General features: G+C 70.6%; 103 protein-coding genes and 1 tRNA gene (2 of these 104 running past the window's edge). 54 read left to right on the forward strand and 50 right to left on the reverse strand.

Features of this window, described 5'->3' with window-relative positions; translation table 11 throughout:
* Positions 1-226: the 5' end (the start) of an ABC transporter permease gene (locus tag AB1046_RS05145; RefSeq protein WP_369373010.1), read on the reverse strand. Its footprint begins 614 nt before the window's first position; only the first 226 of its 840 coding nucleotides appear in the window; it begins with the start codon at positions 224-226; the stop codon falls past the left edge of the window.
* A 41-nt stretch (positions 227-267) separates the two neighbouring features.
* Positions 268-1,245 (reverse strand): ABC transporter substrate-binding protein, encoded by a 978-nt coding sequence (locus AB1046_RS05150; protein ID WP_369373012.1) that lies wholly within the window; start codon positions 1,243-1,245, stop codon positions 268-270.
* 599 nt (positions 1,246-1,844) lie between these two features.
* Between AB1046_RS05150 and AB1046_RS05155 the strand changes: the two genes are divergently transcribed.
* From AB1046_RS05155 to AB1046_RS05165, 3 genes are all read left to right on the forward strand, one after another.
* A complete protein-coding gene (locus AB1046_RS05155; RefSeq protein WP_369373014.1) occupies positions 1,845-2,663 on the forward strand; it encodes an NPP1 family protein in 819 nt (272 codons plus the stop codon).
* Positions 2,664-2,884: 221 nt separating this feature from the next.
* Positions 2,885-4,309 (forward strand): NAD(P)/FAD-dependent oxidoreductase, encoded by a 1,425-nt coding sequence (locus AB1046_RS05160; protein WP_369373016.1) that lies wholly within the window; start codon positions 2,885-2,887, stop codon positions 4,307-4,309.
* Complete coding sequence (locus AB1046_RS05165) at positions 4,299-5,960, forward strand: cytochrome bc complex cytochrome b subunit (protein WP_369373018.1); 1,662 nt, start codon at positions 4,299-4,301, stop codon at positions 5,958-5,960. The genes AB1046_RS05160 and AB1046_RS05165 overlap by 11 nt, the downstream gene beginning before the upstream one ends.
* Positions 5,961-5,964: 4 nt before the next feature.
* On the opposite strand, the gene AB1046_RS05170 is transcribed toward AB1046_RS05165, so the two are convergent.
* Both AB1046_RS05170 and AB1046_RS05175 read right to left on the reverse strand, forming a co-directional pair.
* Positions 5,965-6,150 (reverse strand): hypothetical protein, encoded by a 186-nt coding sequence (locus tag AB1046_RS05170; protein WP_369373020.1) that lies wholly within the window; start codon positions 6,148-6,150, stop codon positions 5,965-5,967.
* 217 nt (positions 6,151-6,367) lie between these two features.
* Entirely contained in the window at positions 6,368-7,309 is a 942-nt protein-coding gene (locus tag AB1046_RS05175; RefSeq protein WP_369373022.1) for a DUF4352 domain-containing protein, read from the reverse strand.
* A 337-nt stretch (positions 7,310-7,646) separates the two neighbouring features.
* On the opposite strand from AB1046_RS05175, the gene AB1046_RS05180 reads away from it, so the two are divergent.
* Entirely contained in the window at positions 7,647-8,738 is a 1,092-nt protein-coding gene (locus tag AB1046_RS05180; protein ID WP_369373024.1) for a type I restriction endonuclease, read from the forward strand.
* A gap of 56 nt (positions 8,739-8,794) precedes the next feature.
* Here AB1046_RS05180 and AB1046_RS05185 read toward each other — a convergent pair whose 3' ends face one another.
* Positions 8,795-8,950 (reverse strand): zinc transporter permease, encoded by a 156-nt coding sequence (locus tag AB1046_RS05185; RefSeq protein WP_369373026.1) that lies wholly within the window; start codon positions 8,948-8,950, stop codon positions 8,795-8,797.
* Positions 8,951-9,226: 276 nt separating this feature from the next.
* On the reverse strand, positions 9,227-10,423 hold the full coding sequence (locus AB1046_RS05190) for an alpha-D-ribose 1-methylphosphonate 5-triphosphate diphosphatase (protein ID WP_369373028.1): 1,197 nt from the start codon (positions 10,421-10,423) through the stop codon (positions 9,227-9,229).
* 105 nt (positions 10,424-10,528) lie between these two features.
* On the opposite strand from AB1046_RS05190, the gene AB1046_RS05195 reads away from it, so the two are divergent.
* From AB1046_RS05195 to AB1046_RS05210, 4 genes are read left to right on the forward strand one after another with little or no spacing between them, the layout of a single operon-like run.
* Entirely contained in the window at positions 10,529-11,494 is a 966-nt protein-coding gene (locus tag AB1046_RS05195; protein ID WP_369373030.1) for a phosphate/phosphite/phosphonate ABC transporter substrate-binding protein, read from the forward strand.
* On the forward strand, positions 11,482-12,342 hold the full coding sequence (phnC, locus tag AB1046_RS05200; protein ID WP_369373032.1) for a phosphonate ABC transporter ATP-binding protein: 861 nt from the start codon (positions 11,482-11,484) through the stop codon (positions 12,340-12,342). The genes AB1046_RS05195 and phnC overlap by 13 nt, the downstream gene beginning before the upstream one ends.
* On the forward strand, positions 12,339-13,922 hold the full coding sequence (gene phnE / locus AB1046_RS05205) for a phosphonate ABC transporter, permease protein PhnE (protein ID WP_369373034.1): 1,584 nt from the start codon (positions 12,339-12,341) through the stop codon (positions 13,920-13,922). The genes phnC and phnE overlap by 4 nt, the downstream gene beginning before the upstream one ends.
* A complete protein-coding gene (locus AB1046_RS05210) occupies positions 13,898-15,028 on the forward strand; it encodes a zinc-binding dehydrogenase (RefSeq protein ID WP_369373036.1) in 1,131 nt (376 codons plus the stop codon). The genes phnE and AB1046_RS05210 overlap by 25 nt, the downstream gene beginning before the upstream one ends.
* Here AB1046_RS05210 and AB1046_RS05215 read toward each other — a convergent pair.
* On the reverse strand, positions 14,965-15,729 hold the full coding sequence (locus AB1046_RS05215; RefSeq protein ID WP_369373038.1) for a GntR family transcriptional regulator: 765 nt from the start codon (positions 15,727-15,729) through the stop codon (positions 14,965-14,967). The two genes, AB1046_RS05210 and AB1046_RS05215, sit on opposite strands and share 64 nt — an antisense overlap.
* A 71-nt stretch (positions 15,730-15,800) precedes the next feature.
* On the opposite strand from AB1046_RS05215, the gene AB1046_RS05220 reads away from it, so the two are divergent.
* Together AB1046_RS05220 and AB1046_RS05225 are read left to right on the forward strand one after the other, a co-directional pair.
* Entirely contained in the window at positions 15,801-17,045 is a 1,245-nt protein-coding gene (locus tag AB1046_RS05220; protein ID WP_369373040.1) for a TIGR03364 family FAD-dependent oxidoreductase, read from the forward strand.
* A 98-nt stretch (positions 17,046-17,143) separates the two neighbouring features.
* On the forward strand, positions 17,144-17,890 hold the full coding sequence (locus AB1046_RS05225) for an HAD family hydrolase (protein ID WP_369373042.1): 747 nt from the start codon (positions 17,144-17,146) through the stop codon (positions 17,888-17,890).
* Between the two features lie 111 nt (positions 17,891-18,001).
* On the opposite strand, the gene AB1046_RS05230 is transcribed toward AB1046_RS05225, so the two are convergent.
* Complete coding sequence (locus tag AB1046_RS05230; protein ID WP_369373044.1) at positions 18,002-18,406, reverse strand: pilus assembly protein CpaE; 405 nt, start codon at positions 18,404-18,406, stop codon at positions 18,002-18,004.
* Between the two features lie 107 nt (positions 18,407-18,513).
* Between AB1046_RS05230 and AB1046_RS05235 the strand changes: the two genes are divergently transcribed.
* A complete protein-coding gene (locus tag AB1046_RS05235) occupies positions 18,514-19,329 on the forward strand; it encodes a DUF4184 family protein (RefSeq protein ID WP_369373047.1) in 816 nt (271 codons plus the stop codon).
* 4 nt (positions 19,330-19,333) lie between these two features.
* Here the strand turns inward: AB1046_RS05235 and AB1046_RS05240 are convergent, their stop codons facing one another.
* The 7 genes from AB1046_RS05240 to AB1046_RS05270 form a co-directional block, all read right to left on the reverse strand.
* On the reverse strand, positions 19,334-21,109 hold the full coding sequence (locus AB1046_RS05240; protein ID WP_369373049.1) for an ABC transporter ATP-binding protein: 1,776 nt from the start codon (positions 21,107-21,109) through the stop codon (positions 19,334-19,336).
* A complete protein-coding gene (locus AB1046_RS05245; protein ID WP_369373051.1) occupies positions 21,106-22,767 on the reverse strand; it encodes an ABC transporter transmembrane domain-containing protein in 1,662 nt (553 codons plus the stop codon). The genes AB1046_RS05240 and AB1046_RS05245 overlap by 4 nt, the downstream gene beginning before the upstream one ends.
* Complete coding sequence (locus AB1046_RS05250) at positions 22,764-23,627, reverse strand: ABC transporter ATP-binding protein (protein ID WP_369373053.1); 864 nt, start codon at positions 23,625-23,627, stop codon at positions 22,764-22,766. Before AB1046_RS05250 ends, AB1046_RS05245 begins: the two co-directional genes overlap by 4 nt.
* A 118-nt stretch (positions 23,628-23,745) precedes the next feature.
* Entirely contained in the window at positions 23,746-25,158 is a 1,413-nt protein-coding gene (locus AB1046_RS05255) for a hypothetical protein (RefSeq protein WP_369373055.1), read from the reverse strand.
* Positions 25,155-25,715, reverse strand: coding sequence for a hypothetical protein (locus tag AB1046_RS05260; protein WP_369373057.1), 561 nt, complete (start codon positions 25,713-25,715; stop codon positions 25,155-25,157). The genes AB1046_RS05255 and AB1046_RS05260 overlap by 4 nt, the downstream gene beginning before the upstream one ends.
* Positions 25,712-26,785 carry a hypothetical protein gene (locus AB1046_RS05265; RefSeq protein WP_369373059.1) on the reverse strand — a complete coding sequence of 358 codons (1,074 nt, stop codon included), beginning with the start codon at positions 26,783-26,785 and terminating at the stop codon, positions 25,712-25,714. Before AB1046_RS05265 ends, AB1046_RS05260 begins: the two co-directional genes overlap by 4 nt.
* A gap of 11 nt (positions 26,786-26,796) precedes the next feature.
* On the reverse strand, positions 26,797-27,975 hold the full coding sequence (locus AB1046_RS05270; RefSeq protein WP_369373061.1) for a hypothetical protein: 1,179 nt from the start codon (positions 27,973-27,975) through the stop codon (positions 26,797-26,799).
* Between the two features lie 374 nt (positions 27,976-28,349).
* On the opposite strand from AB1046_RS05270, the gene AB1046_RS05275 reads away from it, so the two are divergent.
* Entirely contained in the window at positions 28,350-28,919 is a 570-nt protein-coding gene (locus AB1046_RS05275; RefSeq protein WP_369373063.1) for a DUF1062 domain-containing protein, read from the forward strand.
* A 133-nt stretch (positions 28,920-29,052) separates the two neighbouring features.
* Here the strand turns inward: AB1046_RS05275 and AB1046_RS05280 are convergent, their stop codons facing one another.
* A complete protein-coding gene (locus AB1046_RS05280; RefSeq protein WP_369373065.1) occupies positions 29,053-29,733 on the reverse strand; it encodes a response regulator in 681 nt (226 codons plus the stop codon).
* Positions 29,730-31,079, reverse strand: coding sequence for a sensor histidine kinase (locus AB1046_RS05285; protein WP_369373067.1), 1,350 nt, complete (start codon positions 31,077-31,079; stop codon positions 29,730-29,732). The genes AB1046_RS05280 and AB1046_RS05285 overlap by 4 nt, the downstream gene beginning before the upstream one ends.
* Positions 31,080-31,281: 202 nt before the next feature.
* Between AB1046_RS05285 and AB1046_RS05290 the strand changes: the two genes are divergently transcribed.
* The 3 genes from AB1046_RS05290 (at position 31,282) to AB1046_RS05300 (ending at position 33,631) form a co-directional block, all read left to right on the forward strand.
* Positions 31,282-32,298, forward strand: a complete 1,017-nt coding sequence (locus AB1046_RS05290) for an NAD-dependent epimerase/dehydratase family protein (RefSeq protein WP_369373069.1) — start codon at positions 31,282-31,284, stop codon at positions 32,296-32,298.
* Positions 32,295-32,996 (forward strand): TetR/AcrR family transcriptional regulator, encoded by a 702-nt coding sequence (locus AB1046_RS05295; RefSeq protein WP_369373071.1) that lies wholly within the window; start codon positions 32,295-32,297, stop codon positions 32,994-32,996. Before AB1046_RS05290 ends, AB1046_RS05295 begins: the two co-directional genes overlap by 4 nt.
* 164 nt (positions 32,997-33,160) lie before the next feature.
* Positions 33,161-33,631, forward strand: a complete 471-nt coding sequence (locus AB1046_RS05300; protein ID WP_369373074.1) for a hypothetical protein — start codon at positions 33,161-33,163, stop codon at positions 33,629-33,631.
* 27 nt (positions 33,632-33,658) lie between these two features.
* Here AB1046_RS05300 and AB1046_RS05305 read toward each other — a convergent pair whose 3' ends face one another.
* The 10 genes from AB1046_RS05305 to AB1046_RS05350 form a co-directional block, all read right to left on the reverse strand.
* On the reverse strand, positions 33,659-33,883 hold the full coding sequence (locus AB1046_RS05305) for a hypothetical protein (RefSeq protein WP_369373076.1): 225 nt from the start codon (positions 33,881-33,883) through the stop codon (positions 33,659-33,661).
* Positions 33,884-33,963: 80 nt separating this feature from the next.
* Positions 33,964-34,893, reverse strand: coding sequence for a DNA-3-methyladenine glycosylase (locus tag AB1046_RS05310; RefSeq protein WP_369373078.1), 930 nt, complete (start codon positions 34,891-34,893; stop codon positions 33,964-33,966).
* Positions 34,894-34,942: 49 nt separating this feature from the next.
* On the reverse strand, positions 34,943-35,719 hold the full coding sequence (locus AB1046_RS05315) for an esterase/lipase family protein (RefSeq protein WP_369373081.1): 777 nt from the start codon (positions 35,717-35,719) through the stop codon (positions 34,943-34,945).
* Between the two features lie 101 nt (positions 35,720-35,820).
* Positions 35,821-36,330, reverse strand: a complete 510-nt coding sequence (locus AB1046_RS05320) for a CocE/NonD family hydrolase (protein WP_369373084.1) — start codon at positions 36,328-36,330, stop codon at positions 35,821-35,823.
* A 42-nt stretch (positions 36,331-36,372) separates the two neighbouring features.
* Positions 36,373-37,125: a succinate dehydrogenase/fumarate reductase iron-sulfur subunit gene (locus tag AB1046_RS05325; protein WP_369373086.1), complete on the reverse strand. Its 753-nt coding sequence runs from the start codon at positions 37,123-37,125 to the stop codon at positions 36,373-36,375.
* Entirely contained in the window at positions 37,122-39,176 is a 2,055-nt protein-coding gene (locus tag AB1046_RS05330) for a fumarate reductase/succinate dehydrogenase flavoprotein subunit (protein ID WP_369373088.1), read from the reverse strand. Before AB1046_RS05330 ends, AB1046_RS05325 begins: the two co-directional genes overlap by 4 nt.
* Before the next feature lie 22 nt (positions 39,177-39,198).
* Positions 39,199-40,023, reverse strand: a complete 825-nt coding sequence (locus AB1046_RS05335) for a hypothetical protein (protein ID WP_369373090.1) — start codon at positions 40,021-40,023, stop codon at positions 39,199-39,201.
* Positions 40,020-40,313, reverse strand: a complete 294-nt coding sequence (locus AB1046_RS05340) for a hypothetical protein (RefSeq protein ID WP_369373093.1) — start codon at positions 40,311-40,313, stop codon at positions 40,020-40,022. The genes AB1046_RS05335 and AB1046_RS05340 overlap by 4 nt, the downstream gene beginning before the upstream one ends.
* A 147-nt stretch (positions 40,314-40,460) precedes the next feature.
* Positions 40,461-41,468 carry an ABC transporter substrate-binding protein gene (locus AB1046_RS05345; RefSeq protein WP_369373095.1) on the reverse strand — a complete coding sequence of 336 codons (1,008 nt, stop codon included), beginning with the start codon at positions 41,466-41,468 and terminating at the stop codon, positions 40,461-40,463.
* 53 nt (positions 41,469-41,521) lie between these two features.
* On the reverse strand, positions 41,522-41,974 hold the full coding sequence (locus AB1046_RS05350) for a MarR family transcriptional regulator (protein ID WP_369373097.1): 453 nt from the start codon (positions 41,972-41,974) through the stop codon (positions 41,522-41,524).
* A gap of 152 nt (positions 41,975-42,126) precedes the next feature.
* Here AB1046_RS05350 and AB1046_RS05355 point away from each other — a divergent pair, with 152 nt between their 5' ends.
* From AB1046_RS05355 to AB1046_RS05380, 6 genes are all read left to right on the forward strand, one after another.
* Positions 42,127-43,224, forward strand: coding sequence for an SDR family NAD(P)-dependent oxidoreductase (locus AB1046_RS05355; protein ID WP_369375576.1), 1,098 nt, complete (start codon positions 42,127-42,129; stop codon positions 43,222-43,224).
* Positions 43,221-44,171 carry an amidohydrolase family protein gene (locus AB1046_RS05360; protein WP_369373099.1) on the forward strand — a complete coding sequence of 317 codons (951 nt, stop codon included), beginning with the start codon at positions 43,221-43,223 and terminating at the stop codon, positions 44,169-44,171. The genes AB1046_RS05355 and AB1046_RS05360 overlap by 4 nt, the downstream gene beginning before the upstream one ends.
* Positions 44,164-45,696, forward strand: coding sequence for a long-chain fatty acid--CoA ligase (locus tag AB1046_RS05365; RefSeq protein WP_369373102.1), 1,533 nt, complete (start codon positions 44,164-44,166; stop codon positions 45,694-45,696). The genes AB1046_RS05360 and AB1046_RS05365 overlap by 8 nt, the downstream gene beginning before the upstream one ends.
* Positions 45,693-46,160, forward strand: a complete 468-nt coding sequence (locus tag AB1046_RS05370; RefSeq protein ID WP_369373104.1) for a MaoC family dehydratase — start codon at positions 45,693-45,695, stop codon at positions 46,158-46,160. The genes AB1046_RS05365 and AB1046_RS05370 overlap by 4 nt, the downstream gene beginning before the upstream one ends.
* Before the next feature lie 102 nt (positions 46,161-46,262).
* Positions 46,263-47,675 carry a hypothetical protein gene (locus AB1046_RS05375; RefSeq protein ID WP_369373106.1) on the forward strand — a complete coding sequence of 471 codons (1,413 nt, stop codon included), beginning with the start codon at positions 46,263-46,265 and terminating at the stop codon, positions 47,673-47,675.
* A gap of 147 nt (positions 47,676-47,822) precedes the next feature.
* Entirely contained in the window at positions 47,823-48,320 is a 498-nt protein-coding gene (locus AB1046_RS05380; RefSeq protein ID WP_369373109.1) for a hypothetical protein, read from the forward strand.
* A 36-nt stretch (positions 48,321-48,356) separates the two neighbouring features.
* Here the strand turns inward: AB1046_RS05380 and AB1046_RS05385 are convergent, their stop codons facing one another.
* Complete coding sequence (locus AB1046_RS05385) at positions 48,357-48,884, reverse strand: GNAT family N-acetyltransferase (RefSeq protein WP_369373111.1); 528 nt, start codon at positions 48,882-48,884, stop codon at positions 48,357-48,359.
* 58 nt (positions 48,885-48,942) lie between these two features.
* Here AB1046_RS05385 and AB1046_RS05390 point away from each other — a divergent pair, with 58 nt between their 5' ends.
* A complete protein-coding gene (locus AB1046_RS05390) occupies positions 48,943-52,116 on the forward strand; it encodes a BTAD domain-containing putative transcriptional regulator (protein ID WP_369373113.1) in 3,174 nt (1,057 codons plus the stop codon).
* A 38-nt stretch (positions 52,117-52,154) separates the two neighbouring features.
* Here AB1046_RS05390 and AB1046_RS05395 read toward each other — a convergent pair whose 3' ends face one another.
* Positions 52,155-52,976 (reverse strand): CPBP family glutamic-type intramembrane protease, encoded by an 822-nt coding sequence (locus tag AB1046_RS05395; RefSeq protein ID WP_369373116.1) that lies wholly within the window; start codon positions 52,974-52,976, stop codon positions 52,155-52,157.
* A gap of 158 nt (positions 52,977-53,134) precedes the next feature.
* Between AB1046_RS05395 and AB1046_RS05400 the strand changes: the two genes are divergently transcribed.
* Together AB1046_RS05400 and AB1046_RS05405 are read left to right on the forward strand one after the other, a co-directional pair.
* The gene (locus tag AB1046_RS05400; RefSeq protein WP_369373119.1) at positions 53,135-53,590 is read left to right on the forward strand and encodes a zf-HC2 domain-containing protein; all 456 of its coding nucleotides are present in this window, start codon (positions 53,135-53,137) and stop codon (positions 53,588-53,590) included.
* Positions 53,591-53,780: 190 nt separating this feature from the next.
* Entirely contained in the window at positions 53,781-54,740 is a 960-nt protein-coding gene (locus AB1046_RS05405) for a ribokinase (protein WP_369373121.1), read from the forward strand.
* A gap of 71 nt (positions 54,741-54,811) precedes the next feature.
* Here the strand turns inward: AB1046_RS05405 and AB1046_RS05410 are convergent, their stop codons facing one another.
* Positions 54,812-56,602: a hypothetical protein gene (locus tag AB1046_RS05410; protein WP_369373123.1), complete on the reverse strand. Its 1,791-nt coding sequence runs from the start codon at positions 56,600-56,602 to the stop codon at positions 54,812-54,814.
* Between the two features lie 286 nt (positions 56,603-56,888).
* On the opposite strand from AB1046_RS05410, the gene AB1046_RS05415 reads away from it, so the two are divergent.
* The 7 genes from AB1046_RS05415 (at position 56,889) to AB1046_RS05445 (ending at position 62,547) form a co-directional block, all read left to right on the forward strand.
* On the forward strand, positions 56,889-57,743 hold the full coding sequence (locus AB1046_RS05415; protein ID WP_369373126.1) for an ABC transporter permease: 855 nt from the start codon (positions 56,889-56,891) through the stop codon (positions 57,741-57,743).
* Positions 57,740-58,696, forward strand: coding sequence for a carbohydrate ABC transporter permease (locus AB1046_RS05420; protein ID WP_369373128.1), 957 nt, complete (start codon positions 57,740-57,742; stop codon positions 58,694-58,696). Before AB1046_RS05415 ends, AB1046_RS05420 begins: the two co-directional genes overlap by 4 nt.
* A 74-nt stretch (positions 58,697-58,770) precedes the next feature.
* The gene (locus tag AB1046_RS05425; protein ID WP_369373130.1) at positions 58,771-60,417 is read left to right on the forward strand and encodes an ABC transporter substrate-binding protein; all 1,647 of its coding nucleotides are present in this window, start codon (positions 58,771-58,773) and stop codon (positions 60,415-60,417) included.
* A gap of 121 nt (positions 60,418-60,538) precedes the next feature.
* Positions 60,539-61,093 carry a TetR/AcrR family transcriptional regulator gene (locus AB1046_RS05430; RefSeq protein WP_369373132.1) on the forward strand — a complete coding sequence of 185 codons (555 nt, stop codon included), beginning with the start codon at positions 60,539-60,541 and terminating at the stop codon, positions 61,091-61,093.
* Positions 61,090-61,440 (forward strand): multidrug efflux SMR transporter, encoded by a 351-nt coding sequence (locus AB1046_RS05435; RefSeq protein WP_369373134.1) that lies wholly within the window; start codon positions 61,090-61,092, stop codon positions 61,438-61,440. Before AB1046_RS05430 ends, AB1046_RS05435 begins: the two co-directional genes overlap by 4 nt.
* On the forward strand, positions 61,437-61,766 hold the full coding sequence (locus tag AB1046_RS05440) for a multidrug efflux SMR transporter (RefSeq protein WP_369373137.1): 330 nt from the start codon (positions 61,437-61,439) through the stop codon (positions 61,764-61,766). The genes AB1046_RS05435 and AB1046_RS05440 overlap by 4 nt, the downstream gene beginning before the upstream one ends.
* Positions 61,767-61,821: 55 nt before the next feature.
* Positions 61,822-62,547 carry a hypothetical protein gene (locus AB1046_RS05445; protein WP_369373139.1) on the forward strand — a complete coding sequence of 242 codons (726 nt, stop codon included), beginning with the start codon at positions 61,822-61,824 and terminating at the stop codon, positions 62,545-62,547.
* A 348-nt stretch (positions 62,548-62,895) separates the two neighbouring features.
* Here AB1046_RS05445 and AB1046_RS05450 read toward each other — a convergent pair whose 3' ends face one another.
* Together AB1046_RS05450 and cutA are read right to left on the reverse strand one after the other, a co-directional pair.
* Positions 62,896-63,060 carry a helix-turn-helix domain-containing protein gene (locus tag AB1046_RS05450; RefSeq protein ID WP_369373141.1) on the reverse strand — a complete coding sequence of 55 codons (165 nt, stop codon included), beginning with the start codon at positions 63,058-63,060 and terminating at the stop codon, positions 62,896-62,898.
* Between the two features lie 2 nt (positions 63,061-63,062).
* Positions 63,063-63,404 (reverse strand): divalent-cation tolerance protein CutA, encoded by a 342-nt coding sequence (gene cutA / locus AB1046_RS05455; protein WP_369373143.1) that lies wholly within the window; start codon positions 63,402-63,404, stop codon positions 63,063-63,065.
* A 290-nt stretch (positions 63,405-63,694) separates the two neighbouring features.
* On the opposite strand from cutA, the gene argS reads away from it, so the two are divergent.
* From argS to AB1046_RS05470, 3 genes are all read left to right on the forward strand, one after another.
* Positions 63,695-65,413 carry an arginine--tRNA ligase gene (gene argS, locus AB1046_RS05460; protein ID WP_369375578.1) on the forward strand — a complete coding sequence of 573 codons (1,719 nt, stop codon included), beginning with the start codon at positions 63,695-63,697 and terminating at the stop codon, positions 65,411-65,413.
* A gap of 82 nt (positions 65,414-65,495) precedes the next feature.
* Positions 65,496-66,080 (forward strand): HD family hydrolase, encoded by a 585-nt coding sequence (locus AB1046_RS05465; RefSeq protein WP_369373145.1) that lies wholly within the window; start codon positions 65,496-65,498, stop codon positions 66,078-66,080.
* Between the two features lie 41 nt (positions 66,081-66,121).
* On the forward strand, positions 66,122-66,982 hold the full coding sequence (locus tag AB1046_RS05470) for an alpha/beta fold hydrolase (protein ID WP_369373148.1): 861 nt from the start codon (positions 66,122-66,124) through the stop codon (positions 66,980-66,982).
* Between the two features lie 8 nt (positions 66,983-66,990).
* On the opposite strand, the gene AB1046_RS05475 is transcribed toward AB1046_RS05470, so the two are convergent.
* The 5 genes from AB1046_RS05475 to AB1046_RS05495 form a co-directional block, all read right to left on the reverse strand.
* Complete coding sequence (locus AB1046_RS05475; RefSeq protein WP_369373151.1) at positions 66,991-67,332, reverse strand: YciI family protein; 342 nt, start codon at positions 67,330-67,332, stop codon at positions 66,991-66,993.
* A 30-nt stretch (positions 67,333-67,362) separates the two neighbouring features.
* The gene (locus tag AB1046_RS05480; protein WP_369373153.1) at positions 67,363-68,157 is read right to left on the reverse strand and encodes a maleylpyruvate isomerase family mycothiol-dependent enzyme; all 795 of its coding nucleotides are present in this window, start codon (positions 68,155-68,157) and stop codon (positions 67,363-67,365) included.
* Positions 68,158-68,332: 175 nt separating this feature from the next.
* The gene (locus AB1046_RS05485; protein ID WP_369373155.1) at positions 68,333-70,840 is read right to left on the reverse strand and encodes a X2-like carbohydrate binding domain-containing protein; all 2,508 of its coding nucleotides are present in this window, start codon (positions 70,838-70,840) and stop codon (positions 68,333-68,335) included.
* 66 nt (positions 70,841-70,906) lie between these two features.
* Positions 70,907-71,545, reverse strand: coding sequence for an SGNH/GDSL hydrolase family protein (locus AB1046_RS05490; RefSeq protein WP_369373158.1), 639 nt, complete (start codon positions 71,543-71,545; stop codon positions 70,907-70,909).
* Positions 71,542-73,803 carry an alpha-galactosidase gene (locus tag AB1046_RS05495; protein ID WP_369373160.1) on the reverse strand — a complete coding sequence of 754 codons (2,262 nt, stop codon included), beginning with the start codon at positions 73,801-73,803 and terminating at the stop codon, positions 71,542-71,544. Before AB1046_RS05495 ends, AB1046_RS05490 begins: the two co-directional genes overlap by 4 nt.
* Positions 73,804-73,959: 156 nt before the next feature.
* Here AB1046_RS05495 and AB1046_RS05500 point away from each other — a divergent pair, with 156 nt between their 5' ends.
* The 7 genes from AB1046_RS05500 to AB1046_RS05530 all read left to right on the forward strand — a co-directional run bounded on the left by AB1046_RS05500 (position 73,960) and on the right by AB1046_RS05530 (position 81,991).
* Complete coding sequence (locus tag AB1046_RS05500) at positions 73,960-74,901, forward strand: carbohydrate ABC transporter permease (protein WP_369373162.1); 942 nt, start codon at positions 73,960-73,962, stop codon at positions 74,899-74,901.
* Complete coding sequence (locus tag AB1046_RS05505; protein WP_369373164.1) at positions 74,901-75,839, forward strand: carbohydrate ABC transporter permease; 939 nt, start codon at positions 74,901-74,903, stop codon at positions 75,837-75,839. The genes AB1046_RS05500 and AB1046_RS05505 overlap by 1 nt, the downstream gene beginning before the upstream one ends.
* On the forward strand, positions 75,836-78,115 hold the full coding sequence (locus tag AB1046_RS05510) for a glycoside hydrolase N-terminal domain-containing protein (RefSeq protein ID WP_369373166.1): 2,280 nt from the start codon (positions 75,836-75,838) through the stop codon (positions 78,113-78,115). The genes AB1046_RS05505 and AB1046_RS05510 overlap by 4 nt, the downstream gene beginning before the upstream one ends.
* Positions 78,007-78,333 (forward strand): glycoside hydrolase family 95-like protein, encoded by a 327-nt coding sequence (locus AB1046_RS05515; protein ID WP_369373168.1) that lies wholly within the window; start codon positions 78,007-78,009, stop codon positions 78,331-78,333. Before AB1046_RS05510 ends, AB1046_RS05515 begins: the two co-directional genes overlap by 109 nt.
* Entirely contained in the window at positions 78,330-79,664 is a 1,335-nt protein-coding gene (locus tag AB1046_RS05520; RefSeq protein WP_369373170.1) for an ABC transporter substrate-binding protein, read from the forward strand. Before AB1046_RS05515 ends, AB1046_RS05520 begins: the two co-directional genes overlap by 4 nt.
* Before the next feature lie 118 nt (positions 79,665-79,782).
* Positions 79,783-80,949: an ROK family protein gene (locus AB1046_RS05525; RefSeq protein ID WP_369373172.1), complete on the forward strand. Its 1,167-nt coding sequence runs from the start codon at positions 79,783-79,785 to the stop codon at positions 80,947-80,949.
* A 67-nt stretch (positions 80,950-81,016) separates the two neighbouring features.
* A complete protein-coding gene (locus tag AB1046_RS05530) occupies positions 81,017-81,991 on the forward strand; it encodes an aldo/keto reductase (protein ID WP_369373174.1) in 975 nt (324 codons plus the stop codon).
* Between the two features lie 43 nt (positions 81,992-82,034).
* Here AB1046_RS05530 and AB1046_RS05535 read toward each other — a convergent pair whose 3' ends face one another.
* Positions 82,035-82,718 (reverse strand): FadR/GntR family transcriptional regulator, encoded by a 684-nt coding sequence (locus AB1046_RS05535; protein ID WP_369373176.1) that lies wholly within the window; start codon positions 82,716-82,718, stop codon positions 82,035-82,037.
* A 149-nt stretch (positions 82,719-82,867) separates the two neighbouring features.
* On the opposite strand from AB1046_RS05535, the gene AB1046_RS05540 reads away from it, so the two are divergent.
* Positions 82,868-84,175, forward strand: coding sequence for an enolase C-terminal domain-like protein (locus AB1046_RS05540; RefSeq protein ID WP_369373178.1), 1,308 nt, complete (start codon positions 82,868-82,870; stop codon positions 84,173-84,175).
* Between the two features lie 38 nt (positions 84,176-84,213).
* Here AB1046_RS05540 and AB1046_RS05545 read toward each other — a convergent pair whose 3' ends face one another.
* Positions 84,214-85,227: a LacI family DNA-binding transcriptional regulator gene (locus AB1046_RS05545; protein ID WP_369373181.1), complete on the reverse strand. Its 1,014-nt coding sequence runs from the start codon at positions 85,225-85,227 to the stop codon at positions 84,214-84,216.
* Between the two features lie 164 nt (positions 85,228-85,391).
* Between AB1046_RS05545 and AB1046_RS05550 the strand changes: the two genes are divergently transcribed.
* The 3 genes from AB1046_RS05550 (at position 85,392) to AB1046_RS05560 (ending at position 89,979) form a co-directional block, all read left to right on the forward strand.
* On the forward strand, positions 85,392-88,316 hold the full coding sequence (locus tag AB1046_RS05550) for a CBM35 domain-containing protein (protein WP_369373184.1): 2,925 nt from the start codon (positions 85,392-85,394) through the stop codon (positions 88,314-88,316).
* A 168-nt stretch (positions 88,317-88,484) separates the two neighbouring features.
* Positions 88,485-89,480 (forward strand): LacI family DNA-binding transcriptional regulator, encoded by a 996-nt coding sequence (locus AB1046_RS05555; protein ID WP_369373186.1) that lies wholly within the window; start codon positions 88,485-88,487, stop codon positions 89,478-89,480.
* 425 nt (positions 89,481-89,905) lie between these two features.
* Positions 89,906-89,979: transfer RNA gene (locus AB1046_RS05560), tRNA-Pro, on the forward strand.
* Between the two features lie 118 nt (positions 89,980-90,097).
* Here the strand turns inward: AB1046_RS05560 and AB1046_RS05565 are convergent.
* Positions 90,098-90,880: a GNAT family N-acetyltransferase gene (locus AB1046_RS05565; RefSeq protein ID WP_369373188.1), complete on the reverse strand. Its 783-nt coding sequence runs from the start codon at positions 90,878-90,880 to the stop codon at positions 90,098-90,100.
* Between the two features lie 126 nt (positions 90,881-91,006).
* Between AB1046_RS05565 and AB1046_RS05570 the strand changes: the two genes are divergently transcribed.
* Positions 91,007-91,408 (forward strand): hypothetical protein, encoded by a 402-nt coding sequence (locus AB1046_RS05570; RefSeq protein WP_369373190.1) that lies wholly within the window; start codon positions 91,007-91,009, stop codon positions 91,406-91,408.
* An 11-nt stretch (positions 91,409-91,419) separates the two neighbouring features.
* On the opposite strand, the gene AB1046_RS05575 is transcribed toward AB1046_RS05570, so the two are convergent.
* The 3 genes from AB1046_RS05575 to AB1046_RS05585 are packed head-to-tail and all read right to left on the reverse strand — an operon-like array spanning position 91,420 to position 94,545.
* A complete protein-coding gene (locus AB1046_RS05575; RefSeq protein WP_369373193.1) occupies positions 91,420-92,967 on the reverse strand; it encodes a CotH kinase family protein in 1,548 nt (515 codons plus the stop codon).
* Positions 92,968-92,977: 10 nt separating this feature from the next.
* Positions 92,978-93,649, reverse strand: coding sequence for a DUF4956 domain-containing protein (locus AB1046_RS05580; RefSeq protein ID WP_369373195.1), 672 nt, complete (start codon positions 93,647-93,649; stop codon positions 92,978-92,980).
* A complete protein-coding gene (locus AB1046_RS05585) occupies positions 93,646-94,545 on the reverse strand; it encodes a polyphosphate polymerase domain-containing protein (protein WP_369373198.1) in 900 nt (299 codons plus the stop codon). The genes AB1046_RS05580 and AB1046_RS05585 overlap by 4 nt, the downstream gene beginning before the upstream one ends.
* A 289-nt stretch (positions 94,546-94,834) precedes the next feature.
* On the opposite strand from AB1046_RS05585, the gene AB1046_RS05590 reads away from it, so the two are divergent.
* Together AB1046_RS05590 and AB1046_RS05595 are read left to right on the forward strand one after the other, a co-directional pair.
* The gene (locus AB1046_RS05590) at positions 94,835-95,593 is read left to right on the forward strand and encodes a response regulator transcription factor (protein WP_369373200.1); all 759 of its coding nucleotides are present in this window, start codon (positions 94,835-94,837) and stop codon (positions 95,591-95,593) included.
* Positions 95,586-97,169 (forward strand): sensor histidine kinase, encoded by a 1,584-nt coding sequence (locus AB1046_RS05595; protein ID WP_369373203.1) that lies wholly within the window; start codon positions 95,586-95,588, stop codon positions 97,167-97,169. Before AB1046_RS05590 ends, AB1046_RS05595 begins: the two co-directional genes overlap by 8 nt.
* 38 nt (positions 97,170-97,207) lie before the next feature.
* On the opposite strand, the gene lnt is transcribed toward AB1046_RS05595, so the two are convergent.
* Positions 97,208-98,878: an apolipoprotein N-acyltransferase gene (gene lnt / locus AB1046_RS05600; protein ID WP_369373205.1), complete on the reverse strand. Its 1,671-nt coding sequence runs from the start codon at positions 98,876-98,878 to the stop codon at positions 97,208-97,210.
* Between the two features lie 120 nt (positions 98,879-98,998).
* Here lnt and AB1046_RS05605 point away from each other — a divergent pair, with 120 nt between their 5' ends.
* Positions 98,999-99,334: a hypothetical protein gene (locus AB1046_RS05605; protein WP_369373207.1), complete on the forward strand. Its 336-nt coding sequence runs from the start codon at positions 98,999-99,001 to the stop codon at positions 99,332-99,334.
* A 38-nt stretch (positions 99,335-99,372) separates the two neighbouring features.
* Here AB1046_RS05605 and AB1046_RS05610 read toward each other — a convergent pair whose 3' ends face one another.
* Complete coding sequence (locus AB1046_RS05610; RefSeq protein ID WP_369373209.1) at positions 99,373-100,614, reverse strand: hypothetical protein; 1,242 nt, start codon at positions 100,612-100,614, stop codon at positions 99,373-99,375.
* A 236-nt stretch (positions 100,615-100,850) separates the two neighbouring features.
* On the opposite strand from AB1046_RS05610, the gene AB1046_RS05615 reads away from it, so the two are divergent.
* From AB1046_RS05615 to AB1046_RS05625, 3 genes are all read left to right on the forward strand, one after another.
* Positions 100,851-101,237 carry a hypothetical protein gene (locus AB1046_RS05615; RefSeq protein ID WP_369373211.1) on the forward strand — a complete coding sequence of 129 codons (387 nt, stop codon included), beginning with the start codon at positions 100,851-100,853 and terminating at the stop codon, positions 101,235-101,237.
* Positions 101,234-101,788: a DUF6036 family nucleotidyltransferase gene (locus tag AB1046_RS05620; RefSeq protein ID WP_369373213.1), complete on the forward strand. Its 555-nt coding sequence runs from the start codon at positions 101,234-101,236 to the stop codon at positions 101,786-101,788. Before AB1046_RS05615 ends, AB1046_RS05620 begins: the two co-directional genes overlap by 4 nt.
* A gap of 77 nt (positions 101,789-101,865) precedes the next feature.
* Positions 101,866-102,396, forward strand: a complete 531-nt coding sequence (locus AB1046_RS05625) for a GrpB family protein (protein ID WP_369373215.1) — start codon at positions 101,866-101,868, stop codon at positions 102,394-102,396.
* 27 nt (positions 102,397-102,423) lie between these two features.
* Here AB1046_RS05625 and AB1046_RS05630 read toward each other — a convergent pair whose 3' ends face one another.
* Together AB1046_RS05630 and AB1046_RS05635 are read right to left on the reverse strand one after the other, a co-directional pair.
* Positions 102,424-103,755 (reverse strand): aminoglycoside phosphotransferase family protein, encoded by a 1,332-nt coding sequence (locus AB1046_RS05630; protein WP_369373217.1) that lies wholly within the window; start codon positions 103,753-103,755, stop codon positions 102,424-102,426.
* A gap of 9 nt (positions 103,756-103,764) precedes the next feature.
* On the reverse strand, positions 103,765-104,679 hold the full coding sequence (locus tag AB1046_RS05635; RefSeq protein WP_369373219.1) for a helix-turn-helix transcriptional regulator: 915 nt from the start codon (positions 104,677-104,679) through the stop codon (positions 103,765-103,767).
* Between the two features lie 151 nt (positions 104,680-104,830).
* Between AB1046_RS05635 and AB1046_RS05640 the strand changes: the two genes are divergently transcribed.
* Together AB1046_RS05640 and AB1046_RS05645 are read left to right on the forward strand one after the other, a co-directional pair.
* The gene (locus AB1046_RS05640; RefSeq protein ID WP_369373221.1) at positions 104,831-105,811 is read left to right on the forward strand and encodes an aldo/keto reductase; all 981 of its coding nucleotides are present in this window, start codon (positions 104,831-104,833) and stop codon (positions 105,809-105,811) included.
* A gap of 206 nt (positions 105,812-106,017) precedes the next feature.
* Positions 106,018-109,296: a family 78 glycoside hydrolase catalytic domain gene (locus AB1046_RS05645; protein ID WP_369373223.1), complete on the forward strand. Its 3,279-nt coding sequence runs from the start codon at positions 106,018-106,020 to the stop codon at positions 109,294-109,296.
* 65 nt (positions 109,297-109,361) lie between these two features.
* On the opposite strand, the gene AB1046_RS05650 is transcribed toward AB1046_RS05645, so the two are convergent.
* The 3 genes from AB1046_RS05650 to AB1046_RS05660 form a co-directional block, all read right to left on the reverse strand.
* Positions 109,362-112,649 carry an NPCBM/NEW2 domain-containing protein gene (locus AB1046_RS05650; RefSeq protein ID WP_369373225.1) on the reverse strand — a complete coding sequence of 1,096 codons (3,288 nt, stop codon included), beginning with the start codon at positions 112,647-112,649 and terminating at the stop codon, positions 109,362-109,364.
* A 90-nt stretch (positions 112,650-112,739) separates the two neighbouring features.
* A complete protein-coding gene (locus AB1046_RS05655; protein WP_369373227.1) occupies positions 112,740-115,016 on the reverse strand; it encodes a glycoside hydrolase family 9 protein in 2,277 nt (758 codons plus the stop codon).
* Between the two features lie 87 nt (positions 115,017-115,103).
* Positions 115,104-115,343: the final stretch of a hydroxyacid dehydrogenase gene (locus AB1046_RS05660; protein ID WP_369373228.1), read on the reverse strand. The gene runs 783 nt beyond the window's last position; 240 of the gene's 1,023 nt are visible here — the last part of the coding sequence; the start codon falls outside the window, past its right edge; its stop codon occupies positions 115,104-115,106.

Below are 115,343 nucleotides of genomic sequence, written 5' to 3' on the forward strand. Positions count from 1 at the left end.
AGAACTCGGCAAGGCCCAGCCGTCCGGCAAGGGCCACGACGATGTCCGACGTCGGCGGGAGGAACCTCCGGTCGACGAGCCCGAGCCGCGGCACGAGCTCGACGACCAGAAGGAACACCGTGACCCCGCCGACGCCCATGGCCCAGCCGGGCAGCCCGCGGCCTGTCGCGTTCAGACGCCTGGCTGGTTTGGTCAGGGCTGACTCAGTCGCGGCTGACTCAGGCATCGTTGGCTCAGGCATCGTTGGCGGAGTCACGGCGGATTGGCTCACGGCAGGAGCTGGCTCACGTCGACGGGCTCGTCGAACATCCCGTACTCCAGGCCGAGGTCGGCCAGCAGCTGGAGCGACGACTCATCAAGCTCACCCGCGAACCGAGGCAGGATCAGCGCCTCCGTCACGGCCGGATCGATCTCGGTGTACTCGCCCAGGACCGCACGGGTGGCGTCCGGGTTCTCCTCGGCGAAAGTCAGGGACTCCTCCATGGCGGCGGTGAAGGCCTCCACGGTCTCCGGGTCCTCGGCGATGAGCTGGTCCGAGGTGAAGTAGGCCGCGACCAGCAGGTCGGGGTCGGTCTCGGCGAAGTTGGAGGTGACGACCCGGGCGCCCTGCTGCTGCGCAACCGTCAGGAAGGGCTCCACGATCCACGCGGCGTCGACCTGCCCGCCCGCGACTGCGGCCGGCATGTCGGGGAAGCCGAGCTCGACGAACTCGACGTCGGCCGGGTCGCCGCCCGCGTCGTCGACGACCTTGCGCACCGTGGTGTCACCGATGTTGTTCAGCGTGTTGACCGCGACGGTCGCGCCGGCCAGGTCGGCCGCGTCCTCGATGTCGGAGTCCTCCGGTACGACGACGCCGCCGAAGTCCTCGCCCGGCGTGCCGGTGGTGAAGTTGCCGGGGGCCACGACCTTGAGCGGCAGGCCCTCGACGGACGCCGCCAGGAGCGAGGTCACGTTGCTGAAGCCGAACTGGTACTCGTCGCTGACGACGGCCGGGACGATCGCGGCCCCGCCCTGCGCGAGCTCGAGCGTGACGTCCAGGCCGTGCTCCTCGAAGATGCCCTCCTGGACACCGAGGTAGATGGGGGCGACATCGACGATCGGGATGACGCCGACCGTGACGGCGGTCAGCTCGCCGTCGGCCGTCGCGTCGGGGCCGGACGCGGCCCCGCCGTCGGACGAGCCGCAAGCAGCCAGCAGCAGGACCGCAGCGGTGGCTGCGACCGCGGTGGGAAACGTACGTCGCACTGAAGTTCTCCCTCAAAGGTGACACGAGCTCGGTACGGAGCTCGGTGTGGGACTTGGTGTGAGGCTTGGTATGGGACTTGGTGTAGGGCTCGGCATGAATGAACCTGGCATGAACGAGCACTTGAACGAGGTCGGCACGTATGAACTTGGCATGAATGAACTCGGCCGGATATGGCGCCGGCGCCGGCCACGACGTCAGACTTCGCGTGCCCAACCCCGGACACCCAAAACCGCACGCGGCCAAGCACAGCGTGTTCGCCATCCGAACGATTGTGCCCACACAGAACATAGCGATCGAGGACGGGCGCGGTCAACGTCCACCCGGACCCTGTCTACGTATTCGCCCTCATTGCCCGGCGAAAGGTCCGCGAATAGCATCCGCTTGGCCTGTTTTTTCACCCAAACAGCGCCTAGCTCACGATCAGCTCATGCCACATGGCACACCACCACGTGGCACACCACATGAGAGGCCAGCCGTGAACTATCCGACTTCTCCCACGCCCGCGCGGGGCCCAGCGCAGAGCCCCGCACCACAGCACCCCCTAGCGGACCCAACGGAGGGTTCAGCAGAGGGCGCCCGAGCAGAGGACATCTCAGCAGTGGGCATCCCAGCAGAGAACATCCCAGCAGAGGACAGAGCGTACCGAGTCTCGCGCCGCACTCCGGCCCGTCTCGCCGCCGCTCTCGCGGTCGCCGCGGTCGCACTGTTCGCGCCCGCGTCCGTCGCACAGGCCGTCCCACCGCCCAACCTCCCGCAGAACGCCAGCGGGTACGAGCAGACCTTCTCCCCCGCCTACGACTACGACACCGACGGCTGCTACGCGACGCCGGCGATCGGCCCGGACGGCACGCTCGCACCGGGCCTGGCGCTCGGCGGGGCCGTCAACGGGCAGTGCCGCGACCAGTCCGACCTGGACGCCTCCCAGACCTACGCCCGAGAGAGGTGCAACAACGGCTGGTGCGCCATCATGTACGCCAGCTACTTCGAGAAGGACCAGGCGCTGGACGGTGGCCTCGGCGGCCACCGGCACGACTTCGAGCACATCGTCGTCTGGGTCAACCAGTCCAGCAACCAGATCGACTACGTCTCGATCACGGAGCACAGCACCTACGCCACGTACCCGCGGTCGCAGGTCCGGTTCGAGGGCACGCACCCCAAGATCGTCTACCACAAGGACGGCGTCAGCACGCACCTGTTCCGGCTCGCCAACGCCGCCGACGAGCCGCCGGAGAACCACTACCACAACTGGCGCTACCCCCCGATCGTCGGCTGGAACGGCTGGCCCAGCACGTCGCTGCGCGACCGTCTCATGACCGCCGACTTCGGCTCGGCGACCCTCAAGATCGACGACGGCGACTTCACCTACTGGCTGGGCCAGATGAAGCCGGCCGCGATCCCGTTCAACCCGGCGGGATAACCCCGACCCGACAGGACCGCATCGAAACCGGATCCTCGACACCGGATCCCTGACAGCGCTGTCCGACGCCGGCACACGCGACGCCGACGACCTCACGGTCGTCGGCGTCGTTGCGTTGCTGCTGTGAGTGCTGCCGCTGTGAGTGCTGCCGCTGTGACCACCGCCACGTCACGTTTCGCCGCGCTGTGTTGTCGACCTGGTAAGACCACCAGGAGGTTGACATGCAGGAAGTTGTCACGCGGGAAGCCCTCCCGCAGGAAGCTACCGCGAAGCGGATCCTGATCGTCGGCGGCGGCTACGCCGGCTTCTACACGGCGTGGGGCCTGGAGAAGAAGCTCCACCGGGGCGAGGCCGAGGTCACCCTCGTCGACCCGCACGGGTACATGACCTACCAGCCGTTCCTGCCCGAGGTCACGGCCGGTTCGATCGAGGCCCGGCACGTCATGGTGTCGCTGCGCCGGCACCTGCGCCGCACCACGATCATCGCCGGCCAGACGACGTCGATCGACCACGCGCACCGCACCGCGACCGTCCGCACCAACGACGGCGCGCTGCGCGAGATCGGCTACGACACGATCGTCGTCACCGCAGGCGCGGTGACCCGGACGTTCCCGGTCCCGGGTGTGGCGGACGAGGCGATCGGGCTCAAGCACGTCGAGGAGGCCGTCGCGATCCGCGACCGGCTCCTGACCGCGTTCGACCAGGCCGCCCTCCTCCCGCCGGGCGAGGCGCGCCGCCGGCTGCTGACCGTGACCATCGTCGGCGGCGGGTTCACCGGGGTCGAGGCCCTCGGCGAGCTGCTGTCCCTGGCCACGAGCCTCCTGCGCTCCTACCCGGAGCTCACCTTCGGCGACCTGGCCTTCCACCTCGTGGACGCAAGCGAGCGGATCCTGCCCGAGGTCACCGACGAGCCCGGCCGCTGGGTGGTGCGCCACCTGGAACGGCGCGGTGCGCGCATCCACCTCGGCACCCAGGTCGTCTCGGCCGCCGACGGCCGGATCACGCTCTCCACCAGGGAGTCATCCAGCACCGAGTCCTACAACAACGGGCTGCTGATCTGGGCCGCGGGCAACGGCAGCAACCCCGTCGTCGCACGGAACACCGACCTGCCGGTCGACGAGCGCGGTCTGGTCCGCGTCCGGGCCGACCTCCGGGTCGGCAGCGACGAGCACCCGGTACCCGACGCCTGGGCCGCCGGCGACAACGCCGCCGTCCCCGACCTGGCCTCGCCCGTGCCCGGCGCGCGGACCGTGCCCAACGCCCAGCACGCGGTGCGCCAGGGCAAGCTCCTGGCGGCCAACCTGGTCGCGGACCTGCGCGACAAGAAGGTGAAGCCGTACATCCACCACAGCCTCGGCACGGTCGCCACCCTCGGCATCGGGCAGGGCATCTTCCAGTACAAGCGCCTCGTCATCAAGGGGTTCCTGGCCTGGCTCATGCACCGCGGCTACCACGTCCTGGCCGTGCCGACCTGGGAGCGCAAGGTCCGGGTGCTGCTGGTCTGGGTGTCGGCGGTGTTCTTCGGCCGGGACATCGTCCCGCTCGCCACGGTGCAGCGGCCGCGCGCCGCGTTCCTCGCCGGTGGCGACCCGTTCGCGGAGACCGCCGCCCGGCCCGAGCTGAGCGTGGTGCGCGATGCCGGCTGACCCGCGGGATCTCCTCGCGCAGCTGGGCCGGCGACGGGTCCACCTGCGCTGGTCGAACCTGTTCGGCGTCGTCACGTTCGCGTGCCTGCTCGTCCTGGCCGTGACCGGGATACTGCTGTCGCTGACGTACACGCCGTCGAACGACCTGGTGACCTACACCGGGCCGTACGGACCGCTCCAGGGCGCGACCGTGACCGAGGCGTTCGCCTCGACCATGCGCATCTCGTTCGAGCAGACCGGCGGTCTCCTGCTGCGCCAGACGCACCACTGGGCGGCGCTCGTCATGCCCGCCTCGATCATCATGCAGCTGCTCATCACGTTCTTCAGCGGCGGGTTCCGCCGGCCGCGCCGGCTGAGCTGGGTCCTGCTGGTCGGGGCGTTCGTGCTGGTGCTCCTGGCCGGGTGGAGCGGCTACGCCCTGCCCGACGACATGCTCTCGGGCACCGGCCTGCGCATCGTCGAGGGCGTGGTCCTCAGCATCCCGGTGATCGGCACCTGGGTGGCGGGGTGGATGTTCGGGGGGCCGTTCCCCGGCCAGATCATCGAGAACCTCTACCCCGTGCACTCGGTGATCGCTCCGGCGCTGCTCGTCGTGGTCCTCGCGATCCGCGCGGCACTCGCCCTCCGGAACGGCCAGGCACGGCCCGCGCAGCCGGCAGGTTCGGCACAGTCAGCAGGTTCGGCACAGTCAGCAGGTTCGGCACAGTCAGCAGGTTCAGCGCAGTCGGCTCGATCGGCGCAGCCGACGGCCGCGCTCGGACTGCGTCTGTGGCCCGACGCCGCGCTCCGCGCCGCAGGGCTCGTGTGGATCACCGCCTCGGTGCTGGTGCTGCTCGGGGCCACGTCGACAATCAGCCCCGTCTGGTCCTACGGGCCCGCGTCCGCGGGTGAGGTCGGCGCGGGCAGCCAGCCCGACTGGTACATGGGGTTCCTCGACGGCGCGCTGCGCCTGGTCCCGGTGGGCTGGGAGACCGAGTGGATGGGCTGGACCCTGACGTTCGCGACGCTGGTCCCCCTGGTCGTGATCGGTACGTACTTCGTGCTGCTGGTCGCCTACCCGTTCATCGAGGAGTGGGTCAACCAGGACCGCGAGGTGCACAACGTGCTCGACCGGCCCAGGAACGTCCCGGTCCGCACCGGCATCGGCGTCGCCGGTGCGCTCTTCTACGGCATCCTGTGGGGCGCCGCGAGCGCCGACATCGTCTCCACCGAGTTCAGCGTGAGCTTCGAGTCGGTGATCACCGTGCTCCAGGTCGCGCTGATCGTCGGGCCACCGCTGGCGTTCGAGGTCACTCGGCGCATCTGCTTCGGGCTGCAGCGCAAGGACCGGGAGATCGCGCTGCACGGGCACGAGACGGGTCGGATCGTCCGGCTGACCAACGGTGCTTACGTCGAGATCCACCAGCCGGTCGACGACGCGGAGCGGGCCCGGCTTGCGGTGGCTCCCGTGCCGGCCGCGCCGGGGCGCCCGGACGACCGGGGGCGGTTCAGTGGACGCGAGCGCCTGCGCGGCGCGCTCTCCAGGCAGTTCGGTGCCGGGCACACGAACCCGTCGCACACGAACCCGTCGCACACGAACCCGTCGCACGCAGTCGCGTCGGCCGGCCGAGACCGGTCGCCGTCGACCGACAAGGACCTCACCCGGACCTGACTGGTTACCCGCCGAGCGCCGCGAACCCCTCGTACACCATGAATGCCGGCCAGAAGAGTCCCTGGATGATCGCCCAGACGTACTCCCCGATCTCGTTTGCCTGCTGCAGGAAGTAGACCAGCGCCCCGAGGATACCGAGGCCGTAGATCACGCCGCCTGGAGTGCCCACATGCAAATTCCATCTGCTCATGTTGTACCTCCGCGGCCCACGGTACGCCGCTTGACCCCAAAACGGGCCGAAACGGCCAAATCATCCTGCACCAGTTCCTCCAGGTCGCGAACTGCGCCCCGGCTCGGTCTCTTGCGTCAGCGCAGCACCGGCCCAACCCCGCGAGGCCAGCATGAAGGTTCTACCGCGCATGCGGCGCGGGACGATCAGCTCACTGCACGATCAGCTCACTGCACGATCAGCCCACTGCGACTGTGACACCGTTGGAGAAGAACGAGTCGTGCAGCTCGAGTGTGGTGATTTTCGTATCTTTCGGGACGTCGAAGACAACGATGCCATCCGTGGCATTACCGGGGTTGATCTCGTTGATGAACGAGTTCGACTCGTCCAGGTAGAACGCAGCCTCGGTGTCAGCCGAGAACTCACGCCCGTCGGCGTCGAATGCAGTGAGGTTGTCACCAAAGAAGGTCTGTGCCTCGTCCCCGATGTTCTCGACCTTCAAGTGGACGAGCAAGAACTGTCCCTGCGCCTTCTTGCCGAGATACTCGTCACCGATCTGCGCCACATCTGCCTCGATCTTCGTGACCGTGAACTCAAATTTCCCGTCACGCACCGGGTCGCCAAGACCTGCGACCTTTGGTTCTTCCTCCGGGCTCGGTTCGTCGGCTGGCTCGTCGGTGCTCTTTGGACCAGAACCGGGTTCGTCGACCTCGGTCGCGTTCGGTGTCGACCCGACGACAGCAGCTGGTGCAGCATCGCCAGAGCCCAATCCCGACGAAGCGATCGCGGACGTAACAAGGATGCCGATCAAGAGCGCGATCCCGCTCAGGACGGTTGCCCAGACGACCTTGGCCCCCCGGCTGCCAGATACGAGCGCGAGGATCGCGAGCAGTAGTCCGACAGCCGCGAGCACGATGCCGAAGACAGGCACCCAGGCCAGCACGAACGCAGCGATGCCAAGGCCGAGGGCCCAGCCAACGCGCGCGCCCCCACCACGGACCGCCTTCGGTGACGTGCCGCCGGACGAGTAGACCTCTGAGCCGTTGGACGGAGGTGTGCCAGCGGCAGCCGGAGTGTCCGGCCCCCACTGCGATCCATCCCACCAGCGCGTCCGGTTCTGGTCATCGGGATGCGTGTACCAGCCGGGAGGCGGCTGTCCACCTGGAGGCGACTGAGTCACGGTTCTCTCCTGCCTAAACGTCGTACGCGGTAATCGTTCGCGGATCGGCGCTCGGGGCGTCACTGCAATACAACCCGACCATCGACAGTTTAGGAGCCTCGCACCGGGTGATATTCCCTGTAATTGCGGGTGAACTCGACGGTTAGCGAGAATCGGGGCACCCCCGGGGCGTCAGATTCCATTGCTCGACGACTGGCGTAGATGCATTTGCAACCAGTTCCGATTGATCACCCGGGTGATCTTGCGCCCTGTGATTTAGATTCCGGCGCCGGCGCGAGGCACCCCGGCTAGCATCCGAGAACGAGGAGTGACCTGCCATCGAAACCGAGGCCCACACATGGATATCGCAGAACGGATCGCGTCACTGGCGACGAAGATCGAGCAGCAAAAAGCGAACATCGCCACAGAAGAGGCGACCAAGAATGCATTCATCATGCCGTTCATCGCGCACGTTCTTGGCTACGACGTCTTCAATCCGGACGAGGTAGTCCCGGAGTTCACCGCCGACGTCGGCACCAAGAAGGGCGAGAAGATCGACTATGCGATCGTCAAGAACGGCGAGGTCCAGATCCTGATCGAGGCCAAAGCGGTCGGCGCGCCCCTGACGCTGAACCACGCCTCACAGCTCTTCCGCTACTTCGCCGCCGCCAACGCCCGGATCGCCATCCTGACGAACGGCCAGCGGTATCACTTCTTCACGGACCTCGACAGGCCCAACCGCATGGACGAGACACCGTTCCTGCAGCTGGACCTGCTGGAGCTCGACGAATCGCTCATCCCAGAGGTCCAGAAGCTGACCAAGGAGACCTTCGATGTGGACTCCGTGGTCAGCGCCGCCGAGGAGCTCAGGTACATCGGCGCGCTCAAGAGAACTCTCGCGTCTCAGTTTCGCGACGCGGACGACGAGTGGGTCAAGGGCCTGACCAGCCGCGTCTACGAAGGATCGTTCACCCAGAAGGTGCGCGAACAGTTCCGTGGCCTCGTGACGAAGGCGATGCGGCAGTTTCTCGCCGATCAGGTGAACGACCGGATCAAGGCCGCGCTGGGCGGGAAGGTGTACGCCACCGTCGGTTCCACGGACCTCACGGCCGGGGCCTCCGTCGAGGCGAGCCTCGACGAGTCCGGCTCCGGAGAACGAGGGCTCGAGACCACGCTCGAGGAGATCGAGGCCTTCCAGATCGTGCGTGCGATCGCCTGCAGTGAGGTCCCACCCGTTCGGATCGTCCAGCGTGACACCAAGAGCTACATGGGCGTGCTGCTGGACGACAACAACCGCAAGCCGGTCGCGAGGCTCCACTTCAACACGGGGCAGAAGTACCTCGGCCTCTTCGACGAGGAGAAGGTCGAGACCCGGCACGCGATCGAGTCGCTGGACCAGATCTACGATCACGCCGAGCACATCCGAAAGACTGTGCACAACTACGAGTGACACCGTCGAACGCCGCGGGCAGGGCCCGTTGTCCAGCTCGCGGCGTTCCTTAGTGGTCAGTGCTCGTCGTAGTGCTCCCCGTGCACGGCGTGCTTGTGCCCGTCGTGGACGTAGTCGACGTGGTCGCCGTGCTGCACGGTCTCGTGGCCGCAGCTCGCGCCGTGCTGGTGCTCGGTGGTCGTGTGCTCCGCGTGGACGTCGGTGACAGTCATGCTGACTCCTCGTGTTCGGTGCTCTTGTTCGGCCCTCGGGACTTCCACCAGAACACGCCCACGTACACGCCGCACGTCGTCGAGGCTCGCACGCCCGCACCCGGGCGATATATCCCGCCATAGTTCCGTCCGGCTTGACTCTGGCCGTGGCAACGGCCGCGCGGCCCCGCTGATCCGGGCGAGGCGACAGCGCTGACTTCGGTCGGATGCTCGACCGTGACGCTGACTTCGGTCGCACGGGTCGCTGCCATCAGGAGAGCCGTCCGGACAGGGCCGTCAGGGAAGAGCTGCTCGGAGGGTCGCCACCACCGCCGGCCACCGGCCCGCGTTCCGGACCAGCACAACGTCGGCCCGCGCGCCCGGAATCAGCGCCCCGCGGTCGTCCAGGCCGGCGGCCCGCGCCGGGCCGGACGTGACCAGCGCTACCGCCCGGGTCAGGTCCGCCAGCCCCTCGCGCACCAGCACCTCGATGGCGGCGAGCATGGTGGCCGGCACGTAGTCGGAGGCGAGCGCGTCCACGAGCCCCAGCGCCACCAGCTCGCGCGCCGAGACGTTGGCGGTGTGCGAGCCGCCCCGCACGGCGTTCGGGGCGCCGGCCACGACGTGCAGCCCGTGCACGCGGGCGGCCCGGGCGGCGGCGATCGTCGTCGGGAACTCCGCGATGGCGCCGCCCCGGGCCGCGAGCGCCTCGATGTCGCCGGGCGTCTCCGGGTCGTGTCCGGCCAGGCGGATGCGGCCGGCCCGCGCGAGGTCGCCGAGCCGGTCGAGGGTCGCGACGGCGACGTCGGCGCGGTCCTCGCGCTCCCGCCGCCAGCCCTGGACGTGGGCGCGCGCGTCGTCGGGCCTAAATCCTTCGCGGCCGACGAGCAGTCGTTCCATGTCCGCGGGGTCGGCGTACTGCCCGATCCCGGGCGTGTGGTCCTCGTGGGAGACCAGCGGCGGGATGTCGCGGGGCGAGGCGTGGGCGAGCGCGGCCTCCAGCGCGGTGAGCCCGGCTGGGCTGCGGATGTCGAGGCGGTGCAGCACCCTGGCGCCCGACGCACGAGCCTCGGGTGCGTGCAGCGCGGAGAGCAGATCCTCAGGCCCGGGTGATCCAGCGGGCAGGCCGACCGGGGTGTGCGCGCCGAAGGGCACGCCGTGGAACGCGGTGAGCACGCCGGCGGCGGCGAGTCGTCCCGTGGCGGTGCCGACGGCGAGGTCGAGCGGGAGGTCCGCCCCCGGCCGCGGACGGCGCTCGTGGGCCAGGACGTCGGTGTGCACGTCCACCAGCGCGGGCAGGCACAGCGCCCCGCCCCCGTCGAGATCGGCGCGCGCACCGGGCGGGCGCTCCCCCACCTCGACGATGCGGCCGTCGCGTACGACCACCCGGGCGTCGTCGACCACCCGACCGGGAAGGACGGCGCGCACCCCGCCAAGCACCCAGTCCTCGGGCGTCTCCGAGATCGGCCACTGGGGGTGGAGGGCAGAGCTCATCCCGTCATGTTGTCCGGACGACCTGGCTGGACGGTGAACGAGCGTTCATCCCCCGTTCATCAGCGCAGGGGTGGCGGTTCGTCGCGTCCTCACAGACTCGGCAGCATGAAGACCACCAAGACCTTCGCCACAGTGGCACTCGCCGCCGCGACGGCGCTGACGATGTCCGCGTGTGCCGGCGGCTCGCAGGCCGCGGCCGGAGGAACTACGGCCGAGGGCTTTCCGTCGGTCATCCGGCTGGCCGCGATCCCCGCGGAGAACTCGACCGACCTCGCCGCCGGCTACGACCCGATCATCGCGATGCTCGAGGACGAGACGGGCGCGACCGTCGAGGTGAGCCAGGCTTCCGACTACGCGGGCGTCATCGAGGGCCTCATCGCCGAGAATGTCGACCTCGCGTTCCTCGGCTCGTTCGCCTACGTGATCGCCACCCACAACGACGCCGCGATCACCCCGCTCGGTGCCGCGATCGAGGAGAAGGGCGCCGACCCCGGCTACTACTCGCTCGGCATCGTCCCCGGCGACAGCGACATCGACGGCCTCGAAGACTTCGCCGGGCACAGCGTGTGCTTCGTCGACCCCGGTTCGACGTCCGGCTTCCTCTACCCCACGGCTGGCCTCATCGACGCGGGCGTCATCGAGTCGGGCCTGGAGTCCGACGTCGCGGCCGGCGTCGAGCCGATCTACGCCGGCGCCCACGACGCCTCGGCGCTCGCCGTCGCCGCCGGGGACTGCGAGGCGGGTTTTGCCATGCAGTCCATGGTCGAGGAGACCCTGCCCGACGCCGGTGAGCTGGCCGACGGCGACCTGAAGGAGGTCTGGCGCTCGCCGAAGATCTCGGGCTCGCTCTTCGTCGGCAACAACGCGCTCGGCGCGGAGGTCAACACCAAGCTGGCCACGCTGATCACCGAGAAGGCCAACTCCGAGTACCTGCTGTCCCAGGGCTACTGCGACGGCGACTGCCTGCTCACGGACGAGGACGCCTGGGGCTTCGCCCCGGCACAGGACTCGGACTACGACGGCACGCGCGAGGTCTGCACGCTCACCAGGTCCGACAAGTGCGAGGGCTGACCGTGCTGCCCGCAGCGCGGCCCACGGCGGCGCCCGAGTCCGGGCCCGGGTCTGACGTCGCTCCCGCCGTCGTACCGAACAACACGGACACGGCCGAACCGCTGGTCCGGGTCCGGGGCCTGGTCAAGGAGTTCGACGGCACGACGGCGCTGGCCGGCGTCGACCTCGATGTCGCCCGCGGTGAGCTGCTGGTGCTCCTCGGGCTGTCCGGCTCGGGCAAGTCGACGCTGCTGCGCTGCCTCAACGGGCTGCACCGGCCCACCTCCGGCGAGGTCACCGTCGCAGGCACCCGCGTGGACCGCGCCTCGGGACGGGAGCTGCGGCGCCTGCGCACCGAGGTCGGGTTCGTGTTCCAGCAGTTCAACCTGGTGGGCCGGCTCACGTGCCTGGAGAACGTCCTGATCGGCGCCCTCGGCCGGGTGCGCGGCCCCCGGTACGGCGTCACCACGTACCCGCGCCGCATGCGGGAGGAGGCCCTCGCCCACATCGACCGGGTCGGTCTCGCCGACCACGCCTACCAGCGCGCCGACACCCTGTCGGGCGGCCAGCAGCAGCGGGTCGCGATCGCGCGGACCCTCATGCAGCGGCCCCAGCTCGTGCTGGCCGACGAGCCGGTCGCGTCCCTCGACCCGGAGAACTCCGGCGCGGTCATGGACCTCCTGGTGCGCGTGTGTGCCGAGGAGGGGCTGACGGTGGTGTGCACCCTGCACCAGGTCGACCTCGCGCTCGGCTGGGCGCACCGGCTGGTCGGTCTGCGCAACGGCACGAAGGTCCTGGACCGGCCGGCGGCGGGGCTGACGCGCGACGACGCGATGTCGATCTACCGCCGCGTCGAGGCAAGCGCGTGACCGTCCAAGCTCCGGTCACGTCACCAGTGCGTCCGCCAACCACCCTGCGGCAGCGCGCCCTGCGCTGGATCGCAGGCGGATCGGTGCTGCTGGCGCTGGCCGCGTCGTCGTACATCGGCCTCGACCTGCCCGCGCTGGTCGCCGGCGGCGAGAACGTCGCCTCGCTGGTGGGCCGCATGCTCCCGCCGCGCCTAGACGACCCGGCCCGCATCGCCGCCCTGACGCTGGACACCATCCTGATGGCGTTCCTCGGGACGGTGCTCGCGACCTTCCTGTCAGTTCCCCTGGCATTCCTCGCCGCTCGGACGACGACGCCGCACCCCGCCGTCGCCGCCGTCGCACGCGGTGTCATCACTTTCTGCCGCGCCGTGCCCGACCTGGTGTTCGCGGTGCTCTTCGTGCGTGCCCTCGGCCTGGGCGTGCTGCCGGGAGTGCTGGCGCTCGCGCTGCACTCGGTCGGCATGCTCGGCAAGCTCTTCGCCGACGCGATCGAGGACGCCGATCCGGGGCCGCGCGAGGCGGTACGCAGCGTCGGCGTCGGACCCCTGCGGGAGCTGCTCAACGGCGTGGTGCCCCAGGTGGTGCCCGCCTGGATCTCGGCGTTCGTCTACCGCGTCGACATCAACCTGCGCACTTCGGTGGTGCTCGGTTTTGTCGGCGCGGGCGGCATCGGCTTCGCCCTGCAGGACGCACTGCGGGGGCTTGTGTACCCGAAGGCGCTGGGCATCGTGGCGGTCATCCTCGTGGTCGTCGCGGCCATGGAGCTGCTCTCGATGGCGGTGCGCCGCGCGCTCCTGGCGCCCCTGCGCCCGCGCTTCAACCGGGACCGCGTGGTCCGGTTTCTCTCCGGCGGCGCGGCGATCGCCCTGACCGTCTACGCGTTCGTGCGCCTGGGGATCAACCCGGTGTCCCTGGTGACGTCGCTGCCCGACCTGCTCACGATCGCCGGGCGCACCTTCCCGCCGGACCTCACGTCGCTCGGCCCCGTCCTCTGGGAGGCGCTGCTGCAGACGCTCGCCATCGGGCTCGTGGCGACGGGCATCGGCATCTTGCTGTCGCTCCCGCTCGGCCTGCTCGCCGCCCGCAACGTGGCGCCGCACCCCGTCGTGCACGCGACCGCCCGCGCGATAGTCCTCGTCGTCCGCGCGATCCCCGAGCTCATCCTCGCCGTCATCCTGGTCGCCGCCGTCGGGCTGGGGCCGGTCGCGGGCGCGATAGCGCTCGGCATCGGCTCGATCGGGTTCCTCGGCAAGCTCGTCGCCGACGCCGTCGAGGAGATCCCCGCGGGACCTGCCGAGGCGGTGCGGTCGGTCGGCGGCGGCTGGTGGAAGGTGCTCTTCGCCGCCGTCCTGCCGCAGAGCCTGCCGTCCGTCATCGGCTCGGCGCTCTACCTGCTCGACGTCAACGTCCGGACCTCGACGATCCTCGGGATCGTCGGCGCCGGCGGGGTCGGGTTCCTGCTCTTCGAGGCGGTGCGCACCCTCCAGTTCGAGGTGGTGGGCGGCATCGTGCTGCTGGTGTTCGTCGTTGTGTTCCTCATCGAAAGGCTCTCCGGGTGGATCCGCGCACAGCTGACCTGACTGCCCCAGCCCCAGCACCAGCACCAGCACCAGCCCTGACGACCACCGTTGCCCTGTGGGAGGGCGGCGACGCCGTCCGGCTCGTCGAGGTGCCGCTCCCGGCCCTCGGCCCGGGCGAGGTGCTCGTCCGGGTGCGGCTCGCCACGGTGTGCGGCAGCGACCGGCACACGGTCTCCGGACGACGCTCGTCCCCGGTCCCATCGGTCCTCGGGCACGAGGCGGTGGGCGAGCTTGTCGCGATCGGTCCCGGCGGGGCCGTCGTCGTCGAGACGAATGGCGCAGACGCTGACCTTGGCAACCATCCGCTCGCTGTTGGCGACCGGATCGTGTGGGGCGTGACCGTCGGGTGCGGGGCGTGCGACCGGTGCGCCGCCGGGCGTACCGCGAAGTGCCGGTCGGTGCGCAAGGTCGGGCACGAGGCGTTCGCATCCGACTGGCCGCTCAGCGGGACCTACGCGCACCACCTTGTGCTGCCGCGCGGCGCGACGATCGCCCGGGTGCCCGCAGAGCTGCCCGACGAGCTGGCGTCGCCCGCCGGCTGCGCCAGCGCCACCGTGATGGCCACTATCGAGGCGGCGGGACCGCTGACCGGCCGCCGTGTGCTGATCAGCGGCGCGGGGATGCTCGGCATCACCGCCGTCGCTGCGGCACGCGACGCCGGGGCCGCGGAGGTCCTGGTCACCGACCCGGACCGGGACCGGCTGGACCTGGCGCTGCGGTTCGGCGCGACCTCCACGCACGGGGTGGACGAGCCGCTCAGCACCGGCCTTGTCGACGTCGCGATCGAGCTGTCTGGGGCGAGCTCCGCGGTCGCGCGGTGCCTCGACGCGCTCGACATCGGCGGGCGGCTCGTCCTGGCCGGCTCCGTGGCGCCTGCCCCGCCGGTGCCGCTGGACGCCGAGCGCGTGGTGCGCGGCTGGCTCACCGTGACCGGCGTGCACAACTACGAGCCGCGGCACCTGAGCGCCGCGCTGGACCTGCTCGACCGCACCCGCGACACCGCGCCGTGGCACGAGCTGGTCACGCCCGCCGTCGGGCTCGATCAGGTCGGACGGCTGCTCACCGGCCCGCCAGGCGTAGCACCGCGAGCGGCGGTGGTCCCGTGAGCACCCAGCTCGACGATCACCCGGACGGCGTCCGACCGGACCCAGCGCTCGGTGAAGAGCACCGGGCGCCCGTCCGCGCCGTCGCGCGCGAGACTCACGATCAGCCAGGCCGGGTCGCCGGGGCGGCAGCCGAGGCCGGCGCTCGCGTCGTCCGGGGCGGACTCCATGCTGGACCGTGTCCAAGCGCGTTCCGGCCGCACCCGCGCCACGGCGCGCAGGATCGCGTCCAGCGACTCCTCGTGCCGCAGGGCCGTGGGCAGCTCGGGCACGAGCGCCACGGTCAGCCACTCGACGCCCCAGGCGGCGGGCATGTCGTCGATGAACGACCGGCGCACGAGGCGGAAGCCCGGCTCCCCCGGCCCGGTGCCGAGCTCGGCCGCGACACCGGACGGCAGCGGCACCTCGTCGCACGCCAGCACGACCGTGCGCGGTGTCGCTCCTGCCTCGCGGATCGTCCGGCTCCACGACGGCGCCTTGCCTGGCGCGACCAGGTAGTCGACGCGCCGCCGCGTGAACGTGCCGACGCCCTGGATGCGGCTCACCAGCATCCGACGTTCGAGCTCCCCCAGTGCCGCGCGCGCCGCGGCACGCCCGACGCCGAACCGCTGGCCGACGTCGGCCTCCGACGCGACCCGCGTACCCGGCGGGACGCTCTGCAGCTCCTCGGCGAGCACCCGGACGATCTCGGTCGACTTGCTCACGGGCGGACCGTAACCCGGCCGGGTGACTCCCGCATGAACTCCACCCTGCCCCTCGCCACCAAAGGACAAGCATGACCACCCCCGGCCCCCACCCCGCCGCCCCCGTCGAGAACGGGGTTGTGTCTCTACCGGCTGGCACAACAAGCACAACCCCGTTCTCGATCGAGGCGGGGCGCCATGGGGCGGCCGGGCACGTCGTGGTCGTCGGCGCCGGGATCGTCGGGCTCGGCGCGGCCGCCGAGGCGCACCGCCGCGGTTACCGCGTGTCCGTCGTCGAGCAGGCCTCCTCCGTGGTCGGTTCGTCCGTGCAGAACTTCGGGCACCTCTGTGTCACGGCACAGGCCGGCGAGGCGCGCGAGTACGCCCTTGCCGCCCGCGAGCGCTGGCTGTCGCTCGGCTCCGCCGCGGGTTTTGGCGTCGCGCAGGTCGGCGCGCACGTCGTCGCGCGGACGGACGCGGAGCTGCGGCTCCTGGCGGAGCTCGCCGCCGAGCGCGGCGAGAGCGAGGTCCGGCTGCTCGACGCCGCACAGGCCCGTGCGGTGGTCCCGGTCCGGCCCGGGCCCGTCGTGGGTGGCGCGCACCTGCCGCTCGACCTGCAGGTGGATCCTCGCGCCGCGGCCCCCGCCCTCGCTGCCTGGCTGGAGCAGCAGGGCGTGACGTTCCGATGGCGGACGGCGGCCCGCGCCGTCGGTACCGGTCGAGTAGAGACCACGGCGGGGCGGATCGAGGCGGACGCCGTGATCGTCGCAACGCACCACGACCTCGACCGGCTGCTGCCCGACCTCGCCGCCCAGGTCGGCCTGCGCCGCTGTCGCCTGCACATGCTGCGCGTGCGGCCGGGCGCGCCGTCCGACCCTCGGTTCCCTGGGCCTCTGCTGACCGGCTGGTCCATGGTCCGGTACGCGGCCTTCGCCGCCTGCCCGTCCGCGGCCGACGTCGCCGGTGAGCTCGCGGACGCCGAGCCCGACGGCGCCGCCTGGGACGTCAACCTGATGCTGACCCCGCAGGAGGACGGCACCCTGATCATCGGCGACACGCACGTGCGCGCCGTTGACGCGCCGGTGTTCCAGGACGAGGCGGGCTACACCGTGCTGCTGCGGCTCATGACGGACCTGCTCGGCCGCGACCTCGACGTCGTCGAACGCTGGCAGGGCACCTACGCGACCGCGCCCGGCCGGGAGTTCCTGGTCGCCGAGCCGGAGCCGGGGGTGCACGTCGCAACGGTCACCACCGGCATCGGTATGACGACGGGCCTGGGGCTCGCCGCGCACGTCCTCGACCGCGCCGGCCTCGACCACGCCCCGCTCGGGGCCTGACCGCTCTCCCGGCCCGCGGCCGCGCGGCCTCCACCGGTGCTGCCGCCGCGGCGCCGTCCAACACAGCTCCCGCACGACCCCTCTGGAAGGAACCACCCATGATCGCTCTCGCTGCCCTGGACATCGCAGGCACCACCGTCGAGGAGGGGGGCGCCGTCTATCGCGCTCTCCACGATGCCGTCCGCCGGCACGGCAGCCGGGCCGACGTCGCTGACGTCGCGCACTGGATGGGCGCGGACAAGCGCACGGCCATCCGCGCCCTGCTGGCGATCGGCGGCGGCCAGGCCGACGTCGTCGGCGGCCAGGCCGACGTCGTCGGCGTCGGCCGGGAGACCAACGTCGCCGTCAAGACCGCCATCCACGAGGACACCGTCGACGAGACCTTCCTCGACTTCGAGCGGCTGCTGCGCGAGGCGTACGACAAGACGCCGCCCATCGCGATGCCGGGTGTGCTCGACGCCTTCGCCGCGCTGCGCGCGCACGGCGCCAAGATCGCGCTGACCACTGGGTTCTCGGTGGACGTCACCGACCTGCTGCTCGACCGGCTCGGCTGGCGCGACGGCGTCGTCGACACCGTGATCTGCACCGACGACGTGCCCGCGGGCCGCCCCGCGCCGTACATGGTGCACCGGGCGATGGAGCGCACCGCGGTGTGGCGTGCGGCCGCGGTGCTCACCGTGGGCGACACCGTCCTGGACCTGGAGGCGGGCACCAACGCCGGGGCGGGCGTGGTGGTCGGCGTGCTCAGCGGCGGCGTGCCGCGGGAAACGCTGGCGGCCGCCCCGCACACCCACCTGCTCCCCTCTGTCGCAGCCCTCCCGGACCTGCTCCCCCGCCTGCCGTAGTCCACGACCGGCTGACTCTGGTTCAACAGGCTCTGAGGTACCGGAACCGGCATCAAAACGGCCCCAGCGCCTGTTGAACCCGCGTCGACAGCGGCTCAGCGGCTCAGCGGCTCAGCGGCTCAGCTCGATCAGGGCCAGCAGCGCACGGCCGTAGGCCTCCGCGGGCTCCGGGTCGGTGAATACGCGCAGCTCGCCGAGCAGCGAAACCTCCACCTCGTAGGTGTCGTCACTACGCCGCAGCGTCTGGAAGCTCGACCGCAGGAGCGTGCGCAGCTGGTCCTCGCGCGGCAGCCAGAGGGCGTCCTCGATGGCGATCGAGTCGAGTGCCCACTCGGTGGTGCCGTTGAAGCCGAGGATGGTGCCCGTCGGGTACTCGTGCGCCTCGATGGTCATGGTGCTCACGGTGAAGACGTCGCTCGCGAGCCCGGGCGCCCGGACCCGGAACTGGTCGCCGTCGACCGGCGTCCAGACCAGCCCGGCGTCGCGCAGCGTCGCGGCGAGCTCGGTGGAGATCATCGAACCATTGTCGGGCACAAGCGAGAACCCTGACCACAGTGCCATCAGCCCACCACGACGCGCAGCACGAATGGGCACCCGGCCCTGCGTGACGATAGTGTCCGGCAGTGCCGTTCACCCTCTCGCACCCCGCCGCGGTGCTGCCGCTGCTGCGGCACCCGTTCAGCGCCGCCGCGCTCGTGGCCGGGGCCGTCGCGCCGGACCTGCCGTACTTCGCCCGCTCGACGCCGATCCCCGTGAGCGCCCAGTCCTGGTACGAGCCGTTCATGAACGCCACGACCTCGCACGGGCTGGTCGGCGCGGTCACCGTCAGCCTGCCGTACGCGGTGGCGCTGTGGGTGCTGTACCTGATCGCCCGCCCGCCGGTCGTGGCGCTGCTGCCCGACGTCGTCGGCCCCCCGGTGCCGGCAACGACGTCGGGCAGCGTGCTCCTGCGGCGCGGCGGCTGGGTGCTGCTGTCCCTGGTCATCGGCATCGCCACCCACCTGGTCTGGGACTCCTTCACGCACAGCGACGGCTGGGTGGTCCTTAACGTCCCCGGGCTCAGCACCCCGCTGGTCGGTGACCTGACGTGGGCGCGGGCGCTGCAGCACGCCAGCACCGTCGTCGGGCTGGTGCTCATCGCCTGGTACCTGTGGCGACGCCGCTCCCGCCTCCTGCCCGACGACGCCGGGCGTCGCCCGGCCGCCCGGCACCAGCTGCTGCGGCTGCTCTGGATAGTCGTCGGCGTGGCCGTCGTCGGCGCGGTGGCCAGCACCCTGCCCTCCTGGCCCGACGCCGAGCTGCCGGCCAGGCAGGTGATCGAGAGCGTGCTCTCCACCAGCGCGACCGGCGCGGGGGCCGCCCTGATCGCCGCGCTGCTGCTGTACGTCGCGACGTGGTGGGTGGCCCGCGGCGTCCAGGCGTCCCGTCAGTCGCGGTAGCCCGTCAGTCGCGGTAGCGGCGCCACGCACCCCAGAGCCGGGCGTAGGAGCCGTCGGCCGCGAGGAGCTCCTCGTGCGTGCCCTCCTCGTCGATCCGCCCGCGGTCCATCACGACCACCCGGTCGGCCGCTGCCGCCTGGCTCAGCCGGTGCGCGACGACGAGCGCCGTCCGCCCGTCGAGCACCGCCTGGGCCGCGCGTTCGAGCCGGTCGGCGTCGCTGGACCCGGCCTCGGCCGTGGCCTCGTCGAGCACCACGACGCCGGGGTCGGTGAGCAGCACGCGGGCGAGCGCGAGCTGCTGCGCCTCGGCGGGAGTGAGCGACGACGCGTCGAGGTGGGTGTCGAGCCCGTCCGGGAGCCGGTCGAGGAGCGGTTCGGCGCCGACGTCGGCCAGCGCCCGGCGCAGGTCGGCGTCGTCGGCGTCGGGCCGCGCGAGGGTGAGGTTGGCGCGCAGCGTCGTGTCGAACACATGCACCTCCTGGGTCACGAGCACCACACCGCCCGGGGTCTCGACGACGCCCGCCGTCGGGTCGTACACACCCGCGACGATGGCGGCGAGCGTGCTCTTGCCCGCGCCCGTCGCGCCGACGACGGCGACAGTCTCGCCCGCCGCTACACCCAGGTCGACGTCGGTGAGCACCGGGTGGCCTGAGGTGTACGAGTGGCCGACGCCGGTCAGGCGCAGCCCCGCCCCGGCAGCCGCCGCACCCGCGCCGGGACGACCGTCGGACCCGGCAGCACCGTCCACGGCAGCCCCGCTCCCGGCCGGTGCCCCCGCGACCCCGGCGATACGCGCGAGCGACGCGAGGGCCGACTGCATGTCGTCGAACACGAACAGCAGCTGGTTGATGGGGTTGAACAGGCGCAGGAACAGCAGCATCGCCGCCGTCGTGCCGCCGATGGTGCCCCCGGCGTCCCGCACCAGGAAGAACCCGACCACGAGAAGCGCCGTCATGCCGGCGAGCTCCGCCGCGTTGAGCCGCCCGGCGAACGCGTTCTGGACGACACGTGCGCGCATGGTCCACCGCACGACCGCCCACGACGACGCACCGATCCGCGCGAGGTGCTGCCGCGACAGGTCGAAGGCGCGCACGGTCTCGATGCCGCGCAGCGAGTCGAGCAGGTGCTGCGCGCGGCGCGCCATGGCCGCCCGCTCGGCGGCGTACAGCTCGGGGGCGGTGCGCAGATACCTGCGGACCGCCAGGACGTGGAAGGGCACGATGACCAGCAGCGCCAGCGCGTAGCGCGGGTCGATCACGGCCATTCCCGCGAAGGTCACCAAGATGGTGAAAAGCGATCCAGTGATCGCCGGGACCACGGCTGGGATGGCCTCGGCCACCTCGGCGACGTCGTCCCCCGCGCGGGAGATCAGGTCGCCCGTGCCGGCACGCTCGACCTGCGACTGGGGTAGCCGCAGCGCCGCCGAGACCATGTTCTCGCGCATCGTGGCGAGCATCGCCTCCAGCAGCCGCCCAGCCCCGATCGCGCCGACCGCGGCGAGCACCGCACCCACGACCACGGAGCCCACCATCGCGGCACCCGCGAGCCATACGGTGCGGGTGTCCCCGCCGGCAGTGAGGGTGCTGGCAGTGTGGGTGCTGGCAGTGACGGTGTCGACGATGCGCCCGATCGCGAGGGACGGCACGACGCCGGCCGCCGCCGTGGCGACGAACACGATCACGAGGCCCGCCAGGCGCCAGCCGCGACGTCCCATGGCGCGCCACATCTCGCGCAGCACGGTGCGGCCGTCGGCGATCGGCAGGCCGGAGTCGGTGGTCATGCGCTCTCCCCCGTGTTCGTGTTCTCGCCTGAGTCGTCGCCCAAGTCCTCGCCCAAGTCCTCGCCCGTGATGGTGACGACGCGGTCGGCGGCCTGCAGCAGGGCGGGCGAACGCGTGACGACGACGGTGCGCCGGCCCGCGCGCAAACTACGCAGCCGGTCGGCGATCGCCGCCTCGGTGACGGCGTCGACGGCGGTCGTCGGGTCGTGCAGCACAAGCAGCGGCGCGTCTTGGGCGAGCGCGCGGGCGAGCGCGACCCGCTGCCGCTGACCGCCGGAGAGGGCCGCGCCGCCCTCGCCCACCGGGGTCGCCCACCCCTGGGGCAGGATCTCGGCGAGCTCGTCGCAGCCGGCCGCCGCGAGCGCCGCGTCCACCCGGTCGTCCGGGACGCCGGACAGCGCGACGTTCTCGCGTACCGAGCCGGCGAACAGGTGCGCCTCGTGCGGTACAACGAGGGCGTCGGGGTGCCCGGCGCGGATCAGGTCGAGCACCGTGCGGGCGGCGCGGGCCTCGGCGGCGATCGCGACAAGCTCCCCGTCGCGCACCTCCCCGGCGAGCGGGACGACGACGGCGCCCGGGCGCCCGCCGTCGTCCGACCCCTGAACCGCCGCCGACGACGCGGCGTCGTCGCTCTCGCGCAGCAGGTCCAGCAGGCGCGCGGCCGAGGCGTTGGCCGACGCCCACAGCGTGCCGGCGTTGCGCGCGAGCCCCTGCAGCGGTTCGAGCAGGAACTGGGTCAGCCCGACGATCGTGACGAGCTCGACGATCCCGAAGGCGCCCCGCAGGGCGAGGATCCCGGCGGCCACCGTGATCGCGGTGACGAACAGCCCGGTGGCCAGGTCCATCGTGCCGACGAACAGGCCCGCCGCGCGCCGCGCCCGCAGCGTGCTGGCGAGCGCGCTGCGGCTGGCGCTCCGGTAGCGGCGCGCCGCCTCGTCCTCCGCGTGGAAACCCTTGAGCACCCGGTAGCCGGACATGAGGTCGGCGGCCTCGCCGGCGGCGGTGGCGGCGGCGCCCTGCTCGTCGCCGCTGCGGCGGCGCAGCGAGCCGCCCGTGCGGTCGGTGAGCCACAGGACGACCGGCGCGCCGAGGAGCACGGCGAGACCGAGCGGCCACGAGATGACGAGCAGCACAGTCCCGCCGAACACGACCGCGGCGAGCTGCCCGACCGGGTACACGCCGATGATGACGGCGGACGCCAGGCGGTTCACGTCCGAGGTGGCCAGGGAGAGCGCGACGCCGGGCGCGGCCGACACACCGCGAGCGCCCTGGCGGGTCAGCAGGTGGGTGCTCACCATCGAGCGCAGCTCGTGCTGCACGGCGAGCGCCCCGAGCGTCCCGAGCCGGGAGCCGAACCGCCAGGAGAACGAGAGCATCGCGAAGTCCGCCGCGAGGAGCCCCACCCACAGCAGCAGCTGCGCGACGTCACCGGTGCTGACGGCGCGTTCGATGGCGATGCCCATGAGCACCGGCACGAGCGCCTCGCCGAGCTGGTGCGTGATGCTCAGCAGGGCGCTGGGCGCGGTGTACCGGAGCGCGCCGGCCATGACCCGCAGGGTGAACCGCACGGGCGTGGTGCGCTCGTCGAACCGGATCTTGCGGGTGCGGACGGGCTCGGCCGGTGCCTGGAGCCAGACGGGGAGGCTGCGTCGGCTCACCGGGCGGGGCTGCTCTGCTGGCCGTCCTGCGGGTGCGCCGGGCGCGGACCGCGTTCCCGCGCCCGGCCGATGGGCGTGATCGACGGCGTGCCGGTGACCGGGTCGGGCACCACCACGCACGGCAGCTCGAACACCTCCTCGACAAGCTCGGCAGTGACGATCTCGGCGGGCGCGCCCTGGGCGACCACCGCGCCGTCGCGCATGGCGATCAGGTGCGTGCCGTAGCGGGCCGCCTGGTTGAGGTCGTGCAGCACGGCCACCAGGGTGCGCCCCTGCTCGTTGAGGTCGGCCAGCAGCTCCATGAGCTCGATCTGGTGGGCGATGTCGAGGAACGTGGTGGGCTCGTCGAGCAGCAGCAGCGGCGTCTCCTGCGCGAGCGCCATCGCCACCCACGCCCGTTGACGCTGCCCGCCGGAGAGCTCGTCGACCAGGCGGTCCGACAGGTCGGAGACGCCGGTGGCGGCCATCGCGTCCTGGACCGCCGCCTCGTCGGCGGGTGACCACTGCCGGAACAGGCTCTGGTGCGGGTGCCTGCCGCGGGCAACCAGGTCGGATACGGTGATGCCGTCGGGCGCGATCGACGACTGCGGGAGCAGCCCGAGCACCCGGGCGACCTCCTTGGCCCGGTAGTCGGAGATGACCCGTCCGTCGAGCACCACCTGGCCGGCCTTGGGTGCCAGCAGGCGCGACAGGGCCCGCAGGAGCGTCGACTTTCCGCAGGCGTTGGGGCCGACGATCATCGTGAACGACCCGTCGGGGATCTCGACGGACAGGTCGCGCGAGATCACCCGCTTTTCGTACCCGACGGTGATCGCGTCGGCGTGCAGGCGCGGGGCGGCGGCGTCAATACTGAGGTTCATGTGCACTTTCGGGACCGGGACGACTGATCGGGCTAGGTCAGATTAGCCTTACCTAACCCAAGGCACCAGGACGCCCAGTGGACCCGATCACACTACGGTGACCTGCGGCTCGGTCGACTCAGGCGGCGAAGAGCAGGAACAGCCCCGCCCAGGTGTAGCCCACCATCAGCAGCACGCCGGGCAGCTCGTCGGCGATGACCAGGGTGTGCTGCCGACCCGGGGCAGCGCGCAGCGCGCGGTCGTGCGCGGCGAGCACCCCCACCAGGTGCCCGGCGATGATGCACACGACCTGGACGACGGCGACGGTGGTTGGGTCGGGCACGAAGCTCACCTCGGCCGACCCGGCCGCGCCTCCTGGTTGGCTCCACTGCTGCACGAGCAGCAGCAGCCCGCGCTGGCCCTCCACGACCAGCAGCGACGCGTAGTGCGCCAGCGTGTAGCCCGCCGCGATCGGGACGAGCGGGAGCGCGATGTCCGCCCGGCGCGTGGTCCACCTCAGGCTGGCCGCCACCAGCACGCACACGCCGACCAGCCCCGCCGTCGAGACCAGCAAGGGGGCGCCGGTCGACTGCACAAAGCCCGCCCAGAGCGGCGAGCCGGACGCGCTGTCGAAGATCGTCGAGCCCCACCACACCGCGACGAACGCCGTGGTGCCCCGCGGGTGAGCCACGGTGGTCAGGCCGGCCAGCGGCGAGCGCAGGACGTACCGCCCGTCGTCGTCCGTCCCCAAGACGCTGAGGCGTCCGGCGAGCTCGGAGTACATCTCGAACCCGTCGCCGCGTGCGAACCACCGCTCGCCCCGCACCAGGCCGAGGCCGAGCTGGACGACGGCGTATCCGGTCAGCCAGACGCCGAGCAGCCGCGGGTCGGTGCGGTCAGGTGCGACCAGCTCCAGCCACACAAACGCGAGAAGCGCGACGGCGGCGGGCCAGTGTCCGGTCCGCCCGGCGCCGTCGTCGAGGCCCGACCGACGGCCGGACTGGCGGCCCGGCTGGCCGCCGGGCTGGCTGCCGGACCGGCTGCCGGGCCGGCCTGCGGGCCGCCGCAGACCCGTGACCGGCACCCGCAGGATCCGGCACAGGGCGGCGTGGATTGTGCGCAGCGGGTTGAGCCCGCGCCAGACGGGGCCAAACAGGATGCTCACCGGCACCAGGCCTACCCACAGCCAGACGAAGAGCAGGTGCGCCGCGGGGTTGGTCGCGTCGTCGGGCCCGAACAGGGCGTTGCCGACGACGTACACCGCCAGCGCGAGCACGAGCAGCCGGAGCGGAAGCCGCCACCATCGCGAGCGCAGGGCGGCGTCGAGCCCGGCGGGGAGGCGCCAGGTGACCCCCGCGCGCGGGGTCCGCCACAGGACCGTGACCGCGAGGAAGGACAGGACCACCGTCACCGCGCCCGCCTGGAGGACGAGGTCGAACGGCAGCGGGAGGTCCTGCGAGCTACCGACGCCGTGGGCCGCCAGCGGCGCGAACTGGGGCGCGAACTGGGGCGCGCAGTGTGGCGCGAAGTGTGGCGCGAAGTGGAGTGTCACCGGACCGCGAGCTGGAGCAGCAGCGTCTCGGGGTGCGCCTCGACGTCGTAGACCCCGGGGGTATCAGCCAGGACCTCCAGGCAGGCAGGCTCCCCGGGCGCGGCCTCCCCCGCCACGTCGTAGCCGTGAACGTGGATCTCGGCCGGGGCGTCCGCCTCGGCCCGGAGCACCACGGTGGTGCCCAGCGGGACCTCGACCCGGTCCGGAGCCGGCTCGACCTGGCCGTCGACCAGCCGCACGTCGATCTCGACGGGTGGGATGTCGGTGGTGAGGTCGCCGCTGCAACCGGCGACCGCTGGCGCGTCTTCCGAGGATGCCGACTCGGAAGTGGCGTCGGCGGCGGTGGCGCCGTCCGAAGCGGCACCATCCGAAGCGGCACCGTCTGAAGCGGCGCCGCCCGAGGTCGCAGCACCTTCCTCCGCGGACCGGGTGGCGGACGGCGGAGCCGATCCCGCCGGGGAGCCGTCCGCGGCGCAGCCCGCGAGCGCGGCCGCGACCACCGCACCGGTGACCATACCGGTGACAAGGCGGCGGGAGCGGGCAATCTTTCGAGTCATGAGTTCTCGCTCTCGGATTGTGCGAAGCCGGTGTCTTGTACCGGCTTGCTGACTCGCCGTGCCACATCCGGCGAGTCAGTGGACTGGTCGGACCGCGACCCTGACTCGGTGTCCCTGGTACGGCGAGTCAGTGGCGTGGTTCCTTGCACCGGGGCGTGCTCCATCGGCTGGGTGGCGTCCGGCTCGGTGCGGGGCGCTAGGGCGCGCAGGGCTCCCGCGCCGGCTACCGCGGCCGCGACACCCGCGCCTAGCACCAGGGCGACGAGGAATCGTTCGAGCGTGGCCGGGCCGGCGACGGGCAGGACGGCGAAGTGGAAGACGGTGAGGTCGGGCAGGACGAAGACCACGCTCAGGCCAGCACCCGCGCAGACGCCGAGCACTCCCGCGGCGCTGCCACGCAAGGCGGCAATTGCGGCGACCACGACCAGGGGCCAGACGAGCAGCCCGATCCCGGTCGCGTCGAGGAAGGTGCCCCACAGCGGCGCCGACTCCACCGCGAGGGTCGCGCCGATCACGTGCACGAGCGACACCGCGACGGTGACAAGACCGGACACCGCGAGCAGCACGTTCGGCCGCCGTGACCGCCTGGCCAGGACGATCAGCGCCGCCGCGATCCCGGCCGCGAGCGCCCACCAGCCCAGGGCGTTCGGCGGCGGCTCGGCGACGAACTCGCCGTCGACCGTCACGGGCACCGTGCCCACCGTCATGGGCACCGACCACGTGCCCGTCGTCGCCTCCCCGAGGTCCCGCTCCAGGGTCGTGGCGCGGCCGTCGATCCAGGTGACGGACTCGCCGTCCGGCACGGACAGCGGACGGTCCTGCCCGCCGCCGGCCGGGATCTCGACGGTTGATCCGGTGTTGTTGCGCACCAGCAGGCGCGCGCCGTCCTCGATCGCACTGACGGTCAGCCCGGGAACCTGCGGCGTCACTGCGACGACGGCGCCGCGCACCTCCGTCGGGCTCAGACCCCCGGCGTGCGCCGACGCCGGGGCAGCCGCGGGCAGCGTCGTGACCACGGTAAGCACCAGAGCCAGGACGACGGCGCGCACCCCCCGGCGCACAACGCTCACTGCCACACCGCTCACTGCGCTGCCGGTGCCTGCGCGGCCGCCGGAACGGACCCGACCTGGAGCCGGCGCACGACGTACGCGGTGCCGGCGCCGGTGAGGCCTACGAGCGACACGAGCCCGCTGATCATGTGCAGGTTCCAGTAGGTTCCGCCTTCTGTGACCGTGCTGACGCCGAGCACCGCGCTCCACACCACGATCGGGGCGACAAAGCCGAGCACTACCCAGCGGGCGTCAGGGGCGAGACGCCGGAAACCGGGCGTCAGGATCCGCGCCGCCAGCTCGACGACGGCGGTCACCACGGTGACGGTGACCGGCAGCCAGGCGTCGGCGGGGTCACCGAGGACCAGGCACATGACAAAAGCGGGGGCCGCCACCAGCGCCGTCGGCGCCCCGAGCGGCAGGTCCCAGCGCCGGGAGAGGATCAAGATGGGGACCAGCAGCAGCACGGTGCTGCCGACGTAGGCGTGGAACATCAGGGCATCCTCGGAGATCGGCCACCACGGTCCGGGACCGGTGCCGAGCATCGGCTCCGCCAGCGCGGACGCGTGCAGTGTGTAGATCTGCACGGGGATCACTGCCAGCACCGCCGAGGCGACCACCGCCACCGCGTCGGCGCCGCGCAGGTGCCGCACGGAGGGGGCCGACGACGCCGAGAGCATCAGCGCCGGCCCGGAGGCCACCAGGACCATGCCCGCGATGATGAAGTAGTGGCTGGGGCTGAAGAAGATCTCCAGGCCCCTCTCGATGCCGAACAGGTTGTGCCAGAGCGTGTCGATGCCGCCGCCGACCAGCAGCAGACCCATCCCGATACCCGGCAGCCGCAAGGCGCTGGGGGTCTCGCGCAGGAGGCTGCGGTAGGTCACGACCTGCGGCAGCCGGGAGCGCAGCAGCCAGAGCAGGGTGAGACCACAGGCCGCGATGCCGGAGTACATCACCGCGTGCCACGGCGTCCAGAACGTCTCCAGGTCGGGAATCGTGGAGTGGGCGAAGGCGTCGAGCTGCAGCCCGGCCACCAGCCACAGGCTTGCCCCGAGGAGGGTCCAGCGCTCGCGCGCGGTGAACTGTGCCGGAGCAGCGGCCGCGGTGCTTGCCGGGATGTTGGCCGGGGTGTTGGCCGGATCAGGGTCGGTGCCGGGCGGCGTGTCGGCGTTCCGGGCGGTCGGCCGGGAAGTGGACCGGGGTGTGGACATCGAGGTGGCTCCCTCTCAGGTTGTCCTGGTGGTCGGTAGGTGGTCACCAGAAACGTATGAAGGGAAGCCCTGCACCCGCGTCCCTCGGAAGAGCCATCCACCCCCTACCCGAGGACCATCTTTCACCCGGTGCGCGGCACTCGAGAGGCGCGTCTGAGAACCGCTCCTGAAATCCAGTGGAGCCGCGTCGCAGCACGCGGCTACCGTGCTGCCGAGCCAAGTCGTCGAACCTGTCGCCGAGCCAAGGACGTGCCGTTGTACACCCTGTGAGACCTCCCGAGCGCTGATCTGTCGCGCGTCGCACCCGTGCGCCGCGCTCCTTCTTGCTGCGGACTTCTCACCGAAACAGGTGTACTCCTGTGCTCAAAAATTGGATGGTCGTACCCACTCGCCTGCCGCTCATCTGCCGCCGTTGCCACGTCTGCGCCTCCGAGCGCTTCCGGGCAAGCGGCAAGTTTCGCGTCAACGCGAACCACAAGCTCATCGACGCCTGGCTCCTCGCGCACTGTGCAGTTTGCGAGGAGACAGCAAAGCTCACGGTCCTGGAACGCGTAGGCGTGCGCTCCATCAGGCCGGAGCTGCTGGACCAGCTGCACAACAACGATCCCGGCCTGATAGTTCAGGTGCTCCAGGATCCGGCTGTGCAGCACCGCAACCGCATCACCCTCGACTGGGACGACGCCTGGCACCTCGACACGGGCGCAGACAACAGCCGAGGAACCAACCGAGATACCGACGGACCGGACCGCCCCGACCACGAGGTCATCGACGTCTCGGTCCGGTTCGGGGCGCGAATCCCCGTCCGGCCGGTGCGACTGATCGCTGAAGGGTGCGGTCTTTCGCGGGGCGAGGTCGAGCGGCTGCTCACTCAGGGCAAACTCATCTCGGTGGACCGGCTGAGCGGCAGACGCTCCAGCGACTTCAGCTTCACGCTCAAGCGCTGAGCACTCCCTCAGGACCACGGGCCTGTCCGGCGCAACACGCCGGGCAGGCCCGTGGGCCGCCCTGGGCCGTCAGCACCCGGTGCGGCTAGCACCCGGTGCAGCTAGCACCCCGTGTCGCAACCGCCCGGAGCCGCTACCGCCCTGGAACCACGAGGCCGTTCTCGTACCCGAACACGACCGCCTGCACCCGGTCGCGCAGGCTGAGCTTCTGCAGCACGCGGCTGACGTGCGACTTGACGGTCTGCTCACTGATCACGAGCGAATCGGCGATCTCGCGGTTGGACAGCCCGCGACTGATCAGCGCGAGCACCTCCCGCTCACGCTCGGTGAGCTTCCGCAGCAGAGGGTGCGTCGCCGGATCGCGTGGCGCGGCCTCGACGAACCGTTCGATCAGGCGCTGGGTGATGCCCGGGGCGAGCAACGCGTCGCCGGCCGCGACGGTCCGGACCGCCGCCGCGAGCTCGTCGGGGCCGGAGTCCTTGAGCAGGAACCCGCTGGCGCCAGCTCGCAGCGCCGCGTACACGTAGTGGTCGGCGTCGAAGGTGGTCAGCATCATCACCCGCGGGCGGACCGGCAGGCCCTTGGCCGGGTCAAGCATCTCGCGGGTGGCGGCGAGGCCGTCGAGCACGGGCATCCGCACGTCCATCAGGACAACGTCGGGCCGCAGCTCGCGCGCCTGCTGCAGCGCGGCGCGGCCGTCGGCGGCGTCACCGGCGACGGTGATGTCGTCATGCGAGTCGAGGATGGCCCGGATGCCCATCCGGATCATCGGCTGGTCGTCGACCACCAGAACCTTGATCGCCCCGTCGGTCATCGGATGCAGCCCCCGCCCGCGGCATCGCGCCCGCCGTCGTCCCCGTCGCCCCCGCCGTCGCGCCCGCCGTCGTCCGGGACAAGTAGCGGGAGCCGCGCCGTGACCCGGAACCCGCCCCCGTCCTGCGGCCCGTGGGAGAAGGCACCGCCGAGGCGGGCCACGCGTTCCCGCATCCCGGTCACGCCGAGCTGGGGGCGCCCCGGGTCGTCGAGCGCCTCGACGCTCCCGGGGATGCCCGCGGTGTTGGTGACGGTGACGGCCAGCCCGGCTCCTTCCGACCCCGCTCCCACCATGGCCACCCGCACCGTGGCGGACGCGCCACGGGCATGCCGGACGACGTTGCTGAGCGCCTCCTGCACGATCCGGTACACGGTGGTGCCCACGGTGTCGGGCACCTGCCGCACCTCCGGCTCGACGACCAGGGTGACAGGTCCGCCGTACCGGCTGGTGGCCTCGACGAGCTCCGGGAGCCGGGCCAGACCGGGCGCCGGGTCGGTCTCCGGCTCGGCGTCGTTCGCGCGCAGCACACCCAGGAGCTGGCGCATCTCACCGAGCGCGCCGCGCGCCGCCGCCGCGATGGCCGTGAACTCCTCGCGCGTCTCCGGGTCGACGTCCGCGAGGCGGTAGGGCGCCGACGTCGCCTGCATGTGGATCACGGACATGCTGTGCGCCACCACGTCGTGCAGCTCCCGCGCGATGCGCGTGCGCTCCTCGACCAGAGTCCGCCGCTCCTGCTCGATCTCGACGTCGCGGTGGGCCGCCGCCAGCTCACCGCGGATCTTCAGCCGGTACCGGTACGCGACCCCGCCGATCAGCGCGATCAGCGAGCACGACCCGAGGACGACCAGGGCCAGCGTGCGGTCCACGCCCTCCTGCTTGTCGCTCTCCACGGAGAGGGCGGCCATCAGGACCGAGACCCCGGCGAGCGTCCACCACGCCCCGACGGCGATCTTCCAGTCGTGGCGCACGGCGATCAGGGCGATATGGGCCACGAGCACGCAGATCGTCATGACCGGGAACTGCACCACTCCGGGCGCGACCAGGTCGATCGTCACGGTCGCGGCGCCCTGCGCCACGGTCGCGACGATCGGATACCTCAGGGCCAGGGGAAGCGCGGCGCAGGACACCGAGCTCGCCACGTAGGCGACGAACGGATCAGCTCCCGCGTGCACGGCCTCCAGCGCCAGGGCGATCATCCCGAAGGCGGCGAGCACCGAGACGCCGGCGGTCCACAGGAAGTCCGACCTGTCGGCAGCGGCGGATCGTCGCGCGCCGATCGTCGGCGCACCGATCGTCACCATGCTGTTCGTCACCACACCGTTCGTCACCACTCGGCTGGTCGTCACCCGCCAATCCTAGGCTCGCTCATCCCGGCCCCTCGTTCCCTCGTGATACGGCGACCCCAGCGCCCGCAACGCTCCGAGGCAATGCACCGACGTCGGCAGCAACATACGGAGGCGCGATCTCCGTTTCTACGCTACCATCAAACGGAGACGACACCTCCGTATCGTCGCAAGCCTCGGAAGCAAGACTCGGAAAGGTAGAAAAATGAGCGAGACAGTCCTCGTCACAGGCGGTACCGGCTACGTGGCCGGCTGGTGCATAGTGGCGCTGCTGGAGCAGGGCTATACGGTGCGCACCACGGTGCGGTCGGTAGCCAAGGAAGAGCAGGTGCGCAAGGCGGTGTCCACGGTGGTCGACCCGGGCGACCGGCTCACCTTCGCCACGGCGGACCTCATGTCGGACGACGGGTGGGACGCCGCCATGGCCGGCGTCTCCTACGTGCTGCACGTGGCGTCCCCGCTGGGACAGGGCGACACGAAGAACCCCGACGAGCTGATCACCCCGGCCCGCGAGGGTGCCCTGCGGGTGCTGCGGGCGGCTACCCAGGCCGGGGTGCGCCGCGTGGTCATGACGTCGGCGGCCAACGCGGCCAGCCCGTCGTCGTACACCACCGACGGGATCACGGACGAGAATCTCTGGACCGTTGACGACCCGTCGCTGCCCGCCTACCGGCGCTCCAAGACCCTCGCGGAGAAGGCGGCGTGGGACTTCATGGCTGCCTACGACGGGCCCACCACCCTGACCACGGTCCTGCCTGGCGCCGTGTTCGGGCCGATCCTGTCGACCGCTACGCTCGGCTCGGTCGGCATCATCGGCCGCATGCTCTCGGGCAAGATGCCCGGGGTGCCGCGAATCGGGCTGGAGGTGGTCGACGTGCGCGACCTGGCCGACCTGCACGTGCGGGCCATGCTCTCCCCCGGCGCCGCAGGGCAGCGGTTCCTCGGCACGGGCGAGTTCGTCTGGATGCAGGACATCGCCGTCGCCCTTCGCAACGGGCTCGGCGACGACGCATCCCGAGTGCGGACCCGGACGCTCCCGAACCTGCTCGTGCGGTTGTCGGCCCTGGCCGACCCCGGCCTGCGGTCGATCACCGTCTCCCTCGGACGGCGCAACCGGCACACCACGGCCAAGGCCGAGCGTGTCCTGGGCTGGACGCCGCGCCCCGCGGCGGAGGCCGTGGTCGCGTGCGGGCGCAGCCTTGTCGAGCACGGAGTGGCGTGAGGGTCGACGACGGCAGCGGGCGCGCCGCGACCCGTCCCGCGCCGCCTCCTGAGCCGGGCCGCGCACCCCGCAAGGACGCGTCCCGCAACCGCGAGCGGCTGATCACCGCGGCCCGGGAGGTGTTCGCCCAGCGAGGGTTCGAGGCAACGCTGGACGACATAGCCCACCACGCCGGGCTCGGCACGGGGACCGCCTACCGGCACTTCCCCAACAAGCAGGCGATCGCCGCCGAGGTGCTCACGGAGGCCACCGAGCAGATAGTCCTCGACGCGCAGGCCGCACTCGACCTCGACGACCCGGCGGCCGCCCTGGAGCTGTTCTTCGAACGCACCTGCGCCCGCCAGGCCGCCGACCGCGGCCTGTACGAGTCGCTGACCGGGCAGGGAAACTACGCGGAACAGGACCGCATCTGGCCGCAGATCATCACCGCGGTCACCGAGCTGTTCGACCGCGCCCAGCGCGCCGGGGTTGTGCGCCCCGACGCCGCACCGCAGGACATCGCGGCGATCTTCGCGCTGCTCGGCCCCGCCTTTGAGATGAGCCGCGCCACCGGCACCGAGCTGTGGCGCCGCTACCTCGGGCTGCTCCTGGACGGTCTCAAGGCGTCGGACGCCGCGGCGTGGGCCGTGCCGCCGCCACCGATCGAGGCCGTCCCGGTCATCCTCGCCACGGGGAAGCGCCAGCGCCAACCGCGTTGACGGACCCGCATGACGTCGCCAGAACTCCTGAAAGGATCAAGAAGTAGCCCACCGCTTGGAGAAGCACCATGAACTCGATCTGGACGGCTTGGACTCCCGATCGGGACGGAACCGTTCGTGTCGCCGACCGCCTACGGCCGCTCACTGGTCGGCGGATCGATGCCGTGCGGTTCGTCGACCTGGAACATGAGCCCGACCTACCGCACTGGGACGAGGGCGACCATGTCCTGCTCGGCCAAGGACTGGAGCTTGATCTTGACGACGGCTCGACGTGGTCAGTGACCTGGGAGCAAGACGGAACGAACTCGGGACTCGGTATCTACCCCGAGCCGCTGATACCGAATCACCTCGTGACCGGACGCTCATGGGCGGCGACCCGGTACTGGAGCCAACACGGGCCCGGAGAAATCGCCTCTATCGAGCTGGGTTGGTTCCAGGCGCCGCCGCATGACGACGCCGGCGCCGAGCCTCCTCACCTCTGTCTCGCCGAGATGGTCCTGGTCGGGACCAACGGCGTGGCAGTGATCGTCCTCGATGACCGGTTCGACGTCCTCGTGTGCTGGTCCCGTGCTGAGGCCCTGCGCGCCGGGAACCTTGGCGACTACGACAAGCGTTACCAGGACCTCATTCGTTGAGCCTGCGGCGCGGGTCTCACTCCCCCATCAGCCCAAGGACTCGTCGGAGGGCACCCGTCGCCGGACGCGCGCCACGATGCTCCGGGTCGCGATCCCGTGGAAGCCCGAGTCGATCACCAGCAGCCGGTAGATCGCGCCGAGCACGCCCGGGAAGATCGCGTCGGTGTGCGCCTCCAGACGCGTGCCGGCGCCGTCGGGCACCAGCCGGAAGGTGAGGGTGTAGACCGAGAACCGGTGGACGCCGTCGAGCACGAGCTGGTCCGGTGGGTCCGCCGTCGTCGCGGTAGCGCCGGGGACCGGTCATGCCCGGGACCCTATCCGCACGGGGCAGCTCAGAACGTCCGGTAGTCCGCGATCGGCAGCTTCGGGCCGCGCCGCGGCGCGCGGTGCCGCCCGTCGAGCGACAGCAGGCGGACCACCCGGTACCGGTGCGGTGCGTACGGCGCCAGCAGCCGGAGCATGCCGGCGTCGTCGGTGCGCTCGCCTGCCAGCGCCCAGCCCACCGCCGCGGGCAGGTGGAAGTCGCCCACCGAGACGGCGTCGGCGTCGCCGAACGCCCGCTGCGCCACCTCGGCCGACGTCCAGACGCCCACTCCCTGCACCTTCTCCAGCCGTGCCCGCGCCTCCGCGCGCGGCATCACGCCCGCCTCCTCCAGCCTCGGCGCCACCAGCGCGCACCGCACCACCGTGCGGGCACGCCCGGGGTCGACGCCGGCGCGGTGCCAGTCCCAGACCGGTATCCGCGCCCAGGCGCGTGCGTCGGGCACCACACGCAGCCCGCCACCCGGCCCACCCGGCCTGTCCGACGGCGCCGGGCCTGGCGCCGGGGTGCCGTACCGCGTCACCAGCCACCGCCAGGCGCGGTGTGCGGTGACCGTCTGCACCCGCTGCTCCAGCACCGCTGGCACTAACGCCTCCAGCACCCGGCCGCTGCGGGCTATCCGCATCCCGGCGGCGCGGCGGTGCGCCTCACGCACCTGCGGGGGCGCGACGAAGCCTGTGACGTCGTCGTCCTCGCCGAGCAGCACCGGCAGCGCCTCGGCGGCCTCCCGGGCGCCGTCGCCCCACAGGTGGACCACCACCTCGTGCGGCCCGGCCGGGACGAACCGCTGCGTGACCGAACCGGTGCGCAGCAGCGACGTCCGCCATAACGACCCGTCGGCGGACCGATGGAACGTGGGATCCGCCGGGCCGTGCCCGAGCGGGCCGAGCGTCAGGCCGACGTCGAGCCGGCGCGGCGACGTGTGGCGGACGGTGAGCACGAACCCAGTGGACCATGACCCGGGAGGATTTTCCGCCACCCGGCGTGGCTCAGGCAGGCCGACCGGGCCCGGCCTCCAGGCGGGCCACCTCGCGTACGACCGTGTCGACCAGCAGCGGGCGGCCGAGCGGGCGAAAGTGGCCCGACAGGGGCAGCTCGATGTTTCGCGCGCCCGGAAGCTGAGCGATGTCGGGGATGTGCGGGTCGAACCGCGGGTACAGGGCGGTGATGCGCTCGTTGACCAGGAGCTCGCCCGCGAGCGCCAGCAGCACCGGGTCACGTGGGTCGAACGAGCGCAGCGCACGGGTGAGCATGTAGCGCGCCCAGCGGGACCCGGCAAACGGCGTGGCGATCGTGACCATGCCGAGCAAGCGCCCGCCGGTCTCCGAGAGCAGGACGCGCTTGCCGATGAGGCCGCCCTTGCTGTGCGCCACGAGGATGGCGCCGGTCAGGCCGGCTCGGTCCAGGTGCTCGACGACGACGTCGGCCGACTCTGGGACGGGGCGCAGGTTGTGCCGCAGGGCGGGGACCGCGTGGATGGGGTGACCCACGCGGGCGAGCGCGATCGCCACGGGTTCCAGGAACTCCCACGTCTCGTAGATGCCGGGCAGGAGCACCACGGGCGCCCGGGTTTCGGGCACCATCTCGCCGAGCGTCGTAGGTGGGCGATCGCCCGGCGTCCCGGGAGCAGTGCCGCTCGCCGCAGCGGGTAGGTCTGCGCGCCGCAAGAGGTGGCGCAGCTGGCGGTCGGCGGCCCAGGCGTAGTCGGCGGCCCAGGCGCTGAGCCGGGCGAGCGTCCCGTCGGGAGAGCGCCGTCGCTGGGTCACCCGATGCACGGTAGCGCCGGAGCGGGCAGGAGATCGATATCGCACCAGGGGTGTGTTGCGGTCTGTAGAAGTTGTCTACTGACCGCAACACACCCCGCGCACTACCTGTCTCCCCTCGCCGCGTCAGCGCCCAGGCTCCCCGTGTCAGCGACCGAGGGCAGCGTGAAGGTGGGCCTGCCCGCGGGCAGCTCAGCCGCGTACGCAGCCAGGTAGGTGTCCAGCCACGTCGCGCGATCACCCTCCGTAGGAGCGTCGTCGGCCGGGTCGTCCAGTGGCAGCGCGAGCTGCGCGTCCTTGATCGTGATCTTCTTCTTGGACGGCGTGTCGACCCACGTGCCGGACTGGACGGAGCCGATCTCGACGGCCAGGCTGTGCCCGGCGGCAAGGGTCCAGTCGGTCGATTCCAGGTCGATGGTCAGCTTGCCCCCGCTGACGACAGCGGCCTGCTCGTCGAACGGGACAGCGGTGCCGTCGGGGGCGACGTCGTGCAGCTCGACCAGCACGTTGCCCGTGCCCTTGGCGGTCAGGGAGATCTTCGGGGTGCCGACCACACGCGTGTCCTGACGCACCGGCGCGGACCGCTTGTACAAACCCGCTACGCCCGGGAACACGACTGGCTGTAACCCCCGCCGCGCGCGGGCTGCCTCCCCCGGTCAGCCCTTGCGGCGCGCGATGGTTCTGCCCAGCCAGACCAGGGGGTCGTAGCGGCGGTCCGCCACGCGCTCCTTCATCGGGATCAGGGCGTTGTCGGTGATGTGGATGCCCTCCGGGCAGACGTCGGTGCAGCACTTCGTGATGTTGCAGCGGCCGAGCCCGTGCTCCTCCTGCGCCGCGGGCACCCGGTCCGCGACGTCGAGCGGGTGCATCTCCAGCTCGGCAACCCGCATGAGGAAGCGCGGCCCGGCGAACGACTCCTTGTTCTCCTCGTGGTCGCGCACCACGTGGCACGTGTCCTGGCACAGGAAGCACTCGATGCACTTGCGGAACTCCTGCGAGCGCTCGACGTCGGCCTGCGCCATCCGGTACTCGCCCGGCGCCAGCCCGGCCGGCGGCGTGAACGACTGGACCTCACGCGCCTTGGCGTAGTTGAACGACACGTCCGTGACGAGGTCGCGGATCACCGGGAACGTGCGCATCGGCGTCACCGTCACCACCTCGTCGCGCTCGAACACGGACATGCGCGTCATGCACAGCAGCCGCGGCTTGCCGTTGATCTCCGCCGAGCACGACCCGCACTTGCCCGCCTTGCAGTTCCACCGCACCGCGAGGTCCGGGGTCTGCGTAGCCTGCAGGCGGTGCAGGATGTCGAGCACCACCTCGCCCTCGTTCACCTCGACCTCGTAGTCCGCCAGGTCGCCGCCCACTGCGTCCCCGCGCCAGACGCGGAACCTGCCCGGATAGCTCATGCCGGCCCTCCCTCGGGACGTACGGTCAGCTCAGGATGTGCCGTCAGCTCGGCGGCCGTGTAGTACTTCTCCAGCTCGGACAGCTCGAACAGCGCGAGCAGGTCCGCCCGCATCGGCACCCGTTCGGCGGGGTCGACGACGACGCGCGGCACCACCGGATCGCCCTCCGCACCGCCGGTGCGGCTCACCAGGACCCGGTGCCGCCACTCGGCGTCGAGCACCGGGTGGTCCTCCCGGGTGTGCCCGCCGCGGCTCTCGGTGCGCAGCAGGGCGGAGGACGCCACCGCCTCGCTGACCATCAGCATGTTCCGCAGGTCCAGCGCCAGGTGCCAGCCCGGGTTGTACTGCCGGTGCCCCTCGACGACGACGGAGCGCAACCGGGCGCGCAGCTCGCCGAGCCGCTCCAGCGCGTCGCGCATCTCCTGCTCCCGGCGGATGATGCCGACCAGGTCGTTCATCACCTGCTGGAGCTCGGCATGCAGGGTGTACGGGTTCTCGCCGACGCCGGAGCCGGCCCCGCCGTCGGCCGGCTCGGCCGGCTCGACCGGCTCGACCGGCTCGAACGGCGCCAGCGCCATCTGCGCCGCCGCGTCGACGTCGTCCTCCCGGAGCACGGGACGCTGCGCGAGCCCGGAGACGTAGTCCGCCGCGCCGAGCCCGGCGCGGCGGCCGAACACCAGCAGGTCCGACAGGGAGTTGCCGCCCAGGCGGTTCGAGCCGTGCATCCCGCCGGAGCACTCCCCCGCCGCGAACAGGCCCGGCACGTTGGACTGCCCGGAGTCCGGGTCGACGCCGATCCCGCCCATCACGTAGTGGCACGTGGGGCCGACCTCCATTGGCTCGGCGGTGATGTCGACGTCGGCCAGCTCCTTGAACTGGTGGTACATCGACGGCAGGCGCCGCCGGATCTCGTCGGCGGGCAGGCGGCTCGCGATGTCGAGGAACACACCCCCGTGCGGCGAGCCCCGCCCCTCCTTGACCTCCGTGTTGATGGCCCGGGCCACCTCGTCGCGCGGCAGCAGGTCGGGGGTGCGGCGGTTGGCGTCCTGGTCCTGGTACCAGCGGTCGGCCTCGTCCTCGGACTCGGCGTACTGCCCCTTGAACACGGCCGGGACGTAGTCGAACATGAAGCGCTTGTCGTCCGAGTTCTTGAGCACACCGCCGTCGCCGCGCACACCCTCGGTCACGAGGATGCCCTTGACGCTGGGCGGCCAGACCATGCCGGTCGGGTGGAACTGGACAAACTCCATGTCGATCAGGTCGGCGCCCGCGCGCATCGCGAGCGCGTGCCCGTCGCCCGTGTACTCCCACGAGTTGGATGTCACCTTGAACGACTTGCCGATCCCGCCGGTGGCCAGCACGACGGCGGGGGCGGAGAACACCACGAAGCCGCCCGACTCCCGCCAGTACCCGAACGCCCCGGCGATCGCGCCGCCGTCGCCGGTGCCGGTGCCCGTGCCCGTGCCCGTGCCCGGATCCTTCAGCAGCTCGGTGACCGTGCACTCCGCGAACACCCGCAGCCGCGCCTCGTAGTCGCCCGTGGCCGCAAAGTCCTCCTGCTGCAGCGCCACGATGCGCTGCTGCATGGTGCGGATCAGCTCCAGCCCGGTGCGGTCGCCCACGTGCGCGAGCCGCGGATAGGTGTGGCCGCCGAAGTTGCGCTGGCTGATCCGCCCGTCCGGGGTGCGGTCGAACAGCGCGCCGTACGTCTCCAGCTCCCACACCCGGTCGGGCGCCTCCTTGGCGTGCAGCTCCGCCATCCGCCAGTTGTTCAGGAACTTGCCGCCACGCATGGTGTCGCGGAAGTGCACCTGCCAGGAGTCGTTGTCGTTCACGTTGCCCATGGCCGCGGCGCACCCGCCCTCGGCCATCACCGTGTGCGCCTTGCCGAACAGCGACTTGCAGACGATCGCGGTGCGCAGGCCACGCTCGCGCGCCTCGATCGCCGCGCGCAGCCCGGCACCGCCGGCGCCGATGACGAGGACGTCGTACTCGTGCCTTTCGAACTGCTGGTGCCTTTCGAACTGCTGGTGCCGTTCGATCTCGCTCAAGTGCGGGCTCCCTCGTGGGTGGTCATCCGATGAGTCGCAGGTCCGTGATCGCGCCGCGCGCCACGAGCATCACGTACAGGTCGGTCAGGATGAGCGTGGCGAGCGTGATCCACGCGAACATCGAGTGCCGCGTGTTGAGCGCCGAGACCTTGGTCCACAACCAGTACCGCACCGGGTGCTTCGAGAAGTGCGTGAGCCGGCCGCCCATGATGTGCCGGCACGAGTGGCACGACGCCGTGTAGCACCACAGGAGCGCGACGTTCACCAGCAGCACGAGGTTGCCCACGCCGACCACGAATCCGTCGGTGGGATGCCGGAACGCGACTATCGCGTCGTAGGTGTTGATCAGCGAGATGAGCACCGCGAGGTAGAAGAAGTAGCGGTGGGCGTTCTGCAGGATCAGCGGGAAGCGCGTCTCACCGGTCTGCCGCGCGTGCGGCTCCGGCACGGCGCACGCCACGGGCGCGAGCACGAACGAGCGGTAGTACGCCTTGCGGTAGTAGTAGCAGGTGAGCCGGAACAGCAGCAGGAACGGCAGGGTGAGCGCCGCGTACGGGAGGAGCGGGTGGTCGGGCAGGAACATCCCGAAGTGCGACGAGCCCGGCTCCGACGCGCACCCGAGGGACACGCAGGGTGAGTAGAACGGCGTCAGGTACCGCTCGTCCGCGAAGAAGTACTGCTGCTGGAACGCCCGGACCGTGGCGTAGACGATGAAGGTCAGCAGGCCGAGGGTCGTCGCCGTCGGCGGCAGCCACCACCGGTCCGACCGCAGCGTTCGCGCCTCGATCGTGGCACGCCCCGGGCTGTCGACGCCGCGTGCGCCGACCCCTCGTGCGGTGGTCGTCACGACCGGTCGCCGTGGTAGCCGCCGAGTCCTTCGTCGTCGGCATCACTGAACATCGTCTGGTCGTGCGGGGTATCCGGGACGATCACATGGTCCGGCAGGTAGCCGGGTGTGGCCGCCGGGCGGAGGGGCTGCGCCGTGGCGAGCTCGCCGGCGTCGATCTCCAGCCGTTCGAGGTCGTTCACGAGCCGGCGTACCTCGGGGGCGTCGCCGAACGCGTTGCGGACCTCGGCGACGCTGGTGCGCAGCTGCTCGATCGAGCGGCGCAGCGTCGCGAACTCGGTGGTCGTCATCGAACCCCTCCTAGGCGACGCGCCCCACCCCGTCGTGAGGTGCGTCACACCAGACTCTGCCGTGAACGCACAGGTTAAGCAAGGGCAGTGTTAGGCAAGCCACTGCTATGCGTGCGCGCTGGTGGCACGGGCGCCGCGCGCACCGGCTCACGGCACGAACGCGGCCACGTCCACCGGCTCGGTCAGCACACCGTTGGCCAGCGCCATGTCTGCGAGCGCCTGCAGGGCATCGGCGTCGACGTCGGCGCGGAAGTCCTCCAGCACCACGCTCTCGGCCAGCGCGGGCTCCATCTCCAGGAAGTCGGCGAGGGTGGCACGCAGCTCGTCGTCGTGCGCCTCGGCGTAGGCGGTCACCTCGTCGACGGCGGCGGCGAACGCCGCGACCAGCTCCGGGTCCTGCTCGGACCCGGTCACCACGACCATCGTGGGCACACCCGGCATCGTCTCCTGGTAGTTCGCGCTGATCTGGACGTTGCCGGACTCGGCGAGCACGGTCTGGAAGGGTTCCGGCACCCAGGCGGCGTCGATGTCGCCCCGGTCGAGGGCCGCCGGCATGTCGGGGAAGCCCAGCTCGACGAAGTTGATGGTGGCGGGGTCGCCGCCGTCGGCCTCGACCACCTCGCGGATCGACACCTCGCCCATGGTCCGCAGCGTGTTCACCGCCACGACCTTGCCCGCCAGGTCTCCGGCCGACTCGATGCCGGAGTCCGGTGCGGCCCAGACGCTGTTGACGTCCTCGCCCTCGGTCTTGGAGCTCGAGTAGCCGGTGACCATCCGCACCGGTACGCCCTGCTCCTGGGCGACCATGATGGTCAGCGGGTTGGAGATGGCGAACTGGGTCTCCCCCGCCACCACTGCCGGCAGCAGCTCGGCGCCGCCCTTGCCGGTGCTGAGCTCCACGTCGAACCCGTGCTCGGCGAAGATCCCCTGGTCGACGCCGAGCTGCAGGGCCGCGCTCGGGACGATCGGCAGCACACCCATCGTGATGGGCACCGCCTCGCCGTCGGCGGGGGCGCCGGCACCCGCGGGCGCACCGCCGGCGCAGCCGGCAAGTACCGCTGCGGCGGCGGTCAGGGCGATCGCCTTGACCCTGGTCCGTCCGGCAGCCCGTGCCGTGGCCCGTCGTGCGGGTAGCACCCACGTCGTTGTGAGCATGTCCGTCTCCTTCGGTCGGGGGTGGCGCCCGCGCCACCCGGTGTTGGTGCAGGTCACTCCCGTGTGCCGGCCCCCACCTGGGCGGGTCGGACGATGCGGTGCAGCAGGTTGTGCAGGGTGGTGCGCTCGGCCGGGTCGAGATCGGCGAGCAGGTCGTCGAGGGAGTCCTCGATACGCAGTCGGCCGACGGCGTAGGCCTCCAGCCCGGCAGCCGTCGCGGCGACTGCATAACGACGGCGGTCCGCCGGGTCCCGCCGTCGTTCGACGAGGCCCTTGTCCTGGAGCCCGTCCACGAGCGCCACGATCTGGCTCGGGTCGAGCCGTAGCTGCCCGGCGAGGTCGCGCTGGCTGGGTCCGTCGCCCAGGATCGCCTGCTCCAGCACGGAGTACGCCCGTGCGTCCAGAGCAGCCACGACGCCTGGCGCCGCACGCAGCGCGTGGTTGGCCGCCGAGGTGCCGCGAGCGGCGGCGACGGCGAGCAGCAAGCCGATGTTCTCCCGATCCATGGCGGCAGCCTACGCCGATTTCGGTGTAGAACTCAATCATTGACTTTCTCAACGGTTGCTGCCCACACTGGCCCCACAACGGGCGATGTCGCCGCAGACACGTCACTGTCGACACCAGGAGGATCGCCATGCCCCTGCCCCTGTCCCATCCCCTGTCGCTGGACGGCAAGGTCGCGGTCGTCACCGGGAGCGGCCGCGGGCTCGGGCTCGCGTACGCCTGCGAGCTCGCCCGGCGCGGCGCGTCCATCGTCGTGAACGACGTCGACAAGGAGCTCGCCGACCAGGCCGTCGCGACGGTGCTGGCCGCCGCGAGCGAGGCGGGCTGGGATCTAGGCACGGAGACGAGCGAGCCGGCGGGCGCCCCCCGCGCCGTCGCCGTCGTCGCCCCTGTCGGCCCCACCGCTACGGCGCAGGAGCTTGTGCGTACCGCCGTCGAGACGTTCGGGCGCCTCGACATACTGGTCACCAACGCCGGCGTCCTGCGGGACGCGGTGCTCTGGAAGATGTCCGACGACGACTTCGACACCGTGGTCGACGTGCACCTGCGCGGCACGTTCACCTGCGTTCGCGAGGCCGCCATCCGGTTCCGGGAGCAGGGCGACGGTGGCCGCATCATCTGCATCGGCTCCCCCACCGGCCAGCGCGGCAACTTCGGCCAGACCAGCTACGCGGCGGTCAAGGCCGGCATCGTCGGGATGGTCCGCACGTGGGCCATGGAGCTGGCCCGCGCAAAGGTGACCGTGAACGCCGTCGTCCCGGTGGCCGCCACGGCCATGACGGACAGCGTCCCGCTCTTCAAGCAGCTCGCCGACGCCGCGGCCGGCGGCGCGGAGACCAGCGGCGCGGAGGCGCAGGGTGCGGAGGATCGCGGTGCGGACCTGCGCTCGTACGCCCGCCGCACCCTGGGCTTCGGCACGCCCGACGACGCGGCGGGCATCGTGGCCTACCTGGCCTCCGACGCCGCGGCGGACGTCACCGGGCAGGCGATCGGCGTCGGCGGGGACCGGCTGGCGCTGTGGACGCACCCGACCGAGGCGGCCGTGGCGTTCACCGACGGCGGGTGGTCCGCCGATGCTCTGGCGGAGGGGTTCGGCGCGGTCTTCGGCGGGGTGCTGCAGACCGTCGGGCAGGAGCTCCCGGCCCCGCCCGAGCACAGCGCGCCGCAGGCGGACAGCACACCGGCGGCGGACACGGCGGAGCGCCAGCCGGCGCGCACACCGGAGCACGGCGCCGAGAGCCGCGCGTCATGACTCGCTACGAGTGCGCCGTCGACCCAGCCGGACTCGACGCGATCGACCTCCATGTGCACGTGGAGAAGGACCACCTCGGGCACCACAGCCTCCCGGGCGAGGTGATCGAGGCGGCCGCGCGATACTTCCGGGCGCCCACGGACCGGCTCGACATCGACGAGACCGCCGCCTACTACCGTGAGCGCCACATGGCCGCGGTCGTGTTCACCGTGGACGCCACGACGGCCCTCGGACACCCGCCCAACAATCTCGAGGACCTGGTGGCGGGCGCCGCCAGGAACAATGACGTGCTCATCCCGTTCGGGTCCGTGGACCCGCACGGGCCCGACCCGGTGGCCGCCATCCGGTACCAGGCCGAGGCCCTGGGTGTCCGGGGGTTCAAGTTCCACCCCTCGCTGCAGGACTTCGATCCGTCCGACGCGCGCTGGGCGCCCCTGTGGTCGGCGGTCGAGGAGCTGGGCCTGCCGGTCATCGTGCACACCGGCCAGACCGGGATCGGCGCGGGTATGCCGGGTGGCGCCGGGATCCGGCTGGAGCTGTCCAACCCGATGCTGCTCGACCGGGTGGCGGCCGCCCACCCGCACCTGACGATAGTGATGGCGCACCCGTCCGTGCCGTGGCAGGACGAGGCGATCGCCGTAGCCACGCACAAGGCCAACGTGCACATCGACCTGTCCGGCTGGTCCCCGAAGTACTTCCCGCCGCAGCTCGTGCGGCAGGCGGGCAGCCTGCTCCAGGCCAAGGTGCTGTTCGGCAGCGACTTCCCGCTGCTCGCACCGGACCGATGGCTGACCGACTTCGCGGCGCTGGACCTGAAGGACTCCGTCCGGCCCAAGATCCTCAAGGAAAACGCGGTGCGGCTCCTCGGACTGGCTGACGCCGGCACCGGCTCTCGCGCCAGCTCCGGCTCCAGCTCCGGCACCGGCAGGCGGGCCGGCGATGCGTGACCTCGGCATCGGTTCCCTCCCTGCGCGGCGCGCGAAGAACGCGGGCGCGCGCACCGCCGTCGTGCATGGTGCCGAGCGCTACACGTACGCCGAGCTGGAGCGGCGTACCCGCTGTCTCGCGAACGCGCTGCGCGCCGCAGGCGTGCGGCGCGGCGACCGCGTCGCCTACGCGGGCTTCAACCATCCCGCGCTGCTGGAGACGTTCTTCGCGACGGCGCGGCTCGGTGCGGTGTGGGTGGTCGTCAACCCGCGGCTGTCACAGGCCGAGATCGAGGTGGTCCTGACCGACTCCGGCGCGAGCATGGTGGTCCACGGCGCCGAGCTCGCGGCTCATGCCGCCGCCCTGGCACCCCGACTGGACGGCGTGCGCTGGGTGAGAGTGGGGTCCGACTACAGCACGTTCCTGGCCGGCGGTTCCGACGACGTCGTCGACGAGCCCGTGACGTGGGACGACGACGCGCTGATCATGTACACGTCGGGCACCACGGGTCGGCCCAAGGGTGTCACCCACACCCACGGGTCGCTGCTGTTCCAGTACTTCGGGGCCCTGCTGGACACCGACCTGGTGCGCGACGAGGTGTATCTCGCGGTCGCCCCGCTGTTCCATGTGGCGGGCCTGAACACGCTCGCCCTGCCCACGTTCCTGAAGGGCGGCACGCTGGTGATCCGCCCGGCGTTCCGGCCTGCCGACACGCTAGCGGCGATCACGGAGCACCAGGTCACCGCTCTGTTCGCGGTGCCGACGATGATGGAGCAGATGGCGGCCGACCCGTCGTTCGCGGCGGCCGATCTGGCCAGCCTGCGCAGTGTGCTGGTGGGCGGGTCTCCCCTGTCGCACCGGATGCTGCGCGCCTGGGGGGCCAAGGGGGTGCAGGTGCAGCAGGGCTTCGGCACCACCGAGACCGCACCGGGGGTGTTCCTGCTGCTGCCGGAGGACTCGGAGCGCAGACCCGGGTCGGCGGGGCTGGAGCAGTTCTGGGCCGAGGCACGCATAGTTCTGCCCGACGGCGGGAGCGCCGCGCCCGGCGAGACGGGCGAGGTCCTGGTTCAGGGTCCCAACGTGATGCGCGGCTACTGGAACCAGCCCGACGCCACGGCCGAGGCCATCCGGGACGGCTGGTATCACACGGGCGACCTGGGCAGCTACGACGAGGACGGCTACGCCTGGATCAAGGACCGGCTCAAGGACATGTTCATCTCCGGCGGGGAGAACGTGTACCCCGCCGAGGTGGAGAACGCGCTCCTGGACGTGCCCGGGGTGGCCGAGGCCGCGGTGGTCGGCGTGCCCGACGAGCGCTGGGGCGAGGTGGGCCACGCGTTCCTGGTCCGGGCCGCCGGCGCGGGGCTGACCGAGGCCGCCGTGCTCGCTGCGCTGGACGGGCGCCTGGCCAGGTACAAGCTCCCGAAGCACGTGACCTTCACCGACACGCTGCCCCGCACGGCAACGGGCAAGCTCCGCAAGCACCTGATCACCCCCGCCATCGACCCTGATGAGATCCGCCCCGACGAGGAGACGACCAGATGACCGCTCAGACCTCAGCCACTACCGTCGCGCTGGCCGACCTGCCGTCGCTCGTCGGCACCACCCTCGGCCCGTCGTCATACCGTGCGGTCACGCAGGAGCAGGTGAACCTGTTCGCCGACGCCACCGACGACCACCAGTGGATCCACACCGACCCGGAGAAGGCGAAGGACGGTCCGTTCGGCGGCCCGATCGCGCACGGGTACCTGACGCTCTCGCTGCTCATCCCGCTCACCGAGCAGATCCTGGAGGTCACCGGCGTCACCACCAAGGTGAACTATGGGCTGGACCGGGCCCGCTTTGTCTCGCCAGTCAGGGTGGGCGCCCGGGTGCGTCTCGTCTCGGTCGTCCAGGACGTCGCCGAGGTCAAGGGCGGCATGCAGATCACGCTGGACTCCACCGTGGAGATCGAGGGGTCCGAGCGGCCCGCGGTCGTGGCGACCACGCTGTTCCGCTTCTACGCCTGAGCATCGGCCAGGTGTGGGCGGGAAACGCAAGAGCAGGCCCGCACGGCACACATGACGGGTGTGGGACCACCGCGGCCCCCACATTCAGCCCGGAGGACCACGATGAACACCAACGAGAACGGCGACCCCGGCGTGCCGGGCCAGGACGTGCAGGGCCAGGACGAGGCGTTCGAGCTGCCGGCCGCCGCCGACCCTGCCGCGGGAGCGGCGGGCCAGCTCGCGGACGACGCCGGCGCGCCGGTGCCCGGCGACGAGCTCGCCGCGCGGCGTGCCCGGCGTCGGACCCGATGGATCGGTGGGGCCGCCGCGTTGGCCCTCGTCGCCGTCGGGGGCGGCGGGTACCTGGCGGGCGCCGCGGGGGCCGGTGGCCCCGACGGCATGGGCGAGAGCACGGCCGAGGCGCCGATCATGCTGGACGCCCAGGTCGGTGCGGCGGACTCGCTCGGCGCCGATTCGGCGGCCGAGCCGCTGCCCGGACCGACAGCGGCAACGGACAGGGGTATGGCGGCCGAGAGTGCCGATCAGAAGTCGTCGTATCCGTACGGCTTCTGGGGCCGCACGGTGTTCCACGCGGGTGCCGGCCTGTCGACGTCGGGCTCGGAGGCCGAGGCGTTCGGCCTCGACCCCGCCGGGGTCCTGTCGGCCGAGACGGCGCGCCGTGTGGGCGACACATTTGGTGTTTCCGGGGAGCCGCGCCAGGAGGGTGGTTCCTGGGGGGTCGGCCCGGCCGACGGCAGCGGCCCGATGGTCCACGTCTACGCGGACGGCTCGGGGAACTTCGACTTCTACGACCCGGCGCGCGACCCGTGGTCCTGCCCGCTCCCGGACGAGGCCGAGCCGGGTACGACGAGCGAGGGTGGCACCGACAGCTCGGAGATCCTCCCGGCCCCGGACTGCCCGACCGTGACGCCCGACGCTGCCCCGGCCGTGGACGACGCCGTCGCGGCGCTGCGGGACGTGATAGACCGCCTCGGCGTCGACCCTGCGGGCTTCGAGCTGGAGGCGGGCGAGTCGTACGAAGGCGACCCGTGGCGCTACGTCACGGCGTGGCAGGTGGTCGAGGGGCAGCGCACGGGGCTGTCGTGGAGCGCGTCGGTGTCGGCGTCCGGCATCGCGAACCTGTCCGGCTTCCTCGCGGAGACGATCTCGCTCGGCCAGTACCAGGTAGTGAGCGAGGCCGAGGCCGTGGAGCGCCTGGGTGACCCGCGGTTCGGCGCCTCGGGCGGCATGATCGCGCAGGCGGCGGACGCCCGCGCCGCACTGGAGGGTGACACGGCCAGCAGCGACATGATGCCCGCCCCGGACCCGACGGTGCCCGCCACCCCGACCCCGGGCGCCCGGATCGCCTGGCCGGTGACTGACGTGACGATCACGTCGGGCCGTCTCGGTGTGGCGCAGCAGTACATGCCGGACGGCACGGTGCTGCTGCTCCCGGCCTACGAGCTCCAGGACGCCGACGGCAATGTCTGGCCGGTCCTTGCGGTCGCCGAGGACGTGCTCGACTTCACACCCTGATCAGAGCAACCGACCGAAGTCACGGACGGTCGCGCGCAAGCCGCAGGTCATTGCCCCGACGCCTCGTTTGGTGTTAGGTAAGCCTTACCTGACCTGGTTGACGAGCGGATGGGCGCGCGACCGGCCGGGGTGACCTGGGAGGACTACGTGACGGACAACCGAGCCGGTGGAACGAGCTGGCACGACGGCGGGCGGCGCCCCGCGGACGAGTACGACAGCGGGTGGCCGCTGCACCTGCTCCTGGCAGGCGACATCCACGACGCGCCCCAGCTCCGGGAGCTCCTGAGCAGCATCCCGGACCACGCCTACGGCCAGGTGTACGTGGAGGCCGCGACCACGGGCGGGCAGGAGAGCTCTAACTCGGACGTCTGGGACCTGCCGAGGGGCATGAGCCTGACCGTCCTGCGCCGCTCGCCGGGCACGCACCGGCCGCGCCGCGGCGAGCTGCTGGCCGCCGCGGTCTCCGCGTGGGCCACCGAGTGGCTGTCCGCCGACCCCTGCGCGTGCACCTGCGCGTGCGCTGGCTCCGGGCCGTTCGCCCTGTGGATCGGCTGCGCCGCCAGCCCCGCCGTCGAGGATCTCTGCCGCAGCCTGAACGACCGACTCGACGTCGCACCGGTGCACGTGCACCGACCCGAACACTGACCCGGGGGCGCAAGCCGGTGAGATTAGCGCCAGCCGTCAGGCAGGGTGCAGTTCGTAGAAGCGCCAGAGGCGCTGCAGGTCCGCGGGGATCTCGGAGCCGGGGTAGGCCGCACGTTCCGTGAACCCGCGCGACTCGTAGAGCCGGTGCGCGTCCGTCATGAAGCGGTTGCTGTCGAGCCGGATCGTCCGCGCCCCGAAGTCGTCGCGGGATCGTGTCAGCAGCCAGTCCAGCATCTCCGCTCCGAGGCCGGCCCCGCGGTGCTCCGGGCGCACGAACATCCGCTTGAGCTCGACGACGACGCCGTCGACGCCGTCGATGCCGTCGTCCAGCACCCGCAGCGCCGCGACCCCGGCGGGCACGCCGTCGACCTCGGCGAGCGCCAGCAGGCCCATGGGCAGGCGGAACTTGTCGAGCGATGCGGCTGTGTGCTCCGGCTCCATCTCCATGGCGAACCCGTAGGTGGCCTCGAAGGTCGCGAGCGCCCACGTCATGTACTCGGTCATGAGCTGGAGCACCGGTGCGTCGTCGAGAGTCGTGGCTTCGCGGACGCGTGAGTCGGTCATGCCGCCATCATGCCCTCGCTCACCGACGAACCAGGAGTGCGTGTGCCAAGATCGGCCGGTGCAGATCCGCATGTTCGGACCGTTCGAGGTCCGGCTCGACGACGGCATCGCCGTCGACCTCCCGGGCACGCGGCTGCGTACGCTGCTTGTCGCCCTTGCGCTGAACCCGGGCCGGGTGGTCCCGAAGGCGACGCTGGTCGACTGGATCTGGGGTGAGCACCCGCCCGCTGAGGCGGCGAACGCCCTGCAGCGCCTGGTGTCCCGGCTGCGGAAGGTGCTGCCGGACGGCGCGGTCGAGGGCCAGGCGGCCGGCTACCGGCTGCTGGTGGAGCCCGACGACGTCGACGCCGTGCGGTTCGAGCGTCTGGTCGGCCGGGCGCACGGCCAGGAGGTGGCCGTGCGGGTCCGGCTGCTGCGCGAGGCTCTCGTGCTGTGGCGGGGCGCGGCCATGCAGGACGTCGAGCAGGAGGACGGCGCGGCGTTCCGGGCGGCGGTCACCCGGCTGGAGCGGCTGCGCCTGACCGCCATCGAGGACCGGCTAGACGCCGAGGTCAGCCTCGGGCACGGCGGCGAGCTGGTCCCGGAGCTGACCGATCTGGTGGCCGAGCACCCGGTGCGCGAGCGCCTCGTCGCCACGCTGATACGCGCCCTGGCAGCGGCCGGGCGCGACTCCGAGGCGCTGCTCGTGTTCCAGCGCACCAGGGAGAACCTCGCCGGTGCGCTCGGCGTCGACCCCTCCCCCGAGCTGTCCGCCCTGCACGTGGCGCTGCTGCGCGGCGAGCTGCGCAGGCAGGACGAGAGCCCGCGGACCAACGTCCGGGCCGAGCTGACCAGCTTTGTCGGCCGGGACGCCGGCGTCGTGATGGTGCGCGAGCTGGTCACCGAGCACCGGCTGACCACCCTCGTCGGCCCGGGCGGGGCCGGCAAGACCAGGCTGGCCACGGAGGCCGCCCGCTCACTGGTCGGTGACCTGCCGGACGGCGCCTGGCTGATCGAGCTGGCGGCCGTCGGCACAGCGGGAGGCGCAGCGGGGGACGCAGCGGGGGGCGCAGCGGGCGACGTGGCACAGGCGGCGCTCACCGGGCTCGGGCTGCGGGACGCACTGCTGGGCGAGGCGCAGAACGTCGAGCCGACGGACCGGGTGGTCGCCGCCGTCCGCGAGCGCGAGATGCTCCTGATCCTGGACAACTGCGAGCACGTGATCGAGTCGGTGGCGAAGTTCGCCGACCGGGTGCTCGGCGAGTGCCCCCGGCTGCGCATCCTGGCCACGAGCCGGGAGCCGATCGGCATCACCGGTGAGGCGCTGTGGCACGTCCTGCCCCTGGCCCTGCCGGGTCCGGACGCCGGCCCGGCCGAGATCGAGTCGGCGGCGGCCGTCCGGCTGCTGCGCGACCGCGCGCACGCGATCCGCCAGGACCTGGCAGTCGACGCCGGTGCGCTGGCGACGATGGCGCGGATCTGCCGGGCGCTGGACGGGATGCCGCTGGCCATCGAGCTGGCCGCCGCCAGATTGCGCACCATGTCCCTCGACCAGCTCGCTGGCGGGCTCGACGACCGGTTCCGGCTGCTCACCGGCGGCAGCCGCACGGCGCTCCCCCGGCACCGCACGCTGCGGGCCATGGTCGACTGGAGCTGGGAGCTGCTCAGCGACGCCGAACGAACGGTCCTGCGCCGCCTCTCGGTGTTCTGGGGCGGGGCGAGCCTGGAAGCGGCCGAACGGGTCTGCGTGGGTGACGCCGTCGAGCAGGACCAGGTGCTCGACCTGCTCACCGCCCTGACCGAGAAGTCGCTCCTGGTCGCCGACGGCGACGGCGCGCCGCGCTACCGGCTGCTCGGCACCATCAAGGAGTACGCCACCGGTCGCCTGGCGGAGGCGGGCGAGTCGGAGCTGGCCCGCCAGGCGCACCTGGCCTGGTTCACCGACCTCGCCGAGACCGCGGACCCGCACCTGCGTCGTGCCGAGCAGGTGGACTGGCTCGCGATCCTCGACGCCGAGCACGACAACATCCGTGCGGCGATGCGCGGGGCGCTCGCGGCCGGCGAGGCGTCGGCGGCGATGCGGCTCGCGGCGTACACGGGCTGGTACTGGTGGCTCAGCGGGCAGCGGGGCGAGGGCTTGGAGCTGATCACCGCGGCCACCGAGCTGCCTGGCGAAGTGCCCGACGAGATCCAGGCAATGGTGTACGGGCTCGTTGTGCACTTCATGGTCTCCGGGCTGGGCGACGTGAACCTGGTGCCGGACTGGATCCACCGGGCGTACCGGCACGTCGAACGCGGACCGAGCGGGCACCCGCTCCTCGGCTTCATCGTCCCGCTCGAACGCATGCTCACGGCGCCGGACGAAGTTGCGTCCGCGTGGGAGTCGCTGCTGGAACACGAGGACCCCTGGGCGCGCGCACTGACCCGGCTGCAGCTCGGCAAGATGCGGATCATGACCGGCCAGGACGCACAGGAGGCAGACCGGTATCTCGAGGCGGCGCTCGCCGAGTTCCGGCCACTGGGCGAACGGTTCGGGATCTCGTTCGCTCTGTCCGAGCTCGCGGAGCGCCTGGCCCTGCGCGGCGAGCTCGCCGACGCGTGTGAGCACTACGAGCAGGCGATCGCGGCGGTCACCGCGGTCGGTGCCGCGGACGACGTCATCCGCATGCGGTCCCGACAGGCGCAGCTGCGGTGGCTGCTGGGCGACGAAGAGGCGAGCGTGGCCGCCATGGCCGAGGCCGAGCGGTGCGCCGAGCAGGTCACCTGGCCGGGTTCGCTGGCCATCCTGGCCCTCGCGCAGGCGGAGCTCGCGCGCTGGCGGGGTTACCCGGAAGAGGCCACCCGGCACCTCAGCGCGGCTACGGCCTGGTTCGGCGACACCGCCGAGCAGCCGAACATCCGCGCGCTGCTGGACGACCTCTTGGGCTACCTGGCCGACGACCTCGACCAGGCCCGCGCCCACCACGACGCGGCCTGCCGGTTGGCGGCACAGACAGGGCAGGCGCCCCTGACCGCGCAGGTGCTCGTCGGGGTGGCGGACCTGGCGCTGCGCCGCGACCGGCCCGAGCAGGCCGCGCAGCTGCTCGCGGCGAGCATCGCCGTGCGCGGACTGGCGGACCAGTCCCGCCCGGACACCGCCCGGATCGAGCGGGAGGCACGCAGCCGCCTCGGCGGGGAGGGGTTCGCCGCGGCGGCCCGAGCGGGCGCGGGGACCAGTTGGGACGAGCTGGTCGAGGTCGCGCTCACCCGGTGAAGCGACTGGTCGCGTTGGGCCGCAGGATCGCGCGACCGTCAGATGACACCGAGGATCACGGCGATGGGACCGAGCGTCGCCAACAGCAGGGTGGTGCCGACGTGCATCCCGATCGACAGCCGGATGTCCTTCAGCTTCCAGACGAGCCAGGGCCCGGGGAGGAAGAAGATCACGCGGGACAGGAACACCCACGGCGACCAGAGGTGGTAGAGCGAGAAGAGGACAGCGCTGAGCACCGGCGCCCAGCCGCCCAGGTGGGCGAGGCGGGGCATCAGGAACCCGCGGAAGTAGTACTCCTCGATGAGCGGCAGCGCGAACCCGGTGAACGGGAGGCAGATCAGCAGGGTGATGAGCATGACCGTGCGGCTGTACCCGTCGAGGTAGGTGGTGGCGCTGCCGCCGGCGCCATCAAACGGGAGCCACGTGAAGAAGGCCTCGTAGACGGCGTTGTCAACGACCGTGAGGGCGGTGGACACACCGAGGAACCACACGATGAGAACGGCAACGATGGCGACGAGCCTGCCGCGCGGCACTGGCTTGTCCAGGTAGCCCAGCACGGGGCGCAACGAGTAGCGGCCGGTGCGCTTGCGGCCCAGCCAGAGCAGGCCGAACAGGATCGGGAAGAGCACGATCGCCAGGGCGATCGCCCAGCCCAGCAAGGACGGGTAGTTGATCGCCCGCATGAGGGGCTGCACAAGGAGCAGGTAGACGGCGACGATCAGGACGCCGGGCACGAGGTGCAGCGCGATGGACAGGGGCAGGGAGTGGCGGTCGGCGAGCAGCAGCTCGACGACCCGGTTCGGTCGATTCTCTGGTCGAGTGGCTTCCGCCGGGGCGGTGGGCCGCTGTGTGTTCTCCATGCCTCGATATTGCCTAGGGCCACGAACACGGCGCTGACACCACGCTGACACGGCGTGCAGGCCCGTATCACCCGCGAGTTCCCGCGACTCCTGACGAACAGTGCAATTATTGCCCTGCCACGCAAAAGCGGACACTAGGCACAGAGGGGGCAGGTCGCGTGCTGAGCGCGGGGGAACGCCGGGCTGCCATCGCGATGCTCCGCTCGGTGCTGTCCAGCCTGGCCTCCGGCAAGGTTGCCGAACCCGCCGCCGCGCCCGCCACCCCAGCCGCACCCGCCGCCCCACCGCCCGCCACCGCGGAGCGCCCGGTCCGTGGCCGAGCCGTGAACCAGCCCGAGTGTCGATCCACCCGCGCCGCCCTGCACGACTACCTCTTTGGGCGCCTGCTCCCCCACCGCCGACGTCGCCTCGAGAAGCACCTGGACGGCTGCACCGAGTGCATCCGTTCGTTCATCGACGTCCGCGAGGAGTCCTGGGCGCTTCGCGAGCTGGGCCAGCACCTTGTCGCCAACGGCCACCGGGGCGGTCGACACCGCCTGACGCTGCGCCGCTACGTGCTGCTGGCTACGGGCGCGAGACCTGCAGCAACACGCTCGACCAGCCGCGGGCGCTGACTGCGTAGCTGACGCACAATGGGCGGCAACATCTCGCACTGCGGACCGCCGGCGCCAGGAGATCGTACCCACGGGACGATCGCTCAACCCGCGTTGCCAACTTTTGGGAGGGCTCGATGCCGGTGACCTGCAAGGATGTCGCGGTGCTCTCCTTTGGCGGCGCTCCGGCCCGTTCGATCGGCGGCGGCTCGTGACCCGGGTGGCCGTCGTGGGGAGCGTCAACCTCGACCTCGTCGTGAGTGTCGACCGGCTGCCCGCGCCCGGCGAAACAGTTCTCGGCCACGACGTCGAGTACCGCCCCGGCGGCAAGGGCGCCAACCAGGCTGTGGCCGCCACCCGGTACGGCGCCGACGTCGGCCTGTTCGCCGCGATCGGAACCGACGGGTTCGGCGACCAGCTGCGGACAGCGCTGGCCGGCCACGGGCTGCCGACGTCGTTCATCACGGTCGACGAAACGCGGCCGAGCGGCGTCGCACTGATCCAGGTTGACTCCCGCGGGGAGAACTCGATCACAGTCGCTCCAGGCGCCAACGCAGGGTTGTCCGACGACGACCTGGCGGCGCTGCCCGCCTACCTAGAAGGTGCCGACTGGCTGCTCGTGCAGCTGGAGGTACCGCTGGCCACGGCGCTCGGTGCGGCCCGGGTCGCGCACCGGGCCGGGGTGCCCGTCGCGACCAACGCCTCACCGCTGCCGTCCGGGCCGACGCCCGAGCTGACGTCGCTGCTGGCGCTCACGGACCTGCTGATCGTCAACGAGACCGAGGCGCAGGCCCTCATCGGTGCGAATGCCGACAAGGTTGCAAGCCCCGGCGCGGACTGGGTGGGGACCGCCCGGGCCCTGCTCGCGCTCGGGCCGCGCACCGCCGTCGTGACGCTCGGCCCCGAGGGCGCCGTCGCGGTCACGGCGGACGCCGTTGCGCACCTGCCCGCCTTTCCCGTCGAAGCCGTCGACACGACTGGCGCAGGTGACGCGTTCTGCGGGGCCTTGATCGTCGAGCTCGCCGACGGCGCAGCGCTGGCCGAGGCGCTGCGCCGTGCCTGCGCCGCCGGCGCGCTCGCGACCACGCGGGTCGGCGCCCAGGATGCGGCCCCCACCCGGTCCGAGGTCGACGCCATGCTCGCCTTGGACACCAAAGCCTCCACGGACTAGCTACCGGCGGAAGGCCCACCGGGCGAGCGTCTTGTCTGGCGGGGGCGCATGCCCCCGCCAGACACGCCCGGCTAGGCCTGGCGGAGCACGACGTCGATCCGGGGCTCGTCCGCGGTCGTCGGCCAGTCCAGCCCCACGGTGGCCTCGGACTCGATGACGACGGCGGCCGGCTCGGGCGCGGCGCCCTTCCACCGCAGGGTGTTCGACCGGGCCTCGACCTGCCGGACGCCGTACAGCTCGGCCAGGAGCGGCTCCTCCAGCTCGATCACGTTACGTTCGAGCCGCACGGTCCCGTGCACGGGCGGTGCGTTCGGGATGGTGCCCGGCACGATCTGCAGCACACCCGCCGTCACGCCGCTGAACGTGTTGTCGGCGATCAGCACGTCCCGCACGGGGCCAGACTCCCACCAGAAGGTCGTGTCGCCGGCGATCTGGATGACCGGCATGGTTATCCCGTCGAACGTGCACCGCTCGATGCGGACCGGCTGGCGGGTGGTCACGAGGATCGCGCGCGTCGGGACGTTCCGGAAGGTGCAGTCGGTGATCGTGACCTCGGGCGTGCGGGTCGTGTTCTCGGCCCCGAGCTCCTCCGTCTCCGCCAGGGCCCGCACCGCTGCGGGCAGCTCGGACCCGAGCCGCACGACCATCCGGTCCAGGGCGTGGTCGTGGTCGCGCCCGGTCGGGCCGTCCACCTCGACCACCACGTCCTCGAAGACGGTCTCCATGGTGTCGCGCCGGACGAGCTCGATCCGGTCGCCCGGCGCGTACTGCGGAAAGCCGGCCGTCTGGTCGTGCCGGTACTCGAGCGCGAGCCGGTCCGCCTCGGGCGAGCCGGCGACGGCGAGATACGCGCCGTGGATGTTGATCGGGTCGTCGTGCGGCCCGTCGAACTCGCAGTCGGTGATCGTCACCCGCCCGCTCATCCCCGAGGTGTTCACGAAGTCGGCGAACCCGCCCGTGACCCGGCCGGTGCCGGCGGGCGGGCGGAACACGGTGCGGTTGATCACCAGGTCCTCGCTGTTCTGCCCGACCAGCCCGAACCCGTGCAGGTACCGGATCCGCAGGTCCTCGAACGTCACGTCGGCGGAGTCGAGCACGAGCATGCCCGGGTGGTCCCGCTCGATGTCGCGCAGCTGGTAGACGATGCCGCGGTCCGACGGCGCCTCCGCCGTCCGGTAGGTGACGCGGAACCGGCGCTCGTCGACCCGCTCGATGCTGTCGACGTCGTCGAACACTGGACAGTGGTCCCGTCGGGTCCGGCGGGTCCGCGGGTCGTAGACCTGGCTGTATTGCAGCCCGTCCTGCCCGGACCAGTACGGGAGCCCGTCCACGGGCGACGGGTCGGACTGCCATTCGACGTGCGTGCCGTCGACCTCGAACGGATTTGTCGCCGGGACCGACAGCAGGCGCCATGCGCGCCCGCCCTCGACGCCGGCGCCGTCGACCCCGGTGTCCTCGACCCCCGCGTCCTCGACCGTCACGTCGATGACGGTGGGTACCGCCCAGTCCACCTCGAGGCCGCGGACCGTTACGTGCCGGCTGTCGATGATCGCGAGCGCCGTCTGCTTGCCGTGCAGCATGAGGGTCGCGCCGTCGGCGACGATCTCCAGGTCGGTCACGCCCTCGACGAGCAGGCCGATGGTCTTGATCCGGTAGTCGGGGTCCGCACCCACGGTGTTGGTGACGTAGAGCTCGCGCTTCTCGGCACGCTCGGGCCACACGTCGTACCGGCCGGGGGGCAGGAGCAGCTGGGTCCCGGGGCCGGCGGCCCGCACCGCGGCGAGCGCCGCGCGCAGGGCGTCTGCGGTGTCGTGACCGCTGTCCGGGACGGCGCCGTGGTCAGTGACGTCGATCGTTGTCATCGGTCGCACCTCATCGTGCTCTGCATGGTTGGTCCTCTCAGGATCATGCTGGATCATGCTGCGAACCCCGGGGCTCGCATAACGATTGTCATCGGATGACTGGCCCTCACAGGAGCCGGTCCTGTATAACATGAAAACGGAAAGTAATGAACGGAAGGCGAAACTTATGGCGCTCAGCGTTGAGCACCCCAACTCCTCCAGACGCCTAGCGGTCGGATCTTTACCAGCTCGCCGAGCTAGTAGAGCTGGCCGGAGCTGGCGCCGCTACTGGCAGCTCTACCTCCTGATGCTCCTGCCCATCGCCTGGTTCATCGTGTTCAAGTACGTGCCGATGGCCAACGCGATCATCGCGTTCAAGTCGTACAACGTGGTCGACGGCATCTGGGCGAGCCCGTGGGTCGGCTTCGACAACTTCACGGCACTGTTCAGCAACCCCGTGTTCCCGAGGCTCGTCGGCAACACGTTCCTGCTCGCCGGCTACACCCTCCTGGCGAGCTTCCCCCTGCCGATCATCCTCGCGCTGGCCCTCAACGAGGTGCGCAACCGGTTCTTCAAGCGCACCGTCCAGATGGTCACCTACGCCCCGTACTTCATCTCGACGGTCGTCGTCGTCTCCATGACGATCCTGCTCCTGTCTCCCCAGGTGGGCCTGCTCGGGCGGACGATCAGCGCGTTCGGCATGGGCCAGGTCGACCTGCTCGGCGACGCGGACTTCTTCCGCCACATCTACGTCGCGTCCGACGTCTGGACGACGACCGGCTACTCCGCGGTCATCTATCTCGCGGCGCTCGCGAGCGTGGACACCACGCTCTACGAGGCGGCGCGGGTCGACGGCGCGAACCGGCTGCAGAAGATCTGGCACATCGACCTGCCGGCCATCCGGCCCACCGCGGTGATCATCCTCGTCCTGGGTGTCGGCAACATCATGGCGATCGGGTTCGAGAAGGCCTTCCTCCTGCAGAACCCGCTCAACCTCTCGACGTCCGAGATCATCGCGACCTACGTGTACAAGACCGGCCTGCTCAACGCGAACTTCAGCGTCGCCACGACCGTCGGCCTGTTCAACGCGGTCCTCAACCTCGCGCTCCTGCTGGGCGTCAACGCCATAGCGAAGCGCCTGACAGGAAGTGGTCTCTGGTGAGCGCCCCTGTGCCTGGCGTCGGTACGATCGCCGCCACCTTCGACGACGACGTAGCCCCCATCACCCGCGTGCGCCGGCGCATGCCGGAGACCGGGAGCGACCGCACCTTCCTGTTCATCGTCTACGCCGTGCTCATCGCGTTCCTGCTGGCCGTCGTGCTGCCGCTCCTGAACATCGTGGCGAGCTCGCTCAGCGATCCCGTCGCCGTCTCCGCGGGCGAGGTGCTGTTCTGGCCGGTGGACTTCACGCTCCGCGGTTACGAGACGGCGCTGAGCAATCCCGAGGTCATCAGGGGCTTCCTGAACTCGGTGTTCTACACCGTGGTGGGCACCGTCGTCAGCGTGGCCGGCACCGTGGCGATCGCGTACCCCCTGTCCCGGTCCGGGCTGTTCGGCCGCGGGGTCATCACGGGCGGCATCGTCTTCACCATGCTGTTCAGCGGCGGTGTGATCCCGACCTACCTCGTGGTGCAGGAGCTCGGCCTGCTCGACACCCGGGGCGCGCTGATCCTGCCGCAGGCCATCGGCGTCTGGCAGGTCATCATCGCGATGGTCTTCTTCCGCACGGCGGTACCGGACGAGCTCTACGAGGCGGCGCAGCTCGACGGCGCCAGCGAGCTGCGGATCCTGTGGACCATGGTCCTGCCGCTGGCCAAGCCCCTGATCGCCGTCATCGCGCTGATGTACGCGATCGGCCAGTGGAACGCGTACTTCGACGCGCTCCTGTACCTGCGCGACGAGTCGCTGCAACCACTGCAGCTCGTGCTGCGCAACATCCTGATCCTCAACGACCAGGGCAGCGGCAACGTAGCCGACCAGGTGCAACGCCAGACCATGGCCAACCTCCTCAAGTACTCGCTTGTCGTGATCTCGACCATCCCGATGATGATCGCCTACCCGTTCGTCGCGAAGTACTTCACGAAAGGGCTCCTGGTCGGCGCGGTCAAGGGCTGACCGGCCGGCCCCGCCTGCGGGGACCACAAAACCACCTCAACGAAGAGACTCAACGAAGAGAGATGAGAAAGAACGTGATTCACAACAGATCGGTTCGCACCAGGACAAGGGCAGCGGCCGCAACGGCCGTCGTCGCGCTCGCCGCACTCGTGGCCGGCTGCTCGGGGTCCTCCGGGGAAGAAGACAACGGACGGTTCGTCGTGTTCTCGCCGCAGCAGACGGGCAGCGACCTCGCCACCAACGCGTACACGGAGCAGGTCGCCGAGGAGCTCGACCTCGACTTCGAGTGGCAGACCACCACCTACGACAGCGCGGCAGCCGCCGAGAACCGGCAGGTGTCCCTGGTCGGCGGCGACTACCCCGACGCCTACCTGCTCATCGACTGGGTAGACGCCTTCACGCGCGCCGAGCTGCTCAGGTACGGGCAGCAGGGCGTCGCCTTGCCGCTCAACGACCTCATCGCCGAGCACGCCCCGAACATCACGGCGGCGATGGAGGCCGAGCCGGAGTGGGCGGAGGCGCTCTACGCACCCGACGGGAACATCTACGGCATCAGCCGCTGGGACGAGTGCTACCACTGCAGCTACCCGGCCAAGCTCTGGATGAACAGCACCTGGCTGGACGAGCTCGGCCTCGAGCAGCCGACCACGACCGACGAGTTCCGCGACGTGCTGCGCGCCTTCAAGAACGACGACCCCAACGGCAACGGCGAGGCCGACGAGGTGCCGCTGAGCGGCTCGGTGGACACCTCGATCATCCCGTACATCATGAACGCGTTCACCTATGCGCCGATCGGTGGGGACGGCTCGCCGGGGCCGCTCGCGCTGAACGGTGACCAGGTCGTGATGCAGGCGGTCACCGACGAGTGGCGCGAGGGGCTGGAGTTCATCAACTCGCTCTTCGACGAGGACCTCGTCGACGCCGCCGCGTTCAGCCAGAACGCCGAAGCGCTCCTGAGCCTGGGCAATAGCAGCAACGGCGTGGTCCTGGGCGCCGGCCCCGGCCTGCACCCCGGCGTCATCGTCACGATCGACCAGGAGGACGGGCGGGACCGGCAGTACGACGCCGTGCCGCCGCTGACCGGCCCCGAGGGTTGGAGCACGACCTCCGGCAACTCGAGTGTCAACCCCCTGTCGATGTTCGTCCTCACGAACAGGGCCACCGAGGAGGAGCAGGTGAAGGCGATCCAGATGATGGACGCCCTGTACACCGATGAGGGCAGGCTCGCGGCACAGTGGGGTCCTGAGGGCGTCGCCTGGGAGCCGGCCTCGGGCGACGACGAGGCCCTCGACCCCGAGCTCGAACCCAGCTTCGAGGCCTTGCCGTACGAGGACACGCAGAACCTCGCGTGGCGCTCGCTGGCCCAGTACTACAACCCGGCGGAGTTCCGTAACGCACAGGTTGTCGCCACGGACAGCTACACCCTCGCCGGTTACGAACGGCGCCTGTTCGACGCGACCGAGCAGTACGCCCCGTTCGCCCCCGAGGAGGACACCGTCTTCCCCTACTACAGCCTCTGGCCCGACCTGGAGACCTCGGCGGAACTTGCCGAGGTGCAGACCAACATCACCTCGTACATCACGCAGGCGAACGCCGAGTTCGCCACGGGCCAGCGGGACGTGACCGACGACGCCGAGTGGGACGCCTACCTGTCCGACCTCGACGGGCTCGGCCTCGCCCGGTACCTCGAGCTGTGGCAGGAGCTGTACGACGCAGCCTGAGCTAGCTGTCCGGGCCGTTCGGCCCGCCTCTCACCCTGGTCCGCGGCTTGGTGCCGCGGGCCAGGGTGCTTTGTTTGCCGGGCTGGCGTAACTGTACTAGCCGTATGGTATAGTTACGCTCATGAGGCCAAGCTCCCGAAACGCAATCCTGGACGCAGCCCTTCGCCTGGCCGGCCACGAGAGCGGCTCGATAGACATCACCTTCGAAGCGACCGCAAAGGAAGCACGAGTCACCAAGGGCGGGGTCCAGTACCACTTCCACACCCGCGACGAGCTGGTGCTGGCGGTTCTCGAGCGTGCCGCCGGGCGCTTCCACGACGCGATGCTGTCGCTGCTGGACAAGCCGTTCGACCAGACCAGCCCGGCCGAGCGCGTGCGTGCCTACGTGCTCGCGATCGCCGCGGGTTGCCTCAGCCGAGCCGACCTGGCGGTCTACGCCGAGGCGTTGACCAATCCGGCCCTGGCCGAACCCTGGGAAATGCTGATGACCCCCTGGCTGAACCTCGACGACGTCACCGACGCGGGGCTCAGAGCACGGCTGCGGGCGGCCCACCTGGCCGCCGACGGCCTGTGGGCGGCCGACGTGACAGGCATCTTCTCCCCGACCGATGACCGAGAAGCGCTGATCGCAGAGCTTCTCGCACTGACCGAGACTCCACGAGAGGTTGGCAGATGAAGAAATGGCTCGCGTTGGCAGGCGCGATCGGAACCGAGGTCACGGCGACCTTGTCGCTCAAAGCCGCACTCGACCATCCAGCCTGGTACCTGCTGGTGGTCGTCGGCTACGCCGCCTCGTTCGTCCTGCTCTCGACCGGCCTGCGGCTCGGCATGAAGATCGGGATCGCCTACGGCATCTGGGGGGCCGGCGGCGTCACCCTCACCGCCCTGCTCTCGGCCGTCTTCTTCGCCGAACCCCTCACCGCGCTGATGGGACTCGGCATCGTCCTCATCGTCGCCGGTGTCCTGGTCGTCGAGCTCGGCGCCCAGCACGCTCAGCAGAACAACACGGAGGTCAGCGCATGAGCTGGTTGTTCCTCATCGCCGCCGTTCTCGCCGAAGTCACCGCAACCATGTCTCTGCGCGCCTCCGAAGGCTTGCGGAAGAAGAGCTGGATCCCCGCCATCACCATCGGCTACGTCCTGGCCTTCGTGTTCCTGAGCATGTCACTTGACCAAGGCATGCCACTCGGAATCGCCTACGGCGTCTGGGCCGCCAGCGGCATCGCCCTCACGGCCGTCCTCGCTCGGGTGCTCTTCAAGGAAGCCCTCACCGCGATTATGGTCGTCGGAATCGGCCTGATTGCCGCCGGTGTTTTGGTCGTCGAGCTGGGCGCGGCGGCTAGCCACTGATCAGTCGCCTGACGAGCGTGCAATCCCCTCGCATTGGTGTCGCTAGCCTGGTGGAGTGCTGATCGAGCGAGTGAGCGTCAAACCCGCCCTGGTCGAGGATGGCGTCTGGCCGTGGACGGTGCCCGCCGTCGCCGAGATCGCCGCGAGTGGGCTGCGCTTGACCAGCAGCATCGTGATCCTGGTCGGGGCGAACGGGTCCGGTAAGTCCACCGTGCTGGAGGCCATCGCCGAGACGTACGGGATCGACGTGCGCGGTGGGCACGGCGGGCGCAAGTACGCCAGCCAGGTCGAAACGAGCCCGTTGGGTGACGCACTCGTTCTGGAGCGGACCGGGGCCGGCTCGCGCATGGTCCGGCAGAACGCGAAAGGCTTCTACCTGCGAGCAGAGACGGCGTTCGGGATGCTGTCGTTCATGACCGGGGCCGGAGTCAGTGGGTACGGCGACCAGCTGTCGTGGGAGGTCAGCCATGGCGAGTCCTACCTCCAGGCGATCGCCGGTAGGTTCGACGGTCCCGGCCTCTACCTCCTCGACGAGGCCGAGGGGCCGCTGTCATTCGAGTCGACGCTGCAGCTGCTGTACCGGCTGCAGGACCTGGTGGCAGACCATGCCGCGCAGGTGATCTACGCGACGCACTCACCGCTGGTGGCAGCGCTGCCCGGGGCCCAGATCCTGGAGATGACGGACGACGGGATCGCTGAGCGCACGTGGGCTGACCTGGAGTCGGTCAACCTTTGGAAGAGCTTCCTGGGGCGGCCGGACCGGTTCTTCGACGCCGGTTGATATCCCCGGCGGGGTTGGCACGCCGCCTCACGTGAGCTGACCGAAGAGCTCGGGCTCGTTCGTGAGCGAATGCGTCCCCTGGTCATCGACCACGAGGCTGCTACGGACGACGGGATGCCTGAGGGAATTGCCTGGATCTATCGACGGGGGTCTGATCAGCGAACAGGAGCTGGCTGCCCTCCCCCTTGATGACCCGGAGATCGTCTCCGTCGGCCTTTACAGGCTGGACGAGGTCAGCGGCAAGACGACCGGCCCGCTCGCCCACCGGCTCTCCGCATCGCTGGTTGCCATACGGGACGGTTCCGGGCCGATCTTGTGCGACGACGGAGTCCATGCCGCCGTCGATCGCTAGACCAGGAGGCTTCGGCTGTAGTGACGCATCCGTCCGTTCTCCAGCTCCGACACCGTGGACTTGCCGATGAACGACGCCTTCGCCAGATCGCGCAGCGACATACCGCGCTCGGTCCGAAGCCGGCGCAACGCCTCAGCAAATCTCAGGTCGACCACGCGCATGATCACTCCTGCGGTGTCTCGTCTCGTACCCACTCCAGGTACTTCTGGTGCCCGCCGATCACAGGCGTCACCAGAACCTCAGGAACATCGTAGGAGTGCTCACTCACGATGTACTCGGTGAGCCGGTCAGCGAGGGCAGCGGTCGTCTTGAACGTGACCCGCCACTCCTTGTCCTTCTGCACAGCGCCGTCCCACCGGTACACGCTCGTGACCGGGCCCTCGGCCTGCGCACACGCCGCGAGCCGCGCTTCTACGGCCGATGAGGCGAGAGCCTCAGCTTCCTCCACGGCGTCGAACGTCGTCGTAACCTGCACGAACTGGACATCGACCGGGTTGATTGCCATGGCGGCGAGCGTACCGGCGCCGAGCGAAGTGGGCTACGAGGGGTGGCGGTTCGAAGCCGTCCACGCGTTGTGTCTCCTCGGCCTCGACCTCGTCAAAGAGCGGGGCGCACGACGCAGCGCAATCCTGACCGTCTCAGCTCGCTGGCGCAGCCGTGTCATGCCGTTGTGATCAGGTGAAGCAGCCCATGTTCCCTAGACTTGCTGTCGCCCCCTCCGTTCCAGGTCGGGGCCACACACAACCCCGATTGGAAGGTTCACGCGTGTCCGACGTCGTGGCGATCAAGGACCAGGTGGAGGCAGCCGTACAGGCCGCCCTGTCCCAGGTGCTCCCGGGCGAGCTGGCCGGCACCGACCCGGTGGTCCGACGATCCGACCGCGCCGACTTCCAGTCCAACGGACCACTCGCCGTCGCCAAGCGCGCCGCCCGGGCACCGCGGGACCTGGCGGCCGAAGTCGCCGCGCAACTGTCGCCGCAGGGCATAGACGCGGAGGTGTCCGGTCCGGGATTCCTCAACCTGATCATCGCCGACCGCCCAATCTGGCAGCAGGTCGCGAACCGTCTGACCGCCGCCGAGCTGGGGCTGCCACTGACCCAGCAGGGCGAGCGGATCGTCGTCGACTACTCCGCGCCGAACGTGGCCAAGGAGATGCACGTGGGCCACCTGCGCTCGACGATCATCGGCGACACCCTGACCCGGGTCTTCGCCCGCCTCGGTGCCACCGTGATCCGGCAGAACCACGTCGGCGACTGGGGCACCCAGTTCGGGATGCTGATCCAGTTCATCAACGAGCACCCCGAGCAGACCTGGCAGGGCGAGGCCTCGATGTCCGCCCTCGACGCGCTGTACCGGGCAGCACGGGCCGAGTTCAACGCCGACCCGGCGTTCGCCGACCGGTCCCGCGCCCGTGTGGTGGCCCTCCAGTCAGGTGACGAAGCAACGCTGACAACCTGGCGCGAGCTCGTCGCCGAGTCCGAGGCGGCATTCCAGGCGGTCTACGACCGCCTTGGTGTCCTGCTCACCCTGGATGACGCCGACGGCGAGTCCCGCTATAACAACGACCTACAGGGCGTGGTCGACGAGCTCGTCGCACGGGGCATCGCCGTCGACTCCGACGGCGCCCTGTGTGCGTTCACCGAGGGCGTCGTCGGACCCGACGAGGAACCCGTGCCGCTGATCGTGCGCAAGAAGGACGGCGGCTTCGGCTACGCCGCCACCGATCTCGCGACCATCCGGCTGCGCGTGGACGAGTACAAGGCGACTCGCATCCTCTACGTGGTCGACGCCCGCCAGGCCCTGCACTTCAAGATGGTGTTCGACGTCGCCCGCCGTGCCGGCTGGCTGCCCGACGACGTCGCCGCGACCCACGTCCCGTTCGGCACCGTCCTCGGTCCGGACGGCAAACCGTTCAAGACCCGCGACGGCGGCACCGTGCGCCTGACCGACCTCCTGGACCAGGCGGTCGAACGAGCCCGCTCAGAGCTCGCCGAGAAGGACCACGGGATGGCCCTGGACGAGTTCGAACAAGTCGCGCAAGCAGCCGGGATCGGCGCCGTGAAGTACGCCGACCTGTCCAACACCCGCACCAAGGACTACGCCTTCGACGTCGACCGCATGGTCGCCTTCAACGGCAACACCGGCGTCTACCTCCAGTACGCGCACGCCCGCATCCGCTCGATCCTGCGCAAGGCGGCCGACGCCGGCATCCCGGCGGGGCAACCAATCGACCCGGCACTACCGCTGCACCCGGCGGAACGTGAGCTAGCGCTGACTCTGGACGAACTTGGTGCGGTACTAGACGACGTCGCCAGGACTCTCGAACCCCACCGCCTGTGCGGCTACCTCTTCAGCCTGGCCCGCGCCTACACCGAGTTCTACGACCAGTGCCCCGTACTGCGCACCGAGGACCCGGCCGTGCAAGCGAACCGCCTCGCCCTGTGCGAGCTCACCGGCCGCACCCTGGCCACCGGGCTCGACCTCCTCGGCATCACCGCACCCGAACGCATGTGACGGATCCCGGCTCTGCTCCACCAGCTGCGTGGAGCAGAGCTGCCGCCTCTACTCACCAATCGCCGGCCAAGGAGACATCCGTATGACCGACCCCGCGACCGATCCGGAAGCGGCAAACGTCGCCAACTTCGCGCACGAGATGGGTGTGCTCAAGCGCCTGCGTCGTGCCGGGTGGTGGCAGGCCGGCGTCCGGGACCCGGAGTCGGTCGCCGAGCACAGCCTCCGGGTGGCGCAGCTCGCGGCGCTCATCGCAGCGGAGGAGGGCGCCGATCCGGCCCGTGCGGCTTACCTGGGGCTGTGGCACGACTCCCAGGAGACGCGGATCACCGACATACCGCACTCGGCCCGCCCTTACCTCGGCAAGGCCAACAACGAGACGATCACCCGCGACCAGGTCGCTTTCCTGCCCGAGGCAGCGGCAAAGACAGTCACTGAGGCCGTGGCCGAGTACGAGGCCCGCGAGACGCTGGAAGCCCAGTGTGCCAAGGACGCCGACAAACTCGAATGCCTTCTCCAGGCACTGGAGTATCGGGCGGCCGGCCACCAGCATGTCCAGAAGTGGATCGACAGTTCGCGCGCGGGTATCGAGACGTCGTTCGCAGCACGCGTGGCCGACGCAGCCCTGGCGGGCAGCACCATGGCATGGCACGACCAGGCCCAGCCCTAACTCGCTCTCGTCTCAATCCGTATGGTGTCTCCACTATGACGATGCGCTGGGTCGAGATGGACGACAGCGTCCGACTGAGGACCTGGCAGTCGGGCTCTGCCGATGTGGATCAGTTTCCGGTCGTGTTGGTCCACGGCGGGCCGGGACTTCCCGACTACCTGGAACCCGTCTCGACCCTTATCGACGACCTGACCCAGGTGCACCGCTACGACCAGCGAGGCACCGGCGGCTCCCGATGGAGCGGCCGGCACACCGTAGCTCGCCACGTTCAAGACCTTGGGCGCCTGATCGACGCCTGGGGCCACGACCGGGTCGTTCTCATAGGGCATTCGTACGGGACCGATCTGACGAGCTTCTTCGTGCGGGCGTTTCCTGAGCGCGTCGCGGGAGTCGTCTACCTCTGCGGGCCCTTTCTCGGACCATGGCGCGAGTCGACGCGCATAACGGAGCGGGCGCGCCACTCTGATTCTCAGCAGGCCCGGCTCGAAGAGCTCGGTGCGCTCACTGCGCGTTCTGATGACGAGGAGATCGAGCTTCTGGCGTTGTCATGGTTTACCGACCATGCCGACCAGGAATACGCCTGGGAATGGGCGCTGAAGTCCGCGCGCACGTTGCGTCCGATCAACTGGACGATGAATGCCCAGCTCAATGCCGACAAGAGGTCCGACCCCCTGGAGGGCGACATCGAACGGCTCCGCGCGGCCCTTCCCGCCAACACCGCGATCATCGGCGGTGCGGAAGATCCCCGCCCCGCAGCAAGCCTGCGGCAACTGGCAGCAGACCTGGGCTGCGACGTCACCATCATTCCGGGAGCGGGCCACCATCCCTGGATGGAGCGTCCCGAGGAGTTCGGGGCAGCGCTTCGGGACGCCGTCTCGCGGCAGGTCCACTCAGCAACCTGAGGGTCCCGTCAGCTCGCCGGGTCGTACTGGAACTCGCGGAGCTCCTGCGAGCAGCGGCAGGCGACGGCGATCTTCGCCGCCCACTCGACGGCCGCCTCCCGCGAGGGCAGCTCAAGAACGGTATAGCCGCCGTTGGGCACCGTGTGGCCCGGGTACGTGCCCTCGGTGACGGTGCCGTCGCCGGCCACGAGCACGGGGCCCACGCCCTCGTTGATCCCGCCGCCGAACACGTACACGCCCGCCGCCTTGGCCTCCTCGATGACGGCATGCGACGACTCGACCACCGCCTCGAACTCCCCCTCCGGGATGACCATGGCCTCACCGGGGAACGAGATCAGGTACTTCGTCATTTCGGAACTCCCTCTGCTGGTGCTGGTGCGTCAGTCGGCGATGTGGGCGGTGTTGTCGAGCCAGTGCTGGACGAGGGCGGCGTCGCCGTCGACGCCGATCCCGGCGGCTTCGTGGTCGGCGAACGGAAGGCGCCGGGTCAGGATCAGCAGCAGCAATCCTGCCGGGCCGGTGACCGTCACGTCGGCCGGTTGGGTGCCGGGCCGCCACGTCGCGCCGTCGGGCCGCTGCTCGATGAACCAAGCGCCTGCGCCGTCCAAAGCAAGCCACTGCAGGGTCTCCCCCGCACCCCGGATGGCGTGGGCCGACTCGGACCGCAGCATCTCCCACGTGGGCGAGGTGAGCATCTTGAGGTGGTTGCTGATGAGCTCTGCTGCGACGTCGGCGTCGACGTCGGGCGCGCCGCCCGCCGTATAAACCGCGTCAAAGCCGTGCACCACCGCCTCGTTGAGGCTGCTGGTCAGCCAGAACTGTCCCCCGGTCCGCTCGTCGCCCGCGGCGTTGAACACCGGCGCGACGAGCGCGTCGTCGGAGAACGCGTTCGCGACCCGCGTGGCGGACTCTGAGAGCCACGCCGGCCACTCGCCGGGGTCGGCGGGAAGCTTGGCCGCATCCGTGGGTAGCTCCGTTGGGTCGACGATGCGCCGCTCGACCATCTCCGCCACCCAGTGCTGGGTCTGTCCCACGTGCTCGACCAGGTCGGTGATGGTCCACTCCGGGGCGGTCGGCACGACTGCGCCGGGGCCGGCCGCGGCGGCGGCCTCCGCCAGCCGCCGGGTGTGCTCGACGATCGCCTGCCTGGCGCGGTCTGCATTCAGCTCGGTCATCCGATAGCTCTTTCCGTAGGTTCGTTGTGCCCTGACCGACTGGGCGTGCCGGTCGAACTCATCGGTGACCTACGTCGTCATACAAAAGACGTCGTACAAAGACAAGGGTGCCGGGGCGGGAACTCCCGCCCCGGCACCCTTCCTACCGGTCCAACCCGCTCAGCGGCCTACCCGCTCAGCTGCGGTTCCTAGCAACCGTGTACCGGAACGTGTCCGTCCGCAGCACCTCACCGGACACCTTCACGATCCGGATCGTGTGCGCCCGGTCCCTCAGCCCGGTGGCCTCGAAGACCACCTGGGCGGTGCGGCGGGCGTCGCCGGACAGGTCGACCCGCTCGACCAGCCTGCCGTCGATGAACACGTCGGCCTCACCCTGGTCCGGGGCGAGAGCGGTGACCCACTCGATGCCCGTGCCGGTGAAGGTGAGCTCGACCGCGGCGCCGTTCTCCGACGCGGAGTGCACGTCGTCGTGGTAGTCGCCGCGGAACTGGAAGTCGACTGCGGCCTCGCCGACGGGCAGCGTGGCGAGGTAGTCGCTCCCGAGCGTCACCGTGTTGCCCTCGAGGGTGTACTCGGCGCCCTCCTCGAGGTCGGTGCCGTCCACCGAGATGCCGACCAGCTCGCTCGCGTCGCGCAGCAGCTCCACGTCGATGTCGGCCGGAGCCGCCTTGTCGAACGCCGCCGTGTCGGGGTCGAGCAGGCTCTCCTGCCGCACGTCCAGCCGGTCCACCAGCATGTACGAGCCCGACTTCTTGACGCCGCGGATCGTGTGCGACCCGTTGGGCAGGTCGGAGATCGAGTAGACCACCTGCTGCACCTGGCGGGGCTCGCCCGACGGGCGGGACGTGTCGACGGTCTCCATGAACTCGCCGTCGATGTAGATGTCGACGTTGCCCTGGGACTCGTCCCGCTCGGTGATGTAGTCGATCCCCGTGCCGACGAACGTGTACGAGAACGAGTCCTCGTTGCGCTCGGTGTACTGGACGTCCGCCTGGTAGTCACCGAACTCCCGGCCGGTGCTCTGGCTCCAGGCGCCCGTGTAGACGATGTCCGGGTTGTTGTTGTTCAGGATCGTGGTGCGGGTACCAGCCGAGTCCCCCGGTTCCTCGGGCTCCTCAGCGGGCTCGCCGTCCGTGACGGTCACGGGCAGCGGCTGCGTGACCGCCGGGACCTCGAAGTTGTCGTTGCGCACCCACTCGCCCTCGTAGCCCACCCGCAGGTCGTCGTCGTTCACGGTGATCTGCGAGTTGCGGGCCGGCGTGACCTTGATCAGGCGGGCACCGTGGATCGGCACGTCCTCGGCGACAAAACCGCCGTCGAACGAACCCAGGTTCTTCCTGGACCACAGGTCGCGGACCTGCGCGGAACCGCCGTCGAGCCCGATGTCGGCCCAGTCCACGTTGATGTCCCGGTCGGTACGGCCCCGGTTGAAGAGCGCGACCGTGTACGAGCTGTCCGCGTTCAGCGAGTACCAGACCTCGAGGTTGGGGTCGCCGGACACCGGCTGTGCAGGCACGCCCGCCTGGTTCACCCCGATCACCTCGGGGTTGGTCAGCAGCGAGAGCCCGTAGTCGTCGAGCCGCGTCATGTCGTTGCCGATGTAGAACGGGGCCGACGACACCGCCCAGAAGGTCGCCGCGGTACGGCGCTCGTCACGCGTGAGACCGTCCATGCTGCCGTTGCCGACGTTCAGGGAGTCCAGGTCGTTCCAGCCGCCGGGTCCACCGTGGCGCCACCAGTCGGCCATCCGCGGGAACAGCCGGTCGATGCTCGACCAGACGGTCAGTGCCTCGCCCTGGCAGTAGCACTCGACGTCCCAGTCGACGCGCCACCCGTTGGCCTGGTCCTGCCACTGCTCGACATTGTTGATGTCCACGGCCCAGGAGAGCTCGAGCCAGATGTTGTGGCGCTCCAGGGCCTGCGACCACGCCGCGACATCGTCGCGCGCGTCGAGGGAACCGTCGGTGAAGCCGGAGCCCGGGGTCACGCTGTCGAACTTCAGGAAGTCGACGCCCCAGCTCGCATAAAGGTCGGCGATCGCGTCGACGTAGCTCTGGGCGCACGGGTTGGAGAAGTCGATCTTGATCCCGATGTCCCAGGCGTCGGCCGACTGGTGCGGCTCGACGGCGATGTCACCGGTCGAGCAGCCCGGCGCGCCGAAGATCGGCAGGTCCTGCTCCACCAGGTCCTCCGAGATGCCCGGGATGCTGTACAGGCCGAACTTCTGCCCGTTGGCGTGGACGTAGTCGATCACGTCCTCCAGCCCGTCCGGGTACAGCGTGGCGCTCGGCGTGGGCCGGCCGTACTCGTCGATCCCGTCGTTCCAGCCGGCGTCGACGTTGATGTACTCGAACCCGAACTCCTGCAGCTGCTCGTGCATGGCATCCGACTGCGCCTTGAGCTGGTCGGCCGTGATCCACCTGCCGTTGTCGTACACCTGCATGCTGTAGCTGCTCCACCCCATGTAGGGCTTCGCGGCCACGTCCCCGGCCGGGGGGTACGACCCGGGCGGGATGGCGGTCGTGAGGGGCGACGACGTGAGGGGCGACGTGCCGGCGACTGTGACCGGCGACGCCGCCTCACGTGCCGACGCCGACGAGACGGCGGTGCCGAGCGAGACGAGCAGAACGCTCGCCGCGGCGATCGCCCTGGTGCCCCGTCTCCTGCGACGGTTCTCTTCCATGAGTAAGTCCTCTCTGCGGTGTGGTCTTCCTTGACCGCCGGAGCGCTTCGCCGCGCTCCGGATCTCTCAGTGCGCCGCGCCGCCCCCGCGGGACGCGCCAAGTTCTTGTGCGACGGCGTCCAGCACCGTCTTCGCGCCGTCCAGCCAGAGGCGGGCCAGCTCCTGGTGGCCGCGCTCCCCCGGGTGGATCCCGTCAGGCGCGACGTCGGGCGCCGACCCCAGGGCGCGCAGCCCGGCGTCGGCCTCGATCAGCACCGCCCCCAGCTCGGCAGCGAGCGATCGGGTGACCGCGCGCTTCTCGTCGAGGTCGGCACGCCAGGTCTGCTGCTCGTGATTGATGGGCAGCAGGAACGGCTCGATCAGCACGAGGCGGGCGTTCGGGACGCGCTGCAGGATTGCCCGGTAGTCGTGCTCGAACTGCTCCGCCGACGTCGCGTCGCCACTGTCGTAGCGGCGCCAGGTCTCGTTGATACCGACCAGCACGCTGAGGATCGCCGGCTGCTCCGCAACGACGTCGCTCTCCCACCGCTCCTGCAGGTCCAGCACGCGGTTACCGGAGATGCCGCGGTTGCGGACGTCGAAGCCCGCCAGCTCGGGCGACCCGGCAAGCAGGCGCACGTAACCGTCGCCGAGCCCCTCCGGGTCGGTGCGGCGTTCGCAGTCGGTGATGCTGTCGCCGGTGAAGACGATGACGGGCCGGGTCATGAGAGTTCCTCCGAGTTCAGGTCAGCCAGTTCCAAGCGCTCCAGGTCGAGTCGCTCCAGGTCGAGTCGCTCCAGGTCAAGGAGCATCGCCTGCTGCGGGTTGAGCGTCGGCAGGGGGATCCCCACGGTGGCCAGCACCTGGCCGGGCAGCACGACGCCGCCGTCGATCGCTGCGTCGACCCACGCGGGATCGGCACCCTGGTGGCGCGACGCCGCTCCCAGCTCCTGCCGCACGCGCACGCGGTAGGTCGCCGTCGGATCAAGACCGGGCAGGCGGACGCGCCCGCTCTGGCCGGCCGCCGACGTGTCGAACCGGGTCCACGTGAACAGCGCCCGCGACCCGTCCTGGGCGATGACGCCGCCGAGCGCTGTCGCGTCGTCGGCGAGGTCGGCGTTGACGACCCGCCCCGTGTGGAGCACCCCGCGCAGCTCACGGTAGAGATCCGCCCAGGCGGTGATCGTCGCCAGCTCCGCGTCCGAGGCGGTCGACAGGTCCATCTCGATCCCGGCGTGCGCCGTCAGCGACGCCACGAGCCGGAAGGCCAGGTCCGTCGTGCGGGACGTCGTGTGCGCCCGCGCGGCGCCCAGGTGCGAGCCGATCAGCTCGGGCGGGACCAGCAGGCGGGTCCAGCGCTCGATCCGCGTGCGTTCGACCGGGTCGTTGCAGTCCGAGGCCCAGAGCCGGTCGGTCCGCTCCAGGATGCCGAGGTCGACCCGGCCGCCGCCGCCCGAGCAGGACTCGATCTCCAGGCCCGGATGGCGCTCGCGCAGCTCGTCGAGCATGCGGTACAGCGCGAGCGTCTGCGCGCGCACCGAGGGCCGGTCCCCGCCGTCCCGATGGCCGACGGCCTCGAGCAGGTCCCGGTTGTGGTCCCACTTGACGTAGTCCACCGAGTAGTCCTTGATGAGCGCGCTGACCCGCTCGAGCACCGTGTCGTACGCGTCGGGGCGCGCGATGTCGAGCACGTACTGCCGCCGGGCCGGGGCACCCAGGCCCTGCCGGGGGCCGAGCACCCAGTCGGGGTGCTCGCGCGCGAGCGTGGAGTCGAGGCTGATCATCTCGGGCTCGAACCACAGCCCGAACTCCATGTCGCGGGAGTGCACGAGGTCGGCGAAGGGGTGCAGCCCGTCGGGCCAGACGCTCCGGTCGACGAACCAGTCGCCGAGGCCGGCGTAGTCGCCGCGGCGGCCGTGGAACCAGCCGTCGTCCAGGACCACCCGCTCGACGCCCACCTGCGCGGCGCGATCCACGAGCGTCGTGAGGCGCTCGATGTCGTGGTCGAAGTACACGGCTTCCCACGTGTTGAGCACGAGCGGCCGCGCCGAGTGCGGGTGCGCGGGCCGGGCCCGCAGCCGCCGGTGCAGCCGGTCGGCCAGCCCGTCGAGGCCCTCCCCGGACCACACGAACACGGCGGTGGGCGCGTCGTAGCGCTCGCCGTCGGCCAGCATGACCTCACCCGAGTGCAGAGCCTCGCCCCCACCCAGGACGGCGGCGAACGGGCCGGCGCCCTCCGTGAGGCGTTCCACGAGGTACTCGCCCTCGCCGCTCCACGCGAGGTGCATCCCCCAGACCTCGCCCTGGCCGAAGCTGAAGCCGCTCGTCCCGGCGGTCAGCAGGTACGGCGAGTCGTGGCCCGGCTTGCCCCGGTGCGCCCGGCGCAGGTGCGTGCCGTAGGCGATCGGGAGCCGCTGCGGCGCGCGCTCGCGGCACCACTTGCCGGTGAAGTCCAGCAGCTCGGTGGCCCGCTCGGGCAGCGGCACCAGGGCCCGCAGCGCGCCGAGCGTGTACGGGGCGGGGCCGGCGTCGGGAGCGAGCGCGAGGTCGCGCACCACCGAGAGGTCGATGCCGAGCACCCCGAAGGCGTCCAGGGTGAACCGCTGCTCGCCGCGCAGTGCGCTGACGCGGTCCACGAACCGCAGGGTGATGACTCCCCCGCCGTCCGCCGCCGGCTCGTGCGTGTACGAGTCGAGCTCCGGGCGCGGGGTCGTGGCCGTGCCCGCCGCGTTGCCCTCCTGGGCCGGGGTGCCCGACCAGCCGTCGAGCTCCGTGGGCCACACGGTCATCACGCGTGCGACGTCCGGCGAGTTGTTCAGGAGAGCCGGGATCGCGGTGGTGCGCAGGGCGTCGACCGTCGCCGCTTCGAGGGCGCCGATGTCAGCGCCCCAGTGCAGGATGCTAGGCACCCGTCCCGAGATGTCGAGCACCAGACTGGTCCCCGCCGCACTGAGGGACAGGACGGCTCCGTCGCCGTTGGGCATCTATCAGGCTCCTCGCTCGATTACTTGACACGGTCAATAAACCATTCCTAGGCTGCTTGACGCAAGCGGTTTGTGTCGACTGCTCAGAACCGAGTTGTCGACGACGACGAGTTCCGGCACCGGCCGGGAGATCGCACACGAAGATCAGGAAGACCGATGACGCTCTTGCCTACAGGGCCTGCCCTGTCACGCACGCAGGTACCTCTAAGACGACGAACCGGGTCGCCGGCCCATCGCGCGGACGCCCGCCTCGCCTGGCTGCTCATCGCCCCGGCCGCGGTCGGCTTCCTGGTGTTCGCCGTCTACCCGACCCTGCGCGGCATCTACCTCAGCTTCACCAACTTCCGGGTGCTGTCGCCGCCCACCTGGGTGGGGTTCGACAACTTCGTCGAGCTCGCCGGTGACGACGTCTTCTGGCAGTCGCTCGGGGTCACCGTGTACTTCGTGGTCCTGTCGGTGACGCTCGGCACGGTCCTGTCGGTGGTGACGGCGGCGGTGCTGCACCGGGTGACCACCTCGACGGTGGTCCGGGGCGTGATGATCCTGCCGTTCCTCATCTCGGGCGTCGTCGCCGCGACCGTGTGGTCGTGGATGCTCGACACCCAGCTCGGCATCGTCAACATCGCCATCGAGGCGCTCGGCGGCAGCGGCATACCGTTCCTGGGCTCGCGCGACTGGGCGATCCCGACGATCGCGCTGATCAGCATCTGGAAGTCGATGGGCTACACGGCGATCATCGTCTTCGCCGGGCTGCAGACCATCCCGGCCACGATCTACGAGGCCGGCCGCATCGACGGCGCCAGCGAGGTCCAGATGTTCCGCCGGCTCACGCTGCCGCTGCTGCGCCCGGTCCTGGCCCTGGTCCTCGTGCTGAACGTGATCGGCGCGTTCCAGGTCTTCGACATCGTCCAGGTGTCCACCAGGGGCGGCCCCGCCAACGCGTCGAACGTGCTCCAGATGTACATCTACAGCAAGGCGTTCGGCCAGTTCGACTTCGGGTACGCCTCGGCGATGTCGCTCGCGCTCTTCGCCATCCTCATCGTCATCACCTTCCTGCAGCTACGCCTGCTGCGGGCGAGCGAATCGGACACCAACTGATGGCCACCACGGACACCCTGACCCGCCCGGGTACAACAGCACGCCGCCCGGCCTCTCGCCGTCCGGCAGTGCGGCCCGGCCGCATCGTCGCCTGGACGTACCTGGTGATCGTCATGCTCATCACCGTCTTCCCGTTCTACTGGATCCTGCGCACCGCGCTGTCGAACAACTTCGCGCTGCTCGCCGAGCCGGCCTCCCTGCTGCCCGTCGACTTCACGCTCGGCGCGTTCCGGCGGGTGCTCGGCCTGGCCACCACCGAGGAGTCGATCGCCGAGGGCGGCTCAGGGGCGTCCATCCAGATCGGGCACTTCCTGCTCAACTCCGTGATCTACGCGACGCTGTCCACGGTGGTCGTCGTGTTCCTCTCGACGCTCGCCGCCTACGCGTTCGCCCGCCTGCACTGGCGCGGCCGCGACCTGGTGTTCAACCTGTTCCTCGGCGCGCTGATGGTGCCCGGCATCCTCACGCTGCTGCCCAACTTCGTGCTCGTGCGCGAGCTGGGGCTGCTCAACACCTTCGCGGGCATGGTGCTGCCCACGGCGCTCTTCTCGGCGTTCAACATCTTCTTCCTCAGGCAGTTCATGCTCGGGCTCAGCACCGAGACCGAGGAGGCCGCGCTGATCGACGGCGCCGGGCGGCTGCGCGTGATGTTCCAGATCACCCTGCCGATGTCGGTCGGGCCGATCACCACCCTGTCGATCCTCGGATTCATCAACGCGTGGAACGACTACTTCTGGCCGCTGCTGGTCACCAGCGACGAGAGCGTCCAGCCGCTCACCCTGGCGCTGGCCGTGTTCAAGCAGTCCTCGCCGCAGGCCCAGCCCGACTGGGCCGGGCTCATGGCGGCAACCCTGGTCGCCGCCCTGCCGATGCTCGTGCTCTTCATGGTCTTCGGTAAGCGCATCGTCAACTCGATCGGATTCACGGGTATCAAATGACACACGACACGCTGCGCCTGCGGTGGTCCTCCCCCGCCGCCGAGTGGGCCGAGGCGGTGCCGCTGGGCAACGGCCGCATCGGCGCCATGGCCTTCGGCGGCGCCTCCGGCCGGCTCGCGCTCAACGACTCCACGGTCTGGTCGGGCACACCCGACGGCCCGGACCGCGCACTCGACGCCGTCCTCGCGGGCGGGGCAGGCCCCGCCCGCCTCGCGCAGGCCCGTACGGCACTGGACGACGGCGACCTGCGGGCCGCCGAGCGCGAGCTGCTCACCTTCGAGGGGCCGTACTCGCAGGAGTTCCTGCCGCTCGCCGACCTGCACCTGACCCTGGTACGGGACCCGGCCGGCGCCGAGGCCGCGGCGCGCGACCTCGACCTGGACCGCGGCGCCCTTCAGGAGTCGTTCGTCGTCGACGGCGTAACCACCGTGCGCCACACCTGGGTCTCGGCCCCCGCCCAGGCGCTTGTCGTCGAGTGGATCGCTGAGGGCCCGGTGCTCGACGTCGACGTCCGGCTCACCACCCCGCTGCGCGAGCGCAGCCGCCGGACGACGCCCGACGGCGTGGCCGTCGAGATCGAGGCACCGCTGGACGGGCCGCCGGAGCACGAGCGCGACCTCCCGGCGCACCGCTACGCCGACGCCGGCTCCGCCAACAACACCGCGGCCGACGTCTTCGACCACGTCACCTGGGCCGCGCTCGCGGTCCACACCGACGGGTCGGTCGAGCACCAGAGCGACCGGACGACGGTCCGCGGGGCGACCCGGATCCTGGCCGTGCTCTCCACCGCCGGCCGGTCCGCGCTGTGGTGGGCCGACCCGGCAGGCGACGCGTGGCGCACCACCCCCACCGCGGACCTGCACGACCGGGCGCTCGCCGCGGCGCGAGCCGCCGCCGCGCGCCCGGCCGCCGACCTGCTCGCCGAGCACGAGGCGGACCTGGAGCAGCACGTGTCCGGCGCGCGCTTCGCGATCGGCGGGCGCCGGTCGGGCACCTGGGACGTGCACGACCTCCTGTACGGCGGCGACGAGCCCCTGCGCGCCACGATCATGGCCGAGCTCGGCCGTTACCTGCTGGGGGCCTCGTCCCGGACGGGCGGGGTGGCCGCCAACCTCCAGGGCATCTGGAACGACGACCCGCGCCCGCCCTGGTCGTCGAACTACACGATCAACATCAACACCCAGATGAACTACTGGCCGGCGCCGGTACTGGGCCTCGACGAGTCGTTCGAGCCGCTGATCAGCCTCGTGGAGCGGATGGCGGCGACCGGCACCCGGGCGGCGCGCGAGCTGTACGGCGCCCGCGGGTGGGTCGCCCACCACAACAGCGACCTGTGGGGCTGGTCGCTGCCGGTCGGCAGGGGCCAGCAGGGCAGCGTGGGCTGGGCGCTGTGGATGATGGGCGGCGTCTGGCTCACCCACAACCTGCTGGACCACTATGCCTTCTCGGGCGACAAGGACCTGCTGCGGTCCCGGATCTGGCCGCTGCTGCGGGGTGCCACCGAGTTCTGCCTCGACTGGCTGGTCGAGGACAAGTCCACCGGCCTGCTGCGCACGAGCCCGTCGACGTCGCCGGAGAACAGGTACACGGGCCCGGACGGGCAGTCCGAGTCCCTCGGTCTGACGGCAACCATGGACCTGAGCCTGATCGGCGCGCTGTTCGACCGCGCGCTGGAGACGATCGACACGCTCGGCGACGTGCTCGATGCTGAGGACCCGCTCGCAGCCGAGATCACCGCCGCGCGCGCCCGCCTGCAGCCGGTCGAGGTCGCGCCGGACGGCCGCCTGGCCGAGTGGGCCGCCCCCGTGGCCGACCACGAGCCCGCTCACCGGCACATGTCGCCGCTGGTGGCGCTCTACCCGCTCGGCACCGTCGACCCGGAGAGCACCCCCGGCCGGCTGAAGGCGCCCGGCGCTTCCTGGACGAGCGCGGTCCCGGCGCCATGGGCTGGTCGTGGGCGTGGAAGGTGGCGCTCCGCGCCCGGCTCGGCGACGCCGAGCACGCAGCGGCCCTGCTCGAGGAGGCGTTCACGCCCTACGGGGGCGACGTCGCCCGGGCCGCCCCCGTCGACGGGTCGGAGTGGGGCGGGCTTCAGCCCAACCTGTTCAGCACCCACCCGCCGTTCCAGATCGACGGCAACTACGGCTTCGCGGCCGCCGTCGCCGAGATGCTGCTGCAGAGCCACCGCGGCGCGATCGACCTGCTGCCCGCGCTGCCCGAGGCCTGGTCCGAGGGCAGCGTCTCGGGCCTGCGGGCCCGCGGCGGTGTCGCCGTAGACCTGGAATGGGCGGACGGCGACCTGACGTCAGCCACGCTGACCGACCTGTCGGGCGCGGACCGGCCCGTCCGGGTCCGGTTCCGCGGCTCCTCCGCCGACCTGGACCTGCCCGCCCACGGGCGGCTCCGGCTCGACGGCCACCTACACGCAACTGACGAAGCACCAGGGGGCGCCGACGAAGGCGTCCTCGTCCACAGTGAGGAACGCACGACATGAGACGACAGATCAGCACAGCCATAGTCATCGTCGGTATGGCCGCAGGCCTGACCGCCTGCGGCTCCGGCGACGACACCGCGTCCGAGGGCGTCACCGTGAACTGGTGGACCTGGGACGAGCGTCAGGCGGCGGCCTACGAGCAGTGCATCCCGGGCTTCGAGGAGGAGAACCCGGGCATCACCGTCGACATCTCGCAGTACGGGGTGGAGGACTACTTCACCAGGCTCACCGCGGGCTTCGTGGCGGGCACCGCGCCGGACGCGTTCCAGAACAGCGTGCCCCTGCTGGGCGAGTACGCCGGCCAGGGCCAGATCATGCCGCTCGACGACCTGATCGAGGAGACCGGCTACGACCTGTCGGTCTTCGACATCGGCGTCGACTCCTGGCAGTACACGGACGGCCAGCAGTACGGCATCCCGCTGGACTGGGCCGCCTCGGCGATCTACTTCAACACCGCCATGGTCGAGGACGCCGGCCTCACGGCCGAGGACATCCGCACCATGACGTGGAACCCGGAGGACGGCGGCACGTTCGACGACATCGTCGCCCACCTCACCATCGACGCGAACGGCGTGCGGGGCGACGAGCCCGGCTTCGACCCGGAGGACGTCGAGACCTACGGCATCAACAGCCTCACCGCGAACGACTACAACGGCCAGGTGACGTGGAACTCGTTCGTCTCCACGCTCGGCTGGCGGCTCGGCGGCGACGACGCCGCGTGGCCGACGCGGATCCCGTACGACGACCCGGAGCTCGTCGAGACGCTCGAGTACGTGCGCAGCCTCGGTGAGCGCGGGTTCATGCCCGAGTTCGGCCAGTTCACCGTGTCGGGGGCGGAGCAGATGGGCTCCGGCTCGGTCGCCATCGTGCAGGGCGGCACCTGGGACGCCACCACCATCACGAAGATCCCTGGCGTCGAGGTCGAGGTCGCGCCGACCGTCGAAGGCCCGGAGGGCCGGATGATGATCAGCAACTCGAACGCGAACAACATCTACGCCGGGACCCCGAACGTCGACGAGACCTGGGCGTGGGTCAGCTACATGGGTTCGGAGGCCTGCCAGTCGACCGCTGGAGCCGGCGCCACCTTCCTGCCCTCGATCGGGGCGTCCCTCCAGGCGACCATCGACGCGCAGGCCGAGGAGGGCCTGGACATCTCCAGCTTCGTCCAGATCCTCGAGAACGGCGAGATCTACCCGACCCCGCCGCTCGCACACGGCCAGCAGATCGCGGACACCATCCAGCCGATGTTCGAGGGCTACTTCACCGGCGAGCGGGACGAGGACGTCTTCACCGAGATGGCTACCGAGTCCGAGCAGATCCTGACCCAGTAACCGGATCGCGGGCGGGCCGGTCACCGGATCCCGCCCGCGGTTCGTTACGGTGTGACTGACCTGGACGGATACGACACAAACGGTCCGAGAGAGCTGTCAAGACGATGAACGGTGGGCGATGAACGACGAGGCCGCGGCACGGATCGCGCTGTTGCGCTCGCTGTCCGCGTCCGCGTCGTACGTGTTCACGACGGTCCTGACGCGCAGCCCGATCAGCCGGATCGACGTCTCCCGCGTCACCGGGCTCTCGCAGGCCGCGGTCACCAAGGCGGTGGCGCCGCTGGTGACCGCCGGCCTGGTGGTCGACAACCTCGGGTCGCGACGCGACGGGCTGCCCGGACGCCCGGTGAGCCCGGTGGCGATCGTTCCCGAGTCACTCATCGCCATCGGGATCAAGGTCAACGTCGACGAGCTCATCGGCGTCACCACCGACCTGACCACCCAGGTGCTGGCGACACACCGGGCGCCGCTCACGAACCACGACCCCGAGTCCGTGGTGGCGGCGATCGCACAGGTCTGCGCTCGTCTCCAGGCGCCCCTGGGGCGCGACGCCGGGCTCCTGGCCGGCATCGGCGTGGCGGTGTCGGGCGACGTCGACACATCGGCCGGTACGGTCCGGGAGTCCGCGAACATGGGGTGGACCGCCGTCGACCTCCGTGCGCTCCTGGAGCCGAGGGTGGGCGCCCCCGTCGTCATCGAGAACGACGTGCGCGCCCTGACGATCGCCGAGCACCTGTTCGGTGTCGGCCTCGGCATCGACTCCTTCGCCATCGTCACGATCGGCCTCGGGATCGGCGCCGGCCTGCACGTCAACGGCGAGGTCGTGGAGGGTGTGCACGGCGTGGCGGGCGAGATCGGCCACCTGCCCCTCGCGCCCCGGGACCGGATCTGCGGGTGCGGCCGCCGCGGGTGCGTCGAGGCGGTGGCGGCGACGCCGGCCATCGTCGCGGCGATCTCGGCCGCGCACGGGCGCGACGTCTCGATCACCGAGGCGGTGCGCCTCGCGCACGACGGCGACGTGCCGGCGACCGAGGCATTCACCGAGGCCGCCCGGACCATCGGGACCGCCATCGCGAGCCTGGTGAACCTGACCGGGCCCGACCTCGTGATCCTGGGCGGCGAGGCGGTGTCGAACTTCGACCTGTTCGACCAGAGCCTGCTCGGTGCGTACCGCGAGCACGCGTTCGGCGCGGCCGGCCGGTGCCGCATCGTGGTGCGCCCGCACACCTTCGAGGACTGGGCCCGCGGCGCCGCCGCCGCGGCGATCCGCAGCCTCACGCGCTGAGCCACGCCCATGAACGACGCCGGCGAACCACGCCGGCGAACCATTTCGGCGACCAGAGAGGCGTTCGATGACGCTGCCGAAGACCACGAGGCGCACGATCGAGCTCGGGCGCATCGCGTTCGGAGCCGCGACCCTCGGGAACCTCCATCAGGAGATGTCCGACGAGAGCGCCCACGAGATCCTGCAGACCGCCTGGGACCTCGGCATTCGGCACTTCGACACGGCGCCGCATTACGGCCTCGGCCTCTCCGAGCGCCGGCTCGGGGCGTTCCTGCGGACCAGGCCGCGCGACGAGTACGTCCTGTCGACCAAGGCCGGACGCCTCCTGCGCCCGAACCCGGCCGGCGCTGGCACGCTCGATCTCGAACAGGGCTTCGCCGTCCCCGCCGACCTGCAACGGGTACCGGACTTCTCCGCCGACGGCGTCCGCCGCAGCCTCGAGGAGTCGCTGGACCGGCTGGGCCTGGACCGGGTGGACGTGCTGTACCTGCACGACCCCGAGCGGTACGGGCTCGCGGACGCGCTCGCGACCGGGGTCCCGGGCGCCGCTGCGCTGCGCGACGAGGGCCTCGTGCGGGCGATCGGCGTCGGCTCGATGTCCACACCCGCCCTGCTCGACGCCGTCCGGACCGGCGCGCTCGACCTGCTCATGGTCGCGGGCCGGTACACGCTCGTCGAGCAGCCCGTACGGCCCGAGGTGCTGGACGCGTGCGCGGAGCACGGCGTGGGCATCGTTGCCGCGTCCGTGTTCAACTCCGGCCTGCTGGCCCGGCAGGACCCCGCGGGCGGCCGGTACGACTACGGCGCCGTCCCGCCGGACGTGCTGCGTCGCGCCCAGGCGATCGCCCGCGTCTGCGCGCAGCACGGGACCACGCTGCCCGCCGCGGCCCTGCAGTACCCGCTGCGCGACCCGCTGGTGCGGGCCGTCGTCGTCGGCGCCGAACAGCCCGGCCAGGTCCGGGAGAACACCGAACGCCTGGCCGAGGCCCTGCCTGAGGCCCTGTGGGAGCAGCTCCAGGATGACGGCCTGCTCCCGGCATGACCCGCCTGACGCGCCCGACCTGCCCGACCCCAGTGGCCGCCGGTCAGTCGGCCGGCGCCGCCCAGCGGCGCAGCCACTGCTCGATGCCCGCGACGTGCGCGACCGCCAGCGACTCCGCGAGGCGCGCGTCCCCGGCCTCCAGGGCGTCGACGATGGCCCGGTGCTCGTCCAGGGTGCGGGTGGTGGCACCCTCCTGGGTCAGCCCGCGCCAGACCCGTGCGCGGACCGTGGCCCCGGACAGCGACTCGACCAGCGTGGACAGGTACGCGTTCCCGGCGGCGTCCACGACCGCCGCGTGGAACTTCAGGTCGTGCTGCACCAGCTCGGCGACACTCGTGTCCCCCGACACCAGCTCGAGCTGGGCGCGCAGGTCCGCGACGAGGGCCGCGTCCGCGCGGACGGCGGCGATCCCGGTCGCAGCCGACTCCAGGATCCGGCGCACGGCGAACAGCTCGAGCACCGCGTGGTCGTCGTGCAGGTCGGCCACGAACGAGATGGCCTCCAGCAGCAGCGCCGGCTCCAGGCTGGTGACGTAGGTGCCGTCGCCCTGACGCACGTCGAGCACCCGGATGACCTCCAGTGCCTTGACCGCCTCGCGCATCGAGCTGCGCGAGAGGCCCAGCCGCTCGCTGAGCTCCTTCTCGGACGGCAGCCGGTCACCGGGGCGCAGCTCGCCGTCGACGATCATCTGCTTGATCCTGCGGATCGCGGTATCAGTCACGGCCATAACCACGAATCCTACGGGACCGAACGGGATTCCACGCGGCAAACCTCCGATGTCTTGGCGGGCGAGTCGCGGAACGCTGGTGCCGAGTCCCCATTGACACGGCCAGACATCCTATGTTTCGATCCTCGCGCACTCGTCAAAGGAGAATCGTGAGCCGCATCGTCAGTGTCGAGACCCGCGACGTCCGCTTTCCGACGTCCCGCCAGCTCGACGGTTCAGACGCCATGAACCCCGACCCCGACTACTCGGCCGCCTACCTCACGGTGCGCACCGACCACGGCGACGGGCTCACCGGCGACGCGTTCGTGTTCACCATCGGGCGCGGCAACGACCTCCAGACGGCCGCCGTCGAGCTCGTCGCCTCCGGCCTGGTCGGCGCCGACGTCGAGGAGCTCCTGGACGACATGGGCGGCACCTGGCGCACCCTGGTGTACGACTCCCAGTACCGCTGGCTCGGCCCGGAGAAGGGCGTGATGCACATGGCCATCGGGGCCGTCGTCAACGCCCTGTGGGACCTGAAGGCGAAGCGCGCGGGCCTGCCGCTGTGGCGGCTCCTGGCGTCGCTGACGCCCGAGGAGCTCGTGGCCCTCGTCGACTTCCGCTACCTGACCGACGCGCTCACGCCCGACGAGGCGCTCGCCATCCTTAGGTCCGCCGAGCCCGGGCGCGCGCAGCGCGAGGCCGACCTCGTGCGCGACGGGTACCCCGCCTACACGACCACACCGGGCTGGCTCGGCTACTCCGACGAGAAGCTCGTGCGGCTGGCCAAGGAGGCCGTCAGCGCCGGGTTCGAGCAGATCAAGCTCAAGGTCGGCGACAACCTCCAGGACGACATCCGCCGGATGGCGCTCGCCCGCGAGACCGTCGGCCCGGACATCCGCATCGCGGTGGACGCCAACCAGCGCTGGGACGTCGACGAGGTGGCGCCCTGGATCGCGGAGCTCGCCCCCTACGGGGTCGCGTGGGTCGAGGAGCCCACCAGCCCCGACGACATCCTGGGGCACGCCGAGATCGCCCGCCGCATCGCGCCCGTCCCGGTTGCCACGGGCGAGCACGTCGCCAACCGGGTGATCTTCAAGCAGATGCTCCAGGCCGGGTCGCTGTCCGTGCTCCAGCTCGACGCGACCCGGGTCGCCGGCGTCAACGAGAACATCGCGATCCTGCTGCTGGCGGCCAAGTTCGACATCCCCGTCTGCCCGCACGCCGGCGGTGTCGGCCTCTGCGAGGCCGTCCAGCACCTGTCGATGTTCGACGTCGTCGCCGTCTCCGGCAGCACGAAGGGGCGGACCATCGAGTTCGCCGACCACCTGCACGAGCACTTCGTCACGCCGGCCCGGCTACAGGGCGGACGGTACGTGGCACCTCAGGCGCCGGGCGGCGGCATGGAGCTGCTCGCGGAGTCGCTCGAGCAGCACCTCTACCCGGACGGGCCGGTCTGGCAGGAAGCCGCGCAGTGACGGACCGCTGACGACGCCCGCTGCGCCGCCGCTCTGGGCTACGGCCTGGGCGGCGCGACCGAGCCGCGCTCGACGAGGCGCACGTCGAGCGCGACGGGCTCCCGCGGGCCCTGGCCGTGCTCGATCTCGTCGAGGATGATCCGCGACGCCTCGGCGACCTTCGCGGGCATGTTCTGCGCGACGGTGGTCAGGCCCGGCGTGGTGTAGGCGGCGAAGTCGAGGTCGTCGAACCCGATGACCGACACGTCACCGGGCACGGACCCGCCGGCCTCGGCGATGCCCGCCATGATCCCGACCGCGAGGTGGTCGGCGGTCGCGAACACGGCGGTCACCTCCGGGCGGTCGCGCCGTAGCCTCAGGCCTAGGCGGCGGCCCTCCTCGAACGTCGTGAGCACCTCCTCGGTCACGACGTCGCGCGGGTCGAGCCCCGTGTCCAGGCAGGCGGCGCGAAAGCCGGCCCAGCGCTGCCCGACCACCCCCATCCCCTGGTAGGGCGGGCCGGCGAACAGCACGTGCCGGTGGCCGGCGTCGGCCAGGCGCGCACCGGCGAGCCATCCGCCGCGGTGGTCGTCGCTGCGCACGCCAATCGCCCGCGGGTTCGACGAGTAGCTGTCGATCGCGACCACCGGCACGCCGTCGATGCGGAGCCGGTCGACCTGGGCGTCGGGGAACTCGACCAGGACCACCCCGTCGAGCGACCAGCCGCGGATCGTCTGGGCCACCTGGTCCTCGTGCTCGATCCCGCGCAGCAGCACGTGGTAGCCCCGGTGGCGCAGGTGGGTCTCCATGCCGCCGACCACGGCGACGGTGTGCGGGCTGACCAGCAGGCTGTTGTTCTCCCCCACAGGGACCAGCGCCGCGACGATGTGCGAGCTGTTCGCCGCGAGGCTGCGCGCGGGGATGTTCGGGACGTAACCGAGCCGGCCGGCGATCGCGAGCACCCGCTCCACCGTCGCCGGTGAGACCCGCGCGCTCTTGCCGTTCATGACGTTCGAGACGGTCATCCTGCTGACGCCGGCCTCGTCTGCGATGTCGCTGAGTCTTGCGGTCACGCGATCCTCCCCCGGCCCCTCGTCGGCATCCGCCTCTCGCGGCATCTTAGGGTCGCCCCTTGACCCGGCGGGCGACACCGCCGTACCTTCTCCTCAAGTTTACCGCTAAACCTTGCTCCATCCACCCGCGGTGAACAGTGCGCATCCCGATCAAAGGAGATCTCATGCCGCGCAGAACATGGAGTGACACCCGCACCTTCCCGGCCTGGCGACGACGCCTCGCCCTGCTGGCGGCGCTCGCCGTCGCCGGCGGCGCCCTCGTGACGGCGAGCGCCCTGCCGGCCGGGGCCGCGACCACCCGTTACGAGGCCGAGCAGGCTTCCCGTTCGGGCGGCGCGGTGGTGGCCACCGAGCACACCGGCTACAGCGGATCCGGGTTTGTCGGTGGTTACACCGACGGCAACAAGGGCGCCGCCACCACGACGTTCACCGTGACCGCCTCGACGTCGGGCCCGCACACGCTGGCCCTGCGGTACGCCAACGGGACGGGTTCGGCCAAGACCCTGACCCTCCTGGTCGACGGCGCCGCGCAGCAGGTCACGCTCCAGCCGACGGCGAGCTGGAGCACCTGGGCGACCCAGAACGCCGTCGTCACGCTGTCCGCAGGCAGCCACTCGGTCGGCTACCGGTTCGGCACCGCCGACTCCGGCAACGTCAACCTCGACAGCCTCGACGTCACGGACTCGGGTGGTGCGAGCGGCGCCGACTACGGGCCTGGGCCGACGTTCGAGGCCGAGGCGGCCACGCTCGCCGGCGGCGCGGTGGTCGCCACGGACCACACCGGGTTCTCCGGCTCCGGGTTCGTCGGCGGATACACCGACGCCAACGCGGGCTCGGCGTCGACCACGTTCAAGGTGCAGGTCGCCGCGGCGGGCGCCAAGGACCTGACGGTCCGCTACGCGAACGGCACCGGTTCGGCCCGCACACTATCGCTGTACGACGGCGGCACCAGGCTCGCCCAGCTCTCGCTGCCCGCGACGGCGAGCTGGGATGCGTGGTCCACCGTCACCCACACCGCGACGCTCACGGCAGGCAACCACGACCTCCGGCTCGCCTACGACTCCGGCGACAACGGCAATGCCAACATCGACAAGCTCGACGTCACGGCGAACGTGCCGCCGCAGCCCGCGGGGCCGGGCGAGGCCGAGAGCGCCTACCGCTCGGGAGGCGCCGTCGTCGGGACCGCCACCGGCGGCTTCACCGGGTCGGGCTACGTCGGGGGCTTCACCGGCGCGGGCGCGCGCCTGCTGCGCACCGTCCAGGTTGATGCGGCAGGCAGCGCAACCGCGACGTTCGTCTTCTCCGGCGGGGCGCGCACACTCGACCTGCTGGTCAACGGCCGGGTCACCGGCCAGGTGGCCTTCCCCGCGGGCAGCGGGTGGCGCACCGTCACGGCGAGCGTCCCGGTGCGTGCCGGCGTCAACACCGTGGGTGTCCGGGCTGCGGGCGCGGGCGGTGACGTGCTGATCGACAGCCTCGTCGTCTCCAGCGAGTCCGAGCTAGCCGCGCGGGGCGCCTCGGCGTCGTACAAGCAGTACGAGGCCGAAGCGGGGGCGACCAACGGGACCAGGCTCACGCCGTCGCGCACCTACGGGACAGTGCAGGCGGAGTCGAGCGGCCGGAGCGCGGTGCGGCTGGACGCGGTCGGCGAGAACGTGGGAGTCACGCTCACCGCGCCCGCGAGCGGCGTCGTCGTGCGCTACTCGATCCCCGACAACGCGGCCGGCACGGGCCTGACCTCTCCCCTGGCGATATACGCCGGCAGCACCAAGCTCAAGGACGTCACGCTGAGCTCCGCCCACAGCTGGGTGTACGGGGCGTACCCGTACTTCAACGACCCGGCGCTGGGCAGCGCCCACCGGTTCTACGACGAGCTGCGGTTCGACCTCCCCGAGCAGCCCGCGGGCACGGTCCTGCGGCTGCAGAAGGACTCGTCCGCCGTGGGCCACATCGACATCGACCTGGTCGAGGCCGAGCGGATCGCGCCCGCGCTCAGCGCGCCGAGCGGTGCGGTGTCGATCACGTCGCACGGCGCCACCCCCGGCGGCGGGGACGACACGTCGGCCATCACGGCCGCGGTGGCCGCCGCGAAGGCGGCGGGCGTGCCGGTCTGGATCCCGGCGGGCACCTTCCACGTGAACACGGCGATCCAGGTGTCGGGCGTGACGGTCCTCGGCGCGGGCCCGTGGCACTCGGTCATCGCGGGCACCGGCCGGGCGGGCGGGTTCTACGGGACCGGGGGTGGCGTCACCATCGCCGACGTCGCGATCTTCGGCTCGGCGACCGTGCGCGACGACGCGAACGACCAGGCCGCGATCGAGGGCGACTTCGCGAGCGAGACGCTGCTGCAGAACATCTGGATGCAGCACACCAAGGTGGGGCTGTGGGTGCGCCCGGGCTCCCGGGACGTGTTCGCGGTCGGTCTGCGCGTGCGGGACACGTACGCCGACGGGATCAACTTCCGCTCGGGCGTGGCCAACTCCCAGGTGACGCAGTCGACGTTCCGCAACACCGGTGACGACTCGCTGGCGATGTGGTCGGACGGCGCCGCCGTGACCGGCTGCGTGTTCGCGTTCAACACGGTCCAGGCGCCGGCGCTGGCCAACGGCCTGGCCGTCTACGGCGGTGGGGGCGGCAACCGGGTCGAGGACAACCTCGTCGCCGACACCGTGAACGCGGCGGCCGGCATCGCGATCAGCACCCGGTTCGGGGTGCCGTTCACGGGTACGACGACGGTGCAGCGCAACACGCTGACCCGGACGGGCAGCCGCGAGCCAAACTGGCCGGCCGAGCTCGGCGCACTGTGGGTCTACGCCGACGTGCACGCCATCGACGCGCCCATCGTGATCCGCGACATGACCATCGTGGACAGCACCTACGCGGGCCTGCTCATGTCGTGGGAGAAGTCGATCCAGCAGGTGAGCTTCGACCGGGTCGCCATCACCGGCTCGGGCACCTACGGCATCGAGCTCCACGCCGCCGGAAGCGCGACGTTCGCGAACACGACGGTGTCGGGGTCCGGGACGGCCGGGCTGCTCAACGACACGGGGTTCGTGCTCAACCGGCTGGGCGGGAACTCCGGCTTCTGAGCCGGGCGTGCCGCCCTGCCCACTAGCGTGTGCTCGCGCGCCGCGGTCGTCCGCGGCGCGCGAGCATCCACCATGTGAGGTGCGCCGATGCCGTCGGGAGCCGCTGGCCTACGATCGCGTGACTTACGATCGCACTGGCAGCAGCGTCGCTACGGCAAGGAGGTCGCGGTGAGTCAGCGTGAGGACGTCGCACGCCTCGCGGGTGTCTCGGCACGCACCGTGTCGAACGTCGTGAGCGGAACCGTCAACGTCGCACCTGGCACCCGGGAGCGTGTGCTCGCCGCCATCGAGGAGCTCGACTACCGCCCGAGCGAGATCGGCCGGATGCTCCGCTCCGGCCGGACCGGCATGGCCGCGCTGGTGGTGCCCGACCTCGACAACCCGTACTTCGCGGAGCTCTCCCGCAAGCTCATCGTGGCCGCCCGGCGCCACGGGTACACGCTCATGGTCGAGCAGACGGACGGCGAGCGCGATCGTGAGCGCGAGCTGCTCGCGCGCGCCGAGACCAAGGCCCTCTTCGACGGCGTGATCGTGAGCCCGCTGAACCTGACCGACGAGGACCTGTCCAGGTCATCCCGCACGGAACGGCCGGTGGTGCTCCTGGGCGAGGAGTCGCACCCCGGCTTCGACCACGTCCAGATCGACAACCTCGCGGCCGCCCGCGAGGCCGTCGAACACCTGCTGGCGACCGGCAGGGAGCGGGTGGTGGCCGTCGGCGCGTTGCGCACCGAGCGGTCGTCGTCCAGCTCGCTGCGGCTGAGCGGGTTCGAGGCGGCGATGGGCGCCGCTGCGCCGGCGTCCGCGGGGGTCGCGTACGTCGACGACTTCACGCGCCGCAGCGGGGCGGACGCCGCGCGCGAGATCCTGCGGGGACGCAAGCTGCCGGACGCCCTCTTCTGCTTCAACGACCTGCTCGCGCTCGGCGCGATGCGCGCCCTGCACGACGCCGGGGTGTCCGTCCCGGAGCAGGTGGCCGTCGTCGGGTTCGACGACATCGAGGACGGCAGGTACAGCTGGCCCAGCCTGACGACGATAGCCCCCGACAAGGAGGCGATCGCCGAGGCCGCGATGGGCGCGCTAGCGTGCCGGATCGCCGGAAACGAGGGTGACCCGCGGCACACCATCGCGCCCCACCGCCTGGTCATACGCGAGAGCACCGGCTGACCGGGGTCAGGCCCCGGCGCGCGGTCCTGCTGGACCCTGACGTCCGTGTTCAGCCGGAGCGTGGCGGCGCCGACTTCGGTCCGTTGCCTGCGCTCACCTGCTGACTTCGGTCCCTTGCCTACGCCCACCCGGTGACTTCGGTCCGTTGCCTACGCCCACCCGGTGACTTCGGTCCGTTGCTCTGAGATCGGTCATTTAATTGACCGATCTCAGAGCAAGGGACCGACGTCGCAGAGCAACCAGTGCAAGGGACCGATCTCAAAGGGTTCCAGCGAACCAGCACAGACCGTCGCCGGGACTGTGACCTCGGACATGAGCAACGGCCCGAACCCGCGCTTGGTCTGGCACCGGGGTCGAGGTGGGGTAGTATTTCGGTCGGCCCTCCGGGGTCAAAACCGGTACTGTCGAGCATGCTCGAAATGCCGCGGGCTGTGGCGCAGCTTGGTAGCGCACTTGACTGGGGGTCAAGGGGTCGCAGGTTCAAATCCTGTCAGCCCGACGTGGTGAAACACCTTCCCACCTGCGGAAACGCGGGTGGGAAGGTGTTTTTCGTTCTCGGCCACGATCAGAACCGGGCCGCAAGGTCAGGCGTGGTGAACGTTCTTGGACTGGCAGGCTCAGAGCTCTGCGCGGGCAGGCGTGGGCACGATGAACGAACGTGTCCGCCCGACCTCTTCGAACCCGATGCCTCGGTAGACGGGCTCGCCGGGCTCGCTCGCCTGCAAGGTCGCGATCCGGGCGCCGAGATCCCTGGCACGCCGCAGCGCGTACGCCGAGAGGGCGGAGGCGATGCCTTGCCTGCGTCGGTCCGCCGGCGTCGCAACGAGGTACAGACCAGCCGCCTCGCCGTTTACGAGCGTCTCCGCCGTACCCACGAGCTCGCCGTCGATGCTCGCGTGGAACCGCTCGAAGCGCATGCCGGGGTACGACCTGACCTGTTCGACGGCAACCGTTCGCTCGTACTGGTCGTCGGGTACACCCATCGAGGCGGCGTAGGTCGAGACCTGCTGAGCGACCGCGTCGACGTCGGTCTGCGCGAAGCGAACCTCGCTGCTGCCGGCCGTCTCCTCGGGCAGCTTCGCGAGGTCGAGCGCCATGATGGGCATCGAGCCGATCGGCTCGGCACCGGCCTCCAGGAGTGCTTCCTCGGTGCCCGGCGCGCTGTCGAGGTTGACATCCCAGATCCACGGCACACCGTCGAGGTTGCGACGCACGTCAGTGAGTGTTCCGACGACGTCCGGGTCATCGACGCGCAGGACGGCGTTGAGACGCGGGTGGGCGATGCCGCTGCGGTACCAGGAGACGCCGTCGTCGCGTCGAACGTCGACACCCCATCCGAGCCAGTAGGCGCGGATGTTCGCGAGCAGTGGATCGAGGTCTCGGATGTCGGTGCTGGGCATCGTGTGCTCCTCATGCTTCTTGCAGGACGTACCGGACAGAAGAAGTCGGAGCGTAGCGGATCAGAACGTGAGCTCGACGCCCGCGACCAGGAGCCGCGTCGCCGGAACGCACAGCACAATGGGGCCATGACGACGCGGAACCCCTACTTCATCGCTCTCGCCACGTTCACCCTCGTCGCGCTGACGATCGTCACCTGGTGGACGCTCGGTCGGGACACGGTCCAGGACGTCGACCCCGTCACCGGCAACGTCACGGGCCCCTACGAGGCACCCCAGGTGATCGCGTGCGTCGTTGTGCTCGTCGGCCTGGTGGTGATCGGCACCCTGGTGCTCCCGGCTTGGCTCGCGGTGCTCGGCGTCGCCCTGCCCTTCACCGCGGCCTGGACGCTCCAGGCCTCGTCGAGCGACGACTCCGGGCTCTGGGCCGTCGGCGCGATCCTTGTGCTGATCGGCACGCTCGGCGGCGGCACGATCGTCGCTGCCATTACCCGTGCCCTGGTCCGCGACCGCAGCCCGAAGACGCCCTGAGGTCGGCCCCGTCAGGGGCTGGCCTCGGCAGCAACGAGGGCCGACTTGACCGTCTCGGCGTCGGCATCGATCGCCGCCTGGTCGACGGTTTCCGTTACCGGGACCAGGGCCGCGACCTCGTCGACGAGCTGCGCGCCCGCCCCGCTCTCGATCCAGTCGGCGGTCAGGTCGCTCACGACTTGGTCGACCATCGCGGAGTAGTCGGAGTTCGCCTCGAATCGGGTGACGAGCGCGTTCTCGCCCCCCATCCCTCCACCGCCTCCGGGACCACCGCCTGCTGGCCGCTCCGGCATCGCCTCAGCGTCCGGTGCCCCCTCGGCGGCTGGATCGTCGCCAACCCGAGCCGCGAACCCGCCACCGCCACCCATCGACATGCCGCCGAGGGCGAGGTTGAGGTCCCACGACACGACACTGATGAGCCCGGTGTCGAGGTCGTAGTAGAGGTAGCCGTTACGGCCGGGCCCAGCGATCGTGTCGAAGTTGCCGAGCACCTCCTGTGTGCCCAGGTAGGTCGCGAACGACTCCACATCCACCCATTGGTCCAGGTCCTGGGCGAACTCTTCGTCGGACGCACCGTCGAGCCACTCGAGGAACGACAAGATCGGCTGCAGGTCCTGGCTCCCGTTGAGGTTGACCTGCTTGAAGTCGTCGGTGTACTCGGTCTGGTCGTCACCCTGGAAGGTGAACACGCTCGTGGACAGCAGCTTGTAGAGCACCCCGTCGCCTTCGAGCCCGGCAGCGTACTGCGGGTCGGGGTTCTCTACGACGAGGCGAGTCGTCGTCGGACGGTCGTTCACGGCGTAGGTCGTGAACGAGTAGTCCTGCGTAACCTGGCCGGACTGCTCCGTCAGCTCGAGCGCGACGGCCTCGTTGAGCGACGACGTGTTCACCCCGCTGGCCGGTCGGATCGACAGCTCGGTCATGCCCTGGTAGGCGCGACCCGGCTGGTTCTCGTCGAAGCTGACCAGCAAGGGCAGGGACTCAGGCTCATCAGTGCTCAGCGAGGCTTGTTGGAGGCCGCCGCCACCCTCGCCACCCCCACCGGCGCCCTCGGGCGGCCGCGGTCTCTCGACCTCACCCGCGTCCTCATCCGCGTCCTCATCCGCGTCCTCATCCATGCCGCCGCGGCCGCCGGGGGCCTGTTCGCCCTCGGTGGCCGAGCCCACGCGGTCGTCGACCAGGGACGAGAGCGTGGAGTTGCCCTTGAGCCGGACTGCCGCGGAGTCGATAGTGGTGCCGTCGATGGTGATGTCGACGGTCATCCACTCCTTCTCGCCCTCGGCGAAGTACGCGTCAAGCATCCGGTCGTAGTCGTCCTGGGAGTAGGACAGCAGGACCTCGTGATCGACCGTGTCATCAAAGAGGTCGACCGTGCCCTCGACGTTCTGGATGATCAGCTCCTCGTCGGTGACGGCGGCCGAGCTCGTGGAGTAGGGCCGGATCGCCACGTCACCGAAGATCGTGAGGGCGACAGAGATCCCTGCCAGGCCGGCAGTCAGCGGTATCCAGTGCTGACGCAGGCGCACCGGGAGGCGTTTGCGCAGGCTCGCGAGGCTCATGGTCACCACGTCACATGTCGGACTGGTCGTAGCCGGTCAGGACCGTGACCTTCTGCCCGGAATTGATCTCCCCCAGCGCGTCGATGATCTCGGTGGTAGTGATTCCCGGCTTGAGGCGTACCGAGTAGAAGAGCTCGTTCAGGGCACCACCGCGCACGGTCTCGACGCTGACGAGCTCGAACTCACGGGTCATGCGGACGAGCACATCGGCGACGTCCTGCTGATAGCGGGGCTCGGGCGGCACCTGGACCTTGACCACCTGGCGCTGGATGTCGAGCTTGAACCAGTCGAAGCGCTGCATGAGGAAGACGACCAGCAGGATCGCCACCGTCGCGGCCGCGGCCAGCAGGTAGAAGCGCGTTCCGACCGCCATGCCGATGGCCATCACGAGGAAGATGAACCCGACGTCGCGGGTCTCCTTGATCGCGTTGCGGAACCGGATCACGGACAGTGCGCCGACCAGCGCGAAGGCACGGGCGATGTTCGACCCGACGACGAGCATGATCACCGCGACGATCATGCCGATGATGACGAGGGTCTGGACGTAGGACTGGCTGTAGGAGATGTTCCGGTGGGTCCGCTTGTAGACCCAGGCGATCACCGCGGACAGTACGAACGAGAGCGCCAACGTCATCGCGACGTCGAACACGGAAAAGGTTCCGCTGAGGTCTTCGAGAGTCATCGGGTAAGTGCACCCTTTCGGGTCGGGGCGTCGTCGACGCCGTTCGGGGTGGTCGGCTCTGCGGGGGCGGCGCCAGAGCTGTCGTTCGCGTCGTCGGAGCCGTTGCTCAGGATCGCGTCGACCTCGTCGGCGGCGTGCATGACCGACCGCGGTGCGAGGCCGAAGGCCTGCACGGTCTGGCAGTACTTGGAGATCCGGACCACGTCGAGGCTCAGTCGGGCCGTCAGGTCCGTGACCCAGGCGGGGACGCGCTCGTTCGCCTTCAGCTCCAGCACCGACAGCCGGGACGGCAGGGTGAGCTGGTTGACGCTCTCGGAGGAGAGATGGAAGTCGCGGTCCCGGCCGCGGAGCCGGTGGTCGAGAGTGACACGCAGACCCAGGTCCGCTTCACGCCCCACCCATGCCTCACGGTGGTAGCCCGTCGTCACGATGGGGCGCAGGTCGAGCTCGCCCACAAGTGTCGAGACCTCGTCCAGGAAGGCTCGTTCACGGCTGCTCACCTCACCAGCAGGCTCGTAGCCCTCCGGTGAGCACAGCCGCAGGGCGTCGCGGTACGACAGGGAGACCCGGCGCTTCTGCGTGACCCGGTTGACGCGCTGCTTGATCTCGACGAAGACCTTCGACTCCGGTGTGAGGTCGGTGGCCGTGCCGTAGTGGCGCACGCGCAGCTTGCGCCGGAACTTCAGCCCTTCGACCTTCTCCCAGTAGAACTTCAGATGCTGGGTGTCGTAGTAGACGCTCGTGATCGGGTAGCCCCCGTCCCCGGAGTGCGCGTCGTCGTCCATGTGCCGACGCAGCTCAGCACGGAGCTCGTCGGCCTGGTCCTGCGGCACGAGGTACTTGATCTCGAACCGGTTGAACGCGTGCAGGCGGCTCGCCGTGTCCGTGCGAACCAAGCTCGCAGTCCTCGACTCAAGATCGTCGCCGGCTGCGTCCGGTCTCGCACGTGGGTCGGCTGCGCGTCGGGACAGGCGCAAGGGCCCACTCCTCTCGTTGGTTGCGACTCGTTGGTCGCCACGCGCCACAGATGAACAACATCTGGCGAGTGGGTGAATCATCAGGAAACCGGAGAGTGTCGAACCAACCTTTGCGACTCCTGAGAACGTGGAAGCCGGGCGCCAAACACATAGCGGACACACAGGTTCGGCTCAGGACAACCACCGGGTTCGGGTCCACGCTGGGTCCATGATTGCCGCACCCGTGCCCGACCAGCCGAGCCTCACCGGGCCGGGCGGCTCACCGGTCCGGGTCCTCGTCGTGGACGACGAACCCAACCTCGCCGAGCTCCTCACGTCCGCCTTGCGCCTTGAGGGGATGACCGTCTCCGCCGCCCTCGACGGCGCCTCCGCCATCCGCATGGTGCGCGACACCGTTCCGGACATCGTGGTGCTCGACGTCATGCTCCCGGACATGGACGGGCTCACCGTGCTGCGCCGCCTTCGCGAGCAGGAGGCCCGGCTGCCGGTCCTGTTTCTCACGGCGCGCGACGCGATCGAAGACCGCGTCTCCGGGCTCACGGCGGGCGGCGACGACTATGTGACAAAGCCGTTCAGCCTCGAAGAGGTCGTCGCCCGGCTGCGCGGCCTGCTGCGGCGCAGGGGCGCGATCACCAGAGCGGACGACGCCGTCCTCGCCGTCGGCGATCTGAGGCTCGACGAGGACGCGCACGACGTATGGCGCGCGGGTGAGGAGATCCAGCTCACGGCAACCGAGTTCGAGCTGCTGCGCTACCTCATGCGCAACCCGCGCCGAGTGCTGTCCAAGGCGCAGATCCTGGACCGGGTGTGGCACTACGACTTCGGCGGGCAGGCGGCCATCGTCGAGCTGTACGTGTCCTACCTGCGCCGCAAGATCGACAAGGGGCGCGAGCCCATGATCCACACGCTGCGCGGCGTCGGATACCTCCTCAAGCCCGTAGAGGGCGCAGAAGCTGCACGTGCCTGACGGCCTGCTTGCCGCGCTGCGACGACCCATCACGCTACGGAGGCGACTCGTGCTCGTGCTCGCCGCCATCGTGCTGGTCGTGACGGTCGGCCTCGTGACGGCGTCGACGGCGGTGCTGCGCTCGCAGCTCATCGCGCAGGCCGATCGCGAGCTCCAACAGGCGAGCCGGCAGCTCTCGCAGCGTCCCCCGCACGGGCCGCCCGGCGACGATGCACCCGGTCGGCAGTCGTCGGAGGGGGTTGCCGCGCCGCCGATCCCGGACGACATCTTGGGCGGCGGCCCCTCAACCTTCCCGGAGGGCTTCGGGGCCGGCAGCGCCGTCGTGCGATACGAGGATGGCGAGCTTGTCCTCGCCGACCATGTCACGACCACGCTCGAGCGACTGGCCCTCGATGACGACCAGGTCTCTGAGCTCACCGCCGTTCCCGCGGACGGGCTCCCGCACGAAGTGAACCTGACAGACCTCGGCTCCTTTCGCGCGGTGCACAGGACGACCGACGACGGGCAGGTATCGGTCGTCGCGACCGACACCGAGTCCGTGGACGCGACCGTGCAGCGCTACGTTCTTGTGCAGCTGGCACTCGGCCTCGTGGCACTGCTCGCCGCGACACTGGCCGGCGCGTGGCTCGTACGTCGCTCCCTCCGCCCGCTCGACGACGTCGCGACCGCCGCGAGCCGGGTCTCGGAGCTCGAGCTCTCCCGAGGCGTGATCACCGCCATCCCCCGGGTCCCCGAAGGGCTCACGGATGAGCGGATGGAGGTCGGGCAGGTAGGCGCCGCCCTCAACCGCATGCTCGAGAACGTCGAGACGTCCCTCCAGGCGCGGCACGCCTCGGAGACACAGGTGCGCAGCTTCGTCGCCGACGCGAGCCACGAGCTGCGCACACCACTCGCGTCGATCCGCGGGTATGCGGAGCTCGTGCGCCGCGCCCCCGAAGACCTCCCGCCCACCGCGGCTCGCGCGCTGGACCGCATCGAGTCCGAGGGCGTGCGCATGACGGAGCTCATCGAAGATCTGCTGCTCCTCGCTCGCCTCGATGCCGGGCGACCGCTCGACCGGTCCCCCGTCGACCTGGCAGCACTCGCTGTCGACGCGGTCATGGATGCACATGCGGCCAGCCCGGGTCACGCCTGGAGGCTCGACCTGCCGGGCGACGACGCCGGCGCCACGCACACCGGGGCCATGGACGAGGACCAGGACCAGCTGGTCGTGACCGGTGACGAGTCGGGTCTCCGGCAGGTGCTCGCGAACCTGCTCGCCAACGCACGCACGCACACCCCGCCGGGCACGCGGGTGGACGTGCAGCTCGTACGCGATGGTGACGCCGTCATGCTCAGCGTCTCCGACGACGGACCAGGCGTCCCCGCCGACCTACGACCCACCCTCTTTCATCGCTTTACGCGCGGTGACGTAGCGCGGAACCGCAACGGCGGGTCGACCGGCCTCGGTCTCGCGATCACCGACGCGATCGTGACCGCGCACGGCGGGACGATCGCTGTCCACAGCGACACCGCAGGCGAGTCTCGCTCGCCCGGCACGACGTTCACCGTGCGGCTACCTCGCGACGCTCGATGACTCGTCGTGGGCCGTCGAACAGATCGGCTCCAGGCCGATCAGTACAGCGACCGGCGGACGCCGACGGCCAGGACCGCAAGGCCCAGCAAGGTTCCCCACAGCAGCACGCCCTTGACCCACGGGCCGAGCACTACCCCGGCGGTGCTGCCGTCGCGGAGCTCGACGTCCGCGACCATGAGGCCCGCCTCGTCGCTCGCGAGCGACTGGACCGTGCTCCCGTCGGGCGCGACGATCTGGCTGGTGCCCGTCGTCGAGACGTTGACGACGCTGCGGCCCGTCTCGATCGCACGCATGCGCGCGATCGCGACCTGCTGCAGGTTCTCGTCGGTGCCGCGGAAGTCGGCGTTGTTCGTCTGGAACATGAACACCTGCGCGCCGTCGGCCACGCCCTCCTCGATGACGTCGTCGAAGGCGACGTCGAAACAGATCGCCAGCCCCACGCTCGCCTGGCCCAGGTCGAAGACCGGCGAGTCGGCCCCCGGGGTGTACTCGCGCGTCAGGAGGCCGACCAGGCCGGGCACGATCGCGCCGTACAGGTCGCGGTCGGGCACGTACTCACCGAACGGGACGGGGTGTCGTTTCGCGTGCGTCGCTTCCGGGCCGCTCTCCGTCCAGAGGAACGAGGTGTTGTAGAAGAGCTCGTCGACGCCCGACGCGGCGTTCACGAGCACCGGGGCTCCGTAGGCGGCCGCCGCGGCACTCAGGATCCGTGCCGTGCCCGGGTCGGCGGCCGGGTCGCTGTCGACGCCGCCCTCCGGCCACAGCACGACGTCGACCTGCTCGCTCTCCAGGGGCGCGGAGGCAGCCAGCTGTGAGTCCAGCACCGCATCCGGCGACCACTGGTCCGCGTAGGCGGCGGGGCCGTTGCCCTGCGCGGCGCCAACACGAATCGTGCCGGCGTCGGCGGTCGGGAACTGGGGAACCACCAGCATGACGACGGCGACCAGAGCCACGGGCACCGCGCCCAACAGACCAGCCCTCGACAGACCACCGGCGAATCGCCTACGAACACTGTCGTCCGCAGGCAGCGAGGCCCGCTCGCGCCTCGCCCACCGGACGACCTCGATCGCCCCCGCACACAGCACGACCATCAGGAACCCGAGCCCGGACACGCCCAGCCAGGACGCGACGGGGGCGATCGGACTCTCCGACTGGCTCATCCCCAGCCGTCCCCACGGAAACCCGCCATAGGGCCAGGAGCCCAGGACGAGCTCCCGCGCCAGCCATGCCCCGGCCACCAGCACCGGGAGCACCCCGAGCCGCACGGCCCGGGTGTCGCGCCAACGCGGCAGCCACCGGTAGGCGAGCACAACGAGGGGCGAGAGAGCCGCGAAGATCGCGGTTTCGACGAACGCCAGCGCCACCCACGGCACCCAGCCCTGGGGGTTGTCACCGAGGAACTGCGCGGCCCACGACAGGTGCGGGAAGAAGAACGTCGCACCGAACGCAGCGCCGACGAGTACTCCGCCCCACACGGTCCGCCCGATCAGAGAGACCAGCGCCAGCGTGACGGCGACAAACGCGAGCGGCCACCAGCCGAGCGCGGGGAACGACGCATCGAGCGCAACCCCGCCGACCAGTGCGACGGCGACTGCCGCCGGCAGCCGGAGAAGCGGGCGTTCGATGCCTACCGTGCCGGGGGTGGTCGGGCGCATCCGACGCATTGCGGCTCCGTTGGTGGTGATGTGCGCGGGGACTGTGCTGCTCAAAGCAATGCAGAGGATAGCGCTGGCGCCTGGGAGCATCCTCTCCCCCGTCGACACGGATTGAGCGGCCTCCGTTTCGCCACGGCCGTTGGCTCGATCCGCCTCGCGCTCTAGGGTTCAGATGTGTCCCTTGCCTTCTGGTCATGCGGTGCCGTCACCGCGATCAGCGCACTCGTCAGTCTTGGCTATTCCGTCGCCGCGCTTCGCGGGGCCGACCCTGCGAGCCGGACGGCAGCGATGTACGCGTTCGCCCGGAGCCTCGCACTGGCAGTGGTCGCCGTGGTCGCGCCCTTCACCGGGGCGGTGTCGTTCGTCGTCGCGATCGCGGTCGCGATGGTGGTCGTGCAGGCGGCCGACGCCGTGATCGGCGCCGTCCTTCGCGACCGGCTCAAGACGTTCGGGCCGGCAGGTGTAGCAGCGGTCAACCTCGCTGCGCTGATCTGGCTGCTGCTCGGCTAGGCCAAGACACCCGAGTCACCTCAAGGTTCGCGGGCGCTTCAGGTGATCGTCGGCATCGACGGAAAGCTCACGACGACCGGTCGCGGCCCGGCGACAACGCGATCCAGCTTCCCGGAGCCCGCAGGTGTCGCGCCTCCCGGCAGCCAGACCAGTCCCGGAAGCTCCGGTGCGGCCCCGAACCGTTCCCGCAACCATGCCGGGCCATCCTCCTGCCACACGAAGCCCGGACGTTCGAGCACCGCATCGAAGATCTCGCTCGCTCGCGCCGGATAGCGCTCTGCCAGGCCACGGACCGCGAAGTCGGGCAGGCGCTCAGCCCTCAGTGCGGCACCGACATCCCGCACAGCCTGTGCGTCGACCGGGGTCACCGCGCGGTGCAGGCGCGCAAGTGTCCCGTAGTCGTGGTCGAGCACGCGCAGCCCCTGGATCGGGTCGTGCACCGGATGGAACGTTCGGCGCTCAGCACCCGTACCAGCCATTCCATCGCGCAGCTCGCTCAGGTCCCGCTCCAGCGCCAGGCTCGGCCACCAGGGATCGCCGAAGCCGGCTGGAGCCCAGAACCGGTCGAGGAGCTCAACGACGTGCGCGGCAGTTCGCGCAACACCCTGGCCACCGAAGACGTCCAGGAACACACCGTGGTCCCGCCTCACCGCGGCATACGCCGCCTCAAGGATCACGGGATTCCGGAACGGCAGCGCCGGCGCGCTCCGCACCAGCTCGGCCGCGGTACCTAGCATGGCCCGCCGGTGATGAGCGGCGTGCACCTCGACAACACCTGCGAGCATCCAGGAGTCACCGGTCGGCAGAGCGTGCCCGACGACATATCGCCCGGTCCGCAGGTCCTCGCGCCGCATCGGCGACCGGGGATCGATGTGCAGCACGTGGACCAGGTCGGTGCCGAGATTGCGGGCCTGAAAGCCTGCCCCGACCCGACGGAGAACCTCGAACACGCTGAACATGTCACCCTCACGCCAGCCGTCGAGAAGGTTCCGGTCGTGTTCGCCAAGGTCCGCGGACCACTCCGCGAACCGGTCGATCAGGCGCAGACCATAGGGCGGACCGTCGAAGACGATCTGCTCGACGCCGAGGCACTCCGCCCGCCCCGACTGGTGCCGCACGCAAAGACCGGTTCCGTGATCATGGCCCCCCATCGCCCGCAACCGGCGCACGTTGGCCTCGGCTCGCTCCCTGAACGGCGGGCTCATCGCGTACTCAAGGAGCCTTGCATACAGGTCGGACGCTTGACGCAGCGTCAATCGATCCTTCTCGTCGATGTACATACAACCATCATCTACTGCCATCAACGCCAAGCACTGCCTTCATCCACAACTCTATGGAACGACCAAACCGACGGACGGACGGACGGCCGCATCGAGTATCGACCTAGCGCTACAAAGGTTGTTGACCGGATCGGTGAGCGTCAGCGCTTGGTTCGGCCCGATTCTGCTGCAGAGCCCATAGGATTCGTATCGAGGAAGGGAGCACGATGGCTTCGGCATACAACTCGAACCCATACATGACCCTCGGCTCGCTCGCCGAGGTCATTCGATCTGAGTTGGCCGAGTTGCGCCCGGACCAAAACTTCCTGTTGCGCATGGTTGCTCAGGCGATCAATGATTTTCGGGCGCTGCGGACCCCCCAGGACCGAGACCAATTCTTGTATCGGCCTGAATCGACCGGGGACCGACGCTGGGACGCGATGCTCGCCGCTGTCGCCGAGCGGGAGGCCCGCCGCTCCGGACATGCCATCCCCGAGTGGGTTTACGACAACGCCTTCGTGCTCAGCCCGTGGTGGTTCCTCAGCCCCACGGAGTCGCTGCGCGCCTACTCCCTGCAACACTCCGCGCCCGAGTTCGCGATCCGTAACATCTTCATTGACGCCGCAAGCCTGGAGTCCGTGTGAACGGCAACCATGCCGGGTTCAACGCCGACCAGATCCGCCAGCTCCTCACCGAGCTCGGCGAACGTCTGGGCTCCAACGGCTTCGTCGGAGAGCTCTACATCGTCGGCGGCTCGGCGATGGCGCTCGCCTACGACCGTGACCGCCTCACTCGTGATATCGATGCCGTCTACGCCCCGAAGTCCGAGGTGTTCGCAGAAGCACAGCGCATGGCGGCTGAGCGGGACGAGCTCGACGACGGCTGGCTCAACGACGCGATGAAGGGCTTTCTCACCGCGAACCCGGACAACGAAGCACGGGTTGTGCTCACGACACCCGGGCTCACCGTCCTCGTCGCCTCTGCGAGACGGCTGCTTGCGATGAAGATCCTCGCCGCCCGCGCTGAACGAGACTCAGACGACATACTCACCCTGTGCCGCCACGCTGGCGTGAAGTCCATCGAGGAAGTCTTGGCCATCGCCGAGTCCGAGTACGGGAACCGCCTGGAACCCAAGAGCAAGTTCCTGGCGATCGAGTTGCTCCAGGACCACTTGCCAATGAGCCTCGACGGCTGAAAGCCCAGGCCACTCGGCCTTAGCCAGGAGCGTCCGCCGATGGCCTGGCTAAGTTGGCTGTTGTGCGACTCTTTCCGATGACGCAGACGACGATGGTCGACGATTACGACCCACGATGGCCGCAGCTCTTCGAGGAGGCGGCGGCCGAGCTCGCAGAGATTCAATCGTCATGGGTCGTCGAGCACATCGGCTCCACCGCCATCCCGGGAATGGCTGCCAAGCCAACCATCGACATCGCCGTCAGGGTTGGCACGTTGGACGAGGTCGCCGAGCGCTTAGACGACCTCGCGACAATCGGGTGGCAGCGGATCGCTCGGGGCCCGCGGACTCATCTGGTTTTGGTCAAGCAGCAGGTCTCGCGGCGCACCCACATCGCGCACTTCTTTACCGGTGAACAGTGGGACAGGTGCAATCAGCGGATCTTCCGCGACTGGTTGCTGACGCATCCGCAGGACGCGGCGCACTATCTCGAGGTCAAGCGGGCAGCCGCGGAGCACGCGGCAGGCGGACGTGACTACACCGCCCGCAAGACCGTCGTGGTGCAGGAGATCGTCGACCGTGCCCGGGCCGCCCGCGGACTGCCGATGGTCGATGTCTGGGACAAGTAGCACGTGTCCAAGCTCCCGACGAGGCCGTCACATGCGCCAAGCCTGCGTTTCCAGGTCGACGTCGGCGGCGGCGTTGAGCAGGCGCCTGCACCACCCGTAGATCATCGGTAGCCAGCTGAACTCGTGATACGGCCCGACGGCGTCCGCCAGGTCGACGAGCTTCAGCATCTCGGCGACAGCAGCCAGGGGCTTGCCCAGCCGCCAAGCCTCGCGCACTATCCGCGGATCGATCTCATCGCTCCACTCGTCGACATAAGCATCGACGTAGCAGCGAGCTTCTTCCTCGGTCGCGTCGTGCAGCCAGGAGCCGAGGTCGAGCAGCGGAAAGCTCACGGTCGCGAAGCTCCAGTCGTGGACCAAGATTCCGTCCTCGCGAATCACCGCGTTGCCCAGGTGCAGGTCGCGGTGCACCACCGTCTGCGGCAGATCCAACGCGGTCAGCGCGACCAGGTCGGCCTGCAACCGGGGTCCGAGGGCACGCAGCCGGGCGCGTTCGTCGTCGGAGAGACCGCGGTTGCGGTTGCTGGGCTTTTCGGGGGCCGCCCACAGGTCGTTGCGCGCGAGCAGTTCGGTGATCCGGCCGGCGAGTGTCGCCGGGTCCAGACAGATCGCGCCTCTGGCACGGAGCTCCTCGGTGCGCCCGATCGTCGCGCGCTGGATCCTGGCGACCTGACGGATGCAGTCGACACGTCTGTCTAGGGGGACCATCTCCGCTTCGGTTCCTCGGAAGTCCTCGGCAAGCCACCAGCCGTCGGTCTCCGAGGTCACGAGGATCTGGGTGAACGGGCCTACTCCGAGCGAACCGAGATAGGTCGTGACGGCGGGTTCGCGGGCCAGCTCGGGGCTCACAGCTTTCAGGTAGACGTCGCCACCGGTATCGACCCGGCAGCGCAGCACTGCCGACATGCTCCAGTGCTTCACCTGCCTGAGCGGGCCTGCCGGTCGACGCCCTATGGATCCCAGTTCCCACCGGATGAACTGTTCTGCCCGCCCGAACCAGCCCGGTGTGAACCACGACGCCCGCGGAGGCTCGGTCCGCGTCAGCCACAGGTCGAGCGCCGGCTGCTGCCCGAGGAGGTGCTCTGCCGACACCCAGCCGTAGTCGGATGGGCAGGAGCCGCTTGTCGGGCCGGCCTCCAGCACGACAGTCGTGAAGTCGACCGGCTCCAGGACGATCGTGTCGAGCCCTAGTTCGACGCGCACCCGATCGGTGAGCTCGCTGTTCATCGGCGGGTACTGCATCTGGAAGGGCAACCGTGGCAGCGCGGGAGAGCCACCCACCCACCGGGCCAGGTACCGCCCGTCCGCGGCCCTGATGGCCAAGACCGCATCGACGGACGTGGCCGGATCAGTGGACATCGACAACCCCTAGTCCGTGCTTCGCGGATTGCTCTCAGTAGGAGCAGGTGACTCGCTCGTACCGGCCTCCTGGTCGGTGGCTGCCCAGCTCGCGAGCACTCGGAGCGCGTCGCTCGATGGAGAGCCCGGTGCTGCCGAATAGGCGAGAAGAAGCAGCCCGGGCTCGGAGGTGAGGGCCATCGCCTCGTAGCTGAGGTCAAGATCACCGACGACCGGGTGGTGCACGCTCTTGGTCCCGGTGCGGTGCTCATGGACGTCGTGGGACGCCCACAGGGTGCGGAACACATCGCTGCGGGTCGAGAGCTCGCCAACCAGGTCGCTGAGCGCACGGTCGTAGGGGGCGCGTCCGGCCTCGGTGCGCATCAGGGCCACGGTCTGGTGCGCGGCGTCGTCCCAGTCGCGGTAGTAGACCCGCGCCCTGGGGTCGAGGAAGACGAACCGCCCGAAGTTCGCCGGCCGTTGCGGTTGCACGTATACCTCGGAGAACACGGCTCGCCCGAGCCGGTTGGCGGCGACGATGTCGAGCCGGCCGTTCTGCACGAACACGGGAACGTTCTCCATGGCGTCGATCAGCTGTTGCACACCGGGCCGGACCTGCAACGTCTGGGCTCTGATACGACGCCGTTGCGGGTGCGCACCCTGGTTGGCCGTCCGCACCAGGTCGTAGAGATGTGCTCGTTCGACGTCGTCGAGCTTGAGGGCACGGCCGATGCCTTCCAGGACCGCCGCGGAGACCCCGGTGGCGTTGCCGCGCTCCAGACGGACGTAGTACTCGACGCTCATGCCGGCGACCAGGGCGACCTCTTCGCGGCGCAAGCCGGGGACGCGACGGCGCCCGCCGAAGTCGGGCAGACCGACCTGGTCGGGCGTGAGCCTGGCCCGCCTCGTGGTCAGGAACTCACGGATGTCGTCCCGGATGTCCATGGCTCGAACCTACGTCAGCGACTCCGATCCAGGGGGTCACTGGCATTAACCCTGTAGCGAGGGGCTCCCTGGCACGCCGGACCTGACCTTTCCTGGGTAACGAAGGCAGGCAACAACCAGAGCACCACGAACACGAACAGGACTACCCGACATGAAGGACGTTTCCCTGGGGGACCTCGACGTCTCCCGTATCGGCCTCGGCGCGATGACCATGGCCGGCACCTACACCTCGGAAGGCGCCCTGGACAACGCGGAGTCGATCCGCACCATCCACCGCGCACTGGACCTCGGGGTCACCCATCTCGACACTGCGGAGATCTACGGTCCGTTCCTCAGCGAGGAGATCGTCGGTGAGGCGGTCAAGGGACGTCGGGACGACGTCGTGCTCGCCACGAAGTTCGGGCTCGTCTCCCACTCGGGCGGTGGCCCCGGCGTCACCGACAGCAGCCCCGCGAACGTGAGGGTTGCCGTCGAAGGTTCGCTGCAGCGCCTCGGCACCGACCACATCGACCTGTACTACCAGCACCGCGTCGACCCGAACACGCCGATCGAGGAGACCGCACAGGCTGTCGCCGACCTGATCGCCGAGGGCAAGGTGCTCCACTTCGGCCTGTCCGAGGCGTCTCCGGAGACCATCCGCCGCGCCCACGCGGTACAGCCGGTCTCGGCGCTGCAGACCGAGTACTCGTTGTGGACCCGCGATGTGGAGGCGGAGATCCTCCCGCTCCTGCGTGAGCTCGGAATCGGCTTCGTCCCGTACTCCCCGCTCGGCCACGGGCTGCTGACCGGCCAGATCCGCACCGTCGACGACTTTGCCGACGACGACTGGCGCAAGACCAACCCCCGATTCATCGGCGATAACTTCCAGCGCAACCTCGCGCTCGTGGACGAGGTTCAGGCAATCGGCGCCGAGATCGGCGCGACGCCGGCCCAGACCGCACTCGCGTGGCTGCTGACCCGTGGCGAAGACATCGCCCCGATCCCCGGCACCCGCCGGGTGTCCCGGGTGGAGGAGAACATCGCCGCGGACGGCATCGAGCTCAGCCAGGCACAGCTCGATCGCCTGAACTCGCTGGAGCCCGCCGCCGGCGCACGCCACAGCGAGGCCAACATGGCCAGCATCGACCGCTGACTGACCCACACCACCCGGTGAGGGGCGCGTTACCCCCGCGCTCCTCACCGGGATTCCGATCGAGTTCGATGGCGACCTCTCGGTCCGCGACGATGGCCCCAGGTGCACGGCCGCCCCTACACTGACGGCGCTGGATTGAAACGATGCAATGGAGCACGGATCATCAACCGGACGATCGAAGACGATCGTTTACGCCTGGAGGCGTCATGTCCCTGGACCGCAGACTGTTCCTCAAGACCGCCGGCGTTGCGTCCACCGCCGTCGCACTGCCCGCCGCACTCCCCGCCGCGCCGCCCGCCAGTGCCGCCGTCGGTTCCAAGCGCCATGGCCCCAGCGCTGTGCACCTGGCGGACCCGCTCGTCGAGAAGAAGACCAGCCCGCTCGGGATCGACGTCGACCGCCCCCGGTTCTCGTGGACTGTCGAGTCGAACCAGCGGGGTGTCGAGCAGGAGTCCTACCGGCTGCGGGTCAGCACCGGCGGGCCGCGCCCCCGCGTCGTGTGGGACAGCGGTGTTGTGCCGTCACGGGAATCGGCAAACGTCGAGTACGCCGGACCCCCGCTGCGCGCAGCCACGGACCACACCTGGCGGGTCGACGTCGCGACCACACACGGCACCACCACGACCACCTCGGCCTTCCGCACCGGCCTCTACACCGAGAGCGACTGGGCCGGTGCCCAGTGGATCGGCAACAGCCGCCGCCCGGACCAGGTCACTGACCTGACCTTCGACGGCGCCTCGTGGATCTGGCTGGCGGAGGGCACGCTGCCCGATCAGGACCGCGCGTTCCGGTTCACGCACGCCGCCCCGACCGGCGCCCACGCCACGCGAGCCGAGGTACTGATCACCACCGACGACTCGTACACGCTCTGGGTCGACGGCGTCGAGGTCGGCGCGACCGAGCCCGTCGAGAACGGCTGGCAGGCCGCCCGCTACTACACGGCCGACACGTCCGCGGCCACCACGGTCGTCGCGGTACGCGGCACCAACGACGCGATCAGCCCGGGGGCGGTGCTCGCCGTCGTGCGACTGACGTACTCGGACGGGACGACATCGACCCACACGACCGGGAGCGCCTGGAAGGCCGCTACCCAGTTCCCGGCGGACTTCGCACGGCCGGACCTCGACGACTCCGGCTGGGACCAGGCCGCCGTGATCGCGGCCCACGGGTCGGGCCCGTGGGGCGGCGGCGTCCGGCTGCCGACCCGGGACCCGCTGCCCGCTCCCCTGCTGCGGCGCGAGCTGGAGATCCGGCCGCGCCTGGAGCGCGCCACGCTCTACCTGGCCGCCGGCGGGTACGCGAACGTGTCGCTGAACGGCGCTCCCGCCGACGACCAGGTGCTCTCGCCGGGGTTCACCGACTACGACGACACCGTCCAGTACACCGCCGTCGACCTGACCCGGAAGCTGCGGCGAGGGCGCAATGCGCTGGGCATCGAGCTGGGCCGCGGCTTCTACGGGATGACCGGCGGCAACGTATGGCGGTGGGAGGCACCGCCATGGCACGACGACCCCGTGGTACGTGCGGTGCTGCACCTGGAGTACGCCGGGGGCGCCGTCGAGCGCCTGGTCACGGACGCGACCTGGCGCATCCACGACGGGCCCACCGTGTTCGACGACCTCTACGGAGGCGAGGCCTACGACGCCCGCCGGGCCCTGCCCGGCTGGGACACGGTCGGGTTCGACGACGGCGGGTGGGCGGCCGCGTCCGTGGCGCCTGGTCCGCGGGGTGTGCTGGTCAATCAGCGCCAGCAGCCCATCAAGGTGCACGAGTCGCTGCCCGCGGTCGGGGTCACCGAGCCGGAGCCGGGCGTCTACGTCGTGAAGTTCCCCCGGGTGCTGGCCGGCTGGGTGCGGCACACCGCGACCGGGCCGGCCGGGGCGACGATCCGGGCCGCCCACGGTGAGAAGCTCACCGCCGACGGGCGGGTCAACATGAGCAACAACGGCGGGTTCCAGGCAGGCTTCCAGACCGACCGCTTCACGCTGGCCGGAACCCCGGAACCCGAGACCTGGGAACCGCGCTTCTCGTACAAGGGCTTCCAGTACATCGAGGTCACCGGCTGGCCGCAGGACGGCCCGCCGCCCCTCTCAGCGTTCACCGCGCAGGTGGTGCACACGGCCGCCGCGGAGACCGGGTCGTTCGACAGCTCCAGCGAGATCATGAACCGCACCCACCGGGCGGTGGTGGACACGCTGACCAACAACATCCACGGCATCCCGACCGACACCCCGATGTTCGAGAAGAACGGCTGGACGGGCGACGCCGCCATCGGCGCGGAGATGTTCCTGCTGAACCTCGACGTGCACGAGCTGTTCGCCAAGTGGCTGCGCGACGTGCACGAGACGCGGGACGCCCAGGGCCGGCCGCTCGTCATCGCGCCCAGCTCGGGCGACTGGGGGCAGTGGGGCGTGTGCCCGCCGTGGCACGCGGCCTACGTGATGATCCCCTGGTGGCTCTACCAGTACGGCGGCGACAAGCGGGTGCTCGCCGAGTGCTACGACGGCATGAAGACCTACGTGGACCTCGAGTTCAACCGGTCCCAGGGCGGCATCGTGCCCGACGCGCGGCTCGGCGACTGGGTCAGCCCCGAGGCGAGCCCCGCGGGCGGCAACGCGCCCGAGGACCTGCGGGTCTCGGCCACCGCCTTCCTGTACTCCATGACCGTCTTCATGCGGCGCAGCGCCGGCTTCCTCGGCAGGGCCGCCGACGTCGAGCACTTCTCCCGGAACGCCGCCACGATCAGAACCTCGTTCAACAGCACGTTCCTCGACGTCGAGGCCGGGCACTACCGCGGCGACGGGGACCGCGGGTACCGGCAGACGCACAATGTGCTCGCCGTGGCCTTCGGCCTTGTGCCCGACGCCGACACGACGGGGCGGGTCGTCGACAGCATCGTGGCCGACGTACGGGCCAAGGGCACCAAGCTCAACACGGGTGTGCTCGGCACCAAGTGGCTGCTGCCAGTGCTGACCCAGCACGGGTACGCGGACGTGGCCTACGAGCTCGCCGTGCAGACCGGTTATCCGAGCTGGGGCTACATGATCGAGAACGACGCGACCACCATGTGGGAGCACTGGTCGCTGGAGGCCCGCTCCCGCGGGCACTACTTCCTCGGCACCGTGGACGACTGGTTCTACCAGCACGTCGCCGGGATCCAGACGTCGGCCGACACCGGGTACCGGGACGTCACCATCGCCCCGGCGGTCACCGAGCACCTGGACTGGGCGATGGGTTCCACGCGGACGCCGTTCGGCACTCTCGCCAGCGAGTGGCGCCGCACGGGCGGCAGGCTCCGGCTCGCCGTGACCGTTCCCGTCGGTTCGACCGCGACGGTGCGGATTCCCGCCCCTGCTGCCGAGGCCGTCACCGAGTCGGGGCGTCCGCTGCGGCGCGCGGAGGGAGTCACGGGGGTGGCGGTCGACGGCGGCACGGTGGTGGTGCGGGTCGCGTCCGGTCGGTACACGTTCGTCGCGGAGCGGTGACCGCCCAGACCGCGCAGCGGTGACCCGCCCGGACCAACACGAAGGAGAGGGCGCCCCGGGCCCGCCTACGGCAGGTGGTGCACCGTGGCGTCTGCCCAGTCGGCGTGGTCGGAGTTGTTGCCGTCACCCGCATCGGTGACCCGCAGCACCAGCCGGTCCACCCCCAGCACGTCCAGCTCCACCGGCAGCGGTGCGGTGTCGCCGCGCATCACGGGCGACTCGTAGACCAGCTCTCCGTCCGCCTCCACCTGGAACACCACGGAGGAGAAGGACGAGTTGCGCTGGAAGTCGTCGATCCCGATGACGGCGTTGAACCGGACGTCGCCGGGGTCGAGCCGGTAGACGATCTCGGAGTTCGCGTGGGTACCGATGCCCTTCTCGTACTCGGTACCGAACAGCGAGATCGGCTCCCCCGAGACCGACTGGTCCCGGCCGAGTGATCCCCAGCCGATGGTCGCCGACTCCCAGTCCCGGTCGCTGAGCGCGGTGGTTGCCAGCTCGGCCGGCATCGGCTGCTCCTCCACCAGGGCCGGAACGCCGGCTCCCCGCTCGTTCACCAAGGTCACCCGGTACAACCAGGGCCCGTCGCCGGCCTCACGATCGACCCAGCCCTCGGTCTCCACCGACTCCGCCACGACCGAGAAGTCCGCCGAGCCGACCGGCGCCCGCTCGACCGTAGCGGTCAACGCAAAGGGTGCGTTCGACCAGGTCAGCGCCACCCGGTCACCGGTCCGGTAGGCACCGAGGTCGGTCGGCGCCGCGGGCACCGCCGTCGGCATGGTCCGGAAGGTGAGCGGACCACCGGGTACCGGCAGCTGCTGATCCGTGCGGGTGTTGACCGCCGTCACCGCCCAGTAGTAGTTGTGTCCCGGCTCCAGGCGCGGGGCCCGCGCCGAGGTGCCGCGCACGGTCCAGGTACGGACGACGTCGGTCAGCTCCGGGTCCGTGGCCACAGTGACCTGGTACTCGTTCGCGTTGTCCGACCGGCTCCAGCTCAGCTCCGGGTTGCGGGGCGCGACCCCCACCGCGTCGTCCGCCGGGGCCTGCAGCTCGAAGTCGTCCGGGTGCGTCGTCAGCGCGTCGCCCCAGCGCTCCTGGTCGTCGCGACCCACCGTCTCGGCGGTCACCTGCTCCCCGGGCTCCAGCGTGACGGTGACCGAGCTGACGGACTTGCCGCCCTGCAGGGTGTGGTCCGCCTTCACGCGCCGGCCGTCCACCTCGATCTTCGCGTAGCCCCCGTAGAAGCTGATGGTCGTCTCCAGCGGCTGGGACCCCGAGTTGTGGGTGACGGTGGTCCGGTTGCCGCCCTCGTGGCGCACCCCGAGGTCGTGCTCCCCCACCGTGATGTGGTCCAGGCCGAGCCAGCCGATGTCCTCGGGCAGCCGGGACAGCGTCGAGACGGCGTTCGACGGCGCGTCCGGGACGATGCCGGCCAGTCCCTCGACCGTCTGGGACACCAGGGTGAAGGGGATCTCCGGGTAGTCGCCGTTGGTGCCCTGCTGCACCACCTCGTGCGGCTCGTCCAGCGCCGCGATGATGGTGTCCCGCATCCAGGCCCAGGCCTCCTCGGACCGGCCGTAGGCGAACAGGGCGTCGGGGACGTAGCTGCTCGACTCGATGTTGCTCGGCGGGTTCGCGCTGTACATCCGGTACATGTAGTCGATGAAGTCCTGGGCCTTGCGGCTGTTCGGGTCGATGATCTCGTCATAGGCCATGAACATGGAGTTCTCCTGGCCCCAGCCGGTCACCTTCGCGCCGTCGGGCATCCGGCCGCGGGCGTACTCCGCGACGCCGAGGACACTCCCCCAGTCGGTGTTGAAGTACTCGAAGAGCTCGTCGGCGCGCGTGTCGAACTGCTCGGCGACCGACTCGTCACCCCGGGCGCGCGCCAGGTCGGCGTAACCCCGGAAGGCCTGGTACTGCGCGGCGATGCCGTCGCCGGCCTCGATCATCTCGTGGTCGGACCGCTCGTTGTAGCTGGCCGCGCCGTACCAGATCCCCCGGCCCGTGCCCTCGGCCACCCCGTTCGGCAGCGCGGTGTCGTGCAGCTCGACGAACTCGGTCACGGCGTTGGTGTAGAACTCCCAGAGGGCCGGGTCCTCGAGGTAGGCGGCATCGCCCGTCCAGCGGTACTGCTCGGCGGCCTTGTCGACCAGCTCGAAGACCGCGGGCACCTCGCGCACGAAGTAGTCCTCGCTCGGGTGGTCGACGAAGTAGGAGCTGCCGTCGAAGTTGAGCGCCCACAGCGGGTACCAGTTGCGCGACTCGGTAGAGGTCGCCGCGTAGGCCTGGAGCATCGACCGGTTCTCCTGGTCGAGCCCCAGCAGGTGCGCCCCGGACGACTGGTGCGCGTAGTCCCGGATGTAGAAGGCGGTGCGGTGGGCGTAGCCGGCCCAGTAGGACGGGATGTAGGGGGCCTGCTCAGCATCGGGCGGCACGGGGCCTTCGACGTCGATCGGCCCGGTCTTACCGGTCTGGACGTGCTGCATCGCGCGCCACTTGGCCCAGTTGAAGGTGTCGACCAGCTCGTCGTTCGAGCTGGTGATGACGATGCTCTCCTGCTCTTCGACGGCGGTCACGGTCCACGACGTCGTGTCCCCGGAGCTGTCGGTGACCTCGAACTGCCGCGGCTGGGTGTAGTCCAGCGGCTGCGCGGGATCGGGGCTGATGGTGTAGCCCGCGGGGAGCTCGACGACGGCGCTCAGCGCGCTCCGGTCGGACTCGTACGGCACCTGGAAGGTGACGGTGCGCTCGTCATGGTCGATCACCGACGGCCCCTGCTGGCCGTCGACGTCGAAGCCGAGCAGCTCCCGCAAGTCGTCGTACACCGAGACGTCGTCGAAGTTGACCCAGCTCTCGCTGCTGCCCGACACGAACACCTCCACGTGCTGCCCGGTGGTCAGTTCCACCGGGTCGAGGGAATACGGCCGGTAGTTACCCTCCACCGGAAGCGGCAGGGACGCCAGCAGCTCCCCGGTGTCCAGGTCGCGGAGGCCCAGCACCCCGCCGGCGCCGGCCGTCGCGATCCAGGCCGACGTGGTGTAGCTGCCGCCGGCCTCGACCGTCAGCGGCTGGGACACCTTGTACTCGGTGCTGGCGTTGAGGTAGGCCAGCCCCTGTCCGGAGTGCGGGTAGTTGGTGGCGCGGCCGGTGCCCTCCGTGAACACCCAGGGGTCGCTGCCCGCTTCGAATCCGCCGTTCACGACAAGCTCGTTCCCGAAGTCGCCGGGCGCTCCGGCCGCGGTGACCGACGGGGTGAGCAGGGCGAGCGGTGCGAGCAGCGCGACCGCCAGCAACCCGGTCGCCAACAATCGACCGGTCTGGGGCGCAGCGCTGGGGGAATTGGGCCGCATGGGGGTACTCCTCGACTCTGAGGGCTGGCAAGCGCCTTGAGAGTACAGTGCCGGCGGCCTTTCTTGCCAGTGGCAATTAATTAGCCCGGGTCAACTGGAGTGCGAGCCGAGGTCCGCCGCAAAGGACGCCACCCAGGCGAGCGAGGAGTTCCAGTTGATGGTGATCTCGTTGACGGACCACGCCCGGATGTCGTCGACGTAGCACCACTGGGGCAGGCAGCCCTCCAGCCACACCCCGGCCACCGGGTCCTGGATGCTCGAGTTGGGCCCGCCCGCCACCGTGCCCCGGGGCGGGTTGGGCAGCGCCGGGTTGAGGCTGCGGGCGTACCACCGGCTGTGCTGGTTGCGCGCGTCGTCCGTGCCGTAACCCGTCACGTAGGACTTGCCGAGCACGTTGCGGCCCATGAGGTAGTCGAGGCCCTCCAGCACCGACCGCGCGTAGACGGGGCTCCCCGTGAGGTCGAACGCCGTGGCGATGATCACCTGGTTGTTGAGCATCGAGCTGTTGGAGCCCCACACGTACTTGCCGTCCGCCGGCGTGTAGGTCTGGCCGAAGGCCTCGCGCGCCTGGAGGGCGACGAGGTGGTCGGCGCCCTCGACCACGGAACGCCGGACCCAGGCCCGGTCGGCCAGCCGCGACGGCACCGTGGCGAGATCCAGCCGGCCGAGCGCAGCGACCGAGCCCCAGTAGAAGCCGTCCGAGAAGACGTCGGCCCGGTGCAGGGGGTTGGCCCTCAGGTCGCGCGCGAAGCGGGCCTCGCCGGTCGTGAGGTAGAGCTCCGCCGCGGCCCAGTAGAACTCGTCGGTCACGTCGTCGTCGTTGTACGGGCCGCCGCCGGACTCGCCGTCCGCCCGCGGGGCGAACAGGGCGGGGTGCGCCACCGCCGCGGCGTACGCCGTCCGGGACGCGCGGAGCAGCTCGGCCGAGAACGCCGGGTCGAGCCGCTCCCACAGCCGTGCCCCGGTCGCGGCGACGGCGGCGAGGTTGAGCGTCGCGGCAGTGGACGGCCGGTGCAGGGCACGCGCCCTCGGGTCTGCCGACGGGAGCAGGGGCAGCCCCGTCCACGACACGTCGTGCACCTTGTGGTGCGCCATGCCCGCCAGCGGCTCGCCGTCGGGCACCTGCATAGCGAGCATGAACTCGAGGTTCCAGCGGGCCTCGTCGAGGATGTCGGGCACGCCGTTGCCCCGCTCGGGCACGCTGAGCGTCGAGTCGGCGAGCGCGCCCTCGTCGACGACGTCGGCGTACAGCGTGCGCTCGTACGTGGACAGGAGCTGGTGGGTGGCGATGCCGCCGTTCACGACGTACTTGCCGTGGTCGCCCGCGTCGTACCAGCCACCCGTGACGTCCAGCGTGTAGTCACAGGTCCAGCTGTCCATCCACGGCTTGGGCTCCTGGCACGGGACGGCGACGTCGCCCTGGTTGGGCGCCACACCGACGTGGCCGGCGGGGCGCGCGTACTCGGCCCCCGCTATCGCGCCGTCGATCGGCGTGCCCGACCGGTTGGTGTAGAAGAACCGCATCGAGTCCGTCCGCAGGTCCTGGTACAGGTCCCCGGTGATGTCGAACGGGTGGCTGGACTCGGTGCCCACCACGAGGTGCGCGCCGAGCGCCGAGCGGGTGTACGACGTGAAGTTGATGGTGTGCACCGCCGCACCCGACGACGCGTCTGTACCACGCGGCTTCGTCCTGCCGTGGGTGAGCACCTTCCCGGTGCTGGAGACCAGGCTCCACGGCTGGGCGGTGGTCGCGGCCGTGACCACCGTGGCCTCCTTGGGGCCGCGGGGCAGGTAGCCGGCCTGGTTGACCTTGATCACCGGACCCGTGTCGGGGACGTATTCGAAGGGCGGGCCGACGAGGCTGATGTCGTCGAGGCACAGGCCGTACAGGCCCTGCCCGCCGAGCTGGAACGTGACCTGGTTGGAGACCGGCAGGTCCCCCTCCGGGGTGGTGAAGGTGTAGGTGGTGGTCGTCTCCGCCGGGCCGACCGTGAGGCTCTTGGACAGGTACGGCTTGCCCGCCGCCGCATCCGCCGGCTGCACGACTGGCCGGATCGTGACGGCACGGTCCGCGCGGGCAGTGAACGTGAGCGTGTACTCGGAACCCGAGCGCAGCGCGAGGTCGTTCTGGCCGACGAGCGCGCCCCACGGGTTGGCAACGGCAGGCACGTCCACGCACAGCTCGCCGGTCGACACGTCGGGCGTCATCCCCGCGTTGGTCCACCACGGCCTGCTCTCCGTGTCGAACGTACCGTTGACCAGCAGCTCTTCTTGCTCCAGCGGCGCGGCGCCGGCGGCGGGGAGGGCCCCCACCGACAGTGCGACTGCCAGGAGCGGCGCGACGATGCGCCTCAAGTTCCGGACCACGTTGTCCTCTTCCCTAGTTCGTTCGTCTCGTCGTTCGTTTCCAGCAGTTCCGCCGCCGCACAGTTCGTACGACGGCGGCGCGGAGCCTCAGGCCGTGATGGCCAGGGTCTCCGGATGTACCGGAGTACGGAACATCCCGGTGCGGATCCAGGAATCGACCTCGTCCACCGCCGCGTCACCCAGCCGGCGCAGCTCGCCGCCGACCGACCCCGCCACGTGCGGCGTCAGGACGACCCCGGGGTGGTCGTACAGCGGAGAGTCCGCGGGCAGGATCTCCGGCTCGGTCACGTCCAGGACGGCGCGGACCCGGCCGGACACGACGGCCTC

It is taken from the genome of Promicromonospora sp. Populi, assembly GCF_041081105.1.
Lineage (GTDB): Bacteria > Actinomycetota > Actinomycetes > Actinomycetales > Cellulomonadaceae > Promicromonospora.

Coding starts and splice junctions, on each gene's coding strand:
- AB1046_RS05340 (WP_369373093.1), bottom strand. CDS start 40,313: ATGACGACCACCGAGTTCGCGACGCTGCGCCGCTCGATCGAGCAGCTG.
- AB1046_RS05360 (WP_369373099.1), top strand. CDS start 43,221: ATGACTCGCTACGAGTGCGCCGTCGACCCAGCCGGACTCGACGCGATC.
- cutA (WP_369373143.1), bottom strand. CDS start 63,404: ATGGCAATCAACCCGGTCGATGTCCAGTTCGTGCAGGTTACGACGACG.
- AB1046_RS05490 (WP_369373158.1), bottom strand. CDS start 71,545: ATGACCCGGCCCGTCATCGTCTTCACCGGCGACAGCATCACCGACTGC.
- AB1046_RS05375 (WP_369373106.1), top strand. CDS start 46,263: ATGAACACCAACGAGAACGGCGACCCCGGCGTGCCGGGCCAGGACGTG.
- AB1046_RS05290 (WP_369373069.1), top strand. CDS start 31,282: ATGAGCGAGACAGTCCTCGTCACAGGCGGTACCGGCTACGTGGCCGGC.
- AB1046_RS05495 (WP_369373160.1), bottom strand. CDS start 73,803: ATGCCCAACGGCGACGGAGCCGTCCTGTCCCTCAGTGCGGCGGGGACC.
- AB1046_RS05275 (WP_369373063.1), top strand. CDS start 28,350: ATGGTCGTACCCACTCGCCTGCCGCTCATCTGCCGCCGTTGCCACGTC.
- AB1046_RS05505 (WP_369373164.1), top strand. CDS start 74,901: ATGGCCACCACGGACACCCTGACCCGCCCGGGTACAACAGCACGCCGC.
- AB1046_RS05395 (WP_369373116.1), bottom strand. CDS start 52,976: ATGGAGAACACACAGCGGCCCACCGCCCCGGCGGAAGCCACTCGACCA.
- AB1046_RS05625 (WP_369373215.1), top strand. CDS start 101,866: ATGACGCAGACGACGATGGTCGACGATTACGACCCACGATGGCCGCAG.
- AB1046_RS05440 (WP_369373137.1), top strand. CDS start 61,437: ATGAGCTGGTTGTTCCTCATCGCCGCCGTTCTCGCCGAAGTCACCGCA.
- AB1046_RS05280 (WP_369373065.1), bottom strand. CDS start 29,733: ATGACCGACGGGGCGATCAAGGTTCTGGTGGTCGACGACCAGCCGATG.
- AB1046_RS05435 (WP_369373134.1), top strand. CDS start 61,090: ATGAAGAAATGGCTCGCGTTGGCAGGCGCGATCGGAACCGAGGTCACG.
- AB1046_RS05165 (WP_369373018.1), top strand. CDS start 4,299: ATGCCGGCTGACCCGCGGGATCTCCTCGCGCAGCTGGGCCGGCGACGG.
- AB1046_RS05580 (WP_369373195.1), bottom strand. CDS start 93,649: ATGACTCTCGAAGACCTCAGCGGAACCTTTTCCGTGTTCGACGTCGCG.
- AB1046_RS05170 (WP_369373020.1), bottom strand. CDS start 6,150: ATGAGCAGATGGAATTTGCATGTGGGCACTCCAGGCGGCGTGATCTAC.
- AB1046_RS05465 (WP_369373145.1), top strand. CDS start 65,496: ATGACCGACCCCGCGACCGATCCGGAAGCGGCAAACGTCGCCAACTTC.
- AB1046_RS05650 (WP_369373225.1), bottom strand. CDS start 112,649: ATGCGGCCCAATTCCCCCAGCGCTGCGCCCCAGACCGGTCGATTGTTG.
- AB1046_RS05640 (WP_369373221.1), top strand. CDS start 104,831: ATGAAGGACGTTTCCCTGGGGGACCTCGACGTCTCCCGTATCGGCCTC.
- AB1046_RS05520 (WP_369373170.1), top strand. CDS start 78,330: ATGAGACGACAGATCAGCACAGCCATAGTCATCGTCGGTATGGCCGCA.
- AB1046_RS05160 (WP_369373016.1), top strand. CDS start 2,885: ATGCAGGAAGTTGTCACGCGGGAAGCCCTCCCGCAGGAAGCTACCGCG.
- AB1046_RS05195 (WP_369373030.1), top strand. CDS start 10,529: ATGAAGACCACCAAGACCTTCGCCACAGTGGCACTCGCCGCCGCGACG.
- AB1046_RS05610 (WP_369373209.1), bottom strand. CDS start 100,614: ATGTACATCGACGAGAAGGATCGATTGACGCTGCGTCAAGCGTCCGAC.
- AB1046_RS05550 (WP_369373184.1), top strand. CDS start 85,392: ATGCCGCGCAGAACATGGAGTGACACCCGCACCTTCCCGGCCTGGCGA.
- AB1046_RS05590 (WP_369373200.1), top strand. CDS start 94,835: ATGATTGCCGCACCCGTGCCCGACCAGCCGAGCCTCACCGGGCCGGGC.
- AB1046_RS05225 (WP_369373042.1), top strand. CDS start 17,144: ATGATCGCTCTCGCTGCCCTGGACATCGCAGGCACCACCGTCGAGGAG.
- AB1046_RS05530 (WP_369373174.1), top strand. CDS start 81,017: ATGACGCTGCCGAAGACCACGAGGCGCACGATCGAGCTCGGGCGCATC.
- AB1046_RS05615 (WP_369373211.1), top strand. CDS start 100,851: ATGACCCTCGGCTCGCTCGCCGAGGTCATTCGATCTGAGTTGGCCGAG.
- AB1046_RS05575 (WP_369373193.1), bottom strand. CDS start 92,967: ATGAGCCTCGCGAGCCTGCGCAAACGCCTCCCGGTGCGCCTGCGTCAG.
- AB1046_RS05450 (WP_369373141.1), bottom strand. CDS start 63,060: ATGCGCGTGGTCGACCTGAGATTTGCTGAGGCGTTGCGCCGGCTTCGG.
- AB1046_RS05345 (WP_369373095.1), bottom strand. CDS start 41,468: ATGCTCACAACGACGTGGGTGCTACCCGCACGACGGGCCACGGCACGG.
- AB1046_RS05535 (WP_369373176.1), bottom strand. CDS start 82,718: ATGGCCGTGACTGATACCGCGATCCGCAGGATCAAGCAGATGATCGTC.
- AB1046_RS05485 (WP_369373155.1), bottom strand. CDS start 70,840: ATGGAAGAGAACCGTCGCAGGAGACGGGGCACCAGGGCGATCGCCGCG.
- AB1046_RS05430 (WP_369373132.1), top strand. CDS start 60,539: ATGAGGCCAAGCTCCCGAAACGCAATCCTGGACGCAGCCCTTCGCCTG.
- AB1046_RS05410 (WP_369373123.1), bottom strand. CDS start 56,602: ATGACAACGATCGACGTCACTGACCACGGCGCCGTCCCGGACAGCGGT.
- AB1046_RS05510 (WP_369373166.1), top strand. CDS start 75,836: ATGACACACGACACGCTGCGCCTGCGGTGGTCCTCCCCCGCCGCCGAG.
- AB1046_RS05570 (WP_369373190.1), top strand. CDS start 91,007: ATGACGACGCGGAACCCCTACTTCATCGCTCTCGCCACGTTCACCCTC.
- AB1046_RS05230 (WP_369373044.1), bottom strand. CDS start 18,406: ATGATCTCCACCGAGCTCGCCGCGACGCTGCGCGACGCCGGGCTGGTC.
- AB1046_RS05635 (WP_369373219.1), bottom strand. CDS start 104,679: ATGGACATCCGGGACGACATCCGTGAGTTCCTGACCACGAGGCGGGCC.
- AB1046_RS05365 (WP_369373102.1), top strand. CDS start 44,164: ATGCGTGACCTCGGCATCGGTTCCCTCCCTGCGCGGCGCGCGAAGAAC.
- AB1046_RS05500 (WP_369373162.1), top strand. CDS start 73,960: ATGACGCTCTTGCCTACAGGGCCTGCCCTGTCACGCACGCAGGTACCT.
- AB1046_RS05325 (WP_369373086.1), bottom strand. CDS start 37,125: ATGAGCTATCCGGGCAGGTTCCGCGTCTGGCGCGGGGACGCAGTGGGC.
- AB1046_RS05190 (WP_369373028.1), bottom strand. CDS start 10,423: ATGAGCTCTGCCCTCCACCCCCAGTGGCCGATCTCGGAGACGCCCGAG.
- AB1046_RS05480 (WP_369373153.1), bottom strand. CDS start 68,157: ATGACCGAGCTGAATGCAGACCGCGCCAGGCAGGCGATCGTCGAGCAC.
- AB1046_RS05240 (WP_369373049.1), bottom strand. CDS start 21,109: ATGACCACCGACTCCGGCCTGCCGATCGCCGACGGCCGCACCGTGCTG.
- AB1046_RS05645 (WP_369373223.1), top strand. CDS start 106,018: ATGTCCCTGGACCGCAGACTGTTCCTCAAGACCGCCGGCGTTGCGTCC.
- AB1046_RS05475 (WP_369373151.1), bottom strand. CDS start 67,332: ATGACGAAGTACCTGATCTCGTTCCCCGGTGAGGCCATGGTCATCCCG.
- AB1046_RS05630 (WP_369373217.1), bottom strand. CDS start 103,755: ATGTCCACTGATCCGGCCACGTCCGTCGATGCGGTCTTGGCCATCAGG.
- AB1046_RS05250 (WP_369373053.1), bottom strand. CDS start 23,627: ATGAACCTCAGTATTGACGCCGCCGCCCCGCGCCTGCACGCCGACGCG.
- AB1046_RS05515 (WP_369373168.1), top strand. CDS start 78,007: ATGCTGCTGCAGAGCCACCGCGGCGCGATCGACCTGCTGCCCGCGCTG.
- AB1046_RS05270 (WP_369373061.1), bottom strand. CDS start 27,975: ATGTCCACACCCCGGTCCACTTCCCGGCCGACCGCCCGGAACGCCGAC.
- AB1046_RS05220 (WP_369373040.1), top strand. CDS start 15,801: ATGACCACCCCCGGCCCCCACCCCGCCGCCCCCGTCGAGAACGGGGTT.
- AB1046_RS05370 (WP_369373104.1), top strand. CDS start 45,693: ATGACCGCTCAGACCTCAGCCACTACCGTCGCGCTGGCCGACCTGCCG.
- AB1046_RS05470 (WP_369373148.1), top strand. CDS start 66,122: ATGCGCTGGGTCGAGATGGACGACAGCGTCCGACTGAGGACCTGGCAG.
- AB1046_RS05350 (WP_369373097.1), bottom strand. CDS start 41,974: ATGGATCGGGAGAACATCGGCTTGCTGCTCGCCGTCGCCGCCGCTCGC.
- AB1046_RS05565 (WP_369373188.1), bottom strand. CDS start 90,880: ATGCCCAGCACCGACATCCGAGACCTCGATCCACTGCTCGCGAACATC.
- AB1046_RS05385 (WP_369373111.1), bottom strand. CDS start 48,884: ATGACCGACTCACGCGTCCGCGAAGCCACGACTCTCGACGACGCACCG.
- AB1046_RS05180 (WP_369373024.1), top strand. CDS start 7,647: ATGGATATCGCAGAACGGATCGCGTCACTGGCGACGAAGATCGAGCAG.
- AB1046_RS05415 (WP_369373126.1), top strand. CDS start 56,889: ATGCTCCTGCCCATCGCCTGGTTCATCGTGTTCAAGTACGTGCCGATG.
- AB1046_RS05260 (WP_369373057.1), bottom strand. CDS start 25,715: ATGACTCGAAAGATTGCCCGCTCCCGCCGCCTTGTCACCGGTATGGTC.
- AB1046_RS05525 (WP_369373172.1), top strand. CDS start 79,783: ATGAACGACGAGGCCGCGGCACGGATCGCGCTGTTGCGCTCGCTGTCC.
- AB1046_RS05185 (WP_369373026.1), bottom strand. CDS start 8,950: ATGACTGTCACCGACGTCCACGCGGAGCACACGACCACCGAGCACCAG.